The 115,343-nt window shown below is 57.6% G+C and carries 95 protein-coding genes (2 of these 95 cut by a window edge); 55 read left to right on the top strand and 40 right to left on the bottom strand.

All coding sequences use genetic code 11. The features are described 5' to 3' along the window. The 6 genes from ACR0LI_RS15390 to paaZ all read left to right on the top strand — a co-directional run. Positions 1 to 1,357: the 3' portion of an FAD-dependent oxidoreductase gene (locus ACR0LI_RS15390; protein ID WP_480718795.1), read on the top strand. The gene continues 659 nt to the left of window position 1, outside the view; the window shows 1,357 of its 2,016 coding nt (coding positions 660–2,016); the start codon falls outside the window, past its left edge; the stop codon is at positions 1,355 to 1,357. Positions 1,358 to 1,427: 70 nt separating this feature from the next. Next, positions 1,428 to 2,447 carry a TRAP transporter substrate-binding protein gene (locus ACR0LI_RS15385; protein ID WP_480718794.1) on the top strand — a complete coding sequence of 340 codons (1,020 nt, stop codon included), beginning with the start codon at positions 1,428 to 1,430 and terminating at the stop codon, positions 2,445 to 2,447. Between the two features lie 57 nt (positions 2,448 to 2,504). Continuing rightward, complete coding sequence (locus ACR0LI_RS15380) at positions 2,505 to 3,008, top strand: TRAP transporter small permease (protein WP_480718793.1); 504 nt, start codon at positions 2,505 to 2,507, stop codon at positions 3,006 to 3,008. Then, entirely contained in the window at positions 3,008 to 4,360 is a 1,353-nt protein-coding gene (locus ACR0LI_RS15375) for a TRAP transporter large permease (RefSeq protein WP_480718792.1), read from the top strand. The genes ACR0LI_RS15380 and ACR0LI_RS15375 overlap by 1 nt, the downstream gene beginning before the upstream one ends. Next, positions 4,360 to 5,547: a cytochrome P450 gene (locus ACR0LI_RS15370; protein ID WP_480488732.1), complete on the top strand. Its 1,188-nt coding sequence runs from the start codon at positions 4,360 to 4,362 to the stop codon at positions 5,545 to 5,547. The genes ACR0LI_RS15375 and ACR0LI_RS15370 overlap by 1 nt, the downstream gene beginning before the upstream one ends. Positions 5,548 to 5,665: 118 nt before the next feature. Further along, a complete protein-coding gene (paaZ, locus tag ACR0LI_RS15365) occupies positions 5,666 to 7,696 on the top strand; it encodes a phenylacetic acid degradation bifunctional protein PaaZ (RefSeq protein WP_480718791.1) in 2,031 nt (676 codons plus the stop codon). 319 nt (positions 7,697 to 8,015) lie between these two features. On the opposite strand, the gene ACR0LI_RS15360 is transcribed toward paaZ, so the two are convergent. Next, positions 8,016 to 8,468, bottom strand: coding sequence for an Lrp/AsnC family transcriptional regulator (locus tag ACR0LI_RS15360; protein WP_171636498.1), 453 nt, complete (start codon positions 8,466 to 8,468; stop codon positions 8,016 to 8,018). Between the two features lie 115 nt (positions 8,469 to 8,583). On the opposite strand from ACR0LI_RS15360, the gene ACR0LI_RS15355 reads away from it, so the two are divergent. The 10 genes from ACR0LI_RS15355 (at position 8,584) to ACR0LI_RS15310 (ending at position 23,672) form a co-directional block, all read left to right on the top strand. Next, positions 8,584 to 9,783 (top strand): methionine gamma-lyase, encoded by a 1,200-nt coding sequence (locus ACR0LI_RS15355; protein ID WP_171724612.1) that lies wholly within the window; start codon positions 8,584 to 8,586, stop codon positions 9,781 to 9,783. A 14-nt stretch (positions 9,784 to 9,797) separates the two neighbouring features. Continuing rightward, positions 9,798 to 12,179, top strand: a complete 2,382-nt coding sequence (locus tag ACR0LI_RS15350) for a 1-deoxy-D-xylulose-5-phosphate synthase N-terminal domain-containing protein (RefSeq protein WP_480718790.1) — start codon at positions 9,798 to 9,800, stop codon at positions 12,177 to 12,179. A 387-nt stretch (positions 12,180 to 12,566) separates the two neighbouring features. Then, on the top strand, positions 12,567 to 14,543 hold the full coding sequence (locus ACR0LI_RS15345) for a DEAD/DEAH box helicase (RefSeq protein ID WP_480490950.1): 1,977 nt from the start codon (positions 12,567 to 12,569) through the stop codon (positions 14,541 to 14,543). 185 nt (positions 14,544 to 14,728) lie between these two features. Then, positions 14,729 to 16,786 carry an adenylate/guanylate cyclase domain-containing protein gene (locus ACR0LI_RS15340; RefSeq protein ID WP_480490952.1) on the top strand — a complete coding sequence of 686 codons (2,058 nt, stop codon included), beginning with the start codon at positions 14,729 to 14,731 and terminating at the stop codon, positions 16,784 to 16,786. A gap of 298 nt (positions 16,787 to 17,084) precedes the next feature. Then, entirely contained in the window at positions 17,085 to 18,668 is a 1,584-nt protein-coding gene (locus tag ACR0LI_RS15335; RefSeq protein WP_171724609.1) for an ABC transporter substrate-binding protein, read from the top strand. A gap of 68 nt (positions 18,669 to 18,736) precedes the next feature. After that, positions 18,737 to 19,831 (top strand): M24 family metallopeptidase, encoded by a 1,095-nt coding sequence (locus ACR0LI_RS15330; protein ID WP_480718789.1) that lies wholly within the window; start codon positions 18,737 to 18,739, stop codon positions 19,829 to 19,831. After that, a complete protein-coding gene (locus ACR0LI_RS15325) occupies positions 19,831 to 20,838 on the top strand; it encodes an ABC transporter permease subunit (RefSeq protein ID WP_171724607.1) in 1,008 nt (335 codons plus the stop codon). Before ACR0LI_RS15330 ends, ACR0LI_RS15325 begins: the two co-directional genes overlap by 1 nt. Beyond that, positions 20,838 to 21,740 (top strand): ABC transporter permease subunit, encoded by a 903-nt coding sequence (locus tag ACR0LI_RS15320; RefSeq protein ID WP_152460560.1) that lies wholly within the window; start codon positions 20,838 to 20,840, stop codon positions 21,738 to 21,740. The genes ACR0LI_RS15325 and ACR0LI_RS15320 overlap by 1 nt, the downstream gene beginning before the upstream one ends. Positions 21,741 to 21,744: 4 nt before the next feature. Beyond that, entirely contained in the window at positions 21,745 to 22,722 is a 978-nt protein-coding gene (locus ACR0LI_RS15315) for an ABC transporter ATP-binding protein (RefSeq protein WP_480718788.1), read from the top strand. Continuing rightward, positions 22,719 to 23,672 (top strand): ABC transporter ATP-binding protein, encoded by a 954-nt coding sequence (locus ACR0LI_RS15310; RefSeq protein ID WP_171636482.1) that lies wholly within the window; start codon positions 22,719 to 22,721, stop codon positions 23,670 to 23,672. Before ACR0LI_RS15315 ends, ACR0LI_RS15310 begins: the two co-directional genes overlap by 4 nt. A 353-nt stretch (positions 23,673 to 24,025) precedes the next feature. Here the strand turns inward: ACR0LI_RS15310 and ACR0LI_RS15305 are convergent, their stop codons facing one another. Then, a complete protein-coding gene (locus tag ACR0LI_RS15305; protein ID WP_171636480.1) occupies positions 24,026 to 25,810 on the bottom strand; it encodes an ABC transporter ATP-binding protein in 1,785 nt (594 codons plus the stop codon). A 444-nt stretch (positions 25,811 to 26,254) separates the two neighbouring features. Continuing rightward, on the bottom strand, positions 26,255 to 27,193 hold the full coding sequence (locus ACR0LI_RS15300; protein WP_480490957.1) for a c-type cytochrome: 939 nt from the start codon (positions 27,191 to 27,193) through the stop codon (positions 26,255 to 26,257). A gap of 96 nt (positions 27,194 to 27,289) precedes the next feature. Between ACR0LI_RS15300 and ACR0LI_RS15295 the strand changes: the two genes are divergently transcribed. The 3 genes from ACR0LI_RS15295 to ACR0LI_RS15285 are packed head-to-tail and all read left to right on the top strand — an operon-like array spanning position 27,290 to position 29,675. Further along, complete coding sequence (locus ACR0LI_RS15295; protein WP_245218156.1) at positions 27,290 to 27,814, top strand: RNA polymerase sigma factor; 525 nt, start codon at positions 27,290 to 27,292, stop codon at positions 27,812 to 27,814. Next, complete coding sequence (locus ACR0LI_RS15290) at positions 27,811 to 28,548, top strand: hypothetical protein (RefSeq protein WP_480718787.1); 738 nt, start codon at positions 27,811 to 27,813, stop codon at positions 28,546 to 28,548. The genes ACR0LI_RS15295 and ACR0LI_RS15290 overlap by 4 nt, the downstream gene beginning before the upstream one ends. A gap of 38 nt (positions 28,549 to 28,586) precedes the next feature. Then, positions 28,587 to 29,675, top strand: a complete 1,089-nt coding sequence (locus tag ACR0LI_RS15285) for a helix-turn-helix domain-containing protein (RefSeq protein WP_480718786.1) — start codon at positions 28,587 to 28,589, stop codon at positions 29,673 to 29,675. On the opposite strand, the gene ACR0LI_RS15280 is transcribed toward ACR0LI_RS15285, so the two are convergent. After that, a complete protein-coding gene (locus ACR0LI_RS15280) occupies positions 29,648 to 30,538 on the bottom strand; it encodes a LysR substrate-binding domain-containing protein (protein ID WP_209835089.1) in 891 nt (296 codons plus the stop codon). The two genes, ACR0LI_RS15285 and ACR0LI_RS15280, sit on opposite strands and share 28 nt — an antisense overlap. Positions 30,539 to 30,645: 107 nt before the next feature. Here ACR0LI_RS15280 and ACR0LI_RS15275 point away from each other — a divergent pair, with 107 nt between their 5' ends. Continuing rightward, positions 30,646 to 31,647: a sterol desaturase family protein gene (locus ACR0LI_RS15275; protein ID WP_480488754.1), complete on the top strand. Its 1,002-nt coding sequence runs from the start codon at positions 30,646 to 30,648 to the stop codon at positions 31,645 to 31,647. A gap of 72 nt (positions 31,648 to 31,719) precedes the next feature. On the opposite strand, the gene ACR0LI_RS15270 is transcribed toward ACR0LI_RS15275, so the two are convergent. Both ACR0LI_RS15270 and ACR0LI_RS15265 read right to left on the bottom strand, forming a co-directional pair. Then, positions 31,720 to 33,024 carry a UDP-glucose dehydrogenase family protein gene (locus ACR0LI_RS15270; RefSeq protein WP_171636466.1) on the bottom strand — a complete coding sequence of 435 codons (1,305 nt, stop codon included), beginning with the start codon at positions 33,022 to 33,024 and terminating at the stop codon, positions 31,720 to 31,722. A 370-nt stretch (positions 33,025 to 33,394) separates the two neighbouring features. Beyond that, on the bottom strand, positions 33,395 to 34,282 hold the full coding sequence (locus ACR0LI_RS15265; RefSeq protein ID WP_480490963.1) for a LysR substrate-binding domain-containing protein: 888 nt from the start codon (positions 34,280 to 34,282) through the stop codon (positions 33,395 to 33,397). Between the two features lie 229 nt (positions 34,283 to 34,511). Here ACR0LI_RS15265 and ACR0LI_RS15260 point away from each other — a divergent pair, with 229 nt between their 5' ends. Continuing rightward, positions 34,512 to 35,867 (top strand): MmgE/PrpD family protein, encoded by a 1,356-nt coding sequence (locus tag ACR0LI_RS15260; protein ID WP_210093451.1) that lies wholly within the window; start codon positions 34,512 to 34,514, stop codon positions 35,865 to 35,867. 190 nt (positions 35,868 to 36,057) lie between these two features. Here ACR0LI_RS15260 and ACR0LI_RS15255 read toward each other — a convergent pair whose 3' ends face one another. The 8 genes from ACR0LI_RS15255 to xdhA all read right to left on the bottom strand — a co-directional run bounded on the left by ACR0LI_RS15255 (position 36,058) and on the right by xdhA (position 48,419). Then, positions 36,058 to 36,795: a maleate cis-trans isomerase family protein gene (locus ACR0LI_RS15255; protein WP_171724597.1), complete on the bottom strand. Its 738-nt coding sequence runs from the start codon at positions 36,793 to 36,795 to the stop codon at positions 36,058 to 36,060. Then, the gene (locus ACR0LI_RS15250) at positions 36,792 to 37,859 is read right to left on the bottom strand and encodes a pyridoxal phosphate-dependent aminotransferase (RefSeq protein ID WP_480718785.1); all 1,068 of its coding nucleotides are present in this window, start codon (positions 37,857 to 37,859) and stop codon (positions 36,792 to 36,794) included. Before ACR0LI_RS15250 ends, ACR0LI_RS15255 begins: the two co-directional genes overlap by 4 nt. Then, positions 37,856 to 39,520 (bottom strand): hydantoinase B/oxoprolinase family protein, encoded by a 1,665-nt coding sequence (locus ACR0LI_RS15245; RefSeq protein WP_210093449.1) that lies wholly within the window; start codon positions 39,518 to 39,520, stop codon positions 37,856 to 37,858. The genes ACR0LI_RS15250 and ACR0LI_RS15245 overlap by 4 nt, the downstream gene beginning before the upstream one ends. Continuing rightward, complete coding sequence (locus tag ACR0LI_RS15240; protein ID WP_480718784.1) at positions 39,520 to 41,616, bottom strand: hydantoinase/oxoprolinase family protein; 2,097 nt, start codon at positions 41,614 to 41,616, stop codon at positions 39,520 to 39,522. Before ACR0LI_RS15240 ends, ACR0LI_RS15245 begins: the two co-directional genes overlap by 1 nt. A gap of 478 nt (positions 41,617 to 42,094) precedes the next feature. Beyond that, positions 42,095 to 43,696 carry a xanthine/uracil/vitamin C permease gene (locus tag ACR0LI_RS15235; RefSeq protein WP_480490973.1) on the bottom strand — a complete coding sequence of 534 codons (1,602 nt, stop codon included), beginning with the start codon at positions 43,694 to 43,696 and terminating at the stop codon, positions 42,095 to 42,097. A gap of 43 nt (positions 43,697 to 43,739) precedes the next feature. Then, positions 43,740 to 44,618, bottom strand: coding sequence for a xanthine dehydrogenase accessory protein XdhC (xdhC, locus tag ACR0LI_RS15230; RefSeq protein WP_171724592.1), 879 nt, complete (start codon positions 44,616 to 44,618; stop codon positions 43,740 to 43,742). Between the two features lie 3 nt (positions 44,619 to 44,621). Next, the gene (gene xdhB, locus ACR0LI_RS15225) at positions 44,622 to 46,940 is read right to left on the bottom strand and encodes a xanthine dehydrogenase molybdopterin binding subunit (protein ID WP_480718783.1); all 2,319 of its coding nucleotides are present in this window, start codon (positions 46,938 to 46,940) and stop codon (positions 44,622 to 44,624) included. Positions 46,941 to 46,955: 15 nt separating this feature from the next. Further along, positions 46,956 to 48,419: a xanthine dehydrogenase small subunit gene (gene xdhA / locus ACR0LI_RS15220; RefSeq protein ID WP_171636448.1), complete on the bottom strand. Its 1,464-nt coding sequence runs from the start codon at positions 48,417 to 48,419 to the stop codon at positions 46,956 to 46,958. Between the two features lie 155 nt (positions 48,420 to 48,574). Here xdhA and ACR0LI_RS15215 point away from each other — a divergent pair, with 155 nt between their 5' ends. Continuing rightward, positions 48,575 to 49,477 carry a LysR family transcriptional regulator gene (locus ACR0LI_RS15215; protein ID WP_171724589.1) on the top strand — a complete coding sequence of 301 codons (903 nt, stop codon included), beginning with the start codon at positions 48,575 to 48,577 and terminating at the stop codon, positions 49,475 to 49,477. 54 nt (positions 49,478 to 49,531) lie between these two features. On the opposite strand, the gene ACR0LI_RS15210 is transcribed toward ACR0LI_RS15215, so the two are convergent. Beyond that, positions 49,532 to 50,764 (bottom strand): urate hydroxylase PuuD, encoded by a 1,233-nt coding sequence (locus tag ACR0LI_RS15210; protein ID WP_480621021.1) that lies wholly within the window; start codon positions 50,762 to 50,764, stop codon positions 49,532 to 49,534. A 101-nt stretch (positions 50,765 to 50,865) separates the two neighbouring features. On the opposite strand from ACR0LI_RS15210, the gene ACR0LI_RS15205 reads away from it, so the two are divergent. Beyond that, on the top strand, positions 50,866 to 51,786 hold the full coding sequence (locus ACR0LI_RS15205; protein WP_171724587.1) for a LysR family transcriptional regulator: 921 nt from the start codon (positions 50,866 to 50,868) through the stop codon (positions 51,784 to 51,786). A 5-nt stretch (positions 51,787 to 51,791) separates the two neighbouring features. Here ACR0LI_RS15205 and uraH read toward each other — a convergent pair whose 3' ends face one another. Continuing rightward, entirely contained in the window at positions 51,792 to 52,145 is a 354-nt protein-coding gene (uraH, locus tag ACR0LI_RS15200; protein WP_171636440.1) for a hydroxyisourate hydrolase, read from the bottom strand. 146 nt (positions 52,146 to 52,291) lie between these two features. Between uraH and puuE the strand changes: the two genes are divergently transcribed. The 3 genes from puuE to ACR0LI_RS15185 are packed head-to-tail and all read left to right on the top strand — an operon-like array spanning position 52,292 to position 55,664. Beyond that, positions 52,292 to 53,704 carry an allantoinase PuuE gene (gene puuE, locus ACR0LI_RS15195; protein WP_480718782.1) on the top strand — a complete coding sequence of 471 codons (1,413 nt, stop codon included), beginning with the start codon at positions 52,292 to 52,294 and terminating at the stop codon, positions 53,702 to 53,704. Next, positions 53,701 to 54,186: an ureidoglycolate lyase gene (locus ACR0LI_RS15190; RefSeq protein ID WP_171636438.1), complete on the top strand. Its 486-nt coding sequence runs from the start codon at positions 53,701 to 53,703 to the stop codon at positions 54,184 to 54,186. Before puuE ends, ACR0LI_RS15190 begins: the two co-directional genes overlap by 4 nt. Before the next feature lie 53 nt (positions 54,187 to 54,239). Then, positions 54,240 to 55,664, top strand: a complete 1,425-nt coding sequence (locus tag ACR0LI_RS15185) for a uracil-xanthine permease family protein (protein ID WP_210093442.1) — start codon at positions 54,240 to 54,242, stop codon at positions 55,662 to 55,664. 166 nt (positions 55,665 to 55,830) lie between these two features. Here the strand turns inward: ACR0LI_RS15185 and bhcD are convergent, their stop codons facing one another. The 4 genes from bhcD to bhcA form a co-directional block, all read right to left on the bottom strand. Then, a complete protein-coding gene (gene bhcD, locus ACR0LI_RS15180; RefSeq protein WP_171724584.1) occupies positions 55,831 to 56,796 on the bottom strand; it encodes an iminosuccinate reductase BhcD in 966 nt (321 codons plus the stop codon). Positions 56,797 to 56,912: 116 nt separating this feature from the next. Beyond that, a complete protein-coding gene (gene bhcC, locus ACR0LI_RS15175) occupies positions 56,913 to 58,076 on the bottom strand; it encodes a 3-hydroxy-D-aspartate aldolase BhcC (RefSeq protein ID WP_480718781.1) in 1,164 nt (387 codons plus the stop codon). Positions 58,077 to 58,103: 27 nt separating this feature from the next. Then, the gene (gene bhcB / locus ACR0LI_RS15170) at positions 58,104 to 59,072 is read right to left on the bottom strand and encodes a beta-hydroxyaspartate dehydratase BhcB (protein ID WP_171636430.1); all 969 of its coding nucleotides are present in this window, start codon (positions 59,070 to 59,072) and stop codon (positions 58,104 to 58,106) included. After that, positions 59,072 to 60,262 (bottom strand): L-aspartate--glyoxylate aminotransferase BhcA, encoded by a 1,191-nt coding sequence (gene bhcA, locus ACR0LI_RS15165; RefSeq protein WP_171636428.1) that lies wholly within the window; start codon positions 60,260 to 60,262, stop codon positions 59,072 to 59,074. The genes bhcB and bhcA overlap by 1 nt, the downstream gene beginning before the upstream one ends. Positions 60,263 to 60,431: 169 nt before the next feature. Here bhcA and bhcR point away from each other — a divergent pair, with 169 nt between their 5' ends. Further along, positions 60,432 to 61,280: an HTH-type transcriptional regulator BhcR gene (bhcR, locus tag ACR0LI_RS15160; RefSeq protein WP_480488784.1), complete on the top strand. Its 849-nt coding sequence runs from the start codon at positions 60,432 to 60,434 to the stop codon at positions 61,278 to 61,280. On the opposite strand, the gene ACR0LI_RS15155 is transcribed toward bhcR, so the two are convergent. The 5 genes from ACR0LI_RS15155 to ACR0LI_RS15135 all read right to left on the bottom strand — a co-directional run bounded on the left by ACR0LI_RS15155 (position 61,258) and on the right by ACR0LI_RS15135 (position 66,114). Next, positions 61,258 to 62,130, bottom strand: coding sequence for a bifunctional allantoicase/(S)-ureidoglycine aminohydrolase (locus ACR0LI_RS15155; protein ID WP_171724579.1), 873 nt, complete (start codon positions 62,128 to 62,130; stop codon positions 61,258 to 61,260). The two genes, bhcR and ACR0LI_RS15155, sit on opposite strands and share 23 nt — an antisense overlap. A 183-nt stretch (positions 62,131 to 62,313) precedes the next feature. After that, positions 62,314 to 63,447: an N-acetylglucosamine-6-phosphate deacetylase gene (nagA, locus tag ACR0LI_RS15150; RefSeq protein WP_480718780.1), complete on the bottom strand. Its 1,134-nt coding sequence runs from the start codon at positions 63,445 to 63,447 to the stop codon at positions 62,314 to 62,316. Continuing rightward, positions 63,444 to 64,472, bottom strand: a complete 1,029-nt coding sequence (locus ACR0LI_RS15145; RefSeq protein WP_171724577.1) for an SIS domain-containing protein — start codon at positions 64,470 to 64,472, stop codon at positions 63,444 to 63,446. The genes nagA and ACR0LI_RS15145 overlap by 4 nt, the downstream gene beginning before the upstream one ends. 12 nt (positions 64,473 to 64,484) lie before the next feature. After that, positions 64,485 to 65,240, bottom strand: a complete 756-nt coding sequence (locus ACR0LI_RS15140; protein ID WP_171636418.1) for a GntR family transcriptional regulator — start codon at positions 65,238 to 65,240, stop codon at positions 64,485 to 64,487. Next, positions 65,227 to 66,114 (bottom strand): glucosamine kinase nucleotide-binding domain-containing protein, encoded by an 888-nt coding sequence (locus ACR0LI_RS15135; protein ID WP_480718779.1) that lies wholly within the window; start codon positions 66,112 to 66,114, stop codon positions 65,227 to 65,229. The genes ACR0LI_RS15140 and ACR0LI_RS15135 overlap by 14 nt, the downstream gene beginning before the upstream one ends. Positions 66,115 to 66,272: 158 nt before the next feature. Here ACR0LI_RS15135 and ACR0LI_RS15130 point away from each other — a divergent pair, with 158 nt between their 5' ends. From ACR0LI_RS15130 to ACR0LI_RS15105, 6 genes are all read left to right on the top strand, one after another. Then, the gene (locus ACR0LI_RS15130) at positions 66,273 to 67,196 is read left to right on the top strand and encodes an N-acetylmuramic acid 6-phosphate etherase (RefSeq protein ID WP_480718778.1); all 924 of its coding nucleotides are present in this window, start codon (positions 66,273 to 66,275) and stop codon (positions 67,194 to 67,196) included. Further along, complete coding sequence (locus ACR0LI_RS15125) at positions 67,193 to 68,443, top strand: ABC transporter substrate-binding protein (RefSeq protein WP_480718777.1); 1,251 nt, start codon at positions 67,193 to 67,195, stop codon at positions 68,441 to 68,443. Before ACR0LI_RS15130 ends, ACR0LI_RS15125 begins: the two co-directional genes overlap by 4 nt. A gap of 63 nt (positions 68,444 to 68,506) precedes the next feature. Then, on the top strand, positions 68,507 to 69,421 hold the full coding sequence (locus ACR0LI_RS15120) for a carbohydrate ABC transporter permease (RefSeq protein ID WP_480490994.1): 915 nt from the start codon (positions 68,507 to 68,509) through the stop codon (positions 69,419 to 69,421). Positions 69,422 to 69,431: 10 nt separating this feature from the next. Further along, positions 69,432 to 70,271, top strand: a complete 840-nt coding sequence (locus ACR0LI_RS15115; RefSeq protein WP_171229417.1) for a carbohydrate ABC transporter permease — start codon at positions 69,432 to 69,434, stop codon at positions 70,269 to 70,271. Beyond that, complete coding sequence (locus tag ACR0LI_RS15110) at positions 70,268 to 71,302, top strand: Gfo/Idh/MocA family protein (protein ID WP_480718776.1); 1,035 nt, start codon at positions 70,268 to 70,270, stop codon at positions 71,300 to 71,302. The genes ACR0LI_RS15115 and ACR0LI_RS15110 overlap by 4 nt, the downstream gene beginning before the upstream one ends. After that, a complete protein-coding gene (locus tag ACR0LI_RS15105; protein WP_171636408.1) occupies positions 71,299 to 72,294 on the top strand; it encodes an ABC transporter ATP-binding protein in 996 nt (331 codons plus the stop codon). The genes ACR0LI_RS15110 and ACR0LI_RS15105 overlap by 4 nt, the downstream gene beginning before the upstream one ends. Positions 72,295 to 72,353: 59 nt before the next feature. On the opposite strand, the gene ACR0LI_RS15100 is transcribed toward ACR0LI_RS15105, so the two are convergent. Next, the gene (locus ACR0LI_RS15100) at positions 72,354 to 74,585 is read right to left on the bottom strand and encodes a CHASE2 domain-containing protein (RefSeq protein WP_480718775.1); all 2,232 of its coding nucleotides are present in this window, start codon (positions 74,583 to 74,585) and stop codon (positions 72,354 to 72,356) included. A gap of 57 nt (positions 74,586 to 74,642) precedes the next feature. Then, the gene (locus ACR0LI_RS15095; RefSeq protein ID WP_480718774.1) at positions 74,643 to 75,593 is read right to left on the bottom strand and encodes a FecR family protein; all 951 of its coding nucleotides are present in this window, start codon (positions 75,591 to 75,593) and stop codon (positions 74,643 to 74,645) included. A 512-nt stretch (positions 75,594 to 76,105) separates the two neighbouring features. Between ACR0LI_RS15095 and ACR0LI_RS15090 the strand changes: the two genes are divergently transcribed. The 8 genes from ACR0LI_RS15090 (at position 76,106) to ACR0LI_RS15055 (ending at position 83,177) form a co-directional block, all read left to right on the top strand. Next, a complete protein-coding gene (locus tag ACR0LI_RS15090) occupies positions 76,106 to 76,534 on the top strand; it encodes a hypothetical protein (RefSeq protein ID WP_171636406.1) in 429 nt (142 codons plus the stop codon). Beyond that, positions 76,531 to 77,196: a MotA/TolQ/ExbB proton channel family protein gene (locus tag ACR0LI_RS15085; protein WP_171636404.1), complete on the top strand. Its 666-nt coding sequence runs from the start codon at positions 76,531 to 76,533 to the stop codon at positions 77,194 to 77,196. Before ACR0LI_RS15090 ends, ACR0LI_RS15085 begins: the two co-directional genes overlap by 4 nt. A 31-nt stretch (positions 77,197 to 77,227) precedes the next feature. Further along, positions 77,228 to 77,554 (top strand): ExbD/TolR family protein, encoded by a 327-nt coding sequence (locus tag ACR0LI_RS15080; protein WP_171636402.1) that lies wholly within the window; start codon positions 77,228 to 77,230, stop codon positions 77,552 to 77,554. Between the two features lie 4 nt (positions 77,555 to 77,558). Then, positions 77,559 to 77,936: an ExbD/TolR family protein gene (locus ACR0LI_RS15075; RefSeq protein ID WP_152460515.1), complete on the top strand. Its 378-nt coding sequence runs from the start codon at positions 77,559 to 77,561 to the stop codon at positions 77,934 to 77,936. Further along, a complete protein-coding gene (locus ACR0LI_RS15070; RefSeq protein ID WP_480718773.1) occupies positions 77,933 to 79,081 on the top strand; it encodes an energy transducer TonB family protein in 1,149 nt (382 codons plus the stop codon). Before ACR0LI_RS15075 ends, ACR0LI_RS15070 begins: the two co-directional genes overlap by 4 nt. A 234-nt stretch (positions 79,082 to 79,315) precedes the next feature. Next, entirely contained in the window at positions 79,316 to 81,202 is a 1,887-nt protein-coding gene (locus ACR0LI_RS15065; protein WP_480488798.1) for a DUF3604 domain-containing protein, read from the top strand. A gap of 158 nt (positions 81,203 to 81,360) precedes the next feature. Further along, positions 81,361 to 82,191 carry a peptidyl-prolyl cis-trans isomerase gene (locus tag ACR0LI_RS15060; protein WP_480718772.1) on the top strand — a complete coding sequence of 277 codons (831 nt, stop codon included), beginning with the start codon at positions 81,361 to 81,363 and terminating at the stop codon, positions 82,189 to 82,191. After that, positions 82,188 to 83,177, top strand: coding sequence for a HupE/UreJ family protein (locus tag ACR0LI_RS15055; protein WP_480718771.1), 990 nt, complete (start codon positions 82,188 to 82,190; stop codon positions 83,175 to 83,177). The genes ACR0LI_RS15060 and ACR0LI_RS15055 overlap by 4 nt, the downstream gene beginning before the upstream one ends. 160 nt (positions 83,178 to 83,337) lie before the next feature. Here ACR0LI_RS15055 and ACR0LI_RS15050 read toward each other — a convergent pair whose 3' ends face one another. After that, positions 83,338 to 84,285 carry an AraC family transcriptional regulator gene (locus tag ACR0LI_RS15050; RefSeq protein ID WP_480491005.1) on the bottom strand — a complete coding sequence of 316 codons (948 nt, stop codon included), beginning with the start codon at positions 84,283 to 84,285 and terminating at the stop codon, positions 83,338 to 83,340. Positions 84,286 to 84,342: 57 nt separating this feature from the next. Here ACR0LI_RS15050 and ACR0LI_RS15045 point away from each other — a divergent pair, with 57 nt between their 5' ends. The 4 genes from ACR0LI_RS15045 (at position 84,343) to ACR0LI_RS15030 (ending at position 88,250) form a co-directional block, all read left to right on the top strand. Further along, the gene (locus ACR0LI_RS15045) at positions 84,343 to 84,564 is read left to right on the top strand and encodes a hypothetical protein (RefSeq protein ID WP_480491007.1); all 222 of its coding nucleotides are present in this window, start codon (positions 84,343 to 84,345) and stop codon (positions 84,562 to 84,564) included. 4 nt (positions 84,565 to 84,568) lie between these two features. Next, on the top strand, positions 84,569 to 86,233 hold the full coding sequence (locus tag ACR0LI_RS15040; RefSeq protein ID WP_209835065.1) for a sulfatase-like hydrolase/transferase: 1,665 nt from the start codon (positions 84,569 to 84,571) through the stop codon (positions 86,231 to 86,233). A gap of 143 nt (positions 86,234 to 86,376) precedes the next feature. Continuing rightward, positions 86,377 to 87,486 (top strand): HlyD family secretion protein, encoded by a 1,110-nt coding sequence (locus ACR0LI_RS15035; protein WP_480718770.1) that lies wholly within the window; start codon positions 86,377 to 86,379, stop codon positions 87,484 to 87,486. A gap of 17 nt (positions 87,487 to 87,503) precedes the next feature. Then, positions 87,504 to 88,250 carry an outer membrane protein gene (locus tag ACR0LI_RS15030; protein ID WP_480718769.1) on the top strand — a complete coding sequence of 249 codons (747 nt, stop codon included), beginning with the start codon at positions 87,504 to 87,506 and terminating at the stop codon, positions 88,248 to 88,250. Between the two features lie 259 nt (positions 88,251 to 88,509). Here the strand turns inward: ACR0LI_RS15030 and ACR0LI_RS15025 are convergent, their stop codons facing one another. The 4 genes from ACR0LI_RS15025 to ACR0LI_RS15010 form a co-directional block, all read right to left on the bottom strand. Then, positions 88,510 to 89,580 (bottom strand): DUF2793 domain-containing protein, encoded by a 1,071-nt coding sequence (locus ACR0LI_RS15025; RefSeq protein WP_480718768.1) that lies wholly within the window; start codon positions 89,578 to 89,580, stop codon positions 88,510 to 88,512. Between the two features lie 170 nt (positions 89,581 to 89,750). Next, positions 89,751 to 91,190 carry a mannose-1-phosphate guanylyltransferase/mannose-6-phosphate isomerase gene (locus tag ACR0LI_RS15020; protein ID WP_480491012.1) on the bottom strand — a complete coding sequence of 480 codons (1,440 nt, stop codon included), beginning with the start codon at positions 91,188 to 91,190 and terminating at the stop codon, positions 89,751 to 89,753. 69 nt (positions 91,191 to 91,259) lie between these two features. Beyond that, entirely contained in the window at positions 91,260 to 92,153 is an 894-nt protein-coding gene (locus tag ACR0LI_RS15015) for a UTP--glucose-1-phosphate uridylyltransferase (RefSeq protein ID WP_480621053.1), read from the bottom strand. Positions 92,154 to 92,811: 658 nt separating this feature from the next. Next, the gene (locus tag ACR0LI_RS15010; RefSeq protein WP_480718767.1) at positions 92,812 to 94,053 is read right to left on the bottom strand and encodes a lytic murein transglycosylase; all 1,242 of its coding nucleotides are present in this window, start codon (positions 94,051 to 94,053) and stop codon (positions 92,812 to 92,814) included. Between the two features lie 179 nt (positions 94,054 to 94,232). Between ACR0LI_RS15010 and ACR0LI_RS15005 the strand changes: the two genes are divergently transcribed. From ACR0LI_RS15005 to ACR0LI_RS14980, 6 genes are read left to right on the top strand one after another with little or no spacing between them, the layout of a single operon-like run. Next, on the top strand, positions 94,233 to 95,192 hold the full coding sequence (locus ACR0LI_RS15005) for a cytochrome ubiquinol oxidase subunit II (RefSeq protein WP_480718766.1): 960 nt from the start codon (positions 94,233 to 94,235) through the stop codon (positions 95,190 to 95,192). Next, a complete protein-coding gene (locus ACR0LI_RS15000; protein WP_480718765.1) occupies positions 95,189 to 97,279 on the top strand; it encodes a cbb3-type cytochrome c oxidase subunit I in 2,091 nt (696 codons plus the stop codon). The genes ACR0LI_RS15005 and ACR0LI_RS15000 overlap by 4 nt, the downstream gene beginning before the upstream one ends. Beyond that, positions 97,276 to 97,908, top strand: coding sequence for a cytochrome c oxidase subunit 3 (locus ACR0LI_RS14995; RefSeq protein WP_480491018.1), 633 nt, complete (start codon positions 97,276 to 97,278; stop codon positions 97,906 to 97,908). The genes ACR0LI_RS15000 and ACR0LI_RS14995 overlap by 4 nt, the downstream gene beginning before the upstream one ends. Further along, the gene (locus tag ACR0LI_RS14990) at positions 97,901 to 98,227 is read left to right on the top strand and encodes a cytochrome o ubiquinol oxidase subunit IV (RefSeq protein WP_224856200.1); all 327 of its coding nucleotides are present in this window, start codon (positions 97,901 to 97,903) and stop codon (positions 98,225 to 98,227) included. The genes ACR0LI_RS14995 and ACR0LI_RS14990 overlap by 8 nt, the downstream gene beginning before the upstream one ends. Positions 98,228 to 98,261: 34 nt before the next feature. Then, entirely contained in the window at positions 98,262 to 99,245 is a 984-nt protein-coding gene (locus ACR0LI_RS14985) for an HlyD family secretion protein (protein WP_480718764.1), read from the top strand. Beyond that, positions 99,242 to 100,765: a DHA2 family efflux MFS transporter permease subunit gene (locus ACR0LI_RS14980; protein ID WP_480718763.1), complete on the top strand. Its 1,524-nt coding sequence runs from the start codon at positions 99,242 to 99,244 to the stop codon at positions 100,763 to 100,765. The genes ACR0LI_RS14985 and ACR0LI_RS14980 overlap by 4 nt, the downstream gene beginning before the upstream one ends. Here the strand turns inward: ACR0LI_RS14980 and crcB are convergent. Both crcB and ACR0LI_RS14970 read right to left on the bottom strand, forming a co-directional pair. Next, positions 100,762 to 101,124, bottom strand: a complete 363-nt coding sequence (gene crcB, locus ACR0LI_RS14975) for a fluoride efflux transporter CrcB (RefSeq protein ID WP_171724559.1) — start codon at positions 101,122 to 101,124, stop codon at positions 100,762 to 100,764. The two genes, ACR0LI_RS14980 and crcB, sit on opposite strands and share 4 nt — an antisense overlap. Continuing rightward, entirely contained in the window at positions 101,121 to 101,489 is a 369-nt protein-coding gene (locus tag ACR0LI_RS14970) for a fluoride efflux transporter FluC (RefSeq protein WP_480621061.1), read from the bottom strand. The genes crcB and ACR0LI_RS14970 overlap by 4 nt, the downstream gene beginning before the upstream one ends. Positions 101,490 to 101,738: 249 nt before the next feature. Between ACR0LI_RS14970 and ACR0LI_RS14965 the strand changes: the two genes are divergently transcribed. Next, complete coding sequence (locus ACR0LI_RS14965; RefSeq protein WP_480718762.1) at positions 101,739 to 103,319, top strand: FMN-binding glutamate synthase family protein; 1,581 nt, start codon at positions 101,739 to 101,741, stop codon at positions 103,317 to 103,319. Between the two features lie 83 nt (positions 103,320 to 103,402). Here ACR0LI_RS14965 and ACR0LI_RS14960 read toward each other — a convergent pair whose 3' ends face one another. From ACR0LI_RS14960 to ACR0LI_RS14945, 4 genes are read right to left on the bottom strand one after another with little or no spacing between them, the layout of a single operon-like run. After that, on the bottom strand, positions 103,403 to 104,059 hold the full coding sequence (locus ACR0LI_RS14960) for an ABC-type transport auxiliary lipoprotein family protein (RefSeq protein ID WP_171636366.1): 657 nt from the start codon (positions 104,057 to 104,059) through the stop codon (positions 103,403 to 103,405). Further along, positions 104,056 to 105,372, bottom strand: a complete 1,317-nt coding sequence (locus ACR0LI_RS14955) for an MlaD family protein (RefSeq protein ID WP_171636364.1) — start codon at positions 105,370 to 105,372, stop codon at positions 104,056 to 104,058. The genes ACR0LI_RS14960 and ACR0LI_RS14955 overlap by 4 nt, the downstream gene beginning before the upstream one ends. 5 nt (positions 105,373 to 105,377) lie before the next feature. Continuing rightward, positions 105,378 to 106,193, bottom strand: a complete 816-nt coding sequence (locus ACR0LI_RS14950; RefSeq protein ID WP_171636362.1) for an ABC transporter ATP-binding protein — start codon at positions 106,191 to 106,193, stop codon at positions 105,378 to 105,380. A gap of 1 nt (position 106,194) precedes the next feature. Further along, on the bottom strand, positions 106,195 to 107,319 hold the full coding sequence (locus ACR0LI_RS14945; protein WP_171724555.1) for an ABC transporter permease: 1,125 nt from the start codon (positions 107,317 to 107,319) through the stop codon (positions 106,195 to 106,197). Between the two features lie 261 nt (positions 107,320 to 107,580). Between ACR0LI_RS14945 and ACR0LI_RS14940 the strand changes: the two genes are divergently transcribed. From ACR0LI_RS14940 to ACR0LI_RS14930, 3 genes are all read left to right on the top strand, one after another. Then, on the top strand, positions 107,581 to 109,113 hold the full coding sequence (locus tag ACR0LI_RS14940; protein ID WP_480718761.1) for an alkaline phosphatase family protein: 1,533 nt from the start codon (positions 107,581 to 107,583) through the stop codon (positions 109,111 to 109,113). A gap of 158 nt (positions 109,114 to 109,271) precedes the next feature. Then, positions 109,272 to 111,137: a PAS-domain containing protein gene (locus ACR0LI_RS14935; RefSeq protein ID WP_480621117.1), complete on the top strand. Its 1,866-nt coding sequence runs from the start codon at positions 109,272 to 109,274 to the stop codon at positions 111,135 to 111,137. Then, positions 111,137 to 111,838 carry a response regulator transcription factor gene (locus tag ACR0LI_RS14930; RefSeq protein ID WP_152460491.1) on the top strand — a complete coding sequence of 234 codons (702 nt, stop codon included), beginning with the start codon at positions 111,137 to 111,139 and terminating at the stop codon, positions 111,836 to 111,838. The genes ACR0LI_RS14935 and ACR0LI_RS14930 overlap by 1 nt, the downstream gene beginning before the upstream one ends. A 142-nt stretch (positions 111,839 to 111,980) precedes the next feature. Here ACR0LI_RS14930 and ACR0LI_RS14925 read toward each other — a convergent pair whose 3' ends face one another. Both ACR0LI_RS14925 and ACR0LI_RS14920 read right to left on the bottom strand, forming a co-directional pair. Then, the gene (locus ACR0LI_RS14925) at positions 111,981 to 113,291 is read right to left on the bottom strand and encodes an HlyD family type I secretion periplasmic adaptor subunit (RefSeq protein WP_480718760.1); all 1,311 of its coding nucleotides are present in this window, start codon (positions 113,289 to 113,291) and stop codon (positions 111,981 to 111,983) included. Continuing rightward, a protein-coding gene (locus tag ACR0LI_RS14920) for a type I secretion system permease/ATPase (protein WP_480718759.1) crosses the window boundary here: on the bottom strand, positions 113,275 to 115,343 show its 3' portion. It continues 79 nt past the right edge of the window; the window shows 2,069 of its 2,148 coding nt (coding positions 80–2,148); the start codon falls outside the window, past its right edge — the gene reads right to left on this strand; the stop codon is at positions 113,275 to 113,277. The genes ACR0LI_RS14925 and ACR0LI_RS14920 overlap by 17 nt, the downstream gene beginning before the upstream one ends.

Raw genomic sequence — 115,343 nt, 5'->3', positions numbered from 1 at the left:
AAACCTGACGGCGCTTGGTTGGTCGGTTGAGCCATTTGCCACCGCACAACCGAAAGAGCGCGCGCGCCATCTGGAGTTGCGCCAAAGCCCGGAAAGCCGCGCTTTGCGCTACGCGTTTTTTGCTGAGCGGGCCGTGTCCAAACCTTCTTTGATCAAAGACGTGGCCGTCCGAGACATAACACGGATCGCCGTTGTCGGAGGTGGGTTGATGGGGGCAGGGATCGCAACTGCCGCCCTGAACGGCGGGCTGTCCGTGACGTTGATCGAGCGAGACGCTGACGCCGCGGCCGCAGCGCACAATCGGGTTGCGGGTCTGCTGCAAGGCGCGGTCAAGAGAGGCAAGATGTCCGAGGCGCAGCTTCGGGATCGCCTTGCTGCGTTTCGTGCGGTGCACAGTTATGCAGACGCTGCGGATGCCGAATTGGCGATCGAGGCCGTCTTTGAAGACCTGTCCGTAAAGCAACAGGTATTTGACGAGCTGGCAAGCCATATGAGCAGCGATGCGATTTTGGCAACCAATACGTCCTATCTGGACCCGCGCGAAATTTTCGCGGACGTCGGCAATCAGGCCCGATGCATCGGGCTGCATTTCTTCAGCCCGGCCCATGTCATGAAGTTGCTCGAGGTCGTGGTAGCTCCGCAAACCTCTGCTGAAGTGGTCGCAACCGCGGTCGCGCTTGGGAAGAAGCTTCGCAAGGTTTCGGTGCTGTCGGGTATCTGCGATGGGTTCATTGGCAACCGCATGTTGGCCGCCTATCGGCGCGCGGCCGATTATCTGCTGGCAGATGGGGCGCTTCCCTATCAGGTGGACCGTGCAATGCGGGCGTTCGGGATGCCCATGGGGCCTTACGAGCTTCAGGATCTGACCGGTCTTCAAATTGCCTGGGCGAACCGCAAACGCAATTCCGCCAACCGCGACCCGAACGAACGTTATGTCACCATCGCGGACCAGCTTTGTCAGCGTGAGCGTTTCGGCCAGCGTGTCGGCAAAGGGTGGTACCGCTACGAAGAGGGCAGTCGAGATCCGGTTCGTGATCCCGAAGTTGAGGCATTGATCGAAGCTTATTCCGACCAGCAGGGCATCACCCGCAGGGATTTTTCGGACAAGGAAATCTGTTCGCGGTTGCTGGCGGTCTTGGCCAACGAGGGCGCTTTGATCATTGAAGAGGGGATCGCGGAAAACGCCGAAGCTGTCGATATGGTTCAAATCCATGGATATGGCTTTCCCCGCTGGAGAGGAGGACCGATGAACTATTGCAACGAAATCGGCATCAGCCGGTGCGCCGCAAATATGCTAACCGTAGTGAAAGAAAGCCCAGGTTCGTGGCGCCTCGCGGGCCAATTGGAAAACAATTAACATGTTGATGGTTACAAAAGTGACCATTAACGCATTCTCGAGTCATGTTTCACAGGGAGGAGACAAAACCATGAAGTTCACCAAGTTGAGCACTCTTTTGGCCTCGGCCGCGCTGGCTGTTTCGGGCACAGTGGCGCTGGCGGCGGATTATACGCTGACGATTTCCAGCTGGGCACCGCCGACCCACGGCATCAACGCGAAGATGTGGCCGAAATTCGTGGAAATGGTCGAAGAAGCCACCGACGGCAAAGTCACTGCTGAACTGAAGCTGGGAATTGCCCCGCCGCCGGCGCAGATGGATCTGATCATGGATGGCGCGGCGGATGCGTCGATCATCTTCCATGGTTACCAGCCCGGTCGTTTCGTCACCACCAAGATGATTGAGCTGCCCGGATATGAGGGCTCGGCCGAAGCGGCCTCGGTCGCGTATTGGCGTACATACGACAAGTATCTCAAGGCAGCGGACGAACATCGCGGTGTGAAAGTGATCGCCCTGCACACACACGGCCCGGCACAGCTTCATTCCAGCAGCTCCGTGACCAACCTCGACGAGGTATCAGGCCTCAAGGTGCGTATCCCGGGTGGTGTGGGCGGAGATGTCGGCACGGCGCTGGGCGCAACCGGAATCCAGGTTCCCGCGCCGAAAGTATACGAGACACTCGCGTCGAAAGCTGCTGATGGTGTGGTTATGCCATTTGAATCCCGTAAGGGTTTCAAGCTGACTGAAGTGGCGCAGAACGTATATGAAGTTCCGGGTGGCCTGTATCGCGGTTCATTTGCGTTCATCATGAACGAAGACACTTTTGCGGATCTTCCCGCCGATGTGCAGGCCGCTTTGGAAGAAAAGGTCTTCGGCGAACCGCTGAGCCGCGAAATCGGTAAAATCTGGGATGAGATCGACGCGATCGGCCGTGAGGCGACCGAACAGACCGACGGCAACGCGATCAATGCAGCCTCTGCTGAAGATCTGGAAAAGTTCAACGCGATCGCTGCCGATGTGCGCGCCAAGGTCATCGAAGAGGTCAATGGCACCGGTGTTGATGCGCAAGCCGCTTATGACATGATCGTTAACGAAATGGCTGCCCAGTAACACAGCCCGGCTGGCGGGGTTGACCCGCCAGCCATCTTCACCCGTTGGGGGCCAATCATGCAATCTATCGTGACCTTCGCGCGTCGCGTCAGTATCATTCCGACGGTGCTGGCCTGTGTGGCGCTGTTCATCCTGATGGTGATGACCTTTTTTGACGTCATCCTACGCTCAGTCTTCAATGCTCCGATCGAGGCGGCAACCGAACTGACACGGATTCTGATGGCGATCCTTGTGTTCTCGGTTCTGCCGATGATTTCGGCCGGGAAAGGGCAAATCGCCGTTGACCTGACCGATGGATTGTTTTCCCGCCTGCGGCTGAGCAGGGCACGCGATGCAATTGTCTATCTGATGTCTGGCATCATGCTGATCTGGCCGATTCAGCGCGTTTGGGTTCTGGCTGAACGTGCACGGGATTACGGGGACGTCACCGAATACCTGTCGATCCCTGTCTTCTATGTCGGCTGGTTCATCGCCGCCTTCACTGCAATAACGGCCGTTGCGATGGTCATCACCGGTCTTTTGCACATTTTTGCCCCCCAAACCTTGTCGGAGCACGCCTGATGACTGCCGCACTAATCGGTTTCGCCCTTGTCCTGGTTCTTGTGTTGGTACGCTTGCCCATTGTGTTTGCGATGGGCCTCGTGGGGACGCTTGGGTTCGCATATGAACGCGGTGGCAGCATCCTGTCCGAGCGCGGGCTGAAGGCCGCCATGTCGATGGTGGGCCGCCAGATTACGGATACGGCACAGGACTATGGCCTTTCGGTCGTGCCACTGTTCATCCTCATGGGTCTGTTCGTAAACAAGGGCGGGCTCGCGCGCGAATTATACGCGGTCTCAAACGCCTTCCTGGGCCACTTCCGAGGTGGTATCGCCATGGCGACGGTTGCCGCCTGCGGCGGCTTTTCGGCCATTTGCGGTTCCTCGCTGGCAACGGCTGCGACCATGTCCAAAGTCGCGATGCCCGAGATGCGCCGGTACCGCTACTCGGATGAGTTGTCGACCGCGTCGATTGCAGCGGGGGGCACGCTGGGTATCCTGATCCCACCGTCGGTCATTTTGGTGATCTACGGCCTGTTGACCGAAACATCGATCGGCAAACTCTTCGTTGCGGGCATAATTCCCGGTGTACTTGGTATCCTCTTCTATCTGTTCGCGGTGCGCTGGACCGTTTGGCGCAGGCCCGAGGCCGGCCCCGCCGGTGAACGCCACGGCTGGGGCGAACGCCTGTCGGCCCTGCGCTCGGTCTGGGCGGTGTTGCTGTTGTTCTTCCTGGTGATCGGCGGCTTGTACGGAGTGTTCGATTTCCATCCTTTGAACCTGACCTTCAGCCCGACCGAAGCCGCTGGTATGGGCGCGATGGGGGCGTTCTTGATCGCATTGTCGCGCGGCGGGCTGACCCTTAGATCGACCTTTGAAGTGCTGAAGGAAACCAGCTTCACCGCCGCAGCGCTGTTCTCGGTTCTGATCGGCGCGCAGATCTTCTCGAATTTCATCAACCTGGCCGGTCTGCCCGAAGCGTTGATCGCCCTGGTCACCGCATATGAGGTGGAGCCCTTCGTCGTGATCCTGATGATCCTCGGGATCTACATCATTCTGGGATGCGTCTTTGAATCGCTGTCGATGCTGTTGCTGACGGTTCCGATCTTTTTCCCTCTGGTCACGTCATTGGGATACGATCCGATCTGGTTCGGCATCGTTGTCGTCGTCGTGACCGAGATCAGTTTGATCACGCCGCCCGTGGGTCTGAACGTGTTCATTCTGAAAGGCGTGGTCGGGGACGTATCGACCGGAACAATCTTCAAGGGGGTCACACCTTTCTGGGTGGCAGACATCTTCCGTCTGGCTCTGATCGTTCTGGTGCCTTGGCTGGTTCTGGTCCTTCCCGAACAAATGGGAGCGATGGGTCACTGATGTTCTCTCTTACTGCGCTTTCGGACGGGTTTCATGCGGATCCCTATCCAACCTACGCCGCGTTGCGCGAAGACACGCCCGTCTGCTGGCAGCCCGATGGTTCGGTGGTCCTGTCGCGGTATGACGATCTGGATCTGGTGTACCGGGATACCGAGCGTTTCATTTCGGATAAAAAGGCGGTTTTCGGTCCCAAATACGGTATCGATAGCCCGCTGTACGAACACCATACCACCAGCCTTGTGTTCAACGATCCGCCCCTGCATACCCGCGTCCGCAAGGTCATGGTCGGCGCTATGAACCCACGGGCGCTGGCGCAGATGGAACCGGGCCTGATTGAACTTGTGGATGGGCTGCTGGACGAGATGCAGGCCAAGGGCTCGGTAGAGTTGATCGAGGATTTCGCCGGTGCCATCCCGATCGAGATCATCGGCAACCTGCTTGGCATTCCCAGATCGGAACGTGGCCCTTTGCGGGATTGGTCTTTGGCTATTCTGGGCGCTTTGGAACCCCAATTGACGCCCGAGCAGGAAGAGTGGGGCAACCGGTCGGTATCTGATTTCAAGGACTATCTTCGGCATGTCATCGAAGATCGCCGGGCCATCCCCGGAGATCCTGCGACGGATGTCCTGACACGGTTGATGCAGGATGACACCGACGGTGGCTTGACCGAGGTCGAGCTGTACCAGAACTGCATCTTCATTCTGAACGCAGGGCACGAGACCACCACCAACCTGATCGGCAACGCATTGGAACTGTTGGAACAGCACCGCGACAAGCGGGCCGATCTTCTGGCCAATCCGGATCTGATCAACACGGCAGTGGACGAGTTTCTGCGGCTGGAAAGCCCAAATCAGTTTGGCAATCGTCTGACCACCGAAGATGTAACGTTCCACGGTCAGACCATTCCGGCCGGTACGGACATTCACCTGTGTATCGGCGCGGCCAATCGCGATCCGCGGCAGTTTGAACAACCTAATGAGGTTGTATTGGATCGGCGCCCCAACAAGCATCACGCGTTTGCCGGAGGTCCCCATACCTGCGTCGGCCTGACCCTGGCCCGTATGGAGGGGCGCGTGGCCGTCGGACGGTTTCTTACGCGATTCCCGACCTATCGCATCACTGACGGCGCCGAACGGGGCGGGCGCATCCGGTTTCGGGGTTTCGCGCGACTGCCAGCGCAAGTCTGAGATGTGCGGTTTGGGTGACAATTCGCCAATTTATTGACCGACCGTACGGTTTATATTATGATTTCGTGAGACGGGCATATGGCCGCGCGAAGTTCACACAACAAATGAGGAGACGCTCATGACAATCCAACAGATTTCCAGCTTCGCGGCCGGTGAATGGGTTGCGCCCGGTGCGGGTGCCCGCAATATTACAAGCGCAGTCACCGGCGAGGTGATCGCCACGGCCGGCAATAGCGCGTTGGATGTGCAGGGGATGCTGGACTATGCGCGCAATGTCGGCGGGCCGGCGCTGCGGCAGATGACGTTCCACCAGCGGGCCAAGATGCTCAAGGCGTTGTCCGTTCATTTGGGTCAGCACAAACAGGAAATGTATGACCTGTCTTTCAGCACAGGTGCGACCCAGTCCGACCACTTGATCGACATAGACGGTGGTATCGGCACGATGTTCGTCTTCGCTTCGAAAGGTCGACGCGAGATGCCGGACGGATATGTCTATCTGGACGGTGAGGTCGAGCAGTTGTCGCGCAATGGCACTTTTCTGGGGCAGCACATCTGCACCCCGTTGCATGGGGTGGCGGTTCACATCAACGCGTTCAACTTTCCTGTCTGGGGGATGTTGGAAAAGCTGGCTCCAACCCTTCTGGCAGGCGTTCCGGCCATCGTAAAACCGGCGACGAACTCGTGCTACGTCACCGAACTATGCGTCCGGCTGATGCTGGACTCCGGCATTTTGCCTGCGGGCGCGTTGCAGCTGGTTTCGGGTGGTCTGGGCGATATGCTGGACCGTCTGACCATGCAGGACGTGGTCAGTTTCACCGGATCCGCAGAAACGGCGTCGAAACTGCGTTCCAACCCGGTCATCCTGGAGAATTCTGTTCGTTTCGTAGCCGAGCAGGACAGTCTGAACTGCTCGATCCTGGGCCCTGATGCCGAGCCCGGAACGCCGGAATTCGACCTTTTCGTCAAAGAAGTCCAGCGCGAGATGACCACGAAGGCCGGGCAGAAATGTACGGCGATCCGCCGGATCATTGCCCCAGAGCCTCAGGTGCAGGCGGTGATCGAAGCCCTGTCCGCGCGGTTGGCAAAAACGGTCATCGGCGACCCGCGGCTGGAAACCACACGCATGGGCGCGCTGGTCTCGAACGGTCAGAAACGCGATGTTCTGGAAAAGGCGGCAATCATCGGGCAGGAAGCCGAGCGCGTTTTCGGCAACCCTGACGATTTTCAGGTTGATGGGGCGGATGCTGAGAAAGGCGCGTTCCTGCCGCCGATGTTGTACCACTGTGCCAATCCGGATGCGGCCCGACGCGTCCATGACACCGAGGCTTTTGGCCCGGTCAGCACGGTGATAGGGTATCGCGATCTTGACCATGCGATCGATCTGGCGAACCGCGGGCAGGGGTCGCTGGTGGCATCGGTCATAACTCGTGACGCGGATGTGGCGCGACAAGTTGCCCTTGGGGCCGGGGTCTATCACGGGCGGCTGTATTTCAACAATCGTGACTCGATGAAGGAATCCACCGGCCACGGCTCTCCTCTGCCGCATATGGTTCACGGCGGACCCGGACGCGCTGGTGGCGGCGAGGAGATGGGCGGTGTGCGTGGCGTGAAGCACTACATGCAGAGGACAGCCATTCAGGGGTCACCCGATTTGCTGACCGCGATCGGGAACAAATGGGTTCCCGGCGCGACCGAGGTCGCAGGGCCAGCCCATCCGTTCACGCGCCGGTTCCACGAGCTGGCGATTGGCGAGACCCTCCACACGGCGCCCCGTACAATCACGATGGAAGACATCGAACACTTTGCCAATTTCACCGGCGATACGTTCTACGCACATATGGATCAGGCAGCGGCGGAACGGAACCCGTTCTTCCCGGGCCGTGTGGCCCATGGGTATCTGCTTCTGTCATTTGCAGCCGGATTGTTTGTTGAACCGAACGAAGGCCCGGTTCTGGCAAACACAGGTCTTGACGGGTTGCGATTCATGAAGCCCGTCGAGGCGGGTGATACCATCAAGGTGCGGTTGACGGTCAAGGCCAAGACCAAACGGAACGAAGAATACGGCGAAGTCCGCTGGCATGTCACCCTGACCCAACAGGATGATGAAATGGTTGCGGAATATGAGCTTTTGACGATGGTCGCCTACTAGGCCCGGAACCCATTGAATTCGGCAGGTCAGCGTGTTCACGGTTCGAAAAACGAGCGGTGAACATGTCTGATCTTCGGGATGCGTGCCAGAATCCGGGGGCGCAAACAGTGCGGGTTGCCTGCAAAGCACGCTAAGCGGCGCAATCGCGTCAAGATAATGTTCGACAGAATCAAGGGCTGGCTGCGCGCCACGACCCTTTGCGACCGAGGCTCAAAGGTCCTCTCGCCCGCGCCGCCATGAGTTGGCTGTGAAACCTTATCCCGGCGCGCGTTAAACATGCACATCAACCTGAGTTCGCAGATTGGCCGGGCGCGTTCCATCAGGGTGGAAAAACGGCGGTCTTCTTTACCGTTCCATAAACAAAGCTGGTGTCGATCGAAGCAATCCCACCGATCGGGTGAATTCTGTTTCGTATGAATTCTTCATATGCCTCGAGATCCGATACCAACACCCGCAGCTGGTAGTCCATTGCCCCGGTCAGCACGTGGCATTCAAGAACTTCGTCGATCATCCGAACGCGTTTTTCGAAATTCTGTACGTCCGTTTCATTGTGTCGCTCCAACCGGACCCGCACAAAAACGGTAATGCCTATGCCGTATGCGGCGGCGTCCACATCTGCGCTGTAACCCTTTATGATCCCGCGCGCTTCGAGGTTCTTGACCCGGCGCAGACACGGCGACGGAGACAGGTTCACCTCGTCGGCAAGGTCCTGGTTCGTCATGCGCCCGTCCTTTTGCAGCGCCCGAATGATCTGTCTGTCTTTATCGTCCATTTCAACCTTAAAATTGGCAGAATCTGCCAATATAGATCGCTGTCTTGATACTATTTGCAAGCACAAGCCCAAAGTAAAGGTGCAAACTGGCGTCAGCTTGAAACAGGAGCTTGCAATGACTCGTTCAACCGGATTTGCCACCCGCGCCATTCACCACGCTTACAACCCTCTGGAAAATGACGGCGCCCTTACCCCACCGCTGCATTTGACGTCCACGTTTACCTTTGAAACCGCAGAGGCTGGTGGAGAGATGTTCGCCGGTGAACGCGCAGGTCATATCTACAGCCGTATTTCGAACCCCACATGTGACCTTCTGGAACAACGCATTGCGGTGCTTGAAGGGGCCGAGGCCGGACTGGCCCTTTCCAGCGGCATGGGGGCGATCACGGCAGTGCTTTGGACCCTGCTGTCGCCGGGGGACGAAGTCATCGTGGACAAAACGCTCTATGGCTGCACCTTCGCCTTCATGCGCCACGGTCTGGCAAAATGGGGGGTCACGATCACCCATGTCGACATGACAGACCCAGAGAACCTGAAAGCTGCCGTTTCTGACAAAACCCGCGTTGTCTATTTCGAAACTCCGGCCAATCCGAACATGCGCTTGGTGGACATCGCCGCCAGCGCCGAAATTGCGCATTCGGTCGGTGCAACGGCTGTCGTCGACAACACCTATGCCAGCCCCTATCTGACCCGCCCGATCGAGCACGGGGCGGATATCGTTCTGCATTCTGCCACCAAATATCTCGGTGGGCATGGCGACGTGGTCGCTGGTCTGGTTGTCGGCACCGCCGAACAGATCGCCGAAATCCGCCTGGTCGGAATGAAGGATATGACCGGTGCGGTCATGGCCCCTTTCAACGCGATGCTGATCCTGCGTGGTCTAAAAACACTGAACCTGCGTCTGGATCGTCATTGCGCGTCAGCCAAGGTCGTCGCTGATTTCCTCGAGGCGCACCCCGCCGTCGGTGAGGTTTATTTTCCCGGGCTGAAAAGCTTTGCCCAGCATGATGTCGCGCAGCGGCAAATGTCCCAACCCGGCGCCATGATCGCGTTCGAGATCAAGTCCGGCCTGTCCGGTGGGATCGAATTCATGAACCGCCTGAACATGATCCAGCGCGCGGTGTCCTTGGGCGATGCCGAAACGCTGATCCAGCACCCTGCATCCATGACGCATTCGACCTATACCCCGGAAGAACGGGCCGCGCATGGGATCAGCGATGGTTTGATCCGTTTGTCCGTCGGGCTTGAGGATGTCGAAGATATCCTCGCAGACCTGGAGCAAGCTTTGCCGTATCCTGCCCGCAGCGCCGCCTGAACCCGGAGACCGCCATGCACATTGATCCCACTCAGTTGAAGATCGTTGAACAACGTCTGCTATGGTTGTCGCATTGGATGATCCACAATGCCAACCAGATCCGACCAAAGGTGGATGGGATCAAGGTTGGTGGCCATCAGGCGTCGTCTGCTTCGATGGTGTCGATCATGACCGCGCTCTATTTTTCGGCCCTGCGCCCTGAAGACCGGGTGGCGGTCAAACCCCATGCCTCGCCGGTTTTCCATGCGATGCAGTATCTCATGGGCAATCAAACGCGCGAGAAGATGGAAAACTTCCGTGGTTTTGGCGGTGTGCAAAGCTATCCCAGCCGGACCAAGGATATCGACGACGTCGATTTTTCTACCGGGTCTGTGGGTTTGGGTGTCGCGATCACCTCGTTTGCTTCGATCATTCAGGATTACATCAAGGCCAAGTGCTGGGGCTCGGATGCTCCGATGGGGCGGATGGTGGCCCTTGTAGGCGACGCAGAACTGGACGAAGGCAATGTGTACGAGGCTTTGCAGGAAGGCTGGAAGAATGACCTGCGCAATACGTGGTGGATCGTTGACTACAACCGGCAATCCCTGGATGGCATCGTCCGCGAAGGGCTGTTCGAACGGATTGAAAAGATCTTCGATGCGTTCGGTTGGGATGTCGTGCGCGTGAAATATGGGGTTCTGCAACGCGCGGCCTTTGAAGAACCGGGTGGCGATCGCCTGCGCGACTGGATCGATGCGTGCCCCAATCAGGAATATTCGGCTTTGACCTTCATGGGTGGCGCAGTCTGGCGGCAGCGTCTCATGGACGATCTGGGGGATCAGGGGGATGTGACCGCCCTGATCGAACGGCGGACGGATGCAGAGCTGGCTGCCCTGATGGAAAACCTTGGCGGCAATTGCGTCGAGACCATGGCCCGGACATTTGCCGCCATCGATCATGATCGCCCGACCTGTTTCCTGGCCTACACCGTCAAAGGGTGGGGCACCCCCATCGCAGGTCACAAGGACAATCACGGCGGGCTGATGAACAACAGCCAGTTCGCCGCGTGGCAGTCGCATATGGGCGTGCCGAAGGGCGAGGAATGGGAGCCGCTTGCGACAGTGCAGGACCCAGCCGCATTCAAGGATTTTCTGGCAAAGGCACCGTTCTTTGCCAAGGGTCCGCGCCGCTATTTCGATGACAAGCTGGACGTGCCACGGATCGAGGTCGACACCAGCCGTGAAATCTCGACCCAGATGGCGTTTGGCAAGATCCTTGACGATCTGTCAAAAGGTGATGGCCCGTTGACCGAACGCATCGTGACAACCTCTCCGGATGTCACCGGCACGACGAACCTGGGGCCTTGGGTTAACAGGCGCAAGCTGTTTGCCCGATCCATGCAAGCCGATGCCTTCATAGAACATCGGATCCCTTCGACGGCGAAATGGGAGTTCACTCCGGAAGGGCAGCATATCGAGCTTGGTATCGCCGAAATGAACCTGATGCTACTTCTGGGAGCGGCGGGTCTGTCGCATTCCCTGTTTGGCAAACGGTTGATCCCGATCGGCACCGTCTATGACCCCTTTGTCAGTCGCGGCCTCGATGCGCTAAACTATGCCTGTTATCAGGATGCACGCTTTATTCTCGTCGGTACGCCATCGGGCGTGACACTGGCACCTGAAGGCGGAGCGCATCAATCCGTTGGTACCCCCCTGATCGGCATGAGCCAGGACGGGCTGGCCGCATTCGAACCCGCCTTTGCTGATGAACTGGCGGTGATCATGGAATGGGCCTTCGACTATCTGCAACGCGACGGTGAAGGGCAACCGGACGAGCGCACATGGCTGCGCGATGAAACCGGCGGTTCCGTCTATCTGCGTCTGACGACCAACCCGATTGAACAGCCTGGAAAGCGTGTCGACGATGAGTTCCGCCAAGGTGCCATCGATGGGGCCTATTGGTTGCGAAAACCGGGGCCCAATTGCGAAGTTGTAATCGCCTATCAAGGTGCCGTCGCGCCCGAGGCAATCAGGGCCGCCGGTATCATCGGCGAGGGCCGTCGCGATATCGGCGTTCTGGCCGTGACGTCCGCGGATCGGCTGAATGCCGGTTGGACGGCTGCACAACGCGTGCGGTCGCGGGGCAACCCCGCCGCACTTTCCCACATCGAGGCCCTGATGTCTGGCCTGCCGGCGCATTGCAATCTGGTCACCGTGATTGATGGGCATCCTGCAACATTGTCGTGGCTGGGCGCTGTGCGCGGTCATCAGACCATTCCGATGGGGGTCGAACATTTTGGCCAGACAGGAACGATCGGTGATCTCTATCGCCACCACTGCATTGATGCCGATGCCATCATCGAAAAAGTGAATGGTTTGACCCGTGGCAGAGTACTTCTTAGGGCAACAGGGGCTTGAGATCGGGCCAACAAGATCAGGAACGAACCCGCTCGGGCTCTTGTTTGACCCATGTCGCATCGACGACGGTCATGTCATCGAAATGATCGGCACGATTGTGTGTGTCCGGTGCGTTTCTCCGACGCCCAACGGCAGGCATCTGCCAGCAAGATGTCGAATTGCGTACCCGCGTTGACCCAGGCTTGACGCGGCCCGGCCCTGGCGGTTGCGTCAGGGTCTGACCTGTCAGGGTGTTCCCTTATTGGAAGCTTTTCGGCGAAAATGCCCGTTTTCCCGTCTATACAACCGGGATGGCAGCCGGTAAGGGGCTGTCTTTACCCTTGGATGATCCGCTGATCGCAATTCCGCACAGCGCCTATCACCTGGCCGATACAAAGAACCACCACCGTGAAACAAACCATTGCAGATGCGCTAGCGCGCAAGGGCTATGATACATTGACCCAAGTTCAGCGAGCCGTCACCCAGCCCGAACTGGAAGGGCGCGACATGTTGGTTTCGGCCCAGACCGGATCAGGGAAGACCATTGGGTTTGGTCTGGCGATAGCACACAGGGTGCTGGGCGATGAAGAAACGCTCGGCAAACCCGAAGCGCCGTTGGCGCTGGTTGTCGCACCGACCCGCGAGCTGGCACTTCAGGTGAAACGGGAACTTGGTTGGTTGTATTCCGGAGCGGGAGCGTTTCTGGCCTCGTGCGTTGGGGGCATGGACATTCGGGATGAACGTCGCGCGTTGGCCCGAGGCGCCCATATCGTTGTGGCCACTCCGGGACGACTTCGCGATCATATCAATCGAGGGTCAATCGATCTGACAGCTATCCGAGCGGTTGTCCTGGACGAAGCGGACGAAATGCTGGATCTGGGGTTCCGCGAGGATCTTGAGTTCATCCTTGATGAAACACCCGCAGATCGTCAGACCTTGTTGTTTTCTGCCACTGTGCCACGCGCAATTGCCAATCTGGCCAAGCGGTATCAGCGCGACGCGGTACGTGTGAGCACGGTCGGCGAACAGACCCAGCACGCGGATATCGAGTATCGGGCCATGACGGTGGCGCCGCGTGATGGTGAAAACGCGATAATCAATGTGCTGCGATATTACGAGGCCCCCAATGCCATCGTTTTCTGCAACACCCGAGCAATGGTTTCGCGCCTGACCGCTCGCCTGTCGAACCGGGGGTTTTCTGTCGTGGCCCTGTCCGGTGAGCTGACCCAGAGCGAACGATCCAACGCGTTGCAGGCCATGCGTGATGGACGGGCCCGGGTCTGTGTCGCAACCGATGTTGCGGCCCGCGGCATCGATCTGCCCAACCTTGATCTGGTGGTCCATGCCGAACTGCCCAACAGCCATGAAACACTGCTGCACCGGTCTGGCCGCACAGGTCGCGCCGGGCGCAAGGGCGTCAGCGCCCTGATCGTCGCGCCATCATCGCGAAAAAAGGCAGAGCGCATTCTGAAATTTGCCAAGCTGACAGCAGAATGGGGATCGGCCCCGTCTGCCGACGAGGTGAACGAGCGTGATCAGGTTCGGATGCTGGCATCAGAGGACTGGCAGGTAGAGATTACGGAAAGCGAACGGCCGTCTGTTGAAAAACTGATTGCTCGCTTCACGCCCGAACAAATCGCGGCCGCTTACCTCAGGCAATACAAACTGCGCCATTCCGCCCCGGAAGAGCTGTCGGCGGTCGATCAGACCACCCCAAGACCACGGGCATCCTTTGGGCCCGGCGTCTGGTTTTCATTGTCCGAAGGGCGCAATCAGAATGCGTCCCCCCGTCATATGCTGCCGATGATCTGCAAGGCGGGCGATCTGACAAAAGACGACATCGGTGCCATTCGGATTGCCGAGGACGTAACTTATTTCGAAATCAGTGAAGCCAGTGTCGACCGCTTTCTGACCGCCATTGGTCCAGAGATGAAAATCGAAGAAACCAAAGACCTTGTGCGGTTGGATAAAGCACCGGACCTGTCGTCAACCGGTCGGTCCGGTCTCAAAAGTAAGTTCAAAGGCAGACCTACGGGACACAAAAAGGAAAACTCTCCGGCTGAGCGGAAAGCCCACCGCCGCCAATCCAAGCCCGAGGCTCAGCCTGCCCAGACCGTGCCCGCGACCGAAACCCGCCGAGCGTCGGATGACGACGCAAAAAGCCAGTTCAGGGCTTCGGGCGCAAAACCTAAAAAGCGCAAGCCCGACAGCGTCGAGCAAAAGAGGGGTCGTTCCAAACAAGCCGGAGACGCGCCGAAAGGTCCGCCGCCGCCGAAGGGCAAGCCAAACAGCAAGAAGAATCGTGCACGCGCGGCGGCCGTCAAATCCGCCAAGGGTGGCAACGCAGTTCCAAAACGTCGCAAACCCGGACCCAAGGGCAGTTGATTTCCGCCACGGACAAGGTTTGTCCTCTGGCCATTGGCAAGTGACCAGGTGCTGTTGATTTCGGTCCCGGCATACACATGTGCTTAACAGTTGCGTGATTTTTAGGGGTTGGAGCAAACTAAGCTTTGCTCTTCTTGCCATCTCAACCGAATACTGTGGTACAGGACATTCTTTTCGGGGTTTTCATGCGGTTCAGTGTCGGCATTGCTGTATCTATGCTGATCGCCGTATCCATCGGCGTGTCGACCTTTGTTGTTCATTCGCTGTGGTGGACGACCGCGCGTGACAACAGCCGCATGCTTGCCGCTGAGATCAACAGCCAGATTGCAAACGCGGTCCGTATCGAAGTCGGGGCAACCCTCAGATCCGCCGAAGCCGCATGGTCGGCGGTGCGCACGATTTTTGTACAGAATGTCATCGCAACACGGCAGGCCGATAAACGAGAGTTCGTGTTTCTGTCTCAGTTGCAGGCGCAGCCGAATATTTCCTGGATTTTCTTCGGTTGGCCGGACGGCAATTTTTTCGCGTCGCATCGGTTGGGCGACAGCGGGCTTGAGATGATCGAGATCGACAAGGCCATCCGCGACCGGAACCTGCGAACCGATCGATACATTTTTGTTCCCGGGGATATTCAGTTCGAAGAAAGGACCTTTGTTCCGACCTCTTATGATCCTCGCGATCATGCCTGGTTCAACAATTTCATGTCCCTGGACACGATGGGATGGATCGAAGCGCGCGATCTTCCGGGCAGTGACAAGACCGTATACGCATTTGCGGGGCCGATCGATGTCAACCGGGCACGGCAGGGTGTCCTTGCGGTCGCAATAGAAACCGACCGTTTGTCACGCTTTCTGGCGACGCTCGAGCCCGGCGAATTTGGAGCTGCCTTTATTCTGGATGCTGATGGCAAAGTAATTGCCGTTCCCGACGCAAAAGCGGACGAAGTTACACCGGCGCGCATGGGCGAGGGTGAACTGTACGAGGTTGCCAAGATCTCGGGGGAAAAACTGTTGGGCGATCCGGATGGCAAGACAGCGGGCAGTTCGACGAAGCGCGTGGTGATCGACGGCGTCCCCTATGCGGTGGCCCTGACACCTTTGGGTTTTTACGGGTGGCGCGTCGCTACGGTCATTCCGGAGGCGGCGTTTTTGTCGGGTATCAATGCAACCTTGATAGACCTGATCTATATCCTGATCGGGGTCGTGATCGTCTCAACCGCTCTGGCGATCTGGTTGATCCGTCGAATTGTAGCCAATCCTTTGGCGCGCATTGCCGAGGATCTGAGCAAGATCGAACGCTTCGACGTCGAACGCATTCCACGCCGGCCTTCAAACCTTTCCGAGCTTGCCAATCTGTCTGCGGCAACGGCCAGCATGGCAGCAGGATTGTCCGCGTTCAGAAAATACGTGCCGACCGATCTTGTGAAAATGCTGGTCGCTGAAGGCATCAAAACGCAGCCCGGTGGCGACATGAAGCAGATATCCGTATTGTTTTGCGATGTGACCGGTTTCACCGGGTTGTCGGAAAAACTCGGCCCCAAAATCATCCAGTTGATGGAGCCCTTTTTCTCTGCGGCCGCAGCTGCCGTCGCGCGCCATGACGGGACGATCGACAAATTCATGGGTGACGCGGTCATGGCGATCTGGGGGGCACCGCGCAAGGATGCTCTCCATGCCGAAAATGCCTGCCGCGCAGCGCTGGATCTTGTCGCGACCGTGGAAGATGCGGGCATCAAAGACGAGGCCGGAAATTCCCTGCGTGTCAGGATCGGGTTGAACAGCGGTGAAGCACTGGTTGGCAACATTGGGTCAGAGCAGCGGTTGAACTACACGGCGATCGGTGACGTCGTGAATGTGGCCAGCCGATTGGAAGGGGCCAACAAGGAGTATGGTACGCGCATTCTGATCGGTCCCGAGACCCGGCACGAAGCCGCCGATGCAATTGTCGTCCGAGAGCTGGACACGCTCGCGGTCTTTGGCCGGACCGAGGAGCTGGTGGTCTATGAGCTGATTGCGATGGCCGACGGTTTTGAAGGATCCCTTGATTGGATCGAGACCTACGAACAAGGTCTTGCGCATTATCGTTCCGGCCGGTTCGAGCAGGCGATAGCTGCGTTTGAGGCCGCGGACAAAACGCGGGGCGGGGACCCTGTGTCCGTCGCCATGAAGCTGCGCGCAAACAAGCTTTTGACCAACCCTCCCTCGGGGGATTGGCGCGCGGTTACGCATACGAACAAGACGTGAGAGTGCAGGCAATGAGCGCATGCTAACAGCACCCATTAACAGAAAGGTCTGAGTGCCCGGGAGAGGGTTTCGGGTCGTCGTATCGATTTCGCAGCGAAGATGAGAATGAGATCCGGAAATCAGGGTGCAACGGTAGAAAGACTCCTCAAAGATTTCGGCAGAAAGACACTGTTGACATTAGATATTGTATTTTGGATACATTAGGCAGAGGGATCGCGACGACCTGTGCTGTCACTGAATGCTCTGGCGACAAAGAGCCATGCGATTGTCTTTCAAAGTCCTTTTCTGGGAGAAAATCATGAACCTCAAACTTCTGGCCGCAACCACTGCGATCGCCCTGACGGGCGCCGTGGCGCAGGCAAATACACTTGTATATTGTTCCGAAGGATCGCCTGAAGGGTTCGATCCTGCGCTGTACACCGCGGGGACGACCTTTGATGCGTCTTCACATCCGATCTACAATCGGTTGCTTGAATTTGAAACGGGCACGACCAATGTGGTCCCCGGCCTGGCCGAAAGTGTCGAGGCCAGCGATGATGGTCTGGAATACACTTTCAAGCTGCGCCAGGGCGTCAAGTTCCACTCGAATGACGCGTTCACGCCGACCCGCGATTTCAACGCGGATGACGTGATTTTCTCCTTCATGCGTCAGAAAGACGAAAACCACCCTTATCATCAAGTGTCAGGCGGAACCTGGGAATATTTCCAGGGTATGGGGATGCCTGATCTGGTCGAGTCCATCGAAAAGATCGACGACTACACGGTGAAATTTACCCTGTCCAAGCCCGAAGCACCGTTTGTCGCCAATATGGCGATGGACTTTGCCTCAATCGTGTCGGCGGAATACGCTGCGGCAATGATGGAAGCCGGTACGCCGGAAAAACTGAATACGGCACCCATCGGCACCGGACCTTTCTCGTTCGTGGCATATCAAAAAGACGCGGTGATCCGTTACGCGGCCAATGATGCGTATTGGAACGACCCGGCGCAGGTCGAAAACCTGATCTTTGCCATCACGCCGGATGCGTCTGTGCGCTATCAAAAGCTGAAAGCAGGCGAATGTCATGTGATGCCCTATCCGAACCCTGCCGACATTCAGGCAATGAAGGATGATCCGGACATCAACATGCTGGAACAAGAGGGCCTGAACGTTGGTTATCTGGCCTACAACACCACCATGGCGCCATTCGACAATCCGAAGGTGCGCAAAGCGCTGAACATGGCGATCGACAAGCAGGCGATCATCGACGTGGTCTTCCAGGGCTCGGGCCAGGTGGCCAAGAACCCGATCCCGCCTACCATGTGGGGCTACAACGACGCCATCGTGGACGATCCCTATGATCCCGAAGCGGCCAAGGCGATGCTTGAGGCCGAAGGTGTTTCGGACCTGTCGATGAAAATCTGGGCCATGCCCGTCCAGCGCCCCTACAACCCCAATGCCCGTCGCATGGCCGAATTGATCCAGGCGGATTTCGCCAAGATCGGTGTGGGCGTCGAAATCGTCTCGTACGAATGGGGTGAATACCTGTCCCGCTCGAAAGAACTGAACCGGGACGGTGCCGTTCTGCTGGGCTGGACCGGGGACAATGGCGACCCGGATAACTTCCTGGCGGTTTTGCTGGGCTGTGACGGGGTCGAAGCATCCAACCGGGCGCAATGGTGCCATCAGCCATTCGAAGACCTGATCCTGAAGGCCAAGCAAAGCACGGATCAGGCCGAGCGGACCAAACTGTATGAAGAAGCGCAGGTTGTGTTCAAAGAGCAGGCTCCGTGGGCAACCATCGCGCATTCGGTCGTTTACATGCCCATGAGCAACAAGGTGCAAGGCTATAAGGTGCACCCTCTGGGCGGTCACATCTTCTATGGTGTGAGCGTCGAATAAACCACCACTCACAAACCGGAGCCACCTGATTGGTGGCTCCGGCTTTCTTATTGAGGAGGTCGGGCAGAATGCCGGATTTGTCCGAATACCGCCAATTGGCAATGGATATGTCAGTGGACGCAGTGGCCCTGGTGCCGGGTCCAAATTTCACCCGCGCATTGGGCAAATCCTTCATGAGCCACGAGCGCCCTTTTGTCGTGGTGATTCCGGCCATGGGTGATCCGGCGGCGATCGTGCCCAATCTGGAACTCGCCTCATGGGATCTGGTTGGATTTGAGGGTGCCGTATTCGACTGGCGCGATCAGACCGGCTATGACCGCGCATTTTCCGCGCTGGCAGCGCATAGTCCTATCAGATCGTTGGCCGTCGAAGGTCAGGTGATGCGGTTTTTCGTGTCAGACGCGTTTACCCGCGCAATTCCGGATCTGCGGATTGTGGACGGCGAGCGCGAAATCTCAGGCCTTCGCATCATCAAAACCGAAGAAGATATCGCCGCGCTGCAAGCGGCCATCGATATTTCGGAACGCGCGTTGGAGCGTGTGATTGCAGGTGTTCGTGCAGGTCAGACCGAAAAACAGATCGAGCAGGCGCTGATACAGGCGCTTTTTGCGGAAGGCGCCGAGTCGTTGGCCTTTTCCCCCATCGTGGCTGCGGGGGACAACTCGGCACGACCGCACGGAAAGGCGCGCGCCGACTACCGGATCAAAGCAGGCGATGCCTTGCTGTTCGACTTTGGCGCTCGAAAACATGGTTTTGCGGCCGACATTACGCGAACTTTTTTCGTTCAGGACGTCCCGGACGAAGGCCGGGATGTCTACGACACGGTTTTGCGCGCCAACAAAGCCGGGTTCGAAGCCTGCCGCCCCGGCGTGACAGCGCATGACATCGACGACGCCGTCACAGGCGTGCTTGAGGCCTCGCCCTTTGCCGATCGTATCCGGACCAAGACAGGTCACGGTCTGGGCCGGGATGTGCATGAGGCGCCGTATATCATGCGCGGCAACAGCCAGAAAATCCTGCCGGGCATGGTCTGGACCAACGAACCCGGTCTGTATGCATTGGACAAGTTCGGCGTTCGCATAGAAGATGACGTTCTCGTCACCGGGGATGGCTGTCGGTCACTGACCCGCTTTCCCAAAGAACTTACAATCATAGGTCGCTGATGCTTGGCTATTTCCTTACCCGTCTTGGCCTGTTTGTTCCGACATTTCTGGGCGTGACGTTGATTTCGTTCATGTTCATCCGGGTGCTGCCCGGCGATCCGATCATCGTGATGGCCGGGGAACGCGGCATGACGGAAGAACGTTATCAGGAAATGGTCGAAAAGCTGGGTTTCGACAAGCCGGTGTTGCAGCAGTATTGGGATTACCTCACCGGAGTGCTTCAGGGTGATCTGGGCGAAAGCTTTGTCACAAGGAAACCCGTATGGGATGAGTTCTTTTCGCTGTTCCCCGCAACGCTGGAGTTGTCCCTGTGCGCCATGATCTTTGCCGTTGCGCTGGGTCTGCCCGCAGGTGTGATCGCGGCGGTGAACCGAGGGAAGTTCTTTGACCGGGCGCTGATGTCCTCGGCGCTGGTCGGGTACTCGATGCCAATCTTCTGGTGGGCGCTGCTGTTGATCATCATATTCTCGGGCAATCTGGGCTGGACGCCGGTCTCGGGCCGCATCGACCTGTTGTATTATTTTCCCAGCGTCACGGGCTTTATGCTGATCGACAGCCTGTTGTCGGGTCAGGAAGGAGCATTCGGATCAGCCGTGCGCCATCTGATCCTGCCGACGATTGTGCTGGGAACGATTCCGCTGGCGGTTATCGCACGCCAGACCCGGTCGGCGATGCTGGAAGTTCTGGGCGAAGATTACATCCGCACCGCGCGCGCCAAGGGTTTGTCACCTTCGCGGATCAATGGATTGCACGCGCTGCGAAACGCTTTGATTCCGGTTGTTACGGTGATCGGCCTGTCGGTGGGCACGTTGCTGGCGGGGGCCATCCTGACCGAAACCATCTTCAGTTGGCCGGGCATAGGAAAGTGGATGGTCGACAGCATCTTTCGCCGTGACTACCCGGTTGTTCAGGGCGGATTGCTGATGATTGCGGTGATCGTGATGCTGGTGAACCTGCTGGTCGATGTCCTTTATGGCATCATCAACCCCAAAATTCGGAGGCGGTGATGGCCGAACTATCTTCAACCCCGCCCAGAACGGAAGACCGCCCCAGCGCCCTGCGAGAGTTCTGGTACTACTTCAGCGAAAACCGCGGCGCCGTCATCGGGCTTTGGGTTTTTGCAGCCTTTGTGTTTTGTGCAGCTTTTGCGCCCCTTCTGGCCCCCTATGACCCAACCGAACAGTTCCGCGATCATATCCTGCAACCGCCTGCTTGGCAGGAGGGCGGAAGCTGGGCTTTCCCGTTGGGTACCGATCCGCTGGGTCGGGACATGCTGTCGCGCCTGATCATGGGCTCGCGCTATTCCTTCTTTGTTGGAATCGTCGTCGTCTGTGTGGCGGTGTCGGGCGGCGTGATGATTGGCCTGCTGTCGGGCTTTGCCCCCAAATGGGTCGATACGCTGATCATGCGGGTGATGGATATCGTTCTGGCCTTTCCGTCGCTGCTGTTGGCACTGGTGCTGGTGGCCATCCTTGGCCCGTCGCTGACCAACGCGATGATTGCCATCGCCATCGTTTTCCAACCCCACTATGTGCGCCTGACCCGCGCGTCGGTTCTGGCGGAACGTCAGAAGGATTATGTCACGTCGGCGCGCGTGGCAGGCGCTGGCAGGTCACGGTTGATGTTCATCACCGTGCTGCCCAATTGTCTGGCTCCGATCATCGTCCAGGCGGCGTTGTCCTTTTCGACAGCAATTCTGGATGCAGCTGCCTTGGGCTTTCTGGGCATGGGCGCGCAGCCGCCCACTCCGGAATGGGGTACCATGCTGGCCGAAGCGCGCGAATTCATACTGCGCGCCTGGTGGGTGGTTACTTTCCCCGGTCTGGCGATTCTTGTCACCGTTCTTGCCATCAACCTGATGGGTGATGGCCTGCGTGATGCGCTTGACCCGAAACTGAAACGGAGCTGATCGCATGAGGCTTTTGCAGATCCGCAACCTGACTGTTGAATTCGCCACGGCCTCGGGCAAGTTCCGCGCCGTGGACGGTGTCGATCTGTCGGTCGACAGGGGCGAGCTGATGGCCATCGTCGGCGAAAGCGGCTCGGGCAAGTCGGTGTCGATGCTGGCGCTGATGGGGTTGTTGCCCTGGACCGCGACGATCACCGCTGACGAGATGCGCTTTGAGGGGGTGGATCTGGCCGGTCTTTCGGCCCGCGATCGCCGTAAGATCATCGGCAAGGACATGGCAATGATCTTTCAGGAGCCGATGTCGTCGCTGAACCCCTGTTTCACGGTGGGATTTCAGATCAAAGAGGCCCTGCGCATCCATCTAGGTTTGAACCGCAAGGACCGCCACCAGCGCGCGATTGAGCTGTTTGACCAGGTCGGCATCCCGGCCCCTGAAAGCCGTCTGACCACCTTTCCACATCAGATGTCAGGGGGCATGAACCAGCGCGTCATGATCGCGATGGCCATCGCCTGCAAGCCCAAGCTGCTGATTGCGGACGAACCGACCACTGCGCTGGATGTCACCATTCAGGCGCAGATACTCGACCTGCTGGTTCGGTTGCGGGACGAGCACGATATGGGCCTTGTGCTGATCACTCATGACATGGGGGTGGTGGCCGAAACCGCCGAACGGGTTCAGGTGCAATATGCCGGACAAAAAGTCGAAGAGCAGCCCGTGCGTGATTTGTTCCGCACGCCGCGTCATCCCTATACATCGGCCCTGCTGAGCGCCTTGCCCGAGCGCGCGACCTCCAAGATCCTCCCGACGATTCCCGGCGTTGTGCCGGGTCAATTCGATCGCCCCGCAGGGTGCTTGTTCAGCCCCCGATGCCGGTTTGCTGATGCAACTTGCGCTGAAATACCGCCGACCCCCCATGCCGACGCCTTCGGCAAGGCGCGTTGTCACCACGTAGAAAAAATTGCGGCCGGAGAATTGGCATGACCGACCCCATCGTTCAGGCGAAAGATCTGACCCGGTTTTACACGGTGAAGGGCGGGTTGCTGTCCAAGTCAGCGACGGTAAAGGCCCTTTCTGGGGTGGATTTCGAACTGAAACCGGGAAAGACTCTGGCCATCGTCGGAGAGTCCGGCTGTGGCAAGTCAACATTGGCGCGATTGGTCACGATGATTGAAGAGCCGACGTCGGGCAGGCTGACGATTGATGGTGTCGACATTACCCCGTCGCGGTGGAGCAAGATGCGGGAAACGGTGCAAATCGTGTTCCAGGATCCGTATGGATCGCTGAATCCACGTCAACGCATCGGCCAGATCTTGCAGGAACCGCTGATCATCAATCGTCCGGACATGTCCGCCGCAGACCGCGAGACACAAGCGCGCGACATGATCGAGATGGTGGGATTACGCCCCGAGCATTATGATCGCTATCCACATATGTTCTCTGGCGGGCAGCGTCAGCGTATCGCCATTGCACGCGCGCTCATGTTGAATCCCAGGGTCCTGGTTCTGGATGAGCCGGTTTCGGCACTCGACGTCTCGATCCAGTCGCAGATCCTGAACCTGCTTGTGGATTTGCAGGAACGGCTTGACCTCGCCTATCTGTTTATTTCGCACGATCTTTCCGTGGTTCGACATTTTGCAGACGACGTGATCGTGATGTATCTGGGGCGCGCTGTTGAAAAGGCGCCCAAAGAACAGCTGTTCGCCGCGCCGCGCCACCCCTATTCCAAGGCGTTGCTGTCCACGACGCCCCGAGCCGACCCTATGGCCCGAAAAGAACGGATCAAGCTTGAGGGCGAACTGCCGTCGCCAATGAATATTCCAAAAGGTTGCGCCTTTGCGCAAAGATGTTGGCTGGCAACCGATCAGTGCAGGGCAACATTGCCTGAACTGGCCGGAGAAACGCATCAGGTCGCGTGTCTGTACCCCTTGTAATGCAAGTAGGTTTTTACGTTGGTGTGAGATGGTGGCAAACAGGGCGGCCTCAAGAAAAGCGACGTTGACTTCTTGTCGGAGAACCTCCGTGCCCAGGCGCTGGCAGGAACGGCGCGCCGGCGTGGGCGACCATGCCACATGTTTGTGTCGCTATCGTCGAGACCGCCATCTTCGAACCCGTACGTAAGACAGGACCGTCTATTTCCCCAAGTGCGGCCCGAGCGGCCATATCCCTTGGGCGGCTTGGGCCTGATGACTTCGATGCACGGACGCGCGTGACAAGAATACTCCGCCCCTCTTCCGGACGGGTCTTGCCCGGAGAAGGGAGGCATGTGCCAGACCGAATGCAGGGGCTACTCTGCCACTTCCGCCGAGGGTTCGTGTTTTTTGAATTGCTGATCGAACAGGTTGCGGAAGGCTCCGTTCTTTTTCATCAACTCGTCCAGATTGCCCTGTTCCACGATCGAGCCATCCTGAACCACGATAATCTTATCCGCTTCCAGAACAGTTGAAAGTCGGTGCGCAATGACGACGACGGTCACATCCTTTGTCAGGGTGTCCAGAGCCTTTTTGACAAGCGATTCCGATTCAGCGTCCAGCGCGCTTGTGGCCTCGTCCAAAAGCAGGATCTCGGAATTTCTCAGTATTGCGCGTGCGATCGCAATTCGCTGTTTCTGACCACCTGACAGGAAGGTTCCGTTTTCGCCGACTTGCGTTTCGTACCCTTCCGGCAGGTCCATGATGAACTCGTGCGCATGTGCGGCTTTGGCCGCGGCAATGACCTCTTCCTCGGTTGCGTCAGGGGCCGAGCAGCGCAGATTGTCCATGATCGACGTCGAAAACAGAAACGTATCCTGACCGACATAAGAGATTTTTTTTCGCAGGGACGCAAAGCTGACCTCGCGCAGATCCTGGCCATCAATCTCGACGCTGCCCTCATCGGGATCGTAGAACCGCATGATCAGCCCGAATATCGTAGATTTGCCACCGCCGGACTGACCGACGAGCGCGGTGGTCTTGCCGGCCTCGAACGTGACGTTCATGTCTTCGATCACAGGTACGGCACCTTGATAGCCGAAAGTCACATCGCGCAACGTTATCTGGCCGGGGCCTTCGATCAGGTCATGGGCTTCGGGGCTTTCCACCATCGTGTCGTCCTGATCCAGCAGGCCGAACAACATGCTGATACCAACCATGCAGGTTTCGATCTGAACGCGCATTTTCGACAGCCGCTTGGCAGGTTCATAGGCCATCAGCAACGCCGTGATAAAGGACATCAACTGGCCAGCGCTGGGTTGTTCCGTACCTGCGATTCCCATCGTGCTGACCACTAGTACACCCGCCACGGCGAGGCCGGCCAGAAACTCCATAAGAGGGCTGGCAATGGACTGCAACTTGGCGATATCGTTCGACCGCTGTTCAACTTTCCGGATGGCGGTGTCCATGCGGTTGATCATCCGGTCTTCGAGCGAGAAGACCTTGATGACCTTGATCCCTGCCGAGGTCTCTTGCAGCACCCGAATGATTTCCGCCAGTGACTTGAATTCGGCCTGCATGATCGTTCGTACGCTCTTCAGCAGATAGCGAACACCCAACAGGGCAATCGGACCCACGACAAAGAACAAGACGGACAGAACGGGCTGCTGATACACCATCACAGCAACCAGCCCGACCAGAGTCAGAGCGTCGCGGACGAACCCGGTGACCAGCACATCGATCAGGTTTCTGGCTGCCTGCGCGCCATGGGTGGTGCGCATCAGAAGGTCCGACGATTCATTGGTCGAAAAGAACGCGACCCCATGTTTGAGCAGTTTGCGGTAAACCTTGTCCTGCTGTTCCGCCACGATCCGATTGCCTGCGCGGGCAAGGTAAATAGCCTGAATATAGGATGCGACCGCTTTGACCAGAAACAGGAGGACAACCCCCAACGCAATTACATGTGCCCAACCCTGCAAGTCGGGGCTGGTCATGGCATCGACAATGTATTCCATCATATATGCGGAGCCGGCCGTGGTGACCGCCACGGCAATCATTGCCAGAACCGCAATACCATACAGCTTGCCTTGCGCGTAAAAGCTTTCACCTACAAGGCGGCCCATATAGCCTGATCGCCACTTGTTCCAGGCGCGCTTTATCATTGCGTTCTCCAAATCGTGAAACTGTGCGCACGCTCAGTTAACCTATATTTTGTCGGGCCTAAAGGACAGATGCCAAGCTGCGGCAGAGCGGCCCATCCCGACTGTCTGAGCTGTACGCCCGCTAAATAATGGCTGGTTGACGATCGGACAAGAGTTGGAAAGCGCAAGGACAACCGGGATTTGCCTCTTTGTACGGGCGCAGGCAGGGTTGGTGGCGTGACAGGATTCGCAAAAAAACGCCGTAAAACACGGGCTTTTTTGCCACAAACGAGTCGTATGTCCGGCATGAACCCGCTAACAAAGGGCTGTATTTCCGGACATTGAACACGTGTTGATCCGAAAACCAGACAGGGAACGGGCACAAGTATCGTATCCGATCCTGTCCGGGGCCGGTTGTTGGAAATCGAAATTCAGCGCTGCGGCCAGGTCTCTCGGGCGTTGCCTTCACCCCTCTTCTTGCAAATATGCAAGAAGGTTAACAATATCTTCGTTCTTTTTCAGGCCGCGAAACTGCATTCGATTGCCCTGAAGATACCGTTTGGGATCTGTCAGGAACGCGCTCAGGGTCTCATGCGTCCAAACGATGTCGGAACTTTCCAGCGCTGTCGAATACTTGAATCCCTCTGCCTGTCCGGCCTTTGTGCCGATAATACCGTGCAGGGACGGGCCAACACCATGGCTGCCTTCTTTCAATTTGTGGCAGGCACTGCATTTGCGAAACACCTTTTTGCCCGCCGTCGCGTCCCCCTGAACATCTGCGGCAGCAACATCCTCTGTGGCTTCCGATGCCGTCGAGGCCTGCTCTTCATCCGTGTTAAAGATCAGCCGGGCCGTAATAGGTACCGTTCGGGTGATGCCGGGCAGGCTTGCCAATTCCATAAGCTTGTCCACGCCGGCGTTCACACCGGCGTCTTCCGTGCTGAGAAACACCATGTCGTTTGTCGAAACAAGCACTGACGTCTCGGACAAGCGTGCGACGAACATTTCCGCGTCAAATTCAACTTCCCTGCCGGCCAGCGAAAGCACGGAAGCAGCTTCCAGAGTGGTGGTTTCACCCACGGCCAGCCCTGAAACCTTCGCCATGTCGAATTCGGCCGTCAGGCGCGCAGTGGGTGCTTGGCGGAATACAAATTCGATCATCCGTTCGTTGCGAATATCTATGTTGGTCTCGACCGAGGACAGGTCGATTTCGATTTCGGCTATGCCCTCCTGTGTCACGTGTCCGCTCAGGCCGGTGAAACTGTTGACCTCGCCCACCGCGTTTTTCTTGATCGTTCCATATGCCAGATGCGAGTGGTCGGACTCCAGTGTCCAATCTGCTGCCCAAATGGGTGTTGCAACAATTGCCGACGCAAACGTGACTGCCTTCAACAGAAGTTTCATTTCTTTCCTCCGCGGTTTATGTCAGTTTTGGCCCTGCGGGCCGGGTCCGTTTCTGACAAACACACACAGGTCGCGTTTTATTCGATGAGTGCCGAGATGACTTCCGAACAGGCCGTTCGTGACGCCGTACAGATGCACTCAAGACGCGTCTGGCGGTTTGCTCTGGCGTTGTCGGGGGCATCAGATGTGGCGGACGATCTGGTGCAGGCCACATGCCTGCGTGCGCTTGAGCGGCATCATCAGGTAACGTCGCATGATCGTCTGGACAGTTGGCTGATGACGATCTGCCGGTCAATCTGGTTGAACGAAGTGCGGTCTCGTTCCGTCCGGCGGGCACAGGCGCTGTCCGTGACCCCGGAAGCGGAACTGGTCGCAACTTTGCCGGATTCAGAAACGAATATTTTTGCGGCTGAAGTGTTTACTCAAGTGATGCAGCTGCCAGAAGCGCAGCGGGAAACGGTCATGCTTGTGTTCGTCGAAGGGTACAGCTATCGCGAAACCGCTGCATTGCTGGACGTTCCCATCGGCACAATCATGAGCCGGCTATCGAATGCCCGGCGGAAACTGAAAACCGTGATGCAGTTTGAGGCGGCAGACACCGCGCGACGGAGTGGCAAATGACGTTTTCCGACGAGACGCTGTTGGCGTATCTGGAAGGCACGCTGGATGAGGCTCAGAGCCGCGCCATCGAGGCCGCGGTTGAGGATGATGTCGAGCTTGAACGCCGCTTGATGGCGCTGGATCCGTTTGCGCCTGTCGTTGGGCAGGTCTTTGAGAAACTGCCCACCGCGGCGCCGAAGGTCGATTTGCCGGAACCCGTGGCGCAAAACACCAATGCTGGGTTTCTGCGCCTTCTGGTCGTGGCCGCGGGCGTCGGGGTTGCAGCCGTCGCCCTGACATTCTGGGCGACGCGTCCGGCGGAACCGGGCTGGGCGCAGCAAGCGGCAATCTATCAGTCGCTTTATGTGCCCGAGACGATTGTCTCGCTGGACAGTTCCGAGGCATCGCTGGACAAGCAGTTCGCGATGGCCGAGGCAGCACTTGGCAGGTCTCTGAACCGTGAAGCGCTGGACTCCCTGCCTGGGCTGGAGTTGAAGCGAGCACAGGTTCTTTCGTTCAAGGGAAAGCCCTTGGTTCAGGTCGTTTTCGCCGATGAGCAGGGTCAACCTTTTGCCTTCTGTGTTATCCGTCAGGGGCCGAACGCCCCGAAGGCAGAGGTCAAACAGGCCGTTCTGAGTGGTTTGGCAACAGCGACCTGGGCGCAGGATGGTTTTGGTTACATGCTGCTGGGCAGCTCTCCGCAGACCGATTTGAGCAGCGAACTGGATGTTCTGACCCGAACCTTTGCGGGCTGACGGAATACCCCTTGTGAACCAACGGGAATGCCCGAAGAATGTGGGGTATGACGTCGAAGAAACCCTTGCCCCTTCCTGAAGACGAGGCCGAAGATCTTGGCCCCGCCAGCATCTATGACGGCGATCCGTCCGAAGAGGACGACCTGTGGTTCTTGCCTCCGGATGAAGTCGAGGAAGACGAAGGTTTCTTCCTGCCCGGGCCGCGACGCGAACAGCGCCTGCTGTTCGATCCGCGCGATTGGCGGGCTGCGCAGTCCGACCTTTCTGCGGAACTTGCGGATCTGGCCCTGACTTTTGGCGCGCTGGATGAGCGGTTGCGAGCGGGCCCTGAAGGCTGGACGCACCGTTTGGCATTGATGGAGACGTCCGATCTGGGGTGGTGGACCGGAGACCGGATCAGCGTGGATCGATTGGCTTTGTGGACCGGCTTGCGCATCGGCGCGACGCATGATGACGTGCAGGCCCTGTTTCGGGCCGGATGGGCCGTACGACGCCTGAGTTCGGGCGCGCCGCCCGCTGCCGGCGGTTGGGAACGGGGGCTGACCGCGTTTCTTGACCGGCTGGCTCAGGGGGCCGACGCGACCCCGGAATCCATCGTTGATCTGGCCGAGGTCATGCAAAACGCCGAAGGGCTGCATCCTGTGACGCAGTCGGCAATTGCGTTTCACGCGTGGCGGGCGGTGTCACAAGGCATCGGACAGGACACGGAAGCAGCCGTCATAGCCGCGCGGCATGCGGCCTCCATGGGGCGTGGTGGTGCGCAGTTCATGCCTTTGGCCTTGTCCGGGCCGCGCGCGCTGCGCGGCTCGGGGGATCCGGCGGAAAAACTGAGCGCATGGATCGGCGGCGCAGGTCAGGCTGCCCTTGCAGCGTTATTGCACCTGGACCGGATCAGCGCGTGGGAGGCGAAAGCCAAAAAGGTCACGCAGGATCTGAGCGGCCGCACCCCACCGCGCCTGATCACTGCATTGACGGCCTGGCCCATGGTATCCGCGCCTTTGGCAGAAGACCTGACCAAGGCTTCCCGCGCGGCGGTACAGCGCAATTTCGACCTGTTCGCGCAGCGGGGTCTGGTTCGCGAGGTCACCGGGCAGGGGCGTTACCGCGTCTGGACGGCGGCGCTGTAATCCATCAGCCAATCGCGAAACGTACGCGCTGCCGGGCGCAGCGCCGTGCGGGAGGGATAGACCAGATGATAAGCTTCCTGCCCCGGGCAGGAGATGTCCGGCAGACAAGGGACCAAGCCCGACAGTTTCATAATGCGATCTGACGCGGGCGCGCGCGCCAAGGCAATGCCGCATCCGCTGGCGCAGAGCTCGGCCGCCATCACCGAATTGTCGGCAAAAAAATACCGTGCCTGGCCTGCTGGCAGCCGCTGGTGTTCGAACCAATGCGGCCAGCTTGCCCGATGGGTCGAAACTTCGATCAAGGTGAAGTCGAACAAGTCCTTTGCCGTCTCGATCCGGGCAGCAATCTCGGGCGGGGCGATGGGATAGAGATGTTCGCGCATCAACTCGTCACTTTCCGAGCCGAACAACGCGGGGTTTCCGAACACGATCTGAAGGTCAGTGAACCGATTGGCAAAATCCGACATGACATTGCCGGTCGAAAGCGAAAGGTTGATCTGAGGATGCGCCGCCTGAAAATCGGGAACACCCCCGGCCAGAATGCCATGTGCAAACAGCAGCACCGACTGCACGTAAAGCCTTTGCTCGCGGGTTTCACCGAACAGACCGGCGGTTGCCGTTTCCAACATGAGCAAGGATTGCTGTACCGACGGCAGATAGGCGCGCCCGGTCTCGGTCAAAGTGACCGCATGCGCGTGACGGTGAAACAAGGGTGTGCCCAGTCTTGTCTCCAGCGCCTTGACCTGCTGGCTGACGGCGGCAGGCGTCATGTTCAACTGGGTCGCGGCGCGGGCAAAGCTTTCGGTTCGGGCCGCAGCCTCGAATACGCGCAGCCAGTTGAGGGAAGGGACGCGGGCGTTCATTCCGACAGGCTAAGCAGAACTTAGCCTCACCGGCAAGACAATTAGGTCTGAGCTTTTGATCCCCCGCCTTAGGCTTGTAATCAGTGAACAGATGAAATGAGCCTTCTATGTCAGACCCCGCCCTGCCGCCACGAGCCAAGCGCAAGATCTGGAATTACACGCCTCAATTGCCGATTCAGACCGCACCCTATTGGGATTGGCCGATGAAACCTCTGGCCGCGTTGAAATACCTGCTGCAAAGCTGGAATCCGCTTGCATTGCGGGCGCTGCTGCTGGTCTTTGCGGTCATCAGCTGGACCTATCTGACGCCTTCTTTGAGCAGGATCGAGACCTTCGGCTGGGATTGGGTTGCGGAAATCTGGTTCCGCAATTTCTGTATCCTGATGGTGGTCGCAGGCGGTTTGCATCTGGCCCTTTGGAAGTTCCGCACGCAGCAGGACGAATACCGCTATGACATGCGCCCGATGATGAAGGGCGCCAAGGTGTTCACATTCAAAAATCAGGTCTGGGACAACATGTTCTGGACCTTGGGCCCGGCATTGACGTTCTGGACGTTCTGGGAATGTCTGATCCTGTATTCCTATGCCAGTGGCTGGATCACGATGATCACGTTAGACGGCAACCCGATCTGGTTCATCGCCATGACCGTCTTCGTGCCGATCTGGGCCGGGTTCCATTTCTACTGGCTGCACAGGCTGCTGCATGTGGGTGTGCTTTATACAAAAGTCCACGCTTGGCATCACCGCAACATCAATACCGGCCCTTGGTCGGGGCTTTCGATGCATCCGGTCGAAAGTTTCTTTCTGATGTTCGATACGATGATCTTCTTCCTGCTGCCGTCTCATCCGATCCACGCCATTTTCCTGCTGTTCCATCACGGCATCGGCGCTCCGACCTCTCATGCCGGGTTCGAGCATGTGAAGTTCGGCAACAAGGCCAAGTTCCAGGTCGGGGATTTCTTTCACCAGCTGCATCACCGGTTTTTTGACTGCAATTACGGCACCTGGGAAACCCCTTGGGATGAATGGTTCAACACATTCCACGACGGCACCGATGAAGGCAATGACATGGTCAAGGAACGCCGCCGCAAGATCTGGGCCACCGAATAGCCCGTGAAGGCAGATCCCTGCCGGACCCAAGCGGGTCCGGTGGGCGCGTTTGATCCAACAGGCGGTGTGCGTTCAGCGTCCAACGCCGACATAGGTTTCAAAGCCGGATTTCAGCGCCTGTGACTTTGAATAGATATTGCGCAGATCCACCATTCGGGCAGAGTTCATGGAACCGGCCAGCTGGGTCAGGTTCAACGCGCGGAACTCGTTCCACTCTGTCAGCAACACCACAACGTCAGCCCCTTGAACCGCTGCATAGGGATCGTCGCACCATTCGACTCCGGGCAATAATGCATCGCCTTCCGCTTTGCCCTGCGGATCGACGACGCGCACTTTGGCCCCTCCGCCGATCAAAGCGGGAATAATGGACAGTGATGGCGCGTCGCGCATGTCATCCGTGTTGGGTTTGAAAGTGACACCCAGAACCGCCACCGTCTTGCCGTTAAGGCGGTCGTCGCAGGCGTCGCGGATTTTTTCGATCATCCGCTTCTTGACCTCGTCATTCACCCGAATAACGGTTTCCGTGATCTGCATCGGATATGCATGATCCTGCCCGATCCGCGCCAGCGCGGCGGTATCCTTCGGAAAACAGGACCCACCATAGCCCGGCCCCGCGTGCAGGAATTTGTTGCCAATTCGTCCGTCCAGACCGATGCCGCGGGAAACTTCCTTGACATCCGCACCGACCTTTTCACACAAGCCTGCGATTTCATTGATGAAAGTGATCTTGGTCGCCAGAAACGCGTTGGCGGCGTATTTGATCATCTCGGCGCTTTCCAGATCGGTGGTCAGGATCGGAAAGTCACGCAGATAAAGCGGTCGGTAAATCTCGGCCATCACTTCGGCGGCGCGATCGTTTTCCACACCCACCACGACGCGATCGGGGCGCATGAAGTCATCGATTGCGGCGCCTTCGCGCAGAAATTCAGGGTTCGAGGCCACGTCGAATTCGGCTGCGGGGTTGGCGGCCGCAACGACCTCCTGAACTTTTCTGTTTGTTCCCACCGGCACGGTCGATTTGGTGACAATGACCGTGTAACCGGTAACCGCTTGGGCGATCTCTTCCGCCGCCGCCATCACATAGGTCAAATCCGCGTGGCCGTCCCCTCGTCGGGTCGGAGTTCCGACCGCGATGAAAACCGCATCGGCGCCATCAACTGCTGTTTTCAGATCGGTTGAAAAACTCAGGCGACCGGCAGCAACGTTTTTTGCCATCAGCACATCCAGGCCCGGTTCATAGATCGGCACTTCTCCGGCCTTGAGCATGTCGATCTTTTGCTCAGCCTTGTCGACGCAAATCACGTCATGACCAAAGTCCGAAAAGCATACACCGGACACTAAGCCAACATAACCGGTGCCGATCATTGCAATACGCATCCAAAAATCCTTCTTACCAATTACCACGGACGGCGTGGGCACAATCAAAGAAACTGACGCCGGTTTCAATGGCCGTCAGCAGTTGTGTGGTGCATCCCATAGATTCTTGCGGATATTGAGGCAATAAGAACGCAGACGGTGCAAAGCCCTTCGAAACCGCGACCATGTCCGTTTTGTTCAGCGGAGCCGGGGATCAGGAAGACCGGTTGGTGTTGAAATTCGGTTGAACAGAGGGTGTTGTTGATGGCTGGAATAGCTCCTGCCTTAAGTATTGATGAGGCGCGGGGGTGATCGCGCGTTCTCGCCACCAACAAGACGGCGTAAGGGATAAAAGGGGCCGCGTGACATGGCCCGGCAAATGACAGGTCGATCAGCTGTCCATTTCAGCGGCGGCTTGCAACAGCCAATTCTGAAACAGCCGGACCGGTGGCGAAACGGGTTTTTCCTTGAGACGCATGAAATAGGTCCAGGGGCTGTTCAGATCAAACCGGAAAGGCTCGATCAGCAGCCCCCGCTCGACATAGGACCGGGCCAGCGACCGGGGCAGGGCGACGCATCCCAGTGACTTGGCGGCCATTTCCATCGCCAGATTCGAGACATTTGTCCGCAACCCGCCCTTCTGGCTCAGATCGGACAATCCGAAATGCCGCGCCGCGTGCTCCCAATAGGAGGGGCGGCCCAGGATATGGATCAGCGGTGCATTCTGCAATTGCTTGGGGTCGGTCAGCGGCTCGCCATCGACCAGAAAGTCGGGCGCACAGACCAAGGCCAGTTTTTCGACCCACAAACGATGGGCGTCGGGCAACACATCGTCGACATGATTGATCGTCAGCGAGATGTCCGAAACATTTGGTTCGACATCAGCCCAGACAGTGCCGTGAACCGTCAGATCAATATCGGGATGCACCGCGTTGAAACCACGGATCACATCCGGCAACCAGTTCTCGGCCAGACTGACCGGGCAAGATACCACCACTTTGCGGGTATGCGACCGCACGATGACCGATTGCGTGGCAGCGTTGATTTCCTGGAGGGCATGGCGCACTGACGGCAGATAGGCCTCACCCACATCCGTCAGCGACAGCGACCGGGGATGGCGCACGAATAGGGGGCGCTGCAAAAACTCTTCCAACGAGCGGACATGATTGCTGACGGCAGATTGGGTGCAGTTCAACTCTTCGGCTGCAGCGGTAAAGCTCAGGTGCCGTGCCGCTGCTTCGAACGAACGCAGAAAGGTCAGGTGTGGAAGATTCATCATGACGGATGTTTCTCAGGCAAGGCACGTTGCAAAGAACTAATAAGCCCAGGGCTTGCTGTCTTGCCCATGAGCGACTCACACGTATGGTTCTGCCTCGAAACGCGATCTGGTCCTAGTCACAAATAATCCGGGGCCATTGCCCCATGATTGTTTTCGTGCCGCTATGCGCAAATTCACATAGGCTTTTTCTTGTATCCGGAACCCGAAAGAAAAACCTCGACTGGACACCGTGACAGATACCTTTCAGACCGTTGCAGATTTTGCGCTGAAGCGTGCCGCGCAGGATTTTCCCGACACCGCACGCAAGGCAGCGGCGTTGATGCTGCTGGATACGCTGGGGATCACCATAGGATCGGGGCCGATGCAGGCCGGACAGATTGCGCGCGAGAGTGCGGTAGCGCTGTTTGGCGCGGGCGATCCGGGGCTGAGCGCGCGCATGCTTTTCGACGGTCGTCGCGTCAGCGTCGCGGGTGCGGCCTATGCAGCGGCCACACAGACCGACAATTTGGACGGACATGATGGATACAATCCGACCAAAGGCCACATCGGGGTTGTCGTCGTTCCCGCACTGGCGGCACTGGCTGAAACCGTTCAAGATTTTTCAGGCCTCGAAGCGCTGGCGGCGGTGATCGTTGGATACGAGGTCGCGGGACGCGCGGGCATTTCTTTGCATGACACCGTCAGCGATTATCACACATCCGGAGCTTGGAACGCGATTGGCGTGGTGGCCGTGGCGGCGCGTTTGCGCGGTTTGAAGGCCGAACAGATGCGGCAGGCCATGGGGATCGCCGAATACCATGGCCCGCGCAGCCAGATGATGCGCGAGATCGCCAATCCCACCATGCTGCATGACGGTTCGGGCTGGGGCGCTTTGGTTGGCATTTCTTCAGCGGTATTGGCCGAGAAAGGCTTTACCGGGGCACCGGCCATCACCATCGAAGCGGCAGACGTTGCCCCCCATTGGCAAGATCTGGGCGATTTCTGGCAAATGGAGCATCAATATGTCAAACCCTACCCGATCTGCCGTTGGGCCCACGCCGCAATTGATGCCACCCGTGCACTCATGCGTGAAAACGACCTGACTCACCGGGATGTTGCCGCGATTCATGTAAACACGTTTCGGGAAAGCGCCTGCCTTTTCAGGGGCATGCCGGATGATACGTCCAAGGCGCAGTATTCGCTGCCATTTGCCGTCGCGACAATGGTTGCGCATGGCCGGATCGGGGTCGAGAACATCACCGGCGCGGGCCTGGCCGACCCGCTGGTCGCCTCGATCGTCGAGCGTATCTCGGTTGCAGAGGCCGCACGCCATTCTGACCGTTTCCCCGAAAGCCGGTTCGCCGATGTCAGCATCACCCTGACCGACGGGCGGATACTCGAGTCGGGCGACGTACATGCACGCGGCGGACCCGAGGCACCAATGGATGAGACAGAAGTGATCGACAAATTCATGGAATTTGCGACACCATCACTGGGTGCATCCCGTGCTGCCGCAATTCGTGACGCGGTTCTGGGGCTGGGCGCGCCAGGTTCGAAATTCTCAGACCTTGGCGCGTTGATCTACGCCCCCGCCGACCAGACGTAAAATCTGCCGAAGCTGCCGTATATACGCATTCCGACCGGCACATCCGCACCCTTGATCCTGATGACGGCGCGGCGACGGTCTTGCCGCCTGCTGCACAGGTTGAATTGGAGCTGGGAACAAGTCTGGGTGATCCAAGACCGGTTCGAGGTGAGTTTGATCCGTTAAACTATCGCCTTGCGCCCTGATCCGGTCAGAGCAGGTCGAACAATCGCCCCGGCAGCGCGTCGTGACGCGGTAGGTTCAGAGCCCGCATAAGGCAGAACATCATCGCCTGATTTGAGGTGACAACCGGCTTGCCCAGCGTTGCTTCAATCCGGTCGATCGCCTCGACCGAACGCATGTCGGTGCAGCTGAGAATTATGGCCTGTGCCTGCGGGTGATCGGCCTGACAGGCCAGTTCATAAACCTCGTCCGGGGTCAGCTCTCCCTGACCGTAATTGCCCAGCTTTCGGCCAACATCGGTGCATCGAACGGTCTCGATTCCGTTCTGGGCCATGAAATCCATCGCCTGAACGTTTATTTCGCCCAGATAGGGCGAGGAAAAGCCGACCTTTGTGGCCCCCAGTGCCTTGATTGCGGCGATTAATGATCCGGCCGCGGTCAGCGACAGCGCACCGGATTCCGATTTGATCTGTTGCGCCAGCTCAGCGTCGAAAGACGGCCCATGGGTCAGGGTGGCCGAGGTGCAGCCGTACAGCACCACATCGGGCCGCACGCCCGAGATCATCCGCAGATCGTGGCTGATATCCGAAGCACCCAAACCTGCCATTTGATCCGAGCCGGGAATTTCATCCACGTCATAGCCGCCCATGCGCTGGAAATGGATGGTGGTGTTTGGCGGTCGCAGCATCTCCATATCCGGTTCCAGATTGGTGTTGGTGAAGGGCACCAGAACACCGATCTTGGCGGCTGTGCGGGTCTCGGTCATGTCAGCGCTCCTTTCAAGATGTCGCGGGCCTTGTCCATCACCTGGGGCGCACAGATCGTGGCGCGCAAACAGTCCGACAAACCATAGCCGCCCATGCCGCGCATCATCAGGCCCTCCGCCCGCAGGGCCGTGTCGGCGCGCTGTGCCTGCGCGGTCGAGGCAAAGCGGATCAGCACGAAATTGGTGTGGCTTTCCGGCACGCTCAGGCCCAGTTCGCGGCATTCCTGCGCAAACCGGTCCCGAATCTCGGCTGTCCGTGCGACCACGTTGCGCATATGGGCCTGATCGCGCATCGCCGCCGCGGCCACTGCCTGCGAGGCAATCGAGATATTGTTGGGATTCAAAAGCTTGCGGACCTCACCCGAGATTTCGCTTGGGAAATAGCCCCAGCCGGCTCGCGCCCCCGCCAGCCCGTAGGCCTTGGAACATGTACGCGTGATCACGGTGTCGCCCCGATCCACCAGCGCAAAGATCTGCGCAGGATCGTTCGTGGCATCGGCAAATTCCGCATAGGCTTGATCCACCACCAGCAGTGTATCGCCAGGCAGATCCGATCGCAGACGGACAATTTCGTCATTCGGGATCAGCGTGCCGGTGGGGTTGCCCGGATTGCAGACGAACACGATGCGGGTGGCAGGTGTGACAGCGGCCAGAAGCGCGTCCACCGATACGGTCAAATCGACCTCGGGCGCTGCCACATATTCGGCCTGTGCCTGAGCTGTCGCCGAGGCGACAAAGGCATAGCCATATTGTGTGCCCAGCACCTGATCGCCCGGCCCGGCAAAGGCGCGGATCAGACAGCCAATCAGTTCCATCGAGCCCGCCCCACATAAAATGCGCGCGGGGACGAGCCCGTGCACCTCGGCAATGGCCGAGCGCATTTCGGCCCATTCCGGATCGGGATAAAGGGCCAGATCCGCCAGCGCTGCCTGCCCGGCCGCAACGGCGGCGGGGCTTGCGGGAAAGGCGCTTTCGTTTTGCGCCAGTGAAACCGTGTCTGCGCCGTTCGGATCAGCCAGCGCATAAGCGGCCATGGCGCCAATGTAAGGAACCGGTCGGATCATGCGTCACCCGCGTAAATCCTGGCGCCTTGCGCAGTTACCAACCCGCGTTTGATGTCCAGCGCCAGCGCATCCGGGTCGCGTTCGGCAGGGTCGCCAAATCCACCGCCGCCCGGTGTATCGAAGATCAGATAATCACCGTGTTCCACCCGTAACTCTCCTTTGCCCGGAATATCGTTTGCGCCGTCCCTGAAACAGATGCGACCGGGCGCGCCGGGTCTGCCGCCCATACGGCCAAGCGCCGGGTATTTCAGCCGTTCGACCGAAAGGAAAACGATAAAGGGAGCACCGTTGGACGAGGTCATCTCGATCCGTTGCCCCAGCCCGCCGCGATACTTGCCCGCGCCGCCGGAATCTGGGCGCAGTTCGCGCCGCCAGATCGTCACGGGTGCGACGCTTTCGGTGATCTCGACCTGACTGCCGAACACCCCGGACGGATAGGCCGTGGCCGACAGTCCATCGGCATGAGGTCGCGCGCCGGTTCCGCCATTGTGCACGGGTTCCACCGCGAATTCGCGACCGCCGTCACGGGCCACTTCGGGCGCGTGGCGCATGGGCAGGTCGAACATGCAACTTGCACCTTCGGCCGGGACCGCATCGGGCAGGGCCTGATGCAGGCAGCCCAGAACCAGATCGGGCGTGACCTGACCCAAGGTATGCCGCATCGCAACCGGCACCGGGCGCTGCGCGTTCAGGATGCAGCCCTTTGGCCCGTCAATGGTAAACGGCTCCAGCGATCCCGCATTGTTGGGAATGTCCGCGCCGACAATGCAGCGCAAGGCAAACACCGTATAGGCGGTGGCATAGTTCAGCGGCACGTTGATGCCCTTGCGCGAACAGCCCGAAGTGCCCGAGAAATCCACATGCATGCCGTCCTTCCTTACGGTCAGGGTGGCGTGCAGTTCCAGCTCATTCTCATAGCCGTCCATCTTCAGAACATTCTTGTAGACACCTTCGGGCACGTCGGCGATGGCCTCCAGCGTGCCGCGGCGCGACGTGTCGATGATGTACGAGCCGAGCGTCCCTAGATCGTCGAGGCCAAATTCCTCCATCATCGACAGCAGCCTTGCAACCCCGGCTTCGCAGCAGGCGATCAGTGCATAGATGTCGCCATCGTTGGCGACGGGTTCGCGGCTGTTGGCGCGGATGATGTCCAGCAGCAAATCGTTGGGGGTGCCCTGCTCAACCAGCTTGCAGGGCGGGATCAGCAGGCCCTCGTCATAGATGTCGGAACCTTCGGGGCCCATGCCCAACCCACCCAGATCAACGAGATGCGACGTGCAGGAGGTAAAGCCCACCACCTTGCCATCCTTGAATGCGGGCATCATCAGCAGAAAATCGTTCAGGTGCCCCGAGGCAAGCCATGGGTCGTTCGTCATGTAGATGTCGCCCGGCTTCATGGTTTGAACCGGGAAAGCCCGGCGCAGGTGCTGCACCGCCTCGGCCATGGTGTTGATGTGCCCCGGCGTGCCGGTCACGGCTTGCGCCAGCATCCGGCCATCGGCGTCAAATATCCCGGCAGAGATGTCGCCGCATTCGCGTACGATCGGGCTGAAGGCGGCGCGGATCAGGGTTTGGCCCTGTTCTTCGACCACGGCCAGCAGACGATTCCACATCACCTGCAATCGGGCGGGCGAAAGATCGTGTGAAAGATCGGACGACATCATGCGCCTCCTTTCTGGTCCCGAACGAGGACGAGGTTTCCAATGGCATCCACATGGGCCGAGAAGTCGGCGGACACGAGCGTGGTTGTCTGCGGCTCGGTGATCAATGCGGGGCCGTGAAGGTGGTCGCCGGGCTTCAGATCCGCTCGGGCAACGAAGGCCGCTGGTTTCGACACTCCGTCCACGTCACAGGTGATCGGACGGGTTTCCGGCGCCGAGATTGTCTTCAACCGGGGCGTTTCAGGAACCGCCGGCACGACGCTGTCACAGGTCGCGACACGTACCGCCCAATTGAGAATCTCGATCTGCATCCCCGGCACCGGGCGCGAGAATTGCTTGCGGTATTCCTGATCGAATGCAGCGGTCAGCGGCACGATATCTTCGGCGGTCAGGGGGCGGTTGGGAAGGGTGATCTCGATCTCGTGCCCTTGTCCGTTGTAGCGCATGAAGGCAGTGCGCAGCGTCTGGGTCGGGACATCGCCGGCCCCTTGGAAGACGACCTCTCTAGCCTCGGAAATCATGGCTTCGAACAGCGTGTTGATCCCGTTCAGGTCCATGCTGCCCAGCAACGAATAGCGCGAGCGGACGATCTCGAAAGACACCGGAGCGAACAGGAAGCCGACGGCCGATCCGACACCGGGATCGGGCGGGATCACGATGCGGCAGACCCCGGCGGATCGCGCGACCCGGCTGGCGTGCAATGGCCCGTTGCCCCCAAACGCTATCATTGTTCGTGGGCCAAGGTCCTTGCCGGATTCCACCGCATGCATCCGACCCGCGCTGGCCATGCTTTCGTCGACGATACGGCTGACGCCATCGGCGGCGCCTACGGCATCCAGATCCAGTTTTGACCCGATCACCCGGCTCAGCGCCCGTTTCGAAGCTTCGGGATCAAGCTGAATATGCCCCTCGGCAAACGTGTCGGGTACGATATATCCCAATGCAATATCACTGTCCGTCACCGTGGGGTCGGTTCCACCGCGCATGAAGGCGACGGGGCCGGGCTCGGATCCGGCTGATTTTGGCCCTACGGTCAACCGTCCTAGCCGGTCAACCCCGGCAATCGAACCGCCTCCGGCGCCGATCTCGATCATTTCGATGACCGGTATTCGTACCGGCATTCCGGACCCTTTGATAAACCGAGCGGCGCGGGCAATTTCGAACTGGCGCGAGGTCTGGGGACGGGCGTTGTCGATCAGGCATAGTTTGGCGGTGGTACCGCCGACGTCAAAGGACAGAACCTGATCCAGACCGGCGTGGGCGGCGACGCGGGCAGCCAGAATGGCACCACCGGCAGGGCCGGATTCCACCAGCCGGATCGGAAACCGCGCGGCGGTTCGCATGGTGCACATTCCACCACCCGCTGTCATCATCAGGATCGGACAGGTGACGCCCTGGGCCTCGAATTGCCGGACAAACCGGGCCAGATACGTTGCCATCAGAGGCTGGATATAGGCGTTGGCGACGGTCGTGCACAGCCGGTCGAATTCGCGCGCTTCGGGGCTGACGTCCGACGAAATCGAGACGGTCAGATCGGGGCGCCTGTCCGCCAGCGTATCGCGCAGCCTGCGCTCGTGCTCGGGGTTTGCATATGCGTGCATCAGGCAGATGGCGATGGCTTCCGCTCCGCTGGCGTCGATATCCTTCAACAACGCGTCGATGGCTGTGCCTTCCAGCGAAATCAACACCTTGCCATCCGCCGAAACGCGCTCGCGGACCGTCAGCGCGCGCTCACGCGGCACCAGCAGATCAGGTTTCTCCAGATTGATGTCATATTGCGAATAGCGCCGCTCGTAGGCGATTTCCAGAATGTCCCTGAACCCTTCGGTGGTCACGGTTGCCACGACCGCGCCGCGTTTTTCGATCAGCGCGTTGGTGGCCAGCGTGGTGCCGTGAATGAAACCGGTGACTTCGCTCAGACGGTGCCCTGTCTGTTGCATCACGCGCGTTGCGCCTTGCATGGCTCCGTCGGCGGGGTTGTGATGCGTGGTCAGGGTTTTGGTCGAGGCAAGTATCGTCTCTTCGCCAGAGACAAGAACCGTATCCGTGAACGTGCCGCCAATATCGATGGCCAGGCGCAGCGCTTGAGTTGTCATGAGGTTATCCGAAAAATCCGTAATCACAGCGTGATGCATATGGGCCAGAGGCCCTGAGATCAGGCTGGGATCACAAGGTCACAGCCGGTGGCACGGCGGTCCATGGGATTTGGAAAACAACTCTTCATACGTAGGTATTCTTGTTCACACCAGCATAGCGCAACAAGCCGGAAAGCGACAAAAATGCCTGCAAACGACAAAATTCGTCACGCTTGGCCGATTGCGGGGCTTGCAGTTGAGGGTCTTGACCCCTCGCACATCACCTGTGGTCGTCTATTTTGTGTGACCCAGCCGATGCAGATGTGTGGTTCGCAAGGGTGATCCTCTGCAAGACCCATTCGAACCACATGCCGTCACTCTGAGATAGGCGGGAGAAAGATCTGCAAGCGACCGCAGGGCAAACTCTGCCTCTTGAACGGCCACGATTGAACGGGAAGGGATGGTTTCTGGGGCAGCCATTCGACTGCCCCGTTGCCGATCAGGCCTGCTGAGCGGGTGAATCGTCATCGATGAGGTCGGGCTCGTCCGGCACGATGATGCGATGCTCAAGATCCTCTTTGGGGGCGAACACCGGGTAGACGTACAGAAACGCACCGATGATCAGATAGCCGATGGTTATCCCGTCGAACTGAGGCATCTGTAGCGTGTAGGAATGGATGATGCCGATCGAAGACATCAGCCCACCTGCGACAGCAAACGCGCCGGCCATCCGGAAGCGCCCGTCAATCACATCGGCCACGATGGCACCCCAGACCAGACCGGTGATGATCGCCCCCTGGCTCAGGGCAAGGTGCCCCTCGTAATGAGCCCCTTCCATCAGAAGGGCCGAGGTCAGATCAGGATCTCCCAAGGATGGCAGCCCTTCGACACCGCTGCTGCGCAGCGCGTTCATCAACGATCCCCATTTGACCATCAGGAAGGCCGAGATATGGGGCAGGATCGCGAAGGATACCGCAGCCATGTGCATCGGTTTCACAGCCCAGGCCGTGTTGGTGATCAGGCTGACTGATACAAAGACCAGTACCGGTGCGGCTGCGGCGATCGGGATCAGCCCCGCGAGGAAGGACAGGAACCCCAGAAAGGCGGCGGCGGCAATTACAACGGCCACACCGACTATATACCCCGCATGGGCATCCAGCCGTTTATAGGCCGGATGGCCGATGTAGACGGTTGTCGGGAATGGCGAACCAAACAGAGCACCCAGCATCGTGCCTGCGCCGTCCGTCACCTGGCAGAGCCCGACAGGGTAATGGTCGCCTGCCGCTTCGGCGGATTCCACGTTGTTCATCGTTTCGATGAAATTGTAGATCTGCACGGGGATCAGCACCAGGAACAGCTCAGGGTTGGCGAACAGGTATTGCACACCGGCGATCAGGTCACCGAAATACGGGATCGGCGGGTAGAACCCGATGCCGCTGACATCAATTTTGGACTCGCCAAGCAGAAGGGCGATCACGGTACCGGCAGCAATCGCGACAAGGCCGGCCGGAACATTGCCCGGCAGGCGGAAACGGCCGATCAAACCCCAGAGGATGAACAGCAGCGACGTAAAGCCGATGATGGGGTTCTCGAACACTTCGGCCAGCGGCACAGAGCCGATGAAGACCAGGGCAATGCCGCACAGCGTCCCCAGCATCCCCGCACGTGGCGTGATCCGCTTGAGATACGGTCCAACCACGGCGCCCAGAGCCGCGACGATGCCGCCCATGAACCCGGCGCCGATGCCTACTTGCCAGGCTAGCATTGGATCATTTGTCGCCCAATAGATGGGTCCGATCACCCCGAACAGGTAGACGAACATAACCGGCGTCGAGATGCCGTAGGGCAACGCGGTTACGTCTTTGCCCTGCGCGTTTGCCGCCCATTTGGCGAGGTAAGTGTAGACAGCGACACCGGCCAAAATCGCGATGGCAGCGCCGGGAACGATGCGGCCAAAGACAATGTCCGCAGGCATTTGAAACACGAATTGGCAGACCCCGGACAGGATCAGCAGGTTGACAAGGTTGTCGGTAAACAGCGCCCAGAAAGCGCTGAAATCGCTGCGGGTAAACAGCTTGTATTCATAGGTCCTCCCGTCCATGACGGTCTCCTCCTCTGATGTGACCGGTTTGGCCCGACAGGTGTCAGGCCGATCTCCCTTTCCGGTCGTGATGGTGGCCCCGCAGGGGTGCCTGGTTTGCCCCGGTCAGGGCGGTCGCGGCAGTTTCAGAGGTCAATTCAGCCATCACCTCGGCCGCCACGAAGGCGGCGATGACGCTGGGCCGCTTGTCGCGGCTACCGCTAGCCCCGATGGGGCATTTCAAATGTTCGATGGACTGTCCGTCACAGTGTTTCTGCGCCCAGTTCCTGAGCTTTATCCGCTTTGTGGCGGACCCGATCATCCCTACATAAGCGGCATCCTTTCGTTCCAGCGCGGCGGTCGTCAGCAGGAAATCCAGCCCGTGATCATGGGTCAGAACGACAAAGGCGCTGCCTGCGGGCGCGCGCCAGATTTCGGCTTCGGGAATCGCGCTGACCCGGGTTTCGACATTGGCTGTGCAAAGCTCGACCTCTTCGGGTCGGGTGTCGACGAGGATGCAGCGCACCGGCAGATGCTGAAACTGATTGGCCAAAGCGCGTCCCACGTGGCCCGCGCCCATGACATAGACGTGTGGCAAAGCCTCGTCGCGCTGGGTCGCGCGCTCTGTGGCGGCCCATTTGTCGGACGCACGCATGCGGGTCAGTTTCATCTCGACCCGCCCACCGCAGCACTGGCCGATTTCGGGGCCAAGCGGCACATCCAGATCCTGATGCAACACCCCGTCGCGCAGCATGTCGCGGGCGGCGTTGATGGCCATGAACTCCAATTGGCCACCACCGATGGTTCCCCACAGTGCCCTGGGTGCCACGAACATCTCGGTCCCTTCGTTGCGCGGCGACGACCCGCGCACGCGTGTCAGCGCAATGCAGATCACACTGTGCTGCGTGGACAGGAATTCGCTAAGGGAACCGGGGGCAGTCATGGCTCAGGGCCCCGCTTGCAGCCGCGCAACTGCCATTAGCACACGTTCGGGGGTGGCTGGCGCGTCAAGGCGCGGACATTCGCGGTAGTCAGCTACAGAGGCTACGGCCATCGACAAGGCCTCAAACACCGAAATGCCCAGCATGAACGGCGGCTCGCCAACGGCCTTGGACCGTTTGATGGTCAACTCGCGATTTTCCGACCAATCGGCAAGTTTCACATTGAAGATACGCGGGCGGTCTGACGCGAGCGGAATCTTGTATGTCGACGGAGCATGGGTACGCAGACGGCCGGCATCATCCCACCAAAGCTCTTCGGTGGTTAGCCATCCCATGCCCTGAATAAACGCGCCTTCGATCTGCCCCTTGTCGAGCACAGGGTTCAGCGAGCGTCCGACGTCGTGCAACAAATCTGTTCGGTCCACGCGGTATTCGCCTGTAAGGGTATCAATCGTCACTTCTGAACACGACGCGCCGTAGGAGTAGTAGTAGAACGGACGGCCTTGTCCCTTGGCCCGATCCCAGTGGATTTTCGGTGTTTTGTAGTACCCGGCCGCCGAGAGCTGCACGCGCGCCAGATAGGCCTGTTTGATGAACACATCGAAGGGCAGAACCTCGTCGCCGATATGCACCTGATTGGCGTGGAAGGCCACTTCTTCGGGGGCGACATTCCAGGTTTCGGCGGCGAATTTCACCAGACGTGCTTTGATCTGCTCGACCGCGTTCAACGCGGCCATGCCGTTAAGATCGGTCCCGCTGGAGGCTGCAGTGGCCGAGGTGTTCGGAACCTTCTCGGTGGTTGTTTTGGTAATCTTGATCCGGCTGAAGTCAACCTGAAAGGCCTCGGCCACGACCTGCGCAACCTTGGTGTTGAGACCTTGCCCCATTTCGGTACCACCGTGGTTCAGATGGATCGAACCGTCATTGTAAACATGAACCAGAGCGCCAGCCTGATTGTACCAGGTCGCGGTAAACGAAATGCCAAACTTGACCGGTGTCAGCGCGATGCCTTTTTTCAGGATTGGCGATGTCTTGTTGAATTCAATTATGTCCTGACGGCGCTGGCGGTATTCCGATGTCTCTTCCAACTCTCCGATCAGCCGGTCGAGGATGCTGTCTTCGACCACTTGGTGATACGGCGTCACGTTACGGTCTTTGGTGCCGTAGAAATTCGCCTTACGTACATCCAGGGGGTCTTTCCCGGTGGCATAGGCAATCTCTTCGATCATCCGCTCTGCCGCGATCACACCCTGCGGGCCGCCAAATCCTCGAAACGCGGTATTCGACACCGTGTTGGTTTTCATTGGATGACTGTTCAGACGGACGTTCGGATAGAAATAGGCGTTGTCCGCGTGAAACAGCGCCCGGTCGGTGACAGGTCCCGACAGGTCTGCCGAGAATCCGCAACGCGCGGCAAAGCTGCCTTCGACTGCTTGAATGCGGCCATCATCGTCAAAGGCGACGTCGTAATCGATCACAAAATCATGGCGCTTACCGGTTGCCGTCATGTCCTGATCCCGGTCAGGGCGGATTTTCACGGCGCGGTTCCACTTTTTGGCGGCCATGGCGGCAACCGCGCAGAACAGGTTCATCTGGCTTTCCTTGCCGCCAAATCCGCCGCCCATGCGGCGAACGTTAACCACAACGGCGTTGGACGGTACCCCAAGGACATGCGCCACCATATGCTGCGCTTCGGACGGGTGCTGGGTGGAGCAATGTACGACCACATCATCGTCTTCACCCGGAATGGCAAAGGCGATGTGACCTTCGAGGTACATGTGGTCCTGACCGCCAACATTCATGCGGCCTTTGATCCGGTTTGGTGCCGCAGTCTGCGCCGGGGCGACGTCGCCGCGTTCCAGCTTGAGGGGGGCTGTGACATGCGGATATCCGGCTTCCTGCGCGGCAATCGGGTCCAGCGCGTGAGGCAGGGTTTCGTAGTTGATCTTTGCCAGTTCTGCGGCCCGGCGCGCGATTTCGCGGGTTTCGGCAACAACGGCAAACAAAGGCTGCCCATGAAACTGAATGGCATCGGTCGGGAAAACCGGTTCATCGTTCAGATGTGTCGGGCTGATATCATTGGCCCCCGGCACATCGTCTGCGGTCAGCACACCGACAACGCCGGGCGTGGCCAGAACGTCGGTGAAATCGATGTCCAAAAGCTTGGCATGCGCGACGTCAGAGACCCCGAGATACGCGTGCAGCGTGCCTTCGGGCTGAGCAATATCGTCGGTGTAGTCGGCCCGCCCGGTGACATGCTTGATAGCACTGTCATGTTTGACGTTGGTGTGGGCTGATCCGATGATGGAAACGTTATCTTTCATTTTCTCGTCTCCTGATTAGGCGCAAGCCAGTTGAACGGGGGTGTCGGTTTTGGCGTCATTTTCGAGGAAGAACCGACGCAGCAAGTTTTGGCTGGTCAGCATCCGGTAGTCGGACGATGCACGCCAATCGGTCAGAGGTGAGAAATCCTGTGCCAGCGCCTCGGCGGCGGCTTCAAAGCTGTCGCGCGCCCAGGGTTGACCGTTCAGCGCCGCCTCGGCCGCAGCCGCACGCTTGGGCGTGGCGGCCATGCCGCCGAATGCAATGCGCGCATTGCTGATGGTGCCGTCTGTGATCGTCATGTGGATACCCGCAGCGACGGAAGAGATGTCCTCGTCACGCCGCTTGGAAATCTTGTATGCAGCGTCCAGATCATTGGGTCGGGGCAGGGGCACGCGGATGCTTGCGACAAATTCATCGGGTTGGCGGTCTTGCTTGCCGTAGTCGATGAAGAAGTCAGCCAGAGGCAGGGTTCGGCGTTCGGAACCGCGCCGCAGAGTGATTTCCGCGCCGAGCGCGATGAGAACCGGCGGCGTGTCCCCGATGGGTGAGCCGTTGGCGATATTCCCACCTACGGTTCCCATATTCCGCACCTGCCACCCTGCGATGCGATCCCAGTAGGAGGACAGGTGTGGCAGGTGTTCAGACAGAAGGTCCTGGCAATCGGTGTAGCTGGCGCCGGCACCGATCAGGAGGAGAGACCCCTGTCTTTCGACTGTTTTCAGGTCTTCGAGATGACCGGTGAAGATGGCGGGGCCAATGTCGCGCAGGAACTTGGTCACCCACAGGCCCACATCGGTGGCTCCGGCCACGATCGTGGCGTTTGGATAAGCTTGCAGGCATTCGGCAAGATCATCGACGCTGGATGGCAGAATGCTCAGGTTGTTTTCGGGTCCGGAGACCACGCGCCGCCCGTCCTTCAGGGCCGCCAGACGCGCGGTCATGGTTTCGCGTTCGGTGTTCAGATGATCAGATGTCGGGGTGCCGTAGCGGCTGACGGCAATGGCCGCTCGGATGATCGGCTCATACCCTGTGCAGCGGCACAGGTTGCCCTGCAATGCGGTTTCAACCTGTACTTCGGTCGGTTCCGGAGTTTGCATCCAAAGCGCATAGAGGGCCATGACGAAGCCCGGTGTGCAGAACCCGCACTGGCTGCCATGGTGATCGACCATGGCTTGTTGAACCGGGTGCAGCCGGCCTTGAGGCCCAGACAGATGTTCAACCGTCACGACATGACAGCCGTCTACAGAGGCAAGAAACCGGATACAGGCATTGACCGGAGCATAGCGCAGGCCCGAGCGCCCAAGCCGTCCGACAAGCACGGTGCACGCGCCGCAGTCGCCTTCGGCGCAGCCTTCCTTCGTTCCTGTCAGTCGGCGTTCCAGGCGCAGGAAATCAAGAAGTGTCTGGCCTGCCGACACGTCTGGGACGGAGACATCCTTGCCATTGAGGACAAATTGGATGTGGGTGCGATGCGTCATGGAATTCTCCCTCTACCCCTGCCTTCCGGAGGGTGGTCAGTGGAACCATAGGAGCAAAGATTGAGATGGAAAATCGCTGCAAATGGCAAATACTTTCAACAGATCGTTGAAAAAGATGGGGCTATACCGCATTCTTTCGCTGCTGGGAGGATCCAATGTCTTACATCGAAAGTCTGCGTGTTTTTGTCCGCGTGATGGAGCTGGGCAGCATCACCTCTGGCGGGCGAGATCTTCGGTTGACCCCGGCGGTGGCCAGCAAACGGTTGAAAGAGCTTGAAAACCATCTGGGTGTGCGGCTGTTCAACCGAACCACCCGATCGATGACCCCAACCGAAGTGGGGACGGTTTTCTACGATGAAGCCAAGGCGGTCCTGCTGGCGCTTGATCACGCCGAAGCGCGTGTCGCCAGCTTTTCCGACGCGCCGCGGGGGGCGATCCGCATCACCGCGCCTTTGGGTGTCGGGCGCAGAATCGTTGCGCCTCTGGTGCCGGAATTCTCGGATCGTTACCCGGAAACAGAGATTCGCATGCGCCTGTCCGATCGCAAGGTGGACATTCTGGCCGACGGTCTGGACATCGCCTTTTTCATTGGAGAGCCTGGCGATTCAACCATGAAACTGCGGAAGTTCGCGGATTGTGATCGTGTTCTGTGCGCTTCGCCCGATTACCTGTCGCGGTTTGGGACGCCCAAAACACCGGATGATTTGTTGCACATGCCCCATAACTGCCTGTTGCTGCGTTATCCTAGGTCTCCGGAATACTATTGGACTCTTCGCACTGACATGGGGCCGCGAAAGCTTGAAGTTGGCGGCAAATACGACGCAGACGATGGTGATGTTCTGACCGACTGGGCCTTGTCCGGTCGTGGGATCGTCAACAAGCCGCGCTTTGACGTGCGGGAGTTTCTCGAGGATGGACGGCTGGTCGAGGTCCTGCCCGAGACGCCCCCCTTGCCAACGATTTTCGGGTGTCTTTATCCGCACAAAAAGCTGCAAGATCCCAAGGTGCGCCTGTTCGTCGAACATATCGCACAGCACAGCAAACGCTTTTTCGCATAAAGAAAAACCGGGCATCACGGCCCGGTTCGCTGTCATGGTTTCGCGCGCACGCGCCTAATGGTTTCTGACTTCACGCACCCATGCGATGATGGTTTGGCGTGCCTCTTCATCCATTTGCACTGCCGATGGTGGCGGCATTGCGTGGCTGATCCCGGCTTGCAGATAGATCTGGTCAGCATGTCGGGCCACATCTCCGGGTGTCTCAAGGTAAACTTTCTTCGGGGCCCATTTCATGGTGCCGTACACCGGCTCGCGGGCGTGGCACATCGAGCAATTGCCCAAGACCGTGTCATAGGCATCTTCGAAGCCCGCGGCGGACGCATATTTCTGCTCGTATAGTGTCAGCTCGCGCGCTTCGGCGTCTTCCCATGTCTCGGTGTTTCTCACCGAAGACAGCCAAGCGATCACGACCATTAGCAGAACCGTCACGCCCCAGGTCCAGTGCGGGCCTTTCCCAGTTGCGTGCATCGTGTTGAAATAGTGACGGATGGTGACGCCCGTCAGAAAGATCAGGCTGGCGATGATCCAGGAATACTCGGTGCCGAAAGCAAGTGGATAGTGGTTCGACAACATCAGGAACACGACCGGCAAAGTCAGATAGTTGTTATGCGTGGATCGTACCTTGGCGATCTTGCCGTATTTGGCATCAGGCGTCCGACCGGCCTTGAGGTCTTCGACCACGATCCGTTGGTTCGGCATGATCTGAAAGAACACGTTGGCCGTCATGATCGTTGCAGTGAAGGCGCCAAGATGCAAAAGCGCAGCACGACCGGTGAAGATCTGGTTGTAACCCCAGGACATGATCACCAGGATCACGAACAACAGCAGCATCAGAGCGGTGGGGTGATCGCTCAGCTTGGATTTGCACATCTGATCGTAGAGAAGCCAACCAATGGTCAGCGATCCGCCGGAAATCAGAATCCCCTGCCACAGCGCAAGGTCCACTTTGGTTGGATCAAGCAGGAACAGCTCGCCACCAACCCAGTATATGATCATGAGCAACGCCGCACCAGACAGCCAGGTCGTGTAACTCTGCCATTTGTGCCAGGTCAGGTGCTCGGGCATGCGCGAGGGCGCAACCAGGTATTTGACAGTGTGGTAGAAGCCGCCGCCATGTACTTCCCATTCTTCGCCGTAGGCCCCGTCCGGCAGGGCAGGGTTCGGCTTTAGCATGAGGTCCAGCGCGATAAAGTAGAATGACGCCCCAATCCACGCCATCGCGGTGATCACATGCAGCCAGCGGACGGAAAAGGCGATCCACTCCCACATTACGGCCAAGTCATACATGGCTTTGCTCCTAAGATTCTTTGCTTCCGGTTACTCTATGCGAGTGTGTTTTGCTCTGGTATTGCTGGTAAAGACCAAGCAGTATCAAAAAATGCAAAAAAATGTCCTACCTTGATAACATCAGAACCTTTGTCCGGGTCTATGAATTGGGCAGCATGTCCGCCGCGGGCCGTGATCTGAGGGTTTCGCCAGCCGTCACGTCGGCGCGTATATCGCAACTGGAAGAGCATCTTGGCGTGCGTTTGTTCCAACGCACGACACGCAGCCTGACGCCCACCGAGCAGGGAAAATCTTTCTATCGCGGCGCGGCAGAGATCCTTGAAGCGGTCGAAAGTGCCGAAGCCCAGATCGTCAATCTGACCGAAAACCTGAAAGGGTCACTCTATGTCGCGGCGCCGTTGGGAGTCGGGCGTCGGTTGATTGCGCCGCAGGTCCCGAAGTTTCTTGCCGAGTACCCCGAGGTGAACGTCCGGTTAAGGCTGACCGACCGAAAGGTTGATCTGACAACCGAAGGTCTGGACCTGGCATTTTTTCTTGGTCAGCCAGAGGACAGCAACCTGCGTATTCGCAAGATCGCGGATGTCGAAAGAGTGCTTTGTGCATCCCCGAAATACATCAAAAGGCGCGGGATGCCCGAAAGCGGGGACGCGTTGATCGCTGATGAGCACGAATGTCTCAATTTGCGGTTCCCGGGCGCGACCGAGTTTCAATGGCTTTTGAGGACCGATACGGGGCCAAAACGGTTCCGGGTTTCCGGGCGCTACGAGTCAGACGATGGCGACGTGCTGACAGACTGGGCCCTTGGCGGACATGGTATCGCGTTGAAGCCGATTTTTGAGATCGCTCAACATCTCAAGGCCGGGACATTGGTTCCGGTGGCGGAAAAGACGCCGCCAGAACCGATTCAGATGGCATGTCTGTTTACGCACCGCCGTATGCAGGACCCCAAAACGCGGCTTTTCATGGAATTCATAATCGAACGCATCGGGTCGTCGATTGCGGCGGCAAATACGGCCCGGTAGGTCGCTCAGCTGCCGCGATAGGTCGAGTACCCGAAGGGCGAAAGCAGCAGAGGCACGTGGTAATGCGAATGTTCGGACATTCCAAACCGGATCGGGATGACGTTCAGAAAGCGCGGGTTTTCAGGTGGTGTGCCGCAGGCATCAAGGTAATCCCCGGCATGGAAGACAAGTTCGTAGTCACCTGTTGAAAACTCTGCTTCGGGCAGAATTTGTTCGTTGGTCCTGCCGTCGTCATTGGTGAACAGAGTTTTCAGCAACTGGCGGTCTGCACCTTCAATGCGGAACAGTTCGATTTTCAATCCTTCGGCGGGGCACCCCCGGGCCGTATCCAGAACATGTGTTGTAAGGTAACCGGTCATTTGCGCTACTCCTCAAGTTATACAGTTACTAGTCTGTTTTCGCATCCAGGAGCAAAGGCAGTCTGTGGGAAGCTGCTTTCTGCATTTTTTGAAAAACATCTTTGATTATCTGGGGTATTGATCAATTCAAGAAGAAGGAAACCGATGTGAAGCCTTATCCACGAGACATGACCGGTTACGGTGGGCAAGTTCCCAAAGCAAACTGGCCGAACGACGCCAAAATCGCCATTCAGATCGTGCTGAATTACGAAGAGGGCGGTGAAAACAACGTTCTGCACGGCGATGCCGCATCCGAAGCGTTTCTGTCCGAGATCACCGGAGCCGCCCCTTGGCCGGGGCAACGGCATTGGAACATGGAATCGATCTATGAATACGGCAGCCGCGCGGGGTTCTGGCGCGTGCATCGCCTTTTGCAGGATCTGCCTGTTACCGTCTACGGTGTTGCAACCGCTTTGGCGCGTGCACCTGCACAGGTTGCGGCGATGAAGCATGCCGGGTGGGAGATCGCCAGCCACGGTTTGAAGTGGATTGAACACAAGGACATGGGCGCAGAAGAAGAACGTTCCCAGATCCGCGAAGCAATCCGCCTGCATACAGAGGTTACAGGTCAGCCGCCCCGTGGTTGGTATACGGGCCGCTGTTCGATGAATACGGTCGAATTGGCCGCTCAGGAAGGCGACTTTGCCTATATCGCCGACAGCTACGCCGACGATCTGCCATACTGGATCAAGGCAGGGGGCAAGGATCAACTGATCATGCCCTATACACTGGACTGTAACGATATGCGCTTTGCAATTCAGGCGGGGTTCACCAATGGGGAACAGTTTGAAAGCTATCTGAAAGACAGCTTTGACATGCTCTATTCCGAGGGTGAGGCGGGCGCGGCCAAGATGCTCTCGATTGGGTTGCACTGCCGTCTGATCGGTCGCCCCGGTCGCGCCATGGCGCTAAAACGCGCACTTGATTATTTCAGGAAACACGAAGGTGTCTGGTTCGCAACGCGCGAGCAGATTGCCGAACACTGGGCCATTGAACACCCGCCGGTGCAATGTCTGACCCCGTCCAAAATGGATCGACCAACCTTTGTGTCGGAATTCGGCGGCGTGTTCGAGCACAGCCCGTGGATTGCCGAAGGTGCGTACGAACTGGAAATGAGCCCGACGCATGACAATGCCGCTGGTGTCCACAACGCGCTGGCGCGTGTGTTCCGTTCCGCCTCGCCCGAGCAGCGCCTTGGCGTTCTGACAGCCCACCCGGACCTGGCTGGCAAGCTGGCCGCCGCCGGCCGCCTGACCAAGGAAAGCACCGCGGAACAGGCCGGTGCGGGTCTGGACATGCTGACCGATGAAGAACGCGCAACGTTCACGGCGTTGAACGAAACCTACACGACCAAGTTCGGCTTTCCTTTCATCATTGCCGTCAAAGACAACACCAAGGCCAGCATTCTGGAAGCCTTTCGCCGTCGCATCGACAATGACCGCGACAGCGAATTTGCCGAAGCCTGCCGTCAGGTCGAGCGCATTGCCGAATTGCGTCTGATCGAGAAGTTCGCGCAATGACGGCTGGCTTGAAACTCCGTCCCTTGACGTCAGAGGCATTTGCACCATTTGGCGATGTCATCGAGGCGGCTGGCCGGGTGGACAAGCTTATAAATCAGGGCAGATGCGCCCGCTATCACGACCGGGCCGTGTTGGATTTCCACGATGGGCGCGCGGGTATCAGTGTGTTTCAGTCCGAAGCCTTCAGCCTGCCGATCAAGTTGGAAATGGTTGAACGCCATCCGGATGGCAGCCAAGCCTTTTTGCCTTTGTCGGAGAAACCATTTGTCGTGGTTGTGGCCCCGGATGAAAACGGAAAACCCGGTCGGCCCATCGCCTTCAAAACAGCGCCCGGACAGGGAGTGAATTATCATCGCAACACTTGGCATGGCGTTCTGACCCCGCTTCATGCGCCCGGACTTTTTGCGGTGGTCGACCGAATTGGAGCCGGGCCCAACCTCGAAGAGCATTGGTTCGAGGAGGCGTTTGAAATCACAGAATGAGGCGCGTTGCCGGAAGAGGAGCCGGCTGCGAACCTCAAGGGAGGAAAGACCAAATGTCAGATGCATCCATCGGATCGCCGGAACAACTCCGCGATCCGAATTATACTCCGCCGCTGCTTAAGGCGGTGCCGCTTGGAATTCAGCATGTGCTGGCGATGTTCGTGTCCAACGTCACGCCAGCCATTATCGTTTGTGGCGCGGCCGGTTTCGGCTTTGGCTCGAACAGCCCCGATTTCCCGCAGATGATCTACATGATCCAGATGTCGATGTTCTTCGCGGGCGTCGCCACGTTGTTTCAATCTGTTGGCATAGGCCCGGTCGGTGCCCGGCTGCCGATCGTACAGGGAACATCGTTTGCCTTTATCCCGATCATGATTCCACTGGTGGTTGGCAAGGGCGTTGACGCAATTGCCGTCCTGATGGGCGGGGTCGTTGTCGGTGGCTTGTTCCACGCCTGCCTCGGGCTGTTCATAGGGCGCATTCGCTTTGCTCTTCCGCCGCTGGTTACAGGCCTTGTGGTGACCATGATCGGCCTGGCCCTTGTCAAAGTCGGCATTCAATATGCCGCCGGCGGTGTACCCGCCATAGGCACCGAGGAATATGGCTCGGGTCTGAACTGGTTCATGGCAGGAACCGTAATCGTGGTCACGCTTGGCCTGAAATTCTTTGCCCGGGGCATGTTGTCGGTGTCGGCGGTTCTCATCGGACTGCTGGTCGGATACGCCGTGGCCTTCCTGCTTGGCCAGGTGAATCTGGGCAACGTCGGCAACGCGGCATCCTTTGCACTGCCGAACCCCTTGCATTTTGGCCTTGAATTTTCGGTCGCGGCCATCATCGGTTTCTGTGCAATGTCCTTTGTTTCCGCCGTTGAAACCGTTGGGGACGTATCCGGTATCACCAAGGGGGGCGCTGGCCGAGAAGCTACCGACAAGGAAATACAGGGCGCGACCTATGCTGATGGTCTTGGTACTGCGATCTCTGGTCTGTTTGGGGCGCTGCCGAACACGTCGTTCAGCCAGAATGTCGGGTTGATTGCCATGACCGGAGTCATGAGCCGCATGGTCGTGACCATCGGCGCGGTTTTCCTGATCATTTGCGGGCTTATTCCAAAGATCGGGGCGATAATCTCGTCCATTCCGATTGAGGTTCTTGGCGGCGGCGTGATCGTGATGTTCGGCATGGTTGTTGCCGCAGGGGTTTCGATGCTGTCGGACGTGAACTGGAACCGGCGCAACATGGTGATTTTTGCAATCGCCCTAAGCCTTGGACTGGGTTTGCAGCTGGAACCCAACGCGTTGCAATACTTGCCCGGCACATTGAAGGTTCTGGCGACATCAGGAATCCTGCCCGCCGCCGTCATCGCCATTGTATTGAATCTGGTGCTTCCCGAAGAACTTTCCGACGAAGCGACGGAAGAGGTCTCGGGCGGTATGGCCGGACATGGTCTTGGGTCCATCGAGCAAGACGACCACGTCTGATGCGTTCGGCGTGATACACTGATCGTTCTGGAAAAAACATGAAGCGGCGCGCCTAGGCGCGCCGCGTTTCATTGTTTGGTCACCATTGAATGGAGATCTGCTGTCAAAAGCTCTTCGCCCAAAAGGACCGCCGAGACAATGCCCAAGAAGGTGACGCCGTCTGGCTTCAGAAATCGACCTCGATCGCGACCCCTTTCCGAACGGCGAGGTCAACCACGGACGCGGCGACCGCAAGATCTTGAAGGCCCACACCCGTGCCATCGAACAGCGTGATCTGATTGTCCGATATCCGGCCCGGATCGGTGCCGTTGATGACCGCGCCAAGCTGCGCCACGTCGCTTTCCTGGATCAGGCCTTCGGCCACCGCGTGCTGCGCTTCGCCGATGCTGACGGATTGCGCGACTTCGTCCGTGAACACGCTGGCCCTGGCCAGAAGGGCGGCTTCGACTTCCTGTTTTCCTTTGGTGTCCGTGCCCATGCAGGCGATATGAGTTCCGGGGCTGACATGGTTTGCCATCAGCGAGGGCGCAAAGGCCGAAGTGATCGAAATGATCACATCCGCCTCAGTCATTTCGTCAAGCTCGACCGCCTGGAACGGAACGCCGGCTTCATTGGCGACCTTCTCGATATTCGGCAGCATTTCGGGGTGGTAGTTCCAGCCAATGATCTTTTCAAAGGCGCGCTGCTCCAAAGCCGCGCGAAGCTGAAAGGCTGCCTGGTGGCCAGCGCCCATCATGCCTATGACCTTGGCGTCCCTGCGTGCGAGATGCTTGATCGATACCGATGATGCTGCCGCCGTTCGAAGGGCCGTCAGAAGGTTCCCGCCGACCATCGCAGATGGCTTGCCGGTGTCGGGGTCGAAAAGAAAAACGGTGGACTGGTGGTTGATCAGCCCGCGTTTTTCCAGATTGTTCGGCCAATAGCCGCCCGCCTTCAGTCCCAGCGTCAGGCCGGCGCGGTCAAACCCCCCTTTGAAGCCGTACAGTGCATCTTCGTGCCCGATGGCTTCACGCACGACAGCGAAGTTGTAGGCGTCGCCGGACGCCATTGCGGCAAAGACCTGTTCGACCGCGTCAAAAGCCGCTTGTCGGGTCATAAGGTCAGCGATCTCACGCTCGGGTACGATCAGCATTTCATTCTCCAATCAAACATTCGTGCGCCCGCGTGCCACCGCCGGAAGGAGAGCATACACGCGGGCGGCTGTCTGGCTGCTTCCGAGCCAGCCCTCCCAAACACGGCAAGTTCGGATCAATAAGCGCGTCCGCGGGCGGATACGGGCCAGACGGTCTCGACCTTGCCGTTGCGAACGCCGACATACCAATCATGTACATTTGCGGTTGGGTCGCAGTGCCCCGGAACCAGCCTGAGCTTGTCGTTGACCTTCAGCACACCGTTCGGGTCCATGACGACGCCGTGTTCGTCCGAACATTTGATGTACTCGACATCATCTCGGCCGAAGATAACGGGCAGACCGCTGTCCACCGATTGCGCCTTGAGGCCCGCATCGACGATCGCCTTGTCCGCCTTGGCGTGGCTCATGACGCTGGTCAGGATGAAGAAGGCGTTTTCCCACTCGCCCTGATCGATCCGGTTGCCGTCCTTGTCCAGGATACGGCCGTAATCGGCATCCATGAAGGCGTAGGACCCGCATTGCAGTTCGTTGTACACGCCCGAGTTGGACTCGAAGTAGTATGAACCGGTGCCACCGCCCGAGACCAATTCGCACTCGATGCCTTCGGCTTTGAGGCCCTCAACTGCGTCTTTTACCATGGCAATGGCGGTGTCGAGCTTTTCCTTGCGCGCTTCATAGCTGTCGAGGTGCTGCATGGCCCCCTGATAGGCCTGTATGCCGGTGAATTTCAGGTTCTCGGCTGCTTCGACCGCTTTGGCGATTTCGATCACGTCGGATGTTGTCGTTACACCGCACCGGCCAGCGCCGCAGTCGATTTCGACGAAGACCTCCAACTGTGTTCCGTGATCCACCGCCGCGCCTGAAAGATCCGCGACATTGTCCAGATCATCGACACAGACGATAATGCGGCTGCCCAGCTTTGGCAGGCTGGCAAGACGGTCGATCTTGGCGGGGTCACGCACCTGGTTCGACACCAGAACGTCCTTGATGCCGCCGCGCACGAACACCTCGGCCTCTGAAACTTTCTGGCAGCAGACGCCCACGGCGCCTCCGATCTTCTCCTGCAACTTGGCCACGTCTACCGATTTGTGCATTTTTCCATGCACGCGGTGGCGCATGCCGTGCGCCTTGGCATAGTCGCCCATCTTCTTGATGTTGCGTTCAAGCGCGTCGAGATCCAGCACAAGAGAGGGGGTCTGGATATCTTCTTCATCCATTCCGGGCTTGGCCGGAATGTCAAAGCCTACTTCGAATTCGTCGAGATTGGTCATATCTTTCATTTCCGTATTCCTATGTCGGGATTGATGTCACGCGTTCAGCCAGGGCAGCCTGTCCAGATCGACATTACCCCCGGTTATGATCAGGCCGACACGCTTGCCTTTGAATGCGTCCGGGTTCTTCAGGATCGTGGCCAGCGGAACGGCCGAAGATGGCTCCATCACGATCCGAAGGTGTTTCCACGTCAGCTTCATCGCGTCGATGATCTCTTGCTCTGATGCCGTGTAAATCTCGGATACGTGGTTCGACACGAAATGCCAGGTCAACTCTTTCAGCGGCACCAGCAGCCCGTCGGCGATCGTCTTGGGTGCGTCATCCGCGATGATGTGGCCGGCCTTGAAGCTGCGATAGGCATCGTCGGCCTGTTCCGGTTCCGCCGCGATGATCGCGGTTTCCGGGGCGAGCGTCGAAAGTGTCAGACAGGTGCCGGACACCATGCCGCCGCCGCCGATAGGCGCGACAACCGCATCCAGACCATCGGTCTGCTCGATGAACTCGCGCGAACAGGTGCCTTGCCCGGCAATCACGCGCGGATCGTTGTAGGGATGGACGAAATCCCCGCCCGTGGCGGCCTGAACCTCGGCAAAGGTTGCTTCGCGCGACGAGGTGGAGGGCTCACATTCCGTGATCTTCCCACCATAGCGCCGCACCGTGTCTTTCTTTGCCTGTGGCGCTGTGCGCGGCATGACGACATTGCACGGTATGCCCCGCTTCATTGCCGCATAGGACAGGCACGAGGCGTGGTTGCCTGAAGAATGGGTTGCGACGCCTTTCCTGGCCTGTTCGTCGTCAAGGCCAAACACGGCGTTTGCAGCGCCGCGAACCTTGAAGGCGCCCGGTTCCTGAAAGTTTTCACATTTGAAGAACAGCTGTGCACCGGATAGCTCGTTCAGATAGTCTGATGTGCGGACCGGTGTGCGGCGGATGAAAGGTTCAATCCGATCATGTGCCGCCAGCATGTCCTCGTAGGTAGGGATATACATGTTGCAGTCCTTCATCACGCGGCGTCCTTTTGAATGGCGCCCGAATGACCGCGATAGTATTCCTGCGCAGCCGCCACGCCCGAGCCCAACTGGATGTTCAGGCCCAGGTCGACCATGCACATTTCAGCGGTGGCAATCCCGGACAGGGCCATGACATCCGTCAGGCTTCCCAGATGCCCGATGCGGAATACCTTGCCCGCGACTTCGCCAAGACCGACACCGAAGGCAACGCCGTATTTTTCGGCCGCGTGCGTGACAATATCGGTGGCGTTGAAACCGTTTGGCGTACGGATCGCGCTGACGGTGTCAGAATAAACCGAAGGGTTCGCTGCGCACAGGTCCAGCCCCCAGGCGCCCACGGCGGCGCGCACGCCTTCGGCAATACGGTGATGCCGGGCAAAGACGTTTTCCAAACCTTCACCCAGCAGCATGTCACAGGCCTGATTGAGGCCATTCATCAAGCCAACCGCAGGTGTGTAAGGGTATGCGCTGTTGGCATAGCCTTTCGCCATGTCGTGCACGTCAAAGAAGGTGCGGGGCAGGGTCCCTGTGCTGGTCGCGTCCATTGCCCGCTGGCTGAACCCGACGATGGCAAGGCCCGCAGGCAACATGAACCCTTTCTGCGAACCCGTGACGGCCACATCAACGCCCCATTCGTCAAAACGGAAATCCATGGATCCGATCGATGAAACACCATCGACGAACAGCATTGCGGGGTGCCCGGCAGCATTCAGAGCCTTGCGTACAGCGGCAATATCCGATTTCACACCGGTCGCCGTTTCGTTATGCGTGGCAAGAACAGCCTTGATTTCGTGGCTTGTGTCGGCGGTCAGAATCTCTTCGTAACGATCGGCTGGCAGCCCTTCGCCCCAAGGGGTTTCGACGATCTCGACATTCAGACCGTGGCGCTGGCACATATCGATCCAGCGATGGCTGAACATGCCGTTGCGCGCCGCCAGAACCTTGTCACCGGCCGACAGGGTGTTGGTCAGCGCGGTCTCCCAGCCTCCGGTTCCGGTCGACGGGAAAATGAAGATTTCGGCGCTGTCGCTTTTCAGAATTTTTTGCACACCCGCGCGGGCTGGGTGCAGAATCTGCCCGAACAGCGGCGAGCGGTGGTCGATCGTGGGCATGTCGCAAGCCTTGCGCAGGCTTTCGGGGATATTGGTCGGGCCCGGAATGAAAACGGGATTTTGAAAGCTCATGGGTGGTCTCCTTCCGTCGTTGACCACACAATAAGTTCTAGCCGCTCTGCCCGATATATTTTTGAAAAAGCCTTTCAAAACACCACGTTTTGAATTTAATTTATAATTGTCAGAGCCTTATATTTTTCATATCATGAATTAGTCTTTCACGAATGATCAAAGGGTTTTTATGGATTCTCAAGACAATACTCGCGAAGTCCGCAGAAAAGCCCGTGGAAGACCACGAGGATGGGACGACAAGACAGCGCAAAACACGATCAAATCTCTCGACCGTGCGATGGAAGTTTTTGAGTATTTGAGTGAAGCGCAGGGCAAGGCGTTAACCGCGCTATCCGACGAAATGGGCCAGTCGCCCGCCACAGTTTACCGAATTCTCGTTACACTAGAGGGCAGGGGACTTGTCGAGTTCGATCATGACGAGCAGGTCTGGCACATCGGTCCTCGTGCGTTCGTAATCGGCTCGCGCTTCCTGCGTCGCACCAGCCTTGTGGACCGGGCCCGACCCGTGATGCGAAAGCTGATGGAGGCCACCGGCGAGACCGCAAACCTGGGGGTCGAAAAAGAAGGAATGGTGTTGTTCCTGAGCCAGGTTGAAACCCATGCCAGCATCCGGGCGTTTTTCCCACCGGGCACGCTGTCTCCGATGCACGCATCGGGCATCGGGAAAGCTTTGTTGGCATATATGGATGAAGATCGGCTGGACCGGCTGTTGGCCAAGACAGAACTGCGGGCCTTCACGGACCGGTCGATTACCAGCCCGGCCGCGCTGAAAGAAGATCTTGCCATGGTCAGGGCACAGGGCTTCTCGATAGACAACGAAGAAAAAAACGCGGGTATGCGATGTATCGCTGCGCCGGTTTTCGATATCAACCGAGAGGCTGTAGCCGGGATTTCGGTATCCGGACCGACAAGCCGCGTCAGCGAAGCCGAAATCGCGCGCCTAAGCCGCCCCGTCATCGAGGCGGCGCGTCAGTTAACTCTGGCCATCGGCGGGACTATTTCTGCGCCGCTGTCTTGAGGCTCCGGTGCTGCGGATAAGCCGCTGGTCCCGGCCGCAGGGCCATATGACGGTTCACGTCTTTGTACAGCAGGTAACGGAACTTACCCGGTCCGCCCGCATAACAGGCCTGCGGGCAGAACGCGCGCAACCACATGTAATCGCCGGCCTCGACCTCTACCCAATCATTGTTCAGCCTGTAGACGGCCTTTCCCTCAAGAACATACAGACCATGTTCCATCACATGTGTTTCAAGGAAAGGAATGACGGCGCCGGGCTCGAAAGTCACCACGGTCACGTGCATATCGTGCCGCAGGTCACTTGGATCGACAAAGCGCGTCGTGGCCCATTTGCCGTCGGTTCCGGGCATCGGCGTCGGCGTGATCTCATTTTCGTTGAGAACCAGAACGTCCGGGCGGTCAAGCCCTTCCACCGCTTCATAAGCCTTTCGAATCCAATGGAAGCGCAGGGTCTCACCGCCTCGGTTTCGTAAGGTCCAGTTGCATTCAGCGGGCAGGTAGGCATAGCCGCCGGGCGTCAGTTCATGGGTCGTGCCGTCGGCCGTCAAGGTCGCTGTGCCTTCGACCACGAACAAAACGCCTTCGGCTTCGGGATCGGTCTCAGGACGGTCAGAGCCACCGCCGGGCTGAACCTCCATGATGTATTGCGAAAAGGTTTCGGCAAAGCCGCTTAGCGGGCGGGATATCACCCATAAGCGGGTGTCGTCCCAAAACGGCAGAAAACTGGTCACGATATCCCGCATCGTTCCCTTTGGGATCACTGCATAAGCGTCAGTAAATACGGCGCGGTCAGTCAGCAATTGCTCCTGACCAGGGTGCCCACCGTGTGGAGAATAATACTTGGCGGTCATGCATGCTCCTGAAAAATGTCATATGCCTGAAATATGCGCCGAAGGATCGGTGCGGACCACCCGCAAAAAGTTGACAGCTCTATTCGTGAAGATTTGAAAAATCAGAATTTGGCCGTCGTTAAGCGCGCGCAGCATTGGCATCATGCGTGCGCTGCGCAGCCGGTCGGACCAACAAGGATTGGGTCAGGGTTGCACCGGTCTGACCCCGGACAGATCCGGGGCAATCCGTATCATCTGCGACAGGTCAGGTTTCAGTCCTGTGCTTTTACCGGAAATCATCCCAAGCGGAACGCTTGTCGCTGCGGCGAGTGCATCCTGAACGGGGATCCCAGCTTGTTCCGTCAGAACCCGCACCGCTTTTGTCAGGCACAAGTCTGCCCCGGCCAGAGTGCCGTCCTCCAAAGTCAGCCTGCCGTTTTCCCGCCGGATCCGGCGTCCTTCCAACTGAAACTCGGTCAGTGACGTTCCGGCGACCGCCATCGCATCGCTGACAAGGAAAATCCGCCCTGGTCCGCGCTTGGCGGCCCAGGCAATCCGTATCGTATCGGGATGAACGTGGATTCCATCCGCGATCAAGCCCGCCGATAGCGATCCGCAGGATAGCGCCGCGCCGACCAGTCCCGGTTCACGACTGCCAAGCTGGCTCATCGCATTGAACAGATGCGTTGCGCACTGCGCCCCGGCCCTTGAAAACGCCTGGCAGGTTTCAAAAGGCGCGTCCGTATGCCCCAGAGAAACGATGACCCCCGCGCGTTTCAACTCTTCAACCTGTTGCGGGGTTGTGCTTTCAGGTGCTAGCGTGACCATCAATGCAGGCAGGTGTTTTGCATCGTCGATCAGAATTTCCAGATCGGTTTGCTGCATCGGGCGGATCAGGGCGGCATCATGTGCGCCCTTGCGTCGCACAGACAGGTGCGGACCTTCCAGATGCAGGCCCGCAATGCCGGGAACACCCGTCTGAACGGCCTTGATGGCGGCATCAATCGCGGCCCGGGTTTTCTCGGCCGTGTCCGTGATCAGGGTTGGCAGGATGCGAGTGGCACCCAGCGCGCGATGAGCGCTGGTGATTTGGGTCAGCGTGTGAACCGATGGATCGTCGTTGAACATCACGCCACCGCCGCCGTTGACCTGCAAGTCCGCATAGCCGGGGCTGAGGATGTCGCCATGCAGATCCTCGATCTGGTCATCCTGTGCGATCTGGGCCTCAGGTAGCAACGCATCCAGCACGCCGTTTCTGAACCGTGCGGCATATCCTTCACGCAATTCAGTGCCATCGAAGATCGGGCCGCCCGCAAAGGTAACAGTAGAGGGGGTCATACCGTTTCCGTCACTTTTTTCAGATGGCGCGGTGTGTCCGGGTCGATCCCGCGTTGTGTGGCCACCTTCTCCACCATTCCATAAAACGCAGCGATTGTCGGTATCGGGTCCGTCATCCAATGCGACGTCCGGACATGGGGCAGTTCCGTGGCGTGTTTAACGCGGCCGGTTGTGGCGAAAACCACAGCGCCCTTGGACGCCAGTGCGTCCGCAACTTCGGCCAGATTGTCCTCTGCTGCATCCCCGGACGACAGGGCAAGCACTGGAAAGCCCTGATCCACGATGGAAACCGGGCCGTGCAGAACCTCGGCCGCCGAATAGCTTTCTGCGTGGATCTGGCAGGTTTCCTTGAATTTCAACGCGGCTTCGTTGGAGATTGCCAAAGACAGGCCCCGGCCCAAGGTAAACAAAGAACGCCCATCCACCGCGTCCGCCACGGCGCTCCAGTCGCAGGCGATTGCCGTCGACAAACTGTCCGGCAGCCCATGGATTGCGCGCAACAGGTGATCTTCGCGCTTCACCTGCGCAATCAGCCACAGCCCGGCGACCAGAGACGTCACGAATGTCTTTGTCGCCGCCACGCTCAGTTCGGGGCCCGCGTGAATGGGCAGCGTTGCCGCAGCCGCCTCGGCCAGGGCAGAGGCAGGGTTGTTCGTGATCGCGACCGAGTAAGCCCCGCCGGATGTGAGCGACTGCGTTAGCTGCACGATATCCGGGCTCTGACCGGATTGTGAGACTGAGATGCAGATTGCATCCTCGCAACGCATGTCGACCCCGTAGATGGATTTCACCGACGGTCCGACCGAAGCCATCGGCAAACCAAGCAACAGTTCCGAGGCGTATTTCAGAAAGCTGCACGCATGATCCGAGGATCCGCGCGCCACCGAGATCAGGAACCGCGGGTCGCGGGCCCGGATCTCGTCGGCGGTTTGCGCGATCAATTCCGCGCCCTCGGTCAGAAGGCGGTCTACGGCGTCGGGAATCTCATCGATCTCGCGCCGCATCTGAGTGGTTGTGTCAGGCATTTTCCCAGGCTTTCAATTTGACAGGCGCAGCTCGGCCACAAAGTCATAGGCGTCACCGCGGTAGATCGAGCGGGTCAACTCAGCGACCCGCCCGCTTTGCAGATATGAAGTGCGTTGAATCCGAAGCCCGGCCGTACCTTCCGCAACATCCAGAAGCTCTGCCTCGGGCGGTTCGAGGTTGATGGCCGAGATTTTCTGGATCGCGCGCACCGGTCGCAGACCAGATTGTTCAAGAACAGAGTAAAGCGACCCCGTCACGTCGGTGGGGTTCGGCAGGATATCGAGCGGAAGGGCCGCTTTTTCCAACGCCATCGGACGTCCTCCTGCCTCTCGCAGGCGGTAGATACGCGCGACCTGTTCATTTGCCGACAAGCCCAATGCCATCATTTCTTCCGGGGATGGCAGGAAAACCCCGCGCTCCAGCCATGTAGAGGTCGTCTTGAGCCCGCGCCGCTCCATGTCTTCGGTGAACGATGTCAGATGGGACAGCGATTGTTCAACCTTCGCTACGGGTTCGCGAACAAAGGACCCAGACCCCTGTCTTTGCTCGATTGCACCTTTGCGCACCAGTTCATGAATCGCCTTGCGCACGGTCACACGGGACAGGTCGGTGATCTCGGCGATTTCTCTTTCAGGGGGCAGCGAACTGTTGGGAGGCAGGATGCCGTCCTTGATCCCTTGTTCAAGGCGTTGACGGAGCTGTACATAGCGCGGGCCCGAGCTGTGCCCCAACCATCCTTCGGGCCGCAGGAAATCAGCTATGTTCATGTTCGATTTCCTCCAGATACGCCTGTGCCAATGCAAGTGCGCCGGACAGTGGATCGCCTGCGGGCTGGACCAGAGCAGATTGCATGTTCGCAGGCAGGTAGGGCGCGTAAAGGGGGCCAATTCCGCCGGTCAGACAAACGGGCAGGCCAACGTTCCAGCCCATTTTCTTCATCACGTCGATCAGATAGCCCGCACCGTCCTGCAGGATGGATCTGGCCAAGTCGTCCCCGCGATTGGAAATCTCGGTCACAAGCGGGGCGAGGGCGCCAAAGTCCGATGGCGTCATGTCAGCGGCGGCCCGTACAATTCCTGCGGCATCGCCAAATCGAGACAGCAGATCCTGCGCCAATGCTGAAGGGCCGGTCGTGCCGTCCGTGTGCTCCAGCGTCTTGGCCAGCGCCCGTTTACCAACCCATTGCGCGGAAGCCTGATCGCCCAGAACAGGGCCCCATCCGCCGGCAAACTTCATCGTGCCACCCCTTTGCATTGCGACAAAAGAACCGGTACCGCAATGTGCGACAAACCCGTCCATGGCCCCCAATGCGCCGCGCAAAGCTGCTGCGCGATCATCTTCGATCCGGACGTGCCGAAATGGCAATGCCGTCGCAAGTTTCCGGGCAAGTGCGTCACCTGTTATCCCGGCCAGGCCCAGATAGGCGGGCGCTTGCGCAAGCTCCTCGGGCGAACGGCCCGCCTGAGCGGCCAGAGCTTCCAGACCGCGCTGCAGCTCGATGCAGGCGGCCTCGAAATCCGTGGACACGTTTGCTGCGCCGACTTCGACTCTGTGTGTTTTGCCATCAACAAAAGCGGCGACGCGGCAACGCGTTCCGCCCCCGTCGGCGGCCAGGAACATAGGTTTTGATGACTTTACCATATACAGACCTTTATAATACCTTTCACGTGTTTTGAAGTCCTAATTGCGACCAAAGCGGCGAATTTCATACTATATCGGCCAAAAATATGGAAAAAAATAAATGGTAGACTAATGGTATTTAAAAGGTATGATATCGAGAGTTCTTGGGGGAGAATCACTTGATTACGCCGGCGACAGAACAATTGCATCAGGATGCGCATGGGCTTGATACCCGTCCGCTGGCCGAAGTTGCCGGCCTGCTGGCGCGGTCGCAGGTGTCAGCGGCAACGGCAGTGCTTGATGCGCTTGGCCCGATTTGCAGCGGGGCGACGGCCATGGCTCAGACGATCCGGTCGGGCGGCAAGCTTCGATATCTTGCGGCGGGGTCTTCCGGCCTCATGGCGGCCTCGGACGCGCTTGAGCTTGGCGGAACCTTTTCCATCCCGTCGCAGCAGATCCGCATTCATATGGCGGGTGGAATGCCGATCACGGCAGACATGCCGGGGGATGTAGAGGACGCTGTTGATGGGCTGGCGCAAGAGGTGTCGGATATGGTTGCCAACGATACGCTCATCGCGGTCTCGGCCAGCGGCACCACGCCTTATACCGTCGCTGCCGCAAAACTGGCGCGCGACCGGGGGACGCCCGTGATCGGGATTGCAAACAACGCGGGTTCGCAATTGTTACAACTGGCGGACCATGCCGTTCTGCTTGCGACCCCTCCGGAATTGATCTCGGGATCAACCCGGATGGGGGCCGGCACTGCGCAGAAAATAGCTCTCAACACGTTGTCGACGCTGATGGCCATTGAGCTTGGGCATATTCAGGACGGCATGATGATCAATCTGCGGGCGGACAATGACAAATTGCGCGTACGCGCCAACGGAATCGTGTGCCAGCTTACCGGCGTATCACCGGAACGTGCTGATGATGCCCTGAGGGCCGCGGATGGGAACCTGAAATGCGCGGCACTTGTCGCCGCAGGTGCCGCATCGGTAGAGGATGCACAAAAGCGACTGGCTGAAACGAATGGCCATCTGCGTCATGCGATGAACCGGCTGAATGAAAATAACGAACATAGCAACCTGGGAGAAACCAAATGAAACGCAAAGTTCTGAGCCTAGCTCTGATGAGCACGGCGCTGGTCACAAGCGCCTATGCGCAAGACGCCACGCTGACAATCGAAAGCTGGCGCAACGACGACCTCGCTCTCTGGCAGGAAAAGATCATCCCTGCTTTCGAGGCGGCCAATCCAGGTATCAAAGTTGTTTTCTCGCCTTCAGCCCCGGCGGAGTACAATGCGGTTCTGAATTCGAAACTGGAAGCCGGATCCGCCGGTGATCTGATCACCTGCCGCCCGTTCGATGCTTCTCTGGCGCTGTACGAAGCGGGCCATCTGACCGACCTGTCCGATTTGGATGCGATGGACAATTTCTCGGACGTAGCCAAATCGGCGTGGCAGACAGACGATGGGTCGGCCAGTTTTTGTGTTCCGATGGCATCGGTGATCCACGGTTTTATCTACAACAAGGATGCGTTCAACGAACTGGGTCTGGAGGTTCCGACCACCGAGGCAGAATTCTTTGAGGTGTTGGACGAGATCAAGGAAGACGGCACCTATATTCCGATGGCAATGGGCACCAACGACCAGTGGGAAGCCGCAACGATGGGCTATAACAACATCGGCCCAAACTACTGGAAGGGCGAAGAAGGCCGTCTGGCCTTGATCAAGGGTGAACAGAAGCTGACCGACCCACAGTGGGTTGCACCTTATGCGACACTGGCCAAGTGGGGCGCGTATCTAGGCGACGGGTATGAGGCGCAGACCTATCCCGACAGCCAAAACCTGTTCACGCTGGGCCGCGCTGCGATCTATCCGGCAGGCAGCTGGGAAATCGCAGGTTTCAACACGCAGGCAGATTTTGAGATGGGCGCCTTCAAGCCGCCGGTCCAAAATGCCGGTGACTCCTGCTATATCTCGGACCATACCGATATCGGCATCGGTCTGAACGCTGCCAGCGAAAACCAGGAGGCTGCCCGCACGTTCCTGGCCTGGGTCGCAAGCCCGGAATTCGCCAGCATTTTCGGCAATGCGGTTCCCGGTTTCTTCCCTCTGTCCAATACTCCGGTTGAACTGGAAGATCCCCTTGCCAAGGAAATCGTCGGATGGCGGGATGAGTGCGAGAGCACCATCCGTTCGACCTATCAGATCCTGTCACGTGGCACGCCCAACCTCGAAAACGAGACCTGGGGTGCGTCCGTTGCAGCCATCAAGGGCACCGAAAGCCCTGAGGCTTTGGGCAAGAAACTGCAAGACGGGCTGGCCAGCTGGTACGCACCGCATCAGTAAGACCTGAACCACTCTCGCCGGACGCGGCCCGTCGCGTCCGGCACCTTTTCCCCGGAGATCCCCATGCAGACCCGCCGCTTACGCTGGCACATCGCCGTTTTCCTTGCACCTGCGGTGCTAGTTTACACGGCGGTGATGATCCTGCCCTTGTTCAACACGCTCCGCCTTGCGCTGTTTACCGAAGTCGATCAGGCGCGTGTGTATGTGGGGTTGGAGAATTTCCGAACCTTGTTCCTTGATCCGCTCTGGTCCGAGCAATTCTGGAATGCGCTGGGCAACAACTTCTGGTTCTTCCTGATCCACATGCTGGTGCAGAACCCCATCGGCATCGCTTTGGCCGCGATCCTGTCACACCCGAGGCTGCGCTTTGCCGCACTGTACCGGTCGGCCATTTTCATTCCCACGATCCTGAGCTTCGTGATCGTGGGTTTTGCCTGGAAACTGATCCTGTCTCCGCTTTGGGGGATTGCGCCCTCGATGCTGGACGCGGTTGGCTTGAAATCCCTGTTCGCGCCTTGGCTGGGCAAGGAAGAATACGCGCTGACAACTCTGGCGCTTGTCTCGGTCTGGCAATTTGTCGGCATCCCGATGATGCTGATCTATGCGGCCCTTCTATCGATCCCCGAAGAAATTCTTGAAGCCGGAGAGATCGACGGGATCACCGGAGCTTCGGCTTTCTGGAAAATAAAACTGCCGCTGATCCTGCCTTCGATCGGGATCATCTCGATCCTCACATTCGTGGGCAATTTTAACGCGTTTGACCTGATCTATGTCTCTCAGGGCGCGCTGGCGGGGCCGGATTTTTCGACCGACATCCTGGGCACTTTCATGTACCGCACGTTCTTTGGTTTCCAGCTGCAACTGGGTGATCCGTATATGGGGTCCGCCATTGCCGGCGCCATGTTCGCCATCATCCTTGTGGGTGTTTGCATTTACCTTTTCGGCATCCAGACCCGGATGCGCCGGTATCAGCTGTGAGGGCTCTGCAATGAACAAGGCACGCTCCAATCCACTGAACACCGCCGCAATGCATGGTGCGCTGATCCTTTACACTCTGATCGCGCTGTTCCCGGTTTTCGTGATCATCATCAACAGCTTCAAAACGCGCCGGGCCATCTTTCGCGAGCCGCTTGCCTTGCCTGATGCCGAAAGCTTTTCCTTGATCGGCTACCAGACGGTGATGAAGCAGGGGGATTTCTTTCTCTACTTTCAGAACTCGCTGATCGTCACCGTTGTTTCACTGGCCTTTATCCTGCTGTTCGGCGCCATGGCCGCCTTTGCCCTCAGCGAATACCGGTTCAAGGGCAACATGTTGATGGGCCTGTATCTGGCGCTTGGGATCATGATCCCGATCCGCATCGGCACCGTGGCGATCCTGGAGATGATGGTCGCCACAGGGCTTGTGAACACACTCTGGGCCCTGATCTTCGTCTACACGGCACAGGGTTTGCCGCTGGCGGTGTTCATCCTGTCCGAGTTCATGCGCCAGGTCAGTGATGACCTGAAGAATGCAGGGCGCATCGATGGGCTTTCGGAATACACGATCTTTTTCCGGTTGGTGCTGCCTCTGGTCCGGCCTGCCATGGCGACCGTCGCCGTGTTCAACATGATCCCGATCTGGAACGATCTCTGGTTCCCCTTGATCCTGGCACCCGCTGAAGAGACCAAAACCCTGACGTTGGGCAGCCAGGTCTTCATCGGCCAGTTTGTGACCGACTGGAACGCGGTTCTGTCCGCGCTCAGCATGGCGATCCTGCCAGTTCTGGTGCTCTACGTCATCTTCTCGCGCCAGCTGATCCGTGGTATCACCTCAGGAGCTGTCAAATGACCCGGGTTCTGATCGCTGGTCTTGGCAACATGGGCCTGAGCCATGCCTTGACCCATCATCGCCACCGCGACGCACGGATCGTGGGGCTGGTCAACCGCACAGGTCATGTAGACCATCCCGAACTGTCAGGCTATCCGGCCTATCCGGATTTTCAGGCGGCACTGGCCGAGACAAACCCAGATCTGGTTGTCGTCGCAACCTATTCCGACAGCCACGCAGACTTCGCCTGCGCTGCAATGGAAGCAGGTGCGCATGTCTTTGTTGAAAAACCACTGGCTACGACAGTTGCGGACGCCAGACGCGTGGTCGCAAAAGCAGTGGAAACCGGCCGGAAACTGGTGATCGGATATATTCTGCGGCACCACCCGTCATGGATGCGACTGATCTCGGAGGCGCGCGATCTCGGCGGGCCGTATGTCTTCCGTCTGAACCTGAACCAGCAAAGCAGCGGGGTCGAATGGGAAACCCACAAGGCCTTGATGCAGACGACATCGCCTATCGTCGATTGCGGCGTGCATTACGTCGATGTGATGTGCCAGATCACCGATTCCGATCCCGTCCGCGTGCATGGCATGGGCCTGCGGCTGAGCGATGAGATTGCCGAAGACATGTATAACTACGGCCAATTTCAGGTGATCTTCGAAGACGGCTCGGTCGGCTGGTACGAGGCTGGCTGGGGCCCGATGATGTCCGAGACTGCCTTTTTCGTGAAAGACATCGTGTCCCCCAACGGATCGGTATCAATCACCGATGGCAACAAGGGCGCATCCGCGGATATTGACGGCCACACCAAGGTTGGCGGTCTTCTGGTCCACCGCCCTGACGGTGACCGGACGATCGAAATGCCGGATGAGCCCGGCCATCAGGAACTCTGCGACGCTGAACAGGCCTATATGCTGCGCGCCATCGCCGAAGATTTCGATCTGACCCGCCACATGAACGACGCCGTGCAATCGCTGGCCATCTGCCTGGCCGCTGATGAAAGCATCCGTACTGGCCAACCCATTTCGCTGAAAGAGGCACGCACATGACCGCCCTGACGCTGCAAAACGTGAACAAATCCTTCGGCACCGTCGAGGTTCTGAAAGACATCAATATCGAGGTGGAAGACGGCGAATTCGTCGTCTTCGTCGGCCCCTCGGGGTGTGGCAAGTCCACCCTTTTGCGTGTCATCGCGGGGCTCGAGGATGTGACGTCGGGCGAAGTGCGCATCGGCGGAGAGCTCATGAACCTCACCCCGCCCTCGAAACGCGGTATCGCGATGGTGTTCCAGAGTTACGCTCTCTACCCCCACTTGAACGTGCGCAAGAACATGTCATTGGCGCTGAAACAGGAGGGCCAGAGCAGGCAGGTCATCGACGAGCGTGTCGAAAGGGCAAGCAAGATGCTGAACCTCGAACCTTACCTTGACCGGTATCCTTCCGAACTGTCCGGTGGACAGCGCCAGCGCGTCGCTATCGGTCGTGCTATCGTCCGGGAACCAAAGCTGTTCCTGTTCGACGAGCCTCTGTCCAATCTCGATGCGGCTCTGCGTATGAATACACGGTTGGAAATTGCGAACCTGCACCGGCAGCTTGACGCTTCGATGATCTATGTGACCCACGACCAGACCGAGGCAATGACTCTTGCCGATAAAATCGTCGTTCTGCGCGACGGGTGTGTGGAACAGGTCGGCAGCCCGATGGAGCTTTACAACAATCCCGCCAACCAGTTCGTGGCCGGTTTTCTTGGGGCGCCGTCGATGAATTTCTTTCCTGCCAGCATGATCGGCGAAAGCGCGGACATTACAACGGGTATCCGGCCGGAAGACCTGTTTTTGTCTGACGACGGTCCGGTGGTCGCAAACGTCACCCATGTCGAGCATTTGGGCGGTGACACCAACGTGATTGCCATGATGCAGGATCACCAGATCACCGCGCGCCTGTTCGGGCAGCATCAGGTTGAAGCCGGTCAGAGCATCCGATTTGGATATTCTCCGGGCAGGGTCTATCGCTTCGACGCACAGGGCGCGCGTCTCGCGTGACACTCACTGACGCAGGGCTCTGGGGGCCGAAGTCAGCCGACTTTTCCATGCAGCGCCGCCTAAACACCACCGGCTATTCTGGTGTTTCGGGTGAACATGACCGGCCCGGATGATGAGGCCGCGCGGAAATCAGCGGCGCGACCCGCCAAAGCGCGATAGAACTGGCGCAATCCGGGTTCGATAGCTGCGGCAAGTTCTTCGCAATGCTGACACATGCGCACGATGTCGCCCTGAGGTTTTCGGGTTCTCAATGCTGCAATCAACTTACCGTGCCGTGCAACGAGTTCCTGGAACGCGTCGGTCTTCCGCAAAGCGGAATCTCCAACCAAAACAAAAACGGGCTCTGGGTTGGCTTTGCCTTTCAGGTCAACTTGGCCTGCCTGCAAAAATGCCAGGTCATCTCGCCCGGCTTTATACGCCGCGTCTGAAACTACAATGTCATACTCGACCGTTCGACAGCATTGTTCGATCCGTGCCGAAACATTCACGACGTCTCCAATAACCGTATAGTTGAACCGTTTTTGCGATCCGATGTTGCCGACGCAGGCCTGCCCCGTGGCGACTCCGGTTGCCAGCGCTATCGGCTTTCGGTTCCGCATAATCTCGGATGCATTGAACTGTGCCAAGGCACGCCGCATCCTGAGCGCAGCAAGCCCTGCGCGGCACGGGTGGTCCGCAACAGGCAAAGGCGCGTTCCAGAAGGCCATGATGGCGTCACCGATGAACTTGTCGATCGTACCACGCTCATGCAGGATCTGATCTCCGAGCTTGGAAAACAGCGCGTTCAGCAAGGATACAAGTTCCGTTGCCGACGCGGACTCGGACAGAGCGGTAAATCCCCGGATATCCGAAAACATCACGGTGATTTCCTGACTTTCTCCGCCCAATTGCAGCTGGTGGCCCGAATTCTCCATTTCATCAAGGATTTCCGGGGCCACGTAATGCGAAAAGACTTTTCGAATCTGGCGCTTTTCGCGCTCGGTCGAAACAAAAAGATACCCCGCCAGCAGACCGAAATTTGCGATGCCTCCAATCAGGGGGAAGGTGGCATCGAACAGGATGGATTGGTTTTGAAAAACCAGCCAACTGATGGCAAGAACGGCTGCGGCGGCTATGCCACCGGCGATGAAGGATGCGATGGCACCAAAGCTGGACATGACGGCAATCACCACAAGCCCCAGAAACGCAAAGGCAAGCAGTTCCTGTGCTGCGGTTATGTCAGACCGGCTGAGCATTTCCCCGGTCAGAGTCTGCTCGATCATTTGGGCATGAATTGAAACACCGGGGACGCTTTCGCCAAGTGCCGTCTGGTGAATATCGAACAAACCGGCAGCCGAGGTTCCGATCAGGATAATTCTTCCTTCGATTTCGGATCGCAGCCCGGGGTTATCGGAACCTTCCAGAACATCCTTGGCTGAAATGTAAAGGTCGGAGCTGTCCCGCCGGTACTTCAGCCAAAGCTCGCCATTCTCGGTTGTCGGCAAACGGTATCCGGCGATTTCGACGGCCAGCATGATGCCAGCCTCGTCAGGCGCGCCTTCCACAAAAATGCTGGTCTCACCCAGGGCGACCCTGAGGGCTTCGACGGCAAGGCTTGGCAGCGGACCGTCCGGACCGTTCCAAAGAACCGGTGCACGTCTTACGATGCCGGTCCCACCGATGGGCGAGACATTGACCCCGCCGACACCCGCCGCCGCCCGATCCAATGGTGGCGCGATCGGCGTCCAATGCGGAACCGAGATCAGCCCCTCGGCGGGGCTTTCCCCGAATTCAATGATTCCGGCCTTGGCCGCAATGGGTTCACCTTTGGCTGACAATCGCGCGGCAACGCCCAGCACCACGGGCCAGTAGGCCATTTCCATCCCAAGCAAGACATCGTTGTCCAGCTTTTCGGCATGGCGTTCCACAGTCAGTACTCCCGCCAGCGATGGATCATTCAGAAGGCGAGACGGCGAATACCGGTCAGGTTCGGCAAACAGCATGTCGAACGCAATCGTCGCGGCGCCGTAGTCACCCAGATTTTGAACCAACTGCGCAACCAAGGTGCGGGGCCAAGGCCATTGTCCAAAGCTGGCAAGCGAAGCTTCATCAATATCCACGACGCGCACGGGGAGTTCGGGATTGAACTCCCGCGGGGATAATCTTTGCAAAACGTCGAAATAGATCAGGCGCGTCATTCGAACCGGGTACGGATCCCACGCCCGGATGAAGCAACCCAAAAGGATCAGCCCCAGCCCCACGAGGCGGAAGGCCCATCGCCCGTTCCTGGATTTCCGCACCTTGTCGCTCACACCATCCTCCAGACAAATGGAACTGGAACTGCGTGTTAAACAGCAATTCCCGAGCAATTACGGATCAGTTTCTTCCCGCTCTGGTTCGTCCCGTTCGGGCTCCTCAGGTTCCGGTTCGTCCCGTTCGGGTTCCTCATGTTCAGGTTCTTCCTGCTCCGGTTCTTCTCTGTCGGGCTCTTCCTGCTCAGGTTCTTCGCGTTCGGGTTCCGCAGGGTCCGGTTCTTCTCTTGCCGGTTCATTGTTCGCGGAAGGCGAAGGTCCAGTGACCGTATTCTGCGCTTCACGTTGCTGAGGAGGGTCTCTACGGGCTTCCGACCGGTCTGTCTCGATGCGCCGTATGGGCGCTCCATCACCTGAGCACCCTTCAACGCGTACCTGCAAAGGGGGCAGCAGCCCTTCCTGAGACTGAACGAATGGAAACCCGCTTTTCAGCGCTTGTTCGTATTGCGCCTGATCGGCAGGCCGTCCAACTCCTCCGTCTCCGCTTGTTGCGAACATGCTGCATTGACGCCCCGAAGACCTGCACGCGCCCTGACTGCCGCACATGCGGACCGTACCTTGCAGGACAAGCATCGCGCTTTGCTTTTCCGACACGATCCACATGTCGAAGGTGGTGCCGCGCACGGCCATTGTCGCCGACGGAGTCCTGATCGAGTATGCTTTCTTTCGGCTTTTTCCGGAAATAAACCGAAAACTGCCACCCAAGGCCTGAACGGCAAAGCTCTTGGCTTTGCGGTTACTTCGCAGCATGGACACATCCAGCACCATGCGTGCGTTGGGGCCGATGGCAATCTTGGTGTCATCCACAAAAACGATTTGGATTACGCCAGTCTGATCAGTGCTGAGCGCGTCGCCGGACGCAACCTCCATTCCTGAATAAATGGGTTGTGCTTTTCCCGCGCGAACAACTTGGGCGCCTTGTTTGACGCTAATAATTTTTCCGATGTTGGCGATGGTCTGCGACGGTATGGCCACGACAACGCAAAGAACCATTACAATCTTTAACAACGACAAACTCGAACCCCTTCCCCCAATGGGCTTTAAAGCACGGAAACCGCGCTGTGCTCGACGCTTGCCTCTCGAAAAGCATGTTATTATTCATATGCATTAAAAATGTAGACAAATATGCATTATTTTTCGCGCTTTTAGCAAGAATAAAGTGAAAACGACGTTCCAAATCCGCTTTGGGGGCGCTTCTGTGCAGCCTTAATCGGGCGCAGTTTCGAACCTTTTGTTGCGGCTTAAGCACCTGTTTGGAAAAAGTGCGACTTTTCAAATTAGATCCGACATCAACTTGCTGGTTGTCCAGATGCGCTGAGCAGCATTGTGTGCAGTTGAAATTCTGATTGCGCAGCGTATGTCTTGCCGTGAACGTACGTATATCAACACGCGCTGACGACCCTTTTACTTTGCCACCCTTCGCGGCTCTTTAATGTGACATGTCCCTCGGGTAGAAACGCAGATGGGCAAGCTGACGGTCGCTGCCCGATTGTTCCAGCGCTGCAACACGGAGTCTGTTCATGCTGTTTCGTCGCATTATGGTCGCGGCCATGTTTTCTGGCTGTTTGCTGTCCACAGCGCCTGCACAATCCGATTCTGCTGCACGGCTCTTTGTGGAGCTGAACTCGGCCGAGAATGTCGCCAACGCGTGCAGGTTGACGTTTCTGGTCAAGAATGAAACCGGACAGCCGATCGACGGTGCCGTGTTCGAAACCGTCATTTTCGACACCGAAGGTGGTGTTTTGAACCTTTCACTTTTCGACTTTCGTGACTTGCCCGCCGACCGGCCCCGGGTGCGCCAGTTCGACCTTCCCAACAGAACATGTGACACAGTTGGACAAGCCTTGATCAACGGCGCGAACTCCTGCGTCGTGGATGGTTCCGAAAGTGACATATGCGACAGCACCCTCACGCTCAGCAGTAGGGTGGAAATGGAGTTGTTGGGATGAGTCCTGTAGCCGCACTACGTGAGATATTTGACCTCGGCGGGCCGGTGGTGGCGATATTGATCGCCATGTCGGTTTTGACGCTGGCCGTCACCCTCTACAAACTCTGGCAATTTGCAGCCTGCGGTGTCGGGCGGCACAAGGTGCTGTCTGAAGCTCTGGCAGCCTGGGACGCAGGAGATCACAGTGCCGCGCGCGCAAGGCTGGCGGACAGCAGCAGCTATCTTGCCCCTATTGTGGGCGCGGCGATGAACGCATCTGGTGTTCCGGGGGCCGATGACCGGCTGGATGCCGAAGCGGGTTTGGCGCTTGCCGGGCTGGAACGTGGTTTTCGTTTGCTGGACACCGTGGCGCAGCTGGCGCCTTTGCTGGGTCTTTTTGGTACGGTTCTGGGTATGATCAGTGCTTTCCAAAGCTTGCAAACCGCTGGATCATCGGTTGATCCGTCTCTTTTGGCCGGCGGGATCTGGGTGGCCCTGATCACCACGGCCGTTGGTCTGGCCGTTGCGATGCCAACGTCGATGGTTTTGTCCTGGCTTGAAAGCCGAACCGCACGCGAGCGTGTTTTTGCGGACAAGGCTTTGCGTACGGTTCTGGTTCCCGGTCATTCCATCCAAAGCACAGAGGCAGCGGCACAGGCTCCGGTCGCCCCAGAACATGCGTAACACTGCGCCTTTTGTGCGGCGGCGCATGTCGATGACACCCCTTATCGACGTGATCTTTCTGCTGTTGCTGTTTTTCATGCTGTCCTCAACGTTTTCGCGGTTCAGCGAGATCGAGTTGAGCAGCGCCGCCACAGGCGGGAATGCCGACGCAACGCCGCCCGAACGCCTTTTCGTGCAACTTGGCCCCACACGTGTTGTCCTGAACGGTCAACCCCTGTCGCTTGAGGAATTGTTCGATCAGGTCCAAGCCGGTCAGGTGCTGGTGAGCCTTGATCCGGAGACAACTGCGCAACGTCTTGTGGACCTGCTTGTCCCATTGCGTGGGCGCGAAGGTTTGACGGTCAGGGTGTTGGAGTGAGGCAATGATCCGTTACATCCGACCCGGTCGAAATCGTGATTCCACCATTCCGCTAATCAACGTCGTCTTTCTGATCCTGATCTTTTTTCTGATTACGGGTACGATTGCACCGCCATTGGATCCCGATCTGGATCTGGTGAATACAGCGGACCTTGACGGCCGCGAGCCGCCGGATGCGCTTGTTCTTCATCGGGACGGGACATTGAGCTTTCGCGGCAATCCGATCGAGGCGGAAGCTTTCATGGCCGCGCATGACTCGGGGCCTGTGCGGATCGTTCCGGACAGGAATGCGTCGGCCTCTCGATTGATGGAGATCACCAGCAGTTTGCGCCGGTTGGGTGCGCCAACCGTTTTTCTGGTGACCGAACAGGCCCTAGAATGATCAGGCGGTCTATTTCTGTTGCAATCATTGCAATTTCGATTTCCGTACTGGTACATCTGATCGGCCTGATTGTCACGGTGCCAGAGTTGTCAGATCCGGCTTCCGGGGAAACCGGTGCCGACACAATCGAACTCAGCAACGCGTTCGAAGAGTTGGCCGATACCAGGATCGAACCCGTACCGCCCGCTCCGAATGAACCGCCAACCCCTCCGGTGGAACCGCCAACCCAGCCGCAGGAGGCAGAAGTTCCGACAAGTGATGCCCGCGTGGCCTCGCCGAATCCGCAAGAGACGTTCACGCCCGACACCGGGGATTCAACGATTATCCAGCCGAGGGCGCCGGATGAGATTGTCGTGGACCCTGTAGACCAGAACCTGGAGGACGAAGGCGAAGCCGCCGAAGCCGAAGGCGCTGCGTCGGCAAGGCCTGAAGCGTTGGCCGAAACACCCGAGGTGCCTAAGGAAGAGGCGGTTGCTCCGGTTGAGCCTTCTTCTGCCGAAGAACCGGTGTCCAAGGAACAACAACAGATCGCCGCGTTACCGGTCGAGGTGGCTCCGGTTGTTCCGGAAAACACGTCCCCACTTGAACCTGTGATACCGGAAGAAGCGTCAGAACCTCTGGATGAAGACGCCGAATTGACCGTACCCGATGCCAGCGTGGACGGATCCGAACAGGCCGTAGCCACGTCATTGCGGCCTCGCCTTCCAGACCGACGCCCGCAACCCACCCTGCGGGGTGCGTTGGATCCGTCAAGCAACTTTGACGCTCTGAGATTTCCGGAGCAGACGATTGAATCACCGCTGGCTACGTATCAAAGAGAGGGTGTCGACGCCTTCCGACAAAACCGGGGCGGCACACGTTCAGGCGGGCGGGGGCCGGGAAATTCAGACACCACGAACTATGCAGGTCAGGTTCTTGTTCATCTGAACAGGGCGCCAATCGTTTACGTTGCCGGTCGAGGTTATGCGCGGGTGTTTTTCCAGATTGACCCGGATGGTTCATTGGCCTGGGTTGATGTCGTCGAAAGCTCTGGCTCGCCGGAAATAGAGCGCGCAGCCAAAGAACAGGTTCGAACCGCCGCACCTTTCCCGCGCCCGCCGGGGGGCGTCAGCCGGAAGCTTTCATTTTACTATCAGATAAGATGATCCGACGGGTCTTGTCAGGTGAACACGATTAGCGATCACCCTAAGGGCTTTCGCCGAATTCCCTGATTGCGCGGGTTTGCAGCTCTGAGATTAAAATACCCTTTGGCCGATAGAATGTGATATAAGAAAATGGGAATATAATAATGGCGCGATGAAATTCGCCCTCATAGCTAAGTATTCCTGAACTGGGAGGTCACTTTGTTTCGGAAGTCTGCTTGCATAATCTCACTCATATTGGTCCCCGCTGTTGTTGGTGCCGACGCCGTACCCAGCGAAGATGCTGCCGAGGGATTGTTTTCTGATCAGCCGTATTCCCCTTACGCCCAACGCACATTTCCTGAACGTCCATTATGGGGGGACACTCACCTTCACACCGGGCTTTCGCTGGATGCGGGTGCTTTCGGGAACACCTTGCTGCCGGATGAGGCGTGGCGTTTCGCCAAGGGTGAGCAAGTCATTTCTTCAACGGGCCAGCCTGTAAGACTGTCACGACCATTGGATTGGATGGTTCTCACGGATCACACGGACCTGATGGGGTTCGCGCCGGATTTGCAGGCTGGCAAGCCGGGCGTTCTTTCTGATCCCAAAGGACTGGAGTGGTACAAGGGGTACAAGGCCGGCGGGGAAGAAGCCGGTAAAGCGGCTTTCGACATCATCACCAATTTTTCGCAAATGACACTGCCGGAAATCCTGTTGGAATCGTACAGCCCCGGTGCCGATGCATTTGCCTTTACCTGGGAAAGCATCGTTCTGGCGGCAGAGCGGCACAATGACCCCGGCACTTTTACCGCTTTCATCGGCTTTGAATGGACCTCGGTACCGAAAGGGTTCAACTTGCACCGTAATGTCATGCTGCGGGATGGGCCAATCAGGGCGCTTCAAATGGTGCCGCCGGTCACGCAGCCGCCTTACGGTGATACGGATCCAAAGGCGCTTTATGCCTGGCTTGAAGAGTATCAGGAAAAAACGGGGGGGCGTGCAGTTGCCTTTGCCCATAACGGGAACCTGTCAAATGGGTGGATGTTCCCAACTGAAGACACGTATCACGGCGGCAAGGTTGACGAGGAATATGTCGCGGCCCGCGCAAAATGGGAGCCCCATTACGAAGTCACCCAGATAAAGGGTGACGGTGAAGCGCATCCTTTCCTGAGCCCGGATGATGAATTTGCCGATTACGAGAACTGGGACGTCGGCAATCTGGACATAACCGAGTTGAAAACCGATGACATGCTGGCCGGAGAATACGCCCGAGAGGCATTGAAACGCGGATTGATGCTGGAAGAAAAGTTTGGCGTGAACCCCTATAAATTCGGCATGGGGGGTGCGACGGACAGCCATACCTCTCTAGCCACGGCCGAAGAAGACAACTTCTTTGGAAAATCCGTCAGCGTCGAGCCCTCAGCCTCGCGTATCAAGCATCCGTTCATAGCCAATGACCTTGGTGAAATTCCCGGCGACCTGCTTGTCGCCTCCGGATACACGGCTGTCTGGGCTACTGAGAATACACGCGCGGCGATCTTTGACGCGTTCAAGCGCCGCGAAACCTATGCAACGACCGGGCCAAGGATCGGCCTGCGGTTCTTTGGCGGATGGGATTTCAGTGAAGCTGATGTTGAAACCCGTTTTCTGGCCAATGTTGGCTATACCAAAGGGGTGCCAATGGGTTCGGACCTGCGCCCGCGCGAGGGTGAGGCTGCGCCAAGCTTCCTGATCGCCGCTCTGCGCGACCCGGTTGGTGCCAATCTTGACCGTGTTCAAGTGATAAAGGGATGGCTCGATTCTGAAGGTGCCTTGCAGGAAAAGGTCTACGACGTCGCATGGTCGGATAACCGCGAGGTCGATCAAAACGGCAAAGTCCCTGCGGTTGGAAACACTGTGGACGTGGATACTGCCAGCTGGACCAACACAATCGGAACGGCCGAACTTGTCACCGTATGGTCAGACCCGGATTTCGATCCGAATGCGCGCGCATTTTACTACGTCCGCGCCATCGAAATTCCAACGCCGCGTTGGATCCTGTATGACAAGTTGAGATATGGCATCGAATTGCCCGAGGATGCAGTGCTTACGCATCAGGAACGCGCCTATTCGTCCCCGATCTGGTACACCCCGGCAGAGTGATCCGTTCTGCGATTGGAACACAAGCCGAGTTAATGACCTTACCTCGGTGCGTCCTCCGCGTTACTGTAACACGCGGAGGGCATCATCATGCAAAAACCCGACCCGATGACGCCAACATCTGAACAAACAATCTGGCCACGTTTCACGCAGGAGGCTTGATGCGAGTACTGAAAGAACCTCTGCTCCATTTTTTTTTGATAGGAGCGGCAATTTTTGTTTGGTTCCATATTGTAGCGCCGGAAAGCGAGAACGTTGAATATCTTGAGAAAATAACACTCGACCAGGATGACGTTGCGCTTTTGTCCGCTCGTTTCGAAGCGCAGTGGAAACGCCCTCCAAGCGATGCGGAACTGAAGGCTTTGGTCGACGCATCCATTCGTGAAGAGGTTCTGGTCCGGGAGGCAAGACAACTTGGTCTGGATCGCGGAGATCCCTTGATAAGGACCCGGCTGAGCCAAAAAATGGATTATCTGACCGAAGCCATTGCCACTTCCATCGTTCCGAATGACGAAGATCTGGAGGTTTTTCTTCAGGAAAACGCGGAACGCTATGCAACGCCTGTCATGGTGGCTTTTAATCAGGCCTTTCTTGGAGAGGAGCCCGGAGAGGCCGAAATCGAGAAAGCCCTGGCCACCCTGCGCGCCAAGCAAGACATCTCCGATCTGGGCGGTTCGACCTTGCTGCCGGCATCAATGCCTTTGTCCGCGACGCGGGTTGTCGAGTCGGTCTTTGGAGGAGGGTTTTCGCAAAGCATAACAGAGGTCGTAACAGGTCAGTGGACGGGACCGATCCGGTCAGGTTACGGTATCCACCTTGTCGAGGTCGTTGCGGTCGAGCCCAGCCGAACACCGCCACTTGCTGAAATTCACAATACGGTGCTGCGGGACTGGCGCCGCGCGATGAGTGAAGATCTGGCGCAAGCGCAATATCAGTCTCTGGCCGAAAAATACGAGATTGTGGCCCCCGATCTTTCAGGCCCGGCTAAATGAGAGCTTTGATCTGCTTCCTGTTTGCGCTGCTGTTTGTGTGGCCTGCAAATTTCGCTGCTGCGCACGCGCTTGATCCGGGATTTCTGGAAATTCGTCAGATTGCCTCTGACACCTGGAGCGTTCATTGGCGAAAGCCCGACGTGAATGGCCAACCGATGGCGATTGACGCAGTTTTGCCAGATGGCTGCACTCCGGCGCGTGGCCCGGATCCCATATCCGACGGTCGAGGGTGGGTTTCGTCCTGGGTCGTCGAATGCCAGGCGGGTATCGCGGGCCAACCCATTGCCATTGAGGGCCTTGAGACTCAGAGAAACGACGTGCTGGCGCGTGTGCATCCCCAGGATGCGCAACCTACTACGTTTCGTTTTACACCGGATATCAATGTTCAAATCATACCTTCTGAACAGTCGACATGGTCAGTGTTTGCCGCATATTCCCAGTTGGGATTTGAACACATACTGGAAGGTTGGGATCACCTTCTGTTTGTCTTTGCGCTGTTTGTTCTGGTCCGCGATCCATGGAAACTTGTCGGAGCCGTAACAGCGTTCACACTTGCGCATTCAATAACCTTGGCGCTGGCAACGATGGGCGTTTTGAATGTTCCCGGACCACCGGTCGAGGCCGTTATCGCACTGTCCATCGTTTTTCTGGCGATGGAGATCGTCAAAGGTGGCGAAGGACGGTTCCGGCTTTCAAAACAGAAACCCTGGATCGTATGCTTCGGGTTCGGGCTTTTGCACGGCCTAGGTTTTGCAGGGGCATTGGCTGATATCGGGTTGCCCACTAACGATATTCCCGCGGCATTGCTGGCCTTCAACCTCGGTGTCGAAGCCGGGCAGCTGAGTTTTATTGCTGCCTTGGCTCTTTTGATGGCGACCTGGCGGCTGATCGCGTTCCCGGTTGGCAAACATGCCACGGTCTTGACCGCGTATGGGATCGGCTCAGTGTCAATGTACTGGCTGATAGAACGCATAAGCGGTTTTTGAACCGTGGCGAAGTTGCAAGTTGAGCAAGATTTTGTGAATCATGACGGCGCATGTGCCTGAAATGGAATGCGGCCCGAGCCTGACCTGCTGAGCTTTTGCGCGGTTTCGATTTTGCTTCCATGAAAGGCCATGGTCACAAACAGCACAAAGCCAAGTGTTTTCAATCGACAGTGGCCGATGGCAATTCGCCGAAACACTTTTTGTAATCTTGTGAGAACTGCCCGATATGCCAAAAGCCATATCGGTTTGCGGCGTCAGAAATTGACAGATCTTTGCCTTGTTCTGCAAGCAGGCTGCGAACCCTGTTAAGGCGGAGCCTTGTGTAATAGGCCTTTGGGCCGATACCGAATTTTTCGTTGAACGCGCGTTCCAATGTGCGCAATGACACACTGATATCCCCGCAGATCTCGCTGATGGGGACGTTTTCGTCCGGGGTCGCCGTCATCCGATCAATGGCCGCAGCAAGTGCCAGAGCTTTTCGGTTTATCCGCGGTTCCCTGCGATCCGCCCCGCCCCCCAAAGCGATCCGCAGTATCTCTTCGATCAAATGGGTTTCGCCCTGTTCTGACGAATTTGGGTTCGCCAACAAAGTCTGAATGTCGTTCAAAAGCGCAGCCGAGCGATCAGGTGGCGTTGCAGGTAACAAAAATGCCCGGAATTCCGTATCAGAAACTGCGATCCCCAGCTTCTCGCCTATTTTCATCGCATTCTCAGTTTCAACGGTCATCGTATATCCGCCGAACCCGCTGTCGCTGATACAGTCGAACTCATCGCCGCTGCCGAAGGACAGAAACGGTGGCGTTTCGATGCTGGTACCGTTCCAGTCCGTCAGTCTTGAATGGGTAGGGATGCCAAATGTGATGTGCCCCTTCGGAGACGCGCCGATCTGGTGCACACGCCGCGAGAAACCAAACTTCATAACGGAAATAAGCGGGCCGGATCTAACCTTGAAATCAGCCTGCATTTCGCCGTCTTCGATCTGACGGAAATCCATATCCCATTTGGATATTGCGGCGATCTGGTTCGGATCACGGAAAGTGGCCGCAAAAAACCGGGGCGCTTCGGGCGGGGCCAAGTCTAGTTTTGTCGATTTTTTGATGCGGTGCAAAATATCTCCCCTGTAGTTTGCATGAAAAGCTTAGTCGAAACATAGGAATATGTTCAAATGAAATTGCCCGATCCGCTTTCCGCGCCCAAACGTGGTCGCCCTCCGCTTCCGAAAGCAGAAGTGCGGTCGGAACGGATCGTGACCCTTCTTACACCTTCACAGCGTCACAGGCTTACGCGTCTTGCGGATTTAACCGGTCAGACACTTTCCAGTGTCGCCCACGATCTTATCGCACAGGGTCTGGAGCGAGAAGAAAACCCAAGGAAAAAGGAAACCTAAAGAAATGGATCTCAAGTTGTTTTTGCTGGGTTCTCTGGCGATCAGCGCACCTGCCTACGCGCAGGATGCACCCATTGCGCATGATTCCGAGTTTTATATCCTTCAGGCCCAGAACAAGGATGCCTGGGAACAGGACGATACAGCCGTTGATCAGGCTCTTGCGGCATTTCGAGACGAGAACGGTGGCAACCCCCCGAACATCATCAGTATTCTGGTCGATGACATCGGTTTTGGGGATATGGGTATCCCAGAATTGAACGCGGTACGCGGCATCAGTACCCCAAACATCAACGATTTTTCTGACGAAGCGATGCGCATGGTGCGCATGTACACCGAGCCATCCTGCACCCCGACACGTGTGGCCCAGACGACCGGTCGTCTGCCGGTTCGGATCGGAATGGGTGATACGACCGTCGACATCGCCGGTTTCGGTTTGCCCGGAGAAGAAGTGACGCTTGCCGAGGTATTGAAGGCCGAAGGATATGCAACCTCGCATGTCGGGAAGTGGCACATGGGTGACATTGCCGAGAGCTGGGCAATGAACCAGGGGTTCGACTATGCGCAGCACGCCGTTCATCAACAGGGTCAGTTGACGATTTTCAATGACGATGCAATCCGCGAGCAGGTTTCGGTTGGTATCGCAGATTTTGTCGACGATTACACGATCGACGACTGGTTCCGCCCCGATGCATCGGCCATGGCCACGGTGATCGAAGGAAATGCCGGCGGACCTGTTCGTGAGATCCGAATGGAGCCGGGTGAGCGTTGGAACGCAGCCAAATATGATGAGATGAACCAAGCTTTTCAGGACAAAACCCTGAGTGAACTGGAACGCTTGGCCGGCGGTACTGAGCCTTTCTTCCTACAGTATTGGCCGATGATCCCGCTGGACAACACGCGGGCCGGGCGTGACGGGCCGGAAAGCGTCAATGGAGGTCTGTACGCCGACAAACTGCAAGAGCTGGATACGTATTTGGGCGAAATCTTCACGCGCATGGACGAGCTTGGCGTGGCGGATAATACGATTGTCGTGTTGATGGGCGATAACGGCCACTTCACCAAGTATTCACCGGCATCTGGTTTTACGCCAATGGTCTATCGCGGAGGCAAAGGCGATACGACCGAGGGCGGCGTTCGCGTGGACGCTTTCATAAGGTGGCCGGCTCTGATTGAACCAGACAGCATGATCAACAACATTATTCATGTGTCTGATCTTTATACGACGCTGGCTCGTTTCGGCGGCGCGGTTCAGCATATTCCCCGAGACCGGTTGATTGATGGCGTGGATCAATCTGCCTCGATCCTGTTTCAAGATGAAAGCAAAGGTCGGCGTGATCACGTGATCATCTATTCGGTGAATACCCCAAAGGCGGTCGTCAAGGACAAGCTGAAGCTCAACCTGCCCGGGCCGGGTCAAAACGCGATCATTGCAGATTTCTTTGATGTGATGCGCGACACGCACGAAAAGTACCCGGTTTCGACCGAAGTTGGTGCTTGGGGCGGGCAGGAGTTCGTCCGCATACTGGGACGCCACATGGCGAGAAAAGAGCTGTTCCCCGATACTGGCCCGGCCACAGGAATGCCGTATGAAGGAATTGAAAACCTGCGGCCGGAAACGCAACAGGCAGTCGAGGCTTTCATGGTCAAACGATCTTCGGCGCAACAATGAAACAAGGCCGCGCGCGTCAACAGAAATGCGCGGCCGCGAAATCGACACGCAAATAGGGCAAGCGTTGGCGTACTTCTTGGCCGCATCCGAAACCAATCTTGCGCCCCGCTGGTATCAGCAGCTCTGCGCAATGGAGTAAACATATGCTTATTGTCTTAGGTCTCTATTTCGGAGTGATCTGGGTGGCGTTTTCCAAGCTGGGGCTGCTTCCATGGAACCGGTTCTGGAAATCTGTCGTCTATGGGGGTGCCGCAATCATTGCTCTGGTTGTAATCGGTGCCCTCAACCACACCACACCGACAGGGCCTGTTTCGGTGCAAGGCGTTGCCACCAACATTGCCCCCAATGTGTCAGGTACTGTTGTTGACGTTTCGGTTCGCCCCAATGAGCGGGTTGCGAAAGGGGATCCGCTGTTCCGGATTGACGATACATCCTTTCGGATCGAAGTCGCCCGGCTGACAGCCAGTCTTGAAACTGCGCGTTCTGCGGCAGATCAGTTCCAGTCCGATCTGGCAGCGGCGGAAGCCGACATTGAATCCCTCACCGCGCAATTGACCTTTGGCGTCCAGCGCCGTGACGACATTGTCGATCTTGAGAAGCGGGGGGCATCGACGACCTTCCAGTTGCAGGAAGCCGTGTCTGCCATCGATCAATTGTCCGCAAGCCTGCGCGCGGCCGAGGCGCGCAAAGCCGGTCTGGAGCGGCGGATTGCCGCCAAGATCGACGGCATTGATGCCGGCGTGGTCGAGGCTGAGCAGGCTTTGGCGCAGGCGCTTTGGAAGCTGGAACAAACAGTCGTGCGCGCGCCGGAAGACGGCTTTGTCACCGCCGTTTCTCTGCGTCCCGGTAATCGTGTATCTATCGCACAGGGGGCGATCTCTTTTGTTGTCCCCCATGACCGCCATCTGATCGCAAGTTTGCCCCAATCAAGTCGCATGAACGTTTCCGTCGGCGACCAGATCCGCCTTGCGCTGCGAATCCAGCCGGGCGGCGAATTACCAGGGACCGTCATATCGTTGCCCGTAGGAACGGCAGAGGGCGTTGTTGACTCGCGCACGGGCCTTCCTTCACTGCGCGACCTGGCTGGCGTGTCCAGCTATCCGGTGCTAATCGAAGTTCCGGACCAGATCAATATCGAAGATTTTCCATTCGGGACTTCCGGCACTGCGCTGGTGGTTACGGACAAGGCGGGCGCAATCGGTGTGTTGGCGGAAATCCTGTTCTGGATCACCAAAAAGCTGAATTACATCTGAAACATCGGAGGGACGAGATGAAAACAGAACTGGCAATAAAAGGCACGGGTTTGGCCTTGGTTGCGGCGTTTGGCACAACCGCTTCCGCGCAGCAAAGCGATTGGTCCCATGAAGCGACGATTTACCTTTTCATGCCTGAAACGGAAACGTCTATCGAAACCCCGTCAGGAACATTGGACGGCACGTTGAGTTTTTCTGACGCTCTGAGCAACCTGGATTTCGCCTTTATGGGCGCGTTTGCGGCATCCAATGGGCGTTGGAGCCTGCTGGCTGACTACAATTATACAAATTTATCCTTCAGCAACAGTGGTGCCGGTCCGTCTGGATCCACTCTCGATACATCATTCACCACCCAGTTCCTAAGTGGGTACGTGGCCTATCGGGTCTATGAAGATCCTTCCGTTCAACTGGACATTGCCGGTGGTTTCAGATGGTTCAGCACCGAAACCAATTTCACACTAACGTCCGGTTCGGCATCTGGGCGCACGACCGTTGTGGACGACGATTGGGTAGACCCGGTCATTGGCGCAAGAATACGTTACGTTTTTTCCGACAAATGGACGGGAACCGGGTTCGTTGATTATGGCGGCTTCCGCAGTGACAGCGAAACGTGGCAGGTTCTGTTGACGGCAGATTATGCTATCAATGACAGATGGGTGATCCGTGGCGGATATCGCTATATCGCCTTCGACCATGAGATTGGCGGCAATGATTTCGAGTTCCATCAGTCCGGGCCGGTGATCGGGGCGACCTACCGATTCTGATTGATTGTAAACGAATATTGTCTTCGGCTTTGACTTGGTACGAGACGTCAGTCGGGGAGGCGTGCATGTTTGGTCGGTGCAAACTTTTTCTTACAAGTTGTTTGCTGCGTTCCGTGAGCGGGCGCTCCACCAACCATTCTGCTTTTGCCGGTGTGATGAAGGGCTGCAAATCTGGTGGCGCGGGTAAACGCGGAACGGGTCGCAACCGATCTGCTGTCGGATTGGCCGCCTGATTCCGGTATCCAGGCGGCCCTGCCTGTCAGAACCAGCGACCAATGGCCGTGACGGATGGCGCCAAGGCTGCCGCATCCGAGATCGCCGAGAAGACAATGAATGTCGATTGGGACGACGAAGGTGTATCAAACCCGGTAAAACGGGTTGCAATACCTCCGGTACCGTTCAGGTTCGGGGGCGTCGAAAAGTCAGCCGGAAAATCCCAGGTTATTGGGCCGTTTTTGAAAAGAGCACCCTCAGCAGTCGTGCAGGCCACGGGCGCAAGAGTGGCCGTACAGATCTGAGTGCCGTCGGCAAACCGCACATAATCTCCGTTGGCATTGCTGCCGCGCTCAATGACAGCGCCGGTCGGAACACCTGCGTTTTCCGCCACTGTTCCAAGAAGGTTTCCAGGGCCGTATCCGTAGTCGGCGCGCATCAGTCGGCCCGAAGTCGTGTCGCTGGCGTCCGCCTGAACAGCTGCCCCCGACACGGTTCCGGCTACAGGATCAAAAGTCATCGCTTCAGTCCAATTGCCGCCGTCAGGAGACACTTTGATGGAAAATCCGGTTGTGCCAGACAGTCCCACTTCCGCGTGACCCGTCCAGTTCGATTGGAACAACAGCGACGCGGTATCACCTGCGCTGGCTTTGTTGATCTTCAGCTGATGCCCGCCGCCTTCGTGGCTCAGCAAGGTCGCCGGGCTGCGAACGGATAAACGGTTCGTACTGTCTGAATTGGTCGCGACCCCGACTCCGTCCAGGTTCTGAGTGCTGACTGGAAGGGGGGCCCAGGCTGTTCCTGTCCAGTATTTCAGATCTCCGGCCGCTTCATCCCAGGCGCGCCAGCCAATGTCGGGGGCCACAAAATGCCAGGCGTTGTCCAGCCAGGCGGCAAGTTCACCGGCATGTCCTGTCCAGTCCCCGGTCGGGTTGGCTCCAAGGGCATGAACTTCGCCTTGCTCGGGGACAACAGGAGGTGTCCCGGAATCTGTGGACCGTACCGAGAGTTGCACGACCAGATCGAGCTGTCTCAGGGCATCGTTGTGGGTAACGTGTTTTTGCGCTTGTGCCGGTTGCAGCAAAGGCAGGTTCAATCGGGGGGATGTTTGTGACACGGGGGGTCCTCCTGTGGCGTCGGTCCGAAGCTTCGGTTGCGCGCTACCCTGCCGCAAAGCGCGTCAATCCTGTCTGACCGGGCCGACCGCCCAGGGAAGATTTTGGTAAGATTCTGATGTCTGCGGAGAACCCGCCGATAGGCGTTCCCGTGCAGAGCAATGCCCGGGAATCAATCTCGGGCGTAGATGTCGTCGTATCGGATGATGTCGTCTTCACCCAGATAGGTGCCAGTCTGAACTTCGATCAAAACCATGGGAACTTTCCCGGGGTTTTCCATTCGGTGTGTCGCTCCCAGTGGGATATAGACGGATTGGTTTTCGGTTACCAAACGCTCCTGATCATCGATAGTGACCTTGGCCGTGCCTTCAACCACGATCCAATGCTCGGAACGATGATGGTGAGATTGCAGGCTGAGCGACGCACCGGGATGCACATGGATGCGTTTGACCTGAAACCTGTCTCCGATCACAAGGCTTTCGAACCAGCCCCACGGACGATGATCCACCGGCAGGGATTCTGCCTGCTTCGCCCCCTTGGCCTTCAGCGCTGCAACGGCCTGTTTCACGTCCTGGGCCTTGTCCATGCTCGCGACCAGAACCGCATCGGGCATCGCAATGGCAATTACGTTTTCCAAACCCATTGCCACGACTTCCTGTGCCGGAGACTCGGACCGTATCAGTGCATTGCGGCAGTCGATTGCTGTTACTTCTCCGTTGGTCGCCACACCGTCTTCATCGGGGTTCGACAGCTCTTGGACCGCGGTCCAGCTTCCGACATCGGACCAGCCAGCGGAATAAGGCACCACGCTCAGGTTCAGGGCCTTTTCCATCACTGCATAGTCTATCGAAATGTCTTCCACACCTGCCCATGCCGCCGGGTCCAGTCGAAGAAATCCCAAATCCGTTTTTGCCTCGGCTACGGCCTTTTGAACCGGCGGGATCAGTTCGCTCGCGTGCTGTTCAAAAGCTGCAAGGATATCGCGAACTGCAAACAGGAAGATCCCCGAGTTCCAAAGATAGCTGCCATCCGACAGCATAGCCTCGGCCGTTTTCCGGTCAGGTTTTTCCACAAAACGATCCAATGGAACAGCTTCTTGGGACGTATCCGGCGGATGGCGGAGTTTGAGATAGCCGTATCCGGTTTCCGGGTGCGTTGGAGTGATGCCGAAAGTTACCAGATCGCGCCGTTCACTTATTGCCCGTACGCCTTCGGCGACGGCTTGATGAAAGGCGTCCATGTCCGGAACCACGTGATCAGACGGCGCCACCAGCATGATGCCATCCGGATCTCGCGCCGCCAGATACAAGGCTGCAGCAAGAACAGCGGGGGCGGTGTTTCGACCTTCGGGCTCGATCAGAATTGGGCCGGGGTCAATTCCGACGGCCATCAATTGTTCCGGGACAATAAAGCGAAAAGCCTCGTTGGTCAGAACAAGTGGCTTTGCATACGGGGCCTGAGAAGGGCCGAGCATCCGTTCCGCGCAATTCTGCAACAGGCTTGTTTCACCGACCAGAGGAACGAATTGCTTGGGATAGCTTTTGCGCGACAGGGGCCACAAACGTGTTCCCGAACCACCGCAAAGAATGACGGGGTAGACTGTATTGGTCATGCACGTGCCTTCGAATTGCGGGTGACTGACAGTATTGCCATGTTTTTGGTCAAGTAAAACAATCTGTGACTACTGAGCAGCTTTCCCCGTGGCGACAATGTCATTCAGATATTGGCTCAGATCATCGCGCAGGTCTTCGCGGGCAAGAGCAAAAGCAACGGTGGCTTGCAAAAAGCCTGATTTTGAACCGCAATCAAATCGCTGACCATCGAATTTATAGCCGTAGGCCGGCACTCCGGCGGCAATGTCCTGGGCGATGGCGTCGGTCAGCTGGATTTCGCCACCGCTTCCGGTTTTTTTTGCGTTGAGGTTGTTCAAAACGGACGGCCGAAGCACGTACCGGCCGATGACTGCCAAATTGGATGGCGCTTCTGATGGGTCAGGCTTTTCAACCATGCCTCGGGTGGGGACGACGGACCCGATATTGTCGCCAACATCGAGCACGCCGTAAGAGCTGGTCTTTTCCTTCGGAACTTCCATCGCCGCGACCATGTTGCCACCGGTGTCTCCGTAGGCCTCGATCATCTGTTGCAGACAGGGTTTGTCGGCGGCGATGACGTCGTCAGGCAGCATGACGGCAAATGGTTCATCGCCGATCAGCCGCCGGGCGCACCAGACCGCGTGTCCAAGCCCCAGAGCTTTGTGCTGGCGGATATAAGCGATCGCGCCGCTTTCCATATTCGTTTTGTTCAGCACGTCCAGAAGTTTGTTTTTGCCTTTGGCTTTCAGCTCCTGCTCCAGCACCAGGTTGTGGTCGAAATAGTCTTCCAGCGCGGATTTCCCGCGTGACGTTACAAAAATGAATTCCTTGATCCCGGCTGCACGGGCTTCGTCAATTGCGTATTGCACCAATGGACGATCCACCAGCGTCATGATTTCTTTTGGAACGGATTTTGTCGCTGGCAAAAAACGCGTTCCCATGCCCGCTACAGGAAAAACCGCTTTGGTAACTTTGCGTGTCATGGTGCCTCTCAATTATCAAGTTTTGCCAGCAGAGCAGGAAATGTCCGGAATGTCCTCATAGGCCGCAATGCCCTGTCAATCAATGATGCCTGATGGATCAGGCTGCTATCAGTCAAATCGTGCCACCTTGCCAGGGAGGAGTCAAAAGTCCGCTCTGATGCGGTATCCATACTGAATTTGCGTACCATGTGCTTGGATCATTGGCTGACTGCACGGTGAAGAGCGGGATATATCGCATTGGTCCATCACGAAAAATTCATAGGCTTGTTCTTCGCGGCGTATCTTGCAGATCACGAGGTTCCCCGAACCGACCCGACTGTGTTGCCGCACCGCGTATCGTGTTATTTTTGCGTGGTTTTCCCAACCGGAAACCGCGACCCGCCCAAAGCAGCCCACAACCCTCATTTTCGGAAGCACGGGGTCTGAAGGACATACCGCGTCAAAGGGTGCAGACGGACAGAGTTTCTTACTTCCACAAGGGCGGCTGACCGCCTTGTTCAACGCATCCGAGTTTTTGATTTTCCCTTTTAGAGTTTGTTTTCGAATGGGCAACAATTGTTACGAGGTTCCGTTGATAGGTTCTGGAAGCGCCTGATTGTTGCACATTGGATCGATGAGCCGGCCGGGTGTCAGAGTCGGCTGAACAACTTGGTTTGCCTCACGGGGCCAGGCTTGTTTTCATCAGCGCATCCGGAAAGCAGGTCTGTTCGATGCCCAGGGTCTCTTGCCATCGACCGATCGAACGACGCGTTTTGAACCCCGGCAGCCCATCGACCCCTCCGACATCATGCCCTTTTTGTTCCAACGCCTGCTGCATCTTGGCGATATCAGATCTGTACAGCCCGCCGACCTTTCCCCAAGCACCATTGAAATCTCCGATACCGTATTGAATACGGTCGCCAACATGGCCGACAAACAAGGCATACAGGTCGCTTTTGTTGTATTCCTTCAGAACGTAGAAGTTTGGCGTGACCAGAAATGCCGGACCATGTCGTCCTGCGGGCATCATCAAGTACCCGTCACCACGCAGCTCATGGGCTGGAAAGGGTTTGCCCGAGACGCGACGTACACCCATCTCAACCCAGTCCTGAATAGGTCGCCCCTGATCGGGGCCTTCCAAAGCGCAAGAGACATTTTGGGGTACGACAACCTCGAATCCCCAATCCCGTGCAGGAACCCAGCCGTGTTTCATGAGGTAGTTTCCGATTGACGCAATCGTATCTTCGGGTGACCCCCAAATATCAGCCGCTCCGTCGCCGTTGCCGTCGGCAGCATAGGACAAATAGTTGGACGGCATGAACTGAGGCTGACCCAAAGCGCCAGCCCAACTGCTTTTCATTTGCCGGGCGGGCTGGTGCCCTGCTTCTGCGATTTGCAGCGCGGCAACAAGCTCGGCTGTGAAATAGTCTGCCCGGGTGCTCATGAAAGCCTTGGTCGACAGTACCCGGAAAGCATCATGCCGGATCGGAACCTGTCCGTATCCGCTCTCTCTTCCCCAGATCGCCAGAATAATGCGGGCAGGAACGCCGGTTTCGGCTTCGACCGCCGCCAGAGTTGCGGCATGGCGCCGTGCCATTTCCCGTCCTGCCGATGTTGCGCCTTGTACCGACCCCGGATTGAAATAGCGACCGGGTGAGCCAAACTCGGCCTGCTTCTGGACCTTGGGCGTTTTGCGCGCGCTTCCCGGAGGCACCAGATCAGGCAATTTCCAGTCAAGGGTCACGCCGGAAAGGGCTGCTTGCATCGTCTCGCGTGTCACACCTTTGGCCTTTGCCCGAGGCCAAATGGTTTCTTGCAACCACGACTGAAACTGGCGTTCGATCGCCGCACGATCCTGTGCCAACAAGGGCTGAAAGAGCAGGATGAACCCGAAAGAGAATACCAGAATACGCATCGTCATTTTGTCTGTCCCGGTTGGGATTGCAAGTCAACGGGAAGATGCCGCAATGGCTTGGGCCCATTTACCCGAAGTTGAATCGGGATAGACTTGGGCAATTGGTGGTTTGAAAAACTCTTGAGAAAATTCACGCACTTGTCGATAGTCGAATGATATTTTGTATGAGGAAGGGGCAGTCAGTCATGGCACATGTAAAAACGCCCAATCCAATCCCTTTGCTTGCGATGGCGGTGATCCTGTTTGTGTCGATGCCGCACATGGTTTCCGCCAGCGACAGTTTCATGGATCCGCAAGGACCCATTGCCGCCATCCAGAAAACGCATCTGCTGCGGGCGACCGCTTTGATCATGGTGGCTGTTATCCCTGTGCTGATACTGGTGCCGTTGATCGCGTTTCGTTATCGCCGCAGAAGGAACAGTCACGCAGCTTACCGACCGGATTGGGATTTTTCCGCGAAACTGGAATTCCTCATGTGGGGTGTGCCCGTTGTGATTGTGGCGCTCCTGTCGTTCTACCTTTGGAAGGCCACCCATCGGCTTGATCCATACGCGTCGGCGTTTGGTGAAGATCCGGCCTTGCGCGTGCAGGTTGTCGGGCTGGATTGGAAGTGGCTGTTCATCTATCCCGATCTTGGTATTGCCAGTGTGGGCGAGTTCGGCATTCCCACCAAAAAGCAAGTGGCTATGACGCTGACCACCGATACCGTCATGCAATCCTTCATGATCCCTGCGCTGGCGGGCCAGATTTACGCGATGCCGGGAATGACCACCCAACTGCATCTGGTCGCGGACGTCCCCGAGATCATGCAAGGCGAGAACACGCAGTACAACGGGCGGGGTTTTACCAAACAGAAATTTCGTACCGTTGCCATGAACAGTGATGAATTTGAAAGCTGGGCCCAGAAAGTGCGCGAAAATGGTATCCGACTGGACCCGGAAACGTATCAGATGCTCGCGATGCGGACAGACAGGGATGAGGTGCAGGCGGCGCTGGGCACCGACAAAATGCCAAAGGACGCGCTGTACTTCACGATGGAACAAGATTTGTTTCAAACGATCCTGCACCGCTATCACAGCGGCAAAGCGCTGCCGGTTGATCAACAGCCGGGAACGGCATCCTTCGGGCAGGTGGTGCAGCAATGACGCCGTCCTATTCAGGATTCCTCGGCCGCCTCGACTGGGATGCGCTTCCGATCACAGGGTTGATCCAGAACCCGAACGCGAATGAGATCGTTGCCAACGCCGCGGCCGCAATCGTCTTGGTTGGCGTTGTCGTCGTGGTCAGCCTGCTCAGCTGGTTTCGGTTGTGGACGCCCCTCTGGCGCGATTGGCTGACCAGTGTTGATCACAAGAAGATAGGGATCATGTATGTCGTCTTTGCCATCGTCATGCTGGCGCGCGGCGTGTTGGAAGGCGTTGTCATGCGCGCGCAGCAAGCCGCGGGCCCGGGCGACGGGTTCCTGGAAGCCGAACATTTCGCCGAGCTGTTCAGCACCCATGGCACGATCATGATTTTCTTTGTCGCGGTGCCTTTTGTCTTTGGTATCGCGAACTATGTCGTCCCGCTGATGATCGGGGCGCGGGATGTGGCGTTCCCTCGCTTGAACCAGATCAGTCTGGGCCTGACGGTGTCTTCCGGTATGATGCTTATGGTTTCGCTGGTCGTGGGGCGGTTCTCGACCGGTGGCTGGACGGCCTACCCGCCGTATACCGGGGCCGCCTTCAGTCCGGGCGTTGGGCCGGACTACTGGATCTGGGCGATCGTTGTATCGGGTATCGGCACGACGCTTACCGGTATCAATTTTGCCGTGACGATCTACAAGATGCGCGCGCCGGGCATGACCTTCATGCGGCTGCCGATGTATTGCTGGACCATCATTTGCAGTTCGATCCTGATCGTCTTTGCCATGCCGCCGCTGGGCGTCGCGGCGCTTTTGCTGGCCGCGGACCGCTATTTGGACTTCCACTTTTTCACCAATGACCTCGGCGGCAACATGATGAACTATGCCAATCTGTTCTGGCTGTTCGGCCACCCCGAGGTTTACCTGCTGGTTCTGCCTGCCTACGGCATCTACTCCGAAGTTTTTGCGACTTTTTCGGCCAAGAGGCTCTACGGCTACAACTCGCTCGTCATCGCCACGATGTCGATCGCGGTTCTGTCGTTTACCGTCTGGCTGCACCACTTCTTCACCATGGGGCAGAGCGCCCTGATCAACGCCGTTTTTGGTATCGCAACCATGCTGATCGCCATTCCCACCGGTGTAAAAGTCTATGACTGGATGGCGACTTTGTGGCGGGGGCGCATCCGGTTCTCGGTGCCGATGCTGTATGGTTTGGCATTTTTGATGTTGTTCGTGATTGGTGGCCTGAGCGGGGTGATCCTGGCCAATCCGACCGTGGATTATCAGGTACACAATACGCTGTTCCTGGTGGCCCACTTCCACAACGTACTGTTGCCGGGTGTGCTGTTTGGACTTTTGGCCGCCTACAACTACTGGTTCCCCAAGGCATTCGGATTTCGCCTGAACGAATTCTGGGGCCGCGTCACGGTTGCCCTCTGGACCATAGGATTTTTGCTGACCTTCATGCCGCTTTATTTCGTCGGACTGATGGGGATGCCGCGCCGTTCTTTCAGCTATGATGACCCATCTTTCCATCCCTTCATGATGGTGGCGATCGTCGGGGCGCTGGTGATTACCTGCGCGTTGTTCTCGGTTCTGATCCAACTTTGGGTCAGCATCCGTGACCGCGAAAAGACCCGCGTTCCCGTTGGAGATCCATGGGATGGACGGACGTTGGAATGGTCTGTTCCGTCGCCGCCGCCGCCGTACAACTTTGCGATCATCCCAACCGTTACGGACCGGGATGATTTTGCGGCAGCAAAGGAAAAGGGGGCAGCCTACCCAACGCCCGACGCCTATAAAGATATCGATTTGCCGCGCAATACAGGCATTGGGTTCGTTCTGTGTGTCATGAGTGGTATCTGGATGTTCGCGCTGGTCTGGTGGATCTGGTGGTTGGCTGCATTGATGACGGTTCTGATGATCCTGGCGGTGATCGTCTGGACGTTCGACGACAGTACCGAGCTGACCATACCGGCGGAAGAAGTGCGCAAGGATCACGAAGCCTGGCTTGCATTGGTTCACGGTGAAAAGGCGGTGGATCGCGATTTCGAGACGTCTTCGGAAAATCGCGGCCTCGCCCGTCCCGATCTGGAGGCGGTGACATGAAGCGCGCGCCCACCCACAGCTATCCGGGTATCAACCTGGGGGAACGTCACGCGAGTGCTGACAAGGCGACCGAGGTCGTCACCTTCGGGTTCTGGGTCTTTTTGATGAGCGACCTGGTCTATTTCGGCCTGATGTTTGCGATTTACATCACGATGATCGATGCACAGGCCGGTGGTCCCGGCCCGCACGAGCTGTATGATCTCAAAAGCGTCTTTGCGCAGACGCTCATCCTGTTGACAAGCAGTCTGACGGTTGGCCTTGCCATGCTGGCGCTGAAATACAATCTGCCGCGCGCTCGCATTGTCTTGTGGTTTGGCGTCACGCTTTTTCTGGGCATCAGCTTCCTAGTGCTAGAGGTGCGTGATTTCATGGCCATGGCGGAACAAGGTGGCATTCCGCAGCGCAGCGGTTTCTTGTCGGCTTTCTTCGGACTTGTTCCGCTGCATGGCTTGCACGTCGCCGCTGGGTGCTTGTGGCTGATCGTTCTGGGTATCCAGTTGCGCGTGAAAGGGATGACGGACGTCATTATCTCGCGCGTGGTTCGGTTGGCCCTGTTCTGGCATTTTCTGGACCTGATCTGGATCGGGATCATCACCATCGTTTATTTCGGAGGCCTGACCTATGGATAAGCGCTCTGAAATGCACCGTCGCGAGCGTCGGCGCTATGTGATCGGATACGGTGGTTCGCTGCTGTTGACTTTTGCGACCTTCGGCGTGGCCCATCTGTTTGGGATCGAAACCCCCGGTGTTTACCTGACAATTGGATTGCTGGGTCTGGCCCAACTTGTTCTGCAACTTGTTTATTTCCTGCACATCGATCGCCGGCGCAGCAGCCGCGAAGACCTGCATCTGGTTCTGTTTTCCACGATGGTTCTGTTGATCATGATTTTTGGAACGGTCTGGGTGCTGGGCAATCTGGCAATACGAATGCACATGCATGTGATGTGATGCTCATGGGTCGTGTTCAGAAAGGGATATGAGAATGAAGCCACTCAAAATCGCAGCCGTGGCTTTGATACTTGCAGCAATTGCAGTCGGTCTTGTTCTGTTCTGGAGGCACGAAGAGCGCTACCCGTCCACTCAGGATGCATATCTGAGCGCGAACATTATCTACGTCGCTGCGCAGGTTACTGGGCAGGTGGCCGATGTACATGTGATCGAAAACCAGCCCGTGAAAAACGGCGATCTGCTTTTCACGATCGACGACACTCAATTCAAGGCTTCTGTGGATGCAGCCAAAGCCAATCTGGATAGTGTGATACAACAGGCCAAATCCTATTCCACACAGATTGCGGCAGCTGAGGCTTCGGTCGACAGCGCCCAATCGGCCTACGATACTGCATTGAAGAGTTTTGAACGTGCAAAAGCCCTGTTCGCATCAGGCGATGTCGCGCAGGCATCGCTGGATCAGACGGCATCGGATTTCGCCCAAGCCTCTGCAAGGTTGACGACCAGCCAGTCCAGCCTTTTGGCACTGAAAAGCGGGTTGCAGGCCAAACAGGATGATATCCTGTCTGAGCGGGCACAGCTTGAAATAGCGGAAACCAACCTTGCCTGGACCAAGATCCATGCTGCGGCCGACGGATGGATTGCCAATCTGACTCTTCGACCAGGATCCTCGGTGTCCGCCAATGCCCCGCAATTCTCGATTGTCGAATCGTCCGATTGGTGGGTGGACGCGAACTTCAAAGAGACCGCATTGGCGCGCATTCGTCCGGGGCAGTCGGTCACGATACGTGTCGATATGCTCCGCGGAACGACGCTCACAGGTAAGGTGGCGTCAATCGGGCGAGGGTCCGGGGACACGTTTTCCTTGTTGCCCTCGGAAAACGCGAGCGGGAATTGGGTCAAGGTCACCCGGCGATTTCCGGTTCGGATCGCGCTTGACCCGACCGATGCGCCCTTGCGTGTCGGAGGCAGCAGCAAAGTTGTCGTAGATACAACAGGTCCGGTGGACGGCAAATGACCCCTGCGGCGTCCGGCCATGTGAACATGGTGATCGTGATCGCCGTTGTTCTCAGCGCCATTCTGGAAGTCCTGGACAGTACGATTGTCAATGTGGCGTTGCCGCATATCCAGGCCGCATTCGGGGCGACGACCGATCAGGCGACATGGATTCTGACCAGCTATATCGTTTCCGCGGTGGTCATCATGCCGTTGACAGGGTTCGTCGCCCGACGCGTGGGCCGACGACGGTTGATCCTGACGGCGGTGACTGGTTTTGCCGTCATGTCGATGATGTGCGGCATGTCCTGGAGCCTTGAGGTCATCGTTGCCTTTCGGCTGGCTCAGGGCATGTTCGGCGCTTTCCTGATCCCTTTGTCCCAGTCCATTCTATTTGATGCCTTCCCGCGGGAAAAGCGCGGACAGGCAATGGCCATCTTCGGTCTGGGCGTCGTGGTGGCGCCGGTACTGGGGCCAACGGTCGGTGCAATCCTGACCGAATATTTTTCCTGGCGGATGGTCTTCTTTGTCAATGTTCCTGTGGCGGCCCTTGCGCTGCTTCTGCTGGCCGGAGAATTGCCGGAAGACAAAACCGAGGAGGTTCAGATCGATTGGAAAGGCCTTGCTCTGCTGGCTATTGGAATCGGGTGCCTTCAATTCGTTCTGGATCAAGGCGAGACACTGGACTGGATGTCGTCCCGCGTCATCCAGGTGGCTGTGATCGCAGCAATTCTCGGGGCGTTTGGTTTCATTTTTCACGCGTTGACCTCTCGCAATTCGGTTGTGGACCTGCGTCTGTTCGCAGACCGAAACTTTGCCCTGTGCAATCTGATCATCGCGGGTTTTGCCGTGTCTCTGTTCGGGGGCATCGCGATTTTGCCGACGCTTGTTCAAAGTCTGCTGGATTTCCCAGTCATCGCGTCGGGCCATCTGTTCATTCCGCGTGGCCTGACCGCAGGGCTGTCCATGGTTCTGACCGGCGCAGTTCTGGTAAACCGCTTCGATCCGCGCCTGCTGGCGGGCATCGGCCTGTTGCTGACAGCAATAGGGAATTTCATGATGGGGGCCATCAACCTCAATGCCGGTTTTTGGGAGCTCGCATGGCCGGGGGCCATCAGCGGCCTCGGGATGGGTCTTGTGTTCGTGCCCATGTCGATACTGGCTTTCGAGAGCATCAGTAAAGGCCGGCAGGACGAAGCTTCTGGTCTGTTCAACGTGACAAGGCAACTGGGGTCGTCGGTTGGCATCTCGTTGGTCGGCACCTGGGTTGTACGCGGGTTGCAGACCAATACGGCGGTGCTCAGCCAGAATGTGACGCCCTACAACCCCGCGGCCCAGGCGTATCTGAGCCCGCTTGGCCTTGCGCCGGACAGCGCTGAAGGTGCTGCCATTCTGGGCCAGGAAATCATGAAGCAGGCCGAGATGATTTCCTATTTGACCGTTTTCAACAATCTGGGTCTGCTTGCCTTGGCGACAATTCCATTGCTTTTCTTTTGTCGCGCTCCGAAGCCCGGGTCACATGTTGCCGCTCATGTGCATTAGCGCGTCAAGGTCAGCCCAAGCCACAGGGCGAACCAGCACAGCACCAGGCTGATCAGGATATTGCCAGCTGCCAGAACCAGAGTCCGCTCGCGCCGAAGTTCAAGAGATTGATAGGCAAAGCTGGAAAAGGTGGTGAACCCGCCGCAGAATCCAAAGACCAGCCGTCTTTGATCCTCGGGGATGTCGACAGGGCCGCCCAGATAGCCGATCCAGATCCCCAGCAGCAGGCTGCCCAATACATTGACGATCAACGTCGAAAAGGGCAAATCGTGCCGCACTTTCAAAGCCAGCCAATGACGCAGGACCGCCCCCAGGCCTCCGCCCAGTCCGAACATCGCATGAAGATAGAGGTCATTCATGACGGTGACCTCTCGGAATGAAAATGGTTGCCCAGCTTCTCTCCGACCAGGGCAGCGCCAATGCCTAACGCGACTTCCAACCCGACAGCAAGCGGCACGGCCCAAAGATCACTTTCGGCAATACGTTCCAGATCAGCTACAAAAGATGAAAAGGTGGACAACCCACCACAAAATCCGACCGCGCCCAGATGCAGAACATGCGCGTGCACCTTGTGACGTATTGAATACAGCCACCCCAAGACAAAACAGGCCGCCACGTTAATGCCGAAGGTCGACGTGAGGAAACTGAGGCCGGGGATTTCCAGCGCGAAAACTTCGCGCAACAACGATCCCAGCGCCCCTCCGACAAAGACGGCGAGAAACATAAGGCTCTTTCGGTCGCGTCGGGGTTGGGAATGCGTCTTTGTCAAGTGTATGCCTGTCGCCTTCTGGTATGCGTGGCATATCCACTGGCGACACCCTGTTCAACTGTTGAGCCACCGTAACGCACTTTCACGTTTTCGTCTTTGGGCGGATAAATTCCCGCGAAAGCTTGCAATTAAAAATCAATCTGTTTCACGTTGAGTGCTGTTGGAACGCGCAACCACCGGTCGGAAACATGAGGAGACAGGAACATGATTGTACGCAGGATCTACTATTTTCTGAGCTATGTCTGCCTGCCGTTCGTGTTGCTGTTGGGGTTCTTCTGGCCACCAGTACATTGGCTTTTGGTCATCTTGGTGCCCTACGCGGTCATCGGCCTTTATGATGTTTTGACTACCAAGCACAATGTGCTGAACAACTATCCGGTTCTGGGGCATTTCCGGTACATGCTTGAATTCGTCAGCCCGGAAATTCGACAGTATTTCGTTGAAACCAACGAAAGCGGCCGACCTTATAACCGGATCGTACGCGGCCTGGTTTATTCCCGCGCCAAGGGCCAGATGGATACGCAGGCCTTCGGAACACAATACGACATAAACGAGGTCGGATATCACCGCGCAAATCATTCGCTTGCGCCCAAGCACGTCGACAAAAGCGAAGATCGCGTCATGTTGGGCGGGCCACAATGCACAAAGCCTTACAGCGCCTCGCGTCTCAATGTTTCGGCCATGAGCTTCGGCGCCCTGAGCGCCAACGCAATCCGCGCGCTGAACGGCGGGGCAAAAGACGGAGGTTTCGCCCACAATACCGGTGAAGGCGGGTTGTCTCCTCACCATCTGGCCGAAGGCGGCGATATCATCTGGCAGATTGGGACGGGCTATTTTGGATGTCGAACGCCGGAAGGCGGGTTTGACAAGGACAAGTTCGCCGAAAAGGCCACAAAGGATGTGGTCAAGGCAATCGAGATCAAGTTGTCCCAAGGTGCCAAGCCTGCGCATGGGGGCGTACTGCCCGCTGCCAAGGTCGATGCCGAAATTGCTGAAATCCGCGGGGTGCCCGAGCATCAGGATGTGATTTCCCCCCCAACTCACAGCGCTTTTGACGGGCCCTCGGGGTTGATGCACTTCGTTCAAGACCTTCGCGAAATGTCCGGCGGCAAACCTGTCGGCTTCAAATTGTGTATTGGCAAACCTTCCGAGTTCATGTCGATCTGCAAGGCCATGCTCGAGACAGGGATTTTGCCGGACTTCATCACCATTGATGGATCAGAAGGGGGTACAGGCGCGGCCCCGGTCGAGTTCACCAACCGTCTGGGTATGCCCCTGAACGAGGCGCTGATTTTCGCAAACAATTGCCTGCGTGGCGTTGGGCTGCGCGACAAGGTCCGGATCATTTGCGCGGGCAAAGTGGCGACCGGATACGACATGGTCGAGAAATTCGCGCTTGGTGCGGATATGTGCAACGCGGCACGGGCGATGATGTTCGCGGTGGGCTGCATTCAGGCCTTGCATTGCAACACCAACCGTTGCCCGTCCGGGGTCGCCACTCAGGATCCCGTGCGCGGGCGCGCTGTGAACATCCCGCAAAAGCGGCGGCGCGTTCACCGGTATCACGACGCAACACTCGAAAGTTTCCGCGAACTCTTGGGTGCGATGGGAAAGGAAAAAGTGTCCGAGCTGCATCCACGCGACATTTTGCGGCGCACGGCGGACGAGCATGAGCGAACCTATGGTGACCTCTACACCTATCTGGAGGATGGTGCGCTGCTAGCAGGTGTTGTGCCCGAGGAATTCGCGGCGGATTGGGAACGCGCTTCGGCATCTCGTTTCTGAGACCCGATCCGTTAACAACCGTTTACCCAGAACAGGTGTGGGCGAACTGCGCCCGCGCTTACTGTTTTGACATGTGGCTTAACTCAACTGGGGTTCGATCTGGGATTGTTGGCCACATGCGTGCTGATCCTGCGAATGCTCCATTCAACAGAATCCCGCATCGCGCGCCCCAAGGCCAAATCAAACGCTTTGATCAGATCTGATGTCTGGTCGCTTGCGGCAACGACATTTTCCTGAAACGAATTCGAAGCGATGATCTTGTCGTCGTATTCATCGATGACCTTGATGTTCATGCGCACTTCGATACGGATTTTATCTCCGTTCTCGGGGTCCGCGACAACAATCCCCTGAAACTCGCGCAGGTCCGGTGCGATCACGTAATCAGCACGCAGACCGACCGTTGACCGGCCAACGGCAGCGACTTTGCCAGAATTCTCAAAGCTTTCGATCAACAGCGTCTGAACGATCAGGGGTGCGCGATCCACCCAACGTGCCCGCGGCAAATACTGAACCTGTAACGGGGTGGGCTGAATGGCGATCTGATCCGTATTCACAGCGGCGGTTGCTGTTGGTTCTTCAACTACGATCTGTTTTTGTATTCGCGGCAACGCCGACGAAAATGTGCTTTTGGGTGTCAACAGATACAGATCGTTGGGTTTCGCGGCTTGTTTCAAAGTGCCCAAACCGGCACATCCACCGACCAATGCAAACGTCAGAATTGCAATTGCAGGCTTGATCATTGACGGAACTCCGATGCTTGGGTGCCCAGCAGAAACCGCGCAGGATCACGTTCGACCTTGTCCACCAGACGGTCGAGGCTGATTACCAGGCGTTGGGATTCTTCGACGAAGCGAATAAATTGCGGCAGACCCACCCGCAAGAAGTCTGACACCTGCCGGCGGTTGGTCTGAACGATGCCGTCAATTGTCCCCAGCAGCTCTGACGCAGAGTTCGAAGCGCTCAGGACATCGTCTGAAATCTGATCGATCTTACCGGTGATGTTCGAGACTGTTTCGGTGACCTGGTTGGCCGCCTTCCGGATATCTTCCGCAACGGGCGCCACGTCTTCTTCCATGACGCGGTTGGCCGATTCAAAGGCCGTTTCCGCCGAAGACAGCGCACCTTTGGCCGTGTCCATTGCAGATGTGATCGAACCAAGTGTCGTGTTGGCGTTCAACACGGTCTCGTTCACGATCCCCAGCGTGACGCTGCCTTCGTCCGACAAGAGGGTCAACCGTTCGGCCAGTTGCGACCCGCGTTCGATGAAAGGTCGAACGTCCTGCTGCAAGATGCGGTCTGCCGTTTCGATCGTCGTCTTCGCTTCGTCCAGCGCAGCCCTGGCTGACTCGGACGCGGACTTGACCGAATTGAGCGTGTCCGTGCCGGTCTTGAGGGTCGTATCCGCCGTTTCGATCAAAGGGTCCAGACGTTTTGAAAATTCACCAATATCCTTGGCTGCACTGCCTATGTCGCTGGCCACGGATTCAAAGCTTGTCAATGTTTTGTCCAGCCGGCCAGTCGCAGAGGCAAGGTTGTCCAGAATGCTGCTCACGGCTTGCCGGTTCTTGTCGTCGACGACCTTGTTCAGGCTTTCCAGAAGTGTAACGGCCTCGTCCAGCACTTTTGGTGCGCCTTCAAATAATGACTGGATGGTGCTGCGCTTGCTTTTGATCACGCTGTCCTGCGGCAATCTTTCGGCAGTAGGCGACCCGCCAGTAAGTTCAACGTAACCGACGCCGGTAACACCCAGCGATTGAAGCTGGGCGATCGTTTCTTCGGTGATCGGAATATCTGCATCCACTTCTATTCGCACGCGAACCTTGGACGGATCGTCCTCGTCCAGGTTCAGAGAGATCACCTGCCCAACAGGAAGGCCGTTGAAATTCACCCCGCCGGCCGCCGAAAGCCCCGAGACGTTATCGAACAATACATCGTAGTAAGCGTATTGCCGGGTCACTTCGAATTTCGCCAACCACAGGAAAAAGCCGAATACGCCCAACAGTCCCGCAAGGGTGAACGCGCCGATCAGGATGTAATTTGCTCTGGTTTCCATCGCCTTTACCTGTCCTGACCCTTCTGTTGCGCCGCGCGGGCGCGGGGGCCTGTGAAATATTCCTGCACCCAAGGATGATCCACTTTGGTCATATCCTCAATCGGACCTTCAACCAGCACGCGTTTTTCTGCAAGCACTGCAATTCGGTCACAGATGGCGTAAAGGCTGTCCAGATCATGGGTGACCATGAAAACAGTCAACCCAAGTGCCTGCTGCAATTCGCCGATCAACTCATCATACGCAGCCGCGCCAATCGGGTCTAATCCGGCAGTCGGTTCATCCAGAAAAACGATTTCGGGATCAAGCGCCAGTGCCCGTGCAAGCGCCGCGCGCTTTCGCATGCCGCCTGACAGCTCCGATGGAAATTTGCCGCAACTCAGCTGGGGCAGACCCACAAGGCTGATCTTCAACGCACCCAGAGATTCCATCAGTTTTTCACTGATGCCCGTATGTTCTCGCAGTGGGGCCATCACGTTTTGCAATACGGTCAGCGATGAAAACAGCGCACCGTCTTGAAAGGCCACGCCCCAGTGGCGTTCGATCCTGCGGCGTTCCTCTTCGGGACCGTTCAGGACATCCACTCCCAACACTTCTATACTGCCAGCAGCAGGTTTGTTCAGACCCACAATTGTACGTAGCAAGACGGATTTTCCGGTTCCGGACCCGCCAACAATGCCCAGAACCTCGCCGCGCCAGACATCAAGGTTCAGATCGTCATGAACCACCTGCGTTCCGAATTGGTTTCTGAGACCGCGAACGCGGATCACGGCGTCACGCTGCGCTGCGTTCTGTTCCGTTTCGTGTTGCGTGCTATCGTTCATGTCAGATTCCGATTTCGGAAAAGAAAATCGAAAACAATGCGTCGATTGCAATCACCATGAAAATGGATTGCACAACCGAGGCTGTTGTACGCTGCCCCACACTCTGGGCCGACCCTTTGACCTGCAAGGCCTGCCAGCATGCTGTGACCCCGATGACCAGCGCAAAGAATGGTGCCTTGATCAACCCAACCGCAAGTTGCCAGACATCGGTGTTTTCTTTCAAACGGGTGACAAACATGCCAGGGCTTACGCCCAGATCGATCCAGCTCATCAGCGCGCCGCCGAAGAGGCCGGCAACATCTGCGACAAAGCCAAGAATGGGCAGCATGATCAGCAACGCCAAAACACGTGGAATGACAAGAACCTCGATCGGGTCAAGGCCCAGCGTCCGCATGGCGTCGATCTCTTCCTGTACTTTCATCGAACCGATCGAGGCCGTGAATGCCGAACCCGAGCGGCCGGCAACAATAATCGCGGTCAGCAAAATTCCCAGCTCTCGCAGAATCGAGATTGAAATCAGTTCGACCACGAAGATCTCGGCCCCGAACTGTTTCAGTTGTGTCGCACCCTGAAAGGCCAGCACGACACCGATCAGAAAACCCATCAGGGCCACGATGGGAAGGGCTTTGACCCCGGTTTCCTCCATATGAGTGACAAGGGCCGCTTTGCGCAGACGCCACGGCATGACCAGGGTCCGAAACAAGCGGTGCAGGGTGAGGCCCAGAAATTCGAGAATCGACAGGGTATCCTTCCAGGCTCCGAATGTGCCCTGACCCACATGTGCGACCCAGTCCAGAAATCCACGAGGGTCCTCAAGCTTGCCAGGTTTGTCCGGGATGCTGCGTGTCACCGTGTCTATCAGTGTCGCATGTGCGGGTTTCACACCTTGAAACTCCAGCGTGGCACCGATTGACGTGAACCTCCGGCCCAGGTCCGCAACCAGCCAGGCTCCGCCCGTATCCAATGCTTCTATACCGGACAGGTCAATAACGACTTTGCCCCCGCAAGGTTGGACCGCAGCAAAATCACGCTCCACGGTTTGCAGGGATTGTGTGAGCAACTCACCAGAAATGCGCACTTGATTGCCGCTGGCGTCGCGCTCTGATGTGATCGTTGGCTGCGTCATGGTGCCATGTGAAGTAAAACATTCAATGCCTGCAATGACTTTGTGCCCTTTGACGTGGTTTTTGCCGCACAGGATGGCCTTGGCGTCACGCCGGACCATGAGTTGAAGCAAGCGTAACTGTAAACAGGGGTGTTACTTTTCTCGGCTCAAGTCAGGCCGGAAAAGAAAACGCAGGGCTGTTCGACTAATCGGTTGCGCGAAAAACGGAAGCGGGACACATTCCGCTGCGGAACCCTGGGTGCGGAATTCGGAGAAGTCGGTATGCATCACGCCAAGAACGTTCTGTTCATCATCATCGATCAATTGAGGGCAGATTGCCTGAATGGCGCTCTGGCCGAGCACGTGCAGCTACCGAACCTTCGGGCTTTCATGGACGAGGCGGTAAGTTTTACGCGCCACTTCTCTGTCACCAATCCCTGTGGGCCATCCCGCGCATCGATTTTGACCGGCCAATACGCGATGAACCACCGTTCCGTGCGAAATGGTACTCCGCTGCGTCATGACACGCCGAACATGGCCACGGAAATGCGAAAGGCGGGTTATATGCCGATGCTGTTCGGGTACACCGATACCTCTGCCGATCCCCGAGTCCATGATCCCAACGATCCCGTGCTCAAATCTTACGAGCAATCGATGAACGGGTTCCTTGAAGTTGTCGAAATGCGCCTGGAAGAGTCATACCCCTGGCGATCATATTTAATGAAAAATGGCTATACGTTCGATACATATTGGGATGTTTACAAGCCTGTCTCACCGGATGGTCAAACGCCCAAGCTGAACGACCCGGCCATGTATCGGGCAGAACACAGCGACACAGCCTTCCTGACCGATGCGTTTCTGGACGGGATTGAACCTCATCAAGGCGAGGGATGGTTTGCTCATCTGACTTACATCCGTCCTCATCCGCCTTTGGTTGCGCCTGCCCCGTATAACGACATGTACGATCCGGCGGAAATCCCTCTGCCGAAACGCCTGCCAAGCGAAGCCGCTGAAAAGGCACTGCATCCGTTTTTCGGACCAAAGCTGGACGCTTATACGGCAGAAAAGTTCGTTCATGGCTTTGCTGACGTTGAGCCAACGGATGAAAACATCCGCACTTTGCGCGCCGTTTATCTGGGATTGGCGACCGAGGTCGATCACCATATCGGGCGCGTCGTTCAGTATCTCAAGGACAGTGGGCAATACGACGATACCATGCTGGTCATAACGGCTGATCATGGCGAAATGCTGGGCGACAGGTACAGCTGGGGCAAAATGACTGTGTACGACGCGGCCTATCACACACCGTTGATGATACGTCTGCCGGGGAACGAGGCCATGGCCGGCGCGAAAGTGACCGTTCCTACCGAGTCGATTGATGTCACGCCGACTATCCTTGATTGGATTGGGCAGACTGTTCCAAACGCCATGGATGGCAGGTCTTTGTTGCCCTTGTTGCAAGGCGACGTTCCCGGTGATTGGCGCAGCTATTCCTTCAGCGAGCTGGATTTTTCGGAACCCGAAGAACCGACCCTCTGGCAGCGGCGGTTGGGAACGGGCAACAGTGATTCCTGTCTGGGAATATTGCGGGACGAACGATTCACGTTGATCGAATTTGCAGCCGACCTGCCGCCGATCCTGTTTGATCACCAGGGACAAGGAGAATTCGAAAACCTTGCGGATAACCCCGCGTTTGCGGCTGATCTTGCCCGGTTGGGCAGACAGATGCTGCGCCATCGGATGCGAAACATGGATCATACCTTGTCGTTGCACTCCATCACTTCCGAAGGCGCGAAGTCCCGTTCCAGATATTAGGATTACTGCACGCTTTCGCGCTCTTTTCAGTTAGATCATGGAAGTTGCATGAGAAGTTTTGTCGTTCATCAATTCCACTACCGGCGCATCAATTCTGATGGTACCCATGGGGCGTGGAGAAGACGAACCTGGACATCACCGAACAGCGCATAAAGGCGATGACGACTGCCGGACTGAATCTCATCGGTCAGGCGCTTTCGATCTATGACAGCAACCTGAAACTGGTGCTGAGCAATCGTCGGTTCAAGGAAATGTTCGACCTGCCGGACGAGCTGGTCGAACGCGGAGCCTTGTTTCGGGATACCATCCATTTTCTCGCCAGCCGTGGCGAATACGGTGACGAAGAAAGTGTGGAAAAAATGGTGAACCTGCGCGTCGAGCAGGCTTTGGCTTTCGAGCCTCATTACATGGAACGCGTAAGGCCCAACGGGCAGGTTATCTCGATAGAAGGCGCGCCGTTGCCACAGGGCGGATGGGTTGCGGTTTACACTGACATTACCGGCACCCGGCGTGCAGAAAACCTGCTGCGGGCGCGATCGGAAGAATTGTCGGAACAATTACTCGGCCACGCCGAAGAACTGTCTGCAACCAACCGAAAGCTTGCGGCCACGATCAAGGCATTGGAAGAGGCCAAACGCGAGCTGACCGAAATCGAAGCCCGCACACGCATGATGACCGAAATGATGCCGGCTCATATCGCGCATTTGGATAGCACTGGTCGATATGACTACTCCAACCGCCGTTTGAGCGCGGTCCTTCCCGGACGTCCGTCGGAGGTTCTTGGGCTTCACATATCCGAAGCTCTTGGTGCCGCCGCGTATCGGCGGGTCAAAGCGCATCTGGCAAAAGCATATGACGGAGAAACCTCCGTATTCGAGTTCACCGAGGATCAGGATTCCCGCCGTATCCGCGTTTCATTCACGCCCGATGACGCCGGTGGCGTCTATGTAATGTCGGTTGATATCACCGAAGAAACGCAGGCGCGCGTCGTTTTGCAGCAAACGCGTCGGCGGGCTATGGCCGCCCAGATGACCAGTGGATTGGCCCATGACTTCTCCAACTTGCTGACGATCATCCTTGGGATGCAGTCCAAACTGAACAAAATGGACCTGTCGGATGAAGCACATGAGCTGGTTGCCGCGACACAGCAAACGGCGCGTCGGGGTGGGCAATTGCTGAACCGGATTGCGGATATGACCGGGAACCGAACGCCACATCCTCAGGCCACGGACATGAAGGCGCTGTTGGAAGACCTGAGAATATTGGCCTCGCCTTCCTTGCCGCGCGGCGTCGGTTTGTCGGTGGTCAACACTTTGCCCGACCGGGCTTTGATGCTGGACCCGGGAATGGTGCAGGATGCGTTGCTGAACCTAGTGCTGAATGCGCGGGATGCCTGCGGCAGTTCGGGTCAGATTACAATCAGCGCGCATACCATCGGAGAAATCTGGGTTGAAATCACCGTATCGGACACTGGCCCGGGCTTTACTCCAGAGGCGCTGGAAAAGGCGCTGAACCCGTTCTTTACCACCAAGGGAAGCGACGGGTCGGGGCTTGGTCTGCCCATGGTGTATGACACTGTCAAGCTGGCCGGGGGCGATCTGAATCTCAAGAACACGGTATCAGGCGCGTCCGTCGTTTTGCGGTTGCCCTATCGGCCAGCTCCGCCCGTGCAAGACGGTCTGGTACTTCTGGTCGAAGACAGCGAAGATTTGCGGGGGCAGTTTCGGGATATGCTGGTAGAGCTGGGCTTCGCCGTCATCGAGGCCAATTCGGTAGATGAGGCGCTGGCGTTGATTAACAGCGTTGAAGACATTTCTCTTGTCCTGTCCGATATCCGTCTCGAAGGAAGTGGTACCGGTCTGGACATTTTGCGGCAGGTGAAGCCGGGATTGCCATGTATCCTTATGACGTCGCTGCCCAGTTCGGACCCGTTGTACCAGCGCGCCCTTGCGTTGGCCCCGGTGTTGCGTAAACCGTTTTCGCAGGCTCAATTGTCAGCCCTGATCCAAACCGAGGCCGCCTGATGACGCAACCGCTAGTTACCATCCTCGACGACGAACCCGAAATCCGGCGCATCCTGACGGACGCTCTGGAGGATGCCGGTTTCCGTACGCAGAGTTTTTCCCGCGCACGAGAGTTCGAGGCTGCGCTCAACCGTGTGACGCCCGATGTCTGTCTGGTCGACCTGTCATTGCCGGATACGGATGGGCTGGCGTTGGTTCATCGTCTGGCGTTGGAACAAGGCGCGGCAGTGATCATCATTTCGGGGCGCGCGCAGGTGCAGGACCGTGTTACGGGGCTGGAACTTGGGGCAGACGATTATATTACAAAACCGTTTGACCCTGCGGAAGTCGTGGCGCGGATCAGGGCAAGATTAAGAACACCTCGCACTCAGACCTCTCATTCGGATACGGCGGAATTCAACGGCTGGACCGCACATTTTGACCGATACGTCCTTGAAAGTGAATCAGGTGACGAAACGCCTTTCAGCCATGCAGAGGGGGAAGTCCTGCGGCTGTTTCTGGAAAGCCCCAAGCGGCTGATCAGCAGAGGGCAAATGCAGGAGTCCCTGGGTGGCGCAGCCGGAGACAGTTTTGACAGGGCGATGGACGTTCGGATTTCCAGGTTGCGCACCAAGCTGGGAGAAGATCCCAAGAACCCGCGGTTGATCAAGACGATCTATGGGGCGGGGTATATATTCTTGGGTGATGTCGGTTGGAAGTAGTCGCAGATCCAACCGGCCGAGACTTGGTCAGATGAGTTGTTTTCCATGTTTGTTTGACCCTTTCGAGCCTTCCGTGCTGAAGCTGCTGACTCCGAGATTTCCGTATCGGAAGTGACACGTCTGTCCCCAATTGCCCCATCGCTCATTCGCGCAATGCCTGATCCTTTATCTTCACAACCGGTTGCAGAATATAGTCCAGCACTGTTTTGCGACCCGACAGAATGTCGACTTCGGCGATCATTCCAGGTATGATTTCGACTGCTATGCCATTCCCATTAAGCATGGTGCTTTTGGTTCGAATCTCGACCACAAAGACCTCTTCGTCATTACGCTCAGATCGAGTGACCGTGTCTGCTCCGATGCGGATGATTTCCCCATCCAACGCTCCGTATCGTGCAAAATCATAAGCCGTGATTTTGACCTTCACAGGCTGACCAGAATGCAGAAACGCAATGTCCTCGGGCTTTACATAGGCTTCAACCAGCAATGTGTCGTCCAGCGGCACGATTTCAACAAGGTCCTCTCCACTGCGGGCAAGACCGCCAATGGTAGAGCGATGAATCCGGTTTACAATGCCGCGTACCGGAGACCGAACCTGCGCCCTTGAGGCCCGGTCGCGCAAAGCGGGCAGGGCGGGTTGCAAGGCAGCCAGCTCGGCAGTGGCAAGCGCCAGGTCCGTCAGCGCGGCGCTGCGAAACCGGCTTCGCACCGCTTGAATTCGATCGTCGATTTCGTCCAAGCCCGTTTGCAATCTGTTGGTTACGGCTTCTGCCCGCACCTTGCGACCGCGCCATTCGGCTTCACTCCGCCGCAACGCAAGCAATGTTGTTGCAGGCTCCATTTGACGCTCGACCAGCGGCGCCATGATCGCCCTTTCTTCAGCCAGGACCAGCAAGGTTTCCTCTGCCGTCACTTGATCGACCAGGCCTTCCTCAAATTCTCGCTGTTTTTGCTGACGCTGACGCTCCAAGATGGCTATTTCTGCCTCCAACTCGGCCCGCCGGCCTTGGTACAGTGCAGTTTCAGATTGCACGACGGTAGGCGCGCCGTTGATCAGTTGAACATCGAAATCCAGTTGTGTCCCATCAATTTCGGACCGAAGGCGTTGGATGCGCGCCATCAGCCCGAACGCGCGTTGCTGTTCCTGACTGAGCTGACTGTCAATTTGGGTTGTTTCCAGTTCCATAAGCAGAGAACCTTTTTCGACCAGTTGGCCTTCGCGCACATGCAACGACTGCAATACGCCGGGCTCGGTGGCTTCGATCAGCTGGATGTCTCCGGAAGGCACGATCCGGCCGTCCACGCGCGTGACATCGTCCAGTTCAGTCAGGTGCGCCCACAATAGGGCGGCGATCAGGCAGAGCAAAATCACCAAAAGCAGCAAGGAACTCCGAACAGGAGAGCGTCCCTGCATCTCGCGCGCCAGGGTGGCCAGATCAGGATGCTGCGACATTCAGGTGCCTCCCTGTCCGGCGAACATGTTGCGTCAGCATGCTTTTGGGGCCATCCGCCGCGATTTTCCCGTGTTCAAGGATGATGACTCTGTCAACAAGCTCCAACAGGCTGGTTCTGTGTGTAATGACAACCATGGTGGACTCTGCCGTGCATTCTTTCAGACGTTGGATAACCTGGGCTTCGGTTTTGACATCCATCGCGCTTGTTGGTTCATCCAGCAAGAGAACCGGCGGACGGCCTATTAGTGCCCTTGCCAGGGCAATGGCTTGACGCTGTCCGCCAGAGAGGCCTTCGCCGCGTTCCGCGAGTTGAAGATCGTAACCCCCGGGATGGATGGCCACGAAATCCTCAACCCCGGCGGCGCGGCCTGCTTCGATCAGTTCGTGATCTTTTGGCCGGATTGCACCGCTTGCGATATTGTCCCGGACTGATCCGGAAAAGAGCCATATGTCCTGTAAGACGGATCCGATATTGCGGCGCAGATCGCCAGGATCGATCTGGCGGATATCAAGACCGTCGAACGTAACAGATCCAACACGCGGCGCGTACAATCCCAGCATCAGACGTGCGATGGTGCTTTTACCGCAGCCAATCTGACCAAGGATCGCCACTTTTTCACCCGGTTTGATCGTGAATGAAACGCCTTGCAGGGTATCTTCCCCTTGGTCAGGGTAGGAAAAATACACGTTGTTGAAGGCGATCGCTCCTTTGAAATGGGGCCGGTTCACCCATGTTCGGCCTAGTGGGCGTTCGCTTTCCGCCATCATCAGCGCGTTGAGATTTCGGTATGCACTTCGGGCTTGGTTAAGCCTTGCCAACGTCTGCGCTAACTGCCCCAAGGGTGCCAGGGCCCGCCCTGTCAGCATTACCGAGGCAACCAAAGCGCCCATGCTGGTCTGGCCGTCTGTGATCAGAAAAACACCATAAAATACGATCAACACCTGTGCCGCTTGTTGCGTAAAACCGGTCAGGTTGAGAGCAAATTGTGTAACGGCCCGGCTCTGAGCACCGTGCGAGGATTGTCGTTCTATCGCCTGCTCCCATCGGGAACGCATTTGCCGGCCCGCTGCTGTTGTCTTTATCGTTTCAAGGCCCGAGACGGCTTCTACGAGGACCGACTGTTTGGATTGCCCGTCGGACAGGCTCTTTTCTGCCATGCGCGACAGAAGCGGCTGTACGGCCAAACCTGTCAGCAGAACCACAGGCACGGCCAGAGCCGGGACCAATGCCAGTTGTCCGCCGACCAGGTAAATCACAAATACGAACAACCCGATGAACGGCAGATCCACGACGGCAACAAGCGTTGCGGATGTGAAGAACTCACGCAGGGTCTCGAAGTCACGGATGGTACTGGTCATGGCGCCGGTGGAACCCGCGCGTGACTTCATCTGGATGTTCAGAACGTGGTCGAAAATTCGCCGCCCCATGAACAAGTCGGCTTTTTGCCCGGCCTTGTCGATAAACGCCGCTCGCAGCAATTTCAGCACGAAGTCAAATAGCAGCGCCAGAGCTACGCCCGCCGTCAAGGCAATAAGCGATTCAATTGCCTCATTGGGCAACACGCGATCATAGACAACCATGATGAAAACTGAGGTCGACAAGCCAAGAAGGTTTGCCAGAGCCGCAGCGAGAGCAACCTGTATGTAAGTCCATCGATTGGCGGACAACGCCGCGCGAAACCAATGACCTCGGTTACCCGTGTGACCGGCGTCCAGTTCATCTGTATGATTTCGCCGAAACAAGACCGCGAAACCGGTGTATGAATTGGCCAGCTGTTCTTCTGAAACTTCGCCGATTCCTTCACCAAGTTCCGGGTCATAGATCAGCAAGGCACCGTTTTTTGCGCGGCCATGGTACACAACAGCCTTGTTTTCGGTCATCAGCAACAAGGCCGGGGCCAATGCTTCGTCAAAACTCGCGATGCGCCGCTCGCCATAGCCCGCCTGTAGACCTGTGTTTTCCGCCACCGAGAGGATGTCACGAACAGTCAGATCCCCGTCCGAACCGGTCTGCGACGCCTGGATCGTTGCAAGGGTCAGAGGGCGTTCAA

It is taken from the genome of Ruegeria sp. CL7 (genome assembly GCF_056536445.1).
Note: the sequence above shows the minus strand (reverse complement) of the source record. Positions and strands in the feature narration are given on the sequence as shown.

Bases quoted from the DNA above. Each gene is read 5' to 3' on its own strand.
- ACR0LI_RS15385 (WP_480718794.1), top strand. From the start codon at position 1,428: ATGAAGTTCACCAAGTTGAGCACTCTTTTGGCCTCGGCCGCGCTGGCT.
- ACR0LI_RS15380 (WP_480718793.1), top strand. From the start codon at position 2,505: ATGCAATCTATCGTGACCTTCGCGCGTCGCGTCAGTATCATTCCGACG.
- ACR0LI_RS15375 (WP_480718792.1), top strand. From the start codon at position 3,008: ATGACTGCCGCACTAATCGGTTTCGCCCTTGTCCTGGTTCTTGTGTTG.
- ACR0LI_RS15370 (WP_480488732.1), top strand. From the start codon at position 4,360: ATGTTCTCTCTTACTGCGCTTTCGGACGGGTTTCATGCGGATCCCTAT.
- paaZ (WP_480718791.1), top strand. From the start codon at position 5,666: ATGACAATCCAACAGATTTCCAGCTTCGCGGCCGGTGAATGGGTTGCG.
- ACR0LI_RS15360 (WP_171636498.1), bottom strand. From the start codon at position 8,468: ATGGACGATAAAGACAGACAGATCATTCGGGCGCTGCAAAAGGACGGG.
- ACR0LI_RS15355 (WP_171724612.1), top strand. From the start codon at position 8,584: ATGACTCGTTCAACCGGATTTGCCACCCGCGCCATTCACCACGCTTAC.
- ACR0LI_RS15350 (WP_480718790.1), top strand. From the start codon at position 9,798: ATGCACATTGATCCCACTCAGTTGAAGATCGTTGAACAACGTCTGCTA.
- ACR0LI_RS15340 (WP_480490952.1), top strand. From the start codon at position 14,729: ATGCGGTTCAGTGTCGGCATTGCTGTATCTATGCTGATCGCCGTATCC.
- ACR0LI_RS15335 (WP_171724609.1), top strand. From the start codon at position 17,085: ATGAACCTCAAACTTCTGGCCGCAACCACTGCGATCGCCCTGACGGGC.
- ACR0LI_RS15330 (WP_480718789.1), top strand. From the start codon at position 18,737: ATGCCGGATTTGTCCGAATACCGCCAATTGGCAATGGATATGTCAGTG.
- ACR0LI_RS15325 (WP_171724607.1), top strand. From the start codon at position 19,831: ATGCTTGGCTATTTCCTTACCCGTCTTGGCCTGTTTGTTCCGACATTT.
- ACR0LI_RS15320 (WP_152460560.1), top strand. From the start codon at position 20,838: ATGGCCGAACTATCTTCAACCCCGCCCAGAACGGAAGACCGCCCCAGC.
- ACR0LI_RS15315 (WP_480718788.1), top strand. From the start codon at position 21,745: ATGAGGCTTTTGCAGATCCGCAACCTGACTGTTGAATTCGCCACGGCC.
- ACR0LI_RS15310 (WP_171636482.1), top strand. From the start codon at position 22,719: ATGACCGACCCCATCGTTCAGGCGAAAGATCTGACCCGGTTTTACACG.
- ACR0LI_RS15305 (WP_171636480.1), bottom strand. From the start codon at position 25,810: ATGATAAAGCGCGCCTGGAACAAGTGGCGATCAGGCTATATGGGCCGC.
- ACR0LI_RS15300 (WP_480490957.1), bottom strand. From the start codon at position 27,193: ATGAAACTTCTGTTGAAGGCAGTCACGTTTGCGTCGGCAATTGTTGCA.
- ACR0LI_RS15295 (WP_245218156.1), top strand. From the start codon at position 27,290: ATGACTTCCGAACAGGCCGTTCGTGACGCCGTACAGATGCACTCAAGA.
- ACR0LI_RS15290 (WP_480718787.1), top strand. From the start codon at position 27,811: ATGACGTTTTCCGACGAGACGCTGTTGGCGTATCTGGAAGGCACGCTG.
- ACR0LI_RS15285 (WP_480718786.1), top strand. From the start codon at position 28,587: ATGTGGGGTATGACGTCGAAGAAACCCTTGCCCCTTCCTGAAGACGAG.
- ACR0LI_RS15280 (WP_209835089.1), bottom strand. From the start codon at position 30,538: ATGAACGCCCGCGTCCCTTCCCTCAACTGGCTGCGCGTATTCGAGGCT.
- ACR0LI_RS15275 (WP_480488754.1), top strand. From the start codon at position 30,646: ATGTCAGACCCCGCCCTGCCGCCACGAGCCAAGCGCAAGATCTGGAAT.
- ACR0LI_RS15270 (WP_171636466.1), bottom strand. From the start codon at position 33,024: ATGCGTATTGCAATGATCGGCACCGGTTATGTTGGCTTAGTGTCCGGT.
- ACR0LI_RS15265 (WP_480490963.1), bottom strand. From the start codon at position 34,282: ATGATGAATCTTCCACACCTGACCTTTCTGCGTTCGTTCGAAGCAGCG.
- ACR0LI_RS15255 (WP_171724597.1), bottom strand. From the start codon at position 36,795: ATGACCGAGACCCGCACAGCCGCCAAGATCGGTGTTCTGGTGCCCTTC.
- ACR0LI_RS15250 (WP_480718785.1), bottom strand. From the start codon at position 37,859: ATGATCCGACCGGTTCCTTACATTGGCGCCATGGCCGCTTATGCGCTG.
- ACR0LI_RS15245 (WP_210093449.1), bottom strand. From the start codon at position 39,520: ATGTCGTCCGATCTTTCACACGATCTTTCGCCCGCCCGATTGCAGGTG.
- ACR0LI_RS15240 (WP_480718784.1), bottom strand. From the start codon at position 41,616: ATGACAACTCAAGCGCTGCGCCTGGCCATCGATATTGGCGGCACGTTC.
- ACR0LI_RS15235 (WP_480490973.1), bottom strand. From the start codon at position 43,696: ATGGACGGGAGGACCTATGAATACAAGCTGTTTACCCGCAGCGATTTC.
- xdhC (WP_171724592.1), bottom strand. From the start codon at position 44,618: ATGACTGCCCCCGGTTCCCTTAGCGAATTCCTGTCCACGCAGCACAGT.
- xdhB (WP_480718783.1), bottom strand. From the start codon at position 46,940: ATGAAAGATAACGTTTCCATCATCGGATCAGCCCACACCAACGTCAAA.
- xdhA (WP_171636448.1), bottom strand. From the start codon at position 48,419: ATGACGCATCGCACCCACATCCAATTTGTCCTCAATGGCAAGGATGTC.
- ACR0LI_RS15215 (WP_171724589.1), top strand. From the start codon at position 48,575: ATGTCTTACATCGAAAGTCTGCGTGTTTTTGTCCGCGTGATGGAGCTG.
- ACR0LI_RS15210 (WP_480621021.1), bottom strand. From the start codon at position 50,764: ATGTATGACTTGGCCGTAATGTGGGAGTGGATCGCCTTTTCCGTCCGC.
- ACR0LI_RS15205 (WP_171724587.1), top strand. From the start codon at position 50,866: ATGTCCTACCTTGATAACATCAGAACCTTTGTCCGGGTCTATGAATTG.
- uraH (WP_171636440.1), bottom strand. From the start codon at position 52,145: ATGACCGGTTACCTTACAACACATGTTCTGGATACGGCCCGGGGGTGC.
- ACR0LI_RS15190 (WP_171636438.1), top strand. From the start codon at position 53,701: ATGACGGCTGGCTTGAAACTCCGTCCCTTGACGTCAGAGGCATTTGCA.
- ACR0LI_RS15185 (WP_210093442.1), top strand. From the start codon at position 54,240: ATGTCAGATGCATCCATCGGATCGCCGGAACAACTCCGCGATCCGAAT.
- bhcD (WP_171724584.1), bottom strand. From the start codon at position 56,796: ATGCTGATCGTACCCGAGCGTGAGATCGCTGACCTTATGACCCGACAA.
- bhcC (WP_480718781.1), bottom strand. From the start codon at position 58,076: ATGAAAGATATGACCAATCTCGACGAATTCGAAGTAGGCTTTGACATT.
- bhcB (WP_171636430.1), bottom strand. From the start codon at position 59,072: ATGAAGGACTGCAACATGTATATCCCTACCTACGAGGACATGCTGGCG.
- bhcA (WP_171636428.1), bottom strand. From the start codon at position 60,262: ATGAGCTTTCAAAATCCCGTTTTCATTCCGGGCCCGACCAATATCCCC.
- bhcR (WP_480488784.1), top strand. From the start codon at position 60,432: ATGGATTCTCAAGACAATACTCGCGAAGTCCGCAGAAAAGCCCGTGGA.
- ACR0LI_RS15155 (WP_171724579.1), bottom strand. From the start codon at position 62,130: ATGACCGCCAAGTATTATTCTCCACACGGTGGGCACCCTGGTCAGGAG.
- nagA (WP_480718780.1), bottom strand. From the start codon at position 63,447: ATGACCCCCTCTACTGTTACCTTTGCGGGCGGCCCGATCTTCGATGGC.
- ACR0LI_RS15145 (WP_171724577.1), bottom strand. From the start codon at position 64,472: ATGCCTGACACAACCACTCAGATGCGGCGCGAGATCGATGAGATTCCC.
- ACR0LI_RS15140 (WP_171636418.1), bottom strand. From the start codon at position 65,240: ATGAACATAGCTGATTTCCTGCGGCCCGAAGGATGGTTGGGGCACAGC.
- ACR0LI_RS15135 (WP_480718779.1), bottom strand. From the start codon at position 66,114: ATGGTAAAGTCATCAAAACCTATGTTCCTGGCCGCCGACGGGGGCGGA.
- ACR0LI_RS15125 (WP_480718777.1), top strand. From the start codon at position 67,193: ATGAAACGCAAAGTTCTGAGCCTAGCTCTGATGAGCACGGCGCTGGTC.
- ACR0LI_RS15120 (WP_480490994.1), top strand. From the start codon at position 68,507: ATGCAGACCCGCCGCTTACGCTGGCACATCGCCGTTTTCCTTGCACCT.
- ACR0LI_RS15115 (WP_171229417.1), top strand. From the start codon at position 69,432: ATGAACAAGGCACGCTCCAATCCACTGAACACCGCCGCAATGCATGGT.
- ACR0LI_RS15110 (WP_480718776.1), top strand. From the start codon at position 70,268: ATGACCCGGGTTCTGATCGCTGGTCTTGGCAACATGGGCCTGAGCCAT.
- ACR0LI_RS15105 (WP_171636408.1), top strand. From the start codon at position 71,299: ATGACCGCCCTGACGCTGCAAAACGTGAACAAATCCTTCGGCACCGTC.
- ACR0LI_RS15090 (WP_171636406.1), top strand. From the start codon at position 76,106: ATGCTGTTTCGTCGCATTATGGTCGCGGCCATGTTTTCTGGCTGTTTG.
- ACR0LI_RS15085 (WP_171636404.1), top strand. From the start codon at position 76,531: ATGAGTCCTGTAGCCGCACTACGTGAGATATTTGACCTCGGCGGGCCG.
- ACR0LI_RS15080 (WP_171636402.1), top strand. From the start codon at position 77,228: ATGACACCCCTTATCGACGTGATCTTTCTGCTGTTGCTGTTTTTCATG.
- ACR0LI_RS15075 (WP_152460515.1), top strand. From the start codon at position 77,559: ATGATCCGTTACATCCGACCCGGTCGAAATCGTGATTCCACCATTCCG.
- ACR0LI_RS15070 (WP_480718773.1), top strand. From the start codon at position 77,933: ATGATCAGGCGGTCTATTTCTGTTGCAATCATTGCAATTTCGATTTCC.
- ACR0LI_RS15060 (WP_480718772.1), top strand. From the start codon at position 81,361: ATGCGAGTACTGAAAGAACCTCTGCTCCATTTTTTTTTGATAGGAGCG.
- ACR0LI_RS15055 (WP_480718771.1), top strand. From the start codon at position 82,188: ATGAGAGCTTTGATCTGCTTCCTGTTTGCGCTGCTGTTTGTGTGGCCT.
- ACR0LI_RS15045 (WP_480491007.1), top strand. From the start codon at position 84,343: ATGAAATTGCCCGATCCGCTTTCCGCGCCCAAACGTGGTCGCCCTCCG.
- ACR0LI_RS15040 (WP_209835065.1), top strand. From the start codon at position 84,569: ATGGATCTCAAGTTGTTTTTGCTGGGTTCTCTGGCGATCAGCGCACCT.
- ACR0LI_RS15035 (WP_480718770.1), top strand. From the start codon at position 86,377: ATGCTTATTGTCTTAGGTCTCTATTTCGGAGTGATCTGGGTGGCGTTT.
- ACR0LI_RS15030 (WP_480718769.1), top strand. From the start codon at position 87,504: ATGAAAACAGAACTGGCAATAAAAGGCACGGGTTTGGCCTTGGTTGCG.
- ACR0LI_RS15020 (WP_480491012.1), bottom strand. From the start codon at position 91,190: ATGACCAATACAGTCTACCCCGTCATTCTTTGCGGTGGTTCGGGAACA.
- ACR0LI_RS15015 (WP_480621053.1), bottom strand. From the start codon at position 92,153: ATGACACGCAAAGTTACCAAAGCGGTTTTTCCTGTAGCGGGCATGGGA.
- ACR0LI_RS15010 (WP_480718767.1), bottom strand. From the start codon at position 94,053: ATGACGATGCGTATTCTGGTATTCTCTTTCGGGTTCATCCTGCTCTTT.
- ACR0LI_RS15005 (WP_480718766.1), top strand. From the start codon at position 94,233: ATGGCACATGTAAAAACGCCCAATCCAATCCCTTTGCTTGCGATGGCG.
- ACR0LI_RS15000 (WP_480718765.1), top strand. From the start codon at position 95,189: ATGACGCCGTCCTATTCAGGATTCCTCGGCCGCCTCGACTGGGATGCG.
- ACR0LI_RS14995 (WP_480491018.1), top strand. From the start codon at position 97,276: ATGAAGCGCGCGCCCACCCACAGCTATCCGGGTATCAACCTGGGGGAA.
- ACR0LI_RS14990 (WP_224856200.1), top strand. From the start codon at position 97,901: ATGGATAAGCGCTCTGAAATGCACCGTCGCGAGCGTCGGCGCTATGTG.
- ACR0LI_RS14985 (WP_480718764.1), top strand. From the start codon at position 98,262: ATGAAGCCACTCAAAATCGCAGCCGTGGCTTTGATACTTGCAGCAATT.
- ACR0LI_RS14980 (WP_480718763.1), top strand. From the start codon at position 99,242: ATGACCCCTGCGGCGTCCGGCCATGTGAACATGGTGATCGTGATCGCC.
- crcB (WP_171724559.1), bottom strand. From the start codon at position 101,124: ATGAATGACCTCTATCTTCATGCGATGTTCGGACTGGGCGGAGGCCTG.
- ACR0LI_RS14970 (WP_480621061.1), bottom strand. From the start codon at position 101,489: ATGTTTCTCGCCGTCTTTGTCGGAGGGGCGCTGGGATCGTTGTTGCGC.
- ACR0LI_RS14965 (WP_480718762.1), top strand. From the start codon at position 101,739: ATGATTGTACGCAGGATCTACTATTTTCTGAGCTATGTCTGCCTGCCG.
- ACR0LI_RS14960 (WP_171636366.1), bottom strand. From the start codon at position 104,059: ATGATCAAGCCTGCAATTGCAATTCTGACGTTTGCATTGGTCGGTGGA.
- ACR0LI_RS14955 (WP_171636364.1), bottom strand. From the start codon at position 105,372: ATGGAAACCAGAGCAAATTACATCCTGATCGGCGCGTTCACCCTTGCG.
- ACR0LI_RS14950 (WP_171636362.1), bottom strand. From the start codon at position 106,193: ATGAACGATAGCACGCAACACGAAACGGAACAGAACGCAGCGCAGCGT.
- ACR0LI_RS14945 (WP_171724555.1), bottom strand. From the start codon at position 107,319: ATGACGCAGCCAACGATCACATCAGAGCGCGACGCCAGCGGCAATCAA.
- ACR0LI_RS14940 (WP_480718761.1), top strand. From the start codon at position 107,581: ATGCATCACGCCAAGAACGTTCTGTTCATCATCATCGATCAATTGAGG.
- ACR0LI_RS14935 (WP_480621117.1), top strand. From the start codon at position 109,272: ATGACGACTGCCGGACTGAATCTCATCGGTCAGGCGCTTTCGATCTAT.
- ACR0LI_RS14930 (WP_152460491.1), top strand. From the start codon at position 111,137: ATGACGCAACCGCTAGTTACCATCCTCGACGACGAACCCGAAATCCGG.
- ACR0LI_RS14925 (WP_480718760.1), bottom strand. From the start codon at position 113,291: ATGTCGCAGCATCCTGATCTGGCCACCCTGGCGCGCGAGATGCAGGGA.